This is a genomic window from Paraburkholderia sp. RL17-373-BIF-A, from assembly GCF_046030175.1.
In the GTDB taxonomy this organism is placed as follows: Bacteria; Pseudomonadota; Gammaproteobacteria; order Burkholderiales; family Burkholderiaceae; genus Paraburkholderia.
The window spans coordinates 57,672-143,625 of record NZ_JARESO010000022.1; the positions used below are offsets into that span (position 1 = coordinate 57,672).

Sequence of the window (85,954 nt, forward strand, 5' to 3'; positions counted from 1 at the left end):
CCATACGCCCTTCGCATAGTTCACGCCCTGCCAGCCGCTCGTCACGAACGCGCGAATCTTCGACGCATCCAGCTCGCCCGCCGGCGCCACGACCACCAGATACGGCTTGTCGTTCAGTGGCACGAACGCCTGGCTGCCGAGCGGATGACGTTCGAGCATCTTCAGTTCGAACGGTAGCGTGCGCGGCTGCCCGCGAAACAGGTTCACGAGCGTGCGGCCATTCTCGTCGTCGACGTCCACTTTCGCGAGATCGTGATAGCGGATCGTCGTGCCGAGATTGATCGGAATCTGCTTCGCACCTTCGAGTTCGATCACGTCGCCGAATGCGGCGAACGCTTCCTTCGTCAACGGTTCGATCGCGAGCGTTTTCATGATGCGAGCGTACCCCACAGACGCAGACGCGACACGCCGCCGTCCGGAATGATGTTAAAGCGCACGTGCGTCACCGGACCCAGCGCTGCGATTTCGCTTTCGAAATAGTGCTGGTTGTCCATCTTCAGCTTCTGTTCGCCGAGCAGCACCGGCCAGAACATGGCTTGCGTGATCAGCGAACTGTCCGTGCCGCCCGTCACGTACGCGGCCTGAATCGAGCAGCGGTCCGGATAATTGCCCTTGAAGTGCGCGGTATCGACTTCGATCTTCCTGATCACGCCCGGTTGCGCCAGCGCGATGATCGCCCAGTCGTTGCCCGGCTCGCGACGGCGGCGCGTTTCCCAGCCGTCGCCCATGTTCACGCCGCGGCCCGGCATCAGGATCGTCGACGCAGCGCCGAAATGCTGGTTGTTCGCCGCGACCAGATACGCGCCGTTTTCCATCGCGGCCAGATCGAACTGCTCGGTGCGGCTCGCGCCGGCCCAGTCGACTTGCGGTTGACCATACACACGCAGTCGCGCGATACCGCCGTCCGGATAGATGTTCACGCGCAGGTGCGTGTACGCATTCGCGTCGCTGACTTCGTGATAGTGGTGGCTATTGCCTTGCAACGTGGTCGACGGCACGATTTCGGTCCATTGCGTGGACTGGGTCGGCGCGCCGTCCACCACGCGCGCGGCTTCCACCGACGCCGCCGGCGGGAAGTTGCCCGTGAAGTGGCTGGTGTCGAGATCGAGACCCTTGATCACGCCCGGACGCGCCAGCTTCACGACGCACCAGTCATAGCCGTTGGCGCGCTTGCGGCGCGTTTCCCAGCCGTCCATCCACTTGCCGTTGTCGTCGTACTTGCCTGGAATGAAGACGGCCGGCTCCGGATTCAGCATGCGTTCCTTCGGTGCGAAGAAATCGTCGCTGGCCTCGAGCGCCTGCGCGCCCAGGCGCGGGTCCGCCAGATTCACATAGCGGCGCGTGAATTCCGGTGCGTTGGGGTCGAGAATCGGGAGTGCCATCTTTGTCTTCCTTAGTGTTTGTCAGTGCTGAAAAAACGTTTCGGTTCGAGTCCAGCGACCCGTGATAAGACCTTACGCGTCGATCAGGTCGTCGAGCCGGAAACGTGCGATGCGGTAGATCTGATCGAGGCTCGCGCGCAGTTCGTCGGCGCGGCTATTGTTCACGCGCGCCTCGAAGTTCGCGATGATGCCGTGGCGGTCATACCCGCGCACGGCCAGAATGAACGGAAAGCCGAACTTCTCGCGATACGCGGCGTTCAGCGCGAGCAGCTTGTCGAATTCTTCCTGCGTACACTGCGCGAGGCCGGCGCCGCTCTGCTCGCGCGTGGATTCGGCCGTCAGTTCGCCGCGCACGGCAGCCTTGCCGGCGAGTTCCGGGTGGGCATTGATCAACGCCAGTTGCTTCTCTTCACCGGCCGTTTCGACGATGTTCGACATCTTGCGATGCAACTCGTCAATGCTGGCGAAAGGCCGTTGCTGCGCGGCAATGTCCGCGACCCACGGCGAGTGCTCGAAAATGCCCGACAGCGCTGCCACGAACGCGTCGGTCGAGGTGCTGTTGAGTTGGTCCAGAGTGTATTGCATCGCCTTCATGCCGCAGCCCCGCGGTTGTTTTGTTGGTAAGGATGATGTTCGCGCCAGTGGCGCGCAATATCGACGCGTCGCGTCACCCACACGCGATCGTGCTGTTCGATATGGTCGAGAAAACGTTGCAGCGCGCGGAAGCGCCCAGGGCGCCCGAGCAGGCGGCAGTGCATGCCGATGGACAGCATCTTCGGCGCTTCATCGCCTTCTTCGTAGAGCACGTCGAATGCGTCGCGCAGGTACGTGAAGAAGTGGTCCGCCGTGTTGAAGCCTTGCGGGCTCGCAAAGCGCATGTCGTTGGTATCGAGCGTGTACGGTACGATCAGTTGCGGCACTTTCGCGCCGCCGGTGACGTCAACGTCCATCCAGAACGGCAGATCGTCGCCGTAGTAATCCGAGTCGTACAGAAAACCGCCGTATTCAGCGACGAGGCGCCGCGTGTTGGGACTGTCGCGGCCGGTGTACCAGCCGAGCGGACGCTCGCCCGTCACGCGCTCGATCGCTTCCATGCCGAGGCGCATGTGTTCCGCTTCTTTCTCCGGCGCCATGTCCTGATAGTGAATCCAGCGATAGCCGTGGCAGGCAATCTCATGACCGAGTTCGACGAAGGCACGCGCCAGTTCCGGATGCCGTTCGACCGCCATGCCGACGCCGAACACCGTGAGCGGCAGCTTGCGCTTTTCGAATTCGCGCAGGATACGCCAGACGCCCGCGCGCGAGCCGTACTCGTAGATCGACTCCATGCTCATGTGGCGCGCCGGAAAAGACGCGGCGCCGACGATTTCCGACAGAAATTGCTCCGAGCCGGGATCGCCGTGCAACACGCAGTTTTCACCGCCCTCTTCGTAATTCAGGACGAATTGCACCGCGACACGCGCTCGACCCGGCCAGTTTGCCTGCACCGGGTGGCGGCCGTAGCCGATCAGATTGCGTGGGTAGTTCGGGTCGAGTGACATGGTTTGACGAATGCGTGGTGACGGTACGCAAAATTCGCGTGGAACTCACGTGGCATGCACGTGAGGTTGGCGTGAGTTTGCGTGCTGAGTGCAAATGGCTCACGCGGGCGTGGGTGGAAAAACACCAGAAGCCGTACCGAAAGCAGCAGAAAAAAGCCTTTCAGGCAGCCCGCGCCGAGTTGGACCAGTGTAGCGAAAACACCCGGGTGCGCCCATACACCCGGGCAGATAGTGCGTGTCAGACTGAATGTATGTGCGGCCCCGATTCTGTAGTGTTTACCCGCAATAAATCGGCCGTTCCTGCGGTTTGCGGCGCATTTGCGGCGGAAATGACAGCAGAACCGCGCGGCGTGAGCGGATTCGGATCGGCATCGGTCGGGCTGAAGGATGCCAGCGCGCCGTCGTAGCGCTTGGCCAGCGGCCGCGCATAGTCGCCGCGTTTGGCCGTTGAAAGACGCAGCGCGACCAGCGCCTCGGTCCACTTGACAGCCGCCGTCACGCCCTCGATCACCGGTGCGCCGAGCGCGTCTTCGATCTCCGCGCACAACTCGGCCATGCCCGCGCAGCCGAGCACGATCGCGTCCGAACCGTCTTCCGCGAGCGCGCGCCGGCATTCGTCGAGGATGATGCGACGCGCCGCCGAGCCTGGCTTGTCGAGGTCGAGCACGGCGACGTCGGTGGCGCGTACGTTGCGGCAAAACCGTTTCATGCCGTACCGCTCGGCGAGGTGCCACGCCATGCCGCACGTGCGCGCCAGCGTGGTCACCACCGAGAAGCCCGGCGCCAGCACGCTGGCCGCGTGCATCGCTGCTTCGGCGATGCCGATCACCGGGCCGCGCGCCAGCTCACGCGCGGCGTACAGACCGGGATCGCCGAAGCAGGCGATCACGTAGCCGTCGCAACCTTCGCGCTCGCCGGTGGCGACTTCGGCGAGCAGGCCCGGCGTCGCAAGCGCTTCGTCGTAATAACCTTCAATCGACGGCGGCCCCATGGTCGGATTCACCGCGATGATTTCAGTGCCCGGCGCGGCGACTTCGCGCGCGCAGCGGCCCATCGCTTCCGTCATGCGTTGGGTCGTATTCGGGTTGATCAGTTTGATGCGCATATCGACTCCTGTTGCGTCTGCAAGATTCAGCGTGCGAGAACGCGATAGAACAGCGCGGCGAGGCCTGCGCCAATGAACCACGAGAAATTCGCCATGCCGTCGAGCGCGGGCACCATCACGCAGATTACCGCGATCACGGCAGCCGGCAGCAGCGCGGCGACAGCCCGGCAGTTGACGCCGTTGCGATACCAGTACGAACCGGTGGGCGCGACCGTGTACAGATCGTCGAGGACGATCTTCTGACGCTTCACCAGATAGTAGTCAACGATCAGTACGCCGTACAAAGGTCCGATGAAACTGCCGAGGACGTCGAGCGTGTAGTGGATCACGGCCGGGTTGTTGAACAGATTCCACGGCGTGATGAAGATCGACGCGACCGCTGCGAGCATACCGCCCATGCGCCAGCTAATCAGGCGCGGCGCCACGTTGGAAAAGTCGAAAGCCGGCGAGACGAAGTTGGCGACGATGTTGATGCCGATAGTCGCGATCGTGAAGGTCAGCGCGCCGAGAATCACCGCAGTCGGATAGTCGATACGGCCCACGGTTTCGACCGGGTCCGTGATCAGTTCGCCGAACACCGGCAGCGTGGCCGCGGTCGTGATCACCGTCACCAGCGAGAAGGCCAGGAAGTTGACCGGCAGGCCCCAGAAGTTGCCGCGCTGCACGCTGCGAAAGCTCTTGCCGTAGCGCGAGAAGTCACCAAAATTCAGCATCGGTCCGGAGAAATACGACACCACCAGCGAGATCGCCGTGATCATCACCGGCACGACCTGCATGCCGTGATATTTGACGCCGCCCAGGTTGATGCCGATGTTGCGCCATCCCGCGCGATACACCATGTAGCCCGCGAGAATGAACATCACCACGTAGACCGCGGGACCGGCGAAGTCGATGAACTTCTTGATGGTCTCCATGCCGTGCCAGAACACCAGTGCCTGCAACACCCACAGCAGCATGAAACCGGTCCAGCCGAGCGTCGAGAGTCCCATGAAGCCATGATGATGAACATCGGCGTAAGGCAGCAACTGCGGAACGAACTTCAACACGACGATCACCAGCGCGCTCGAGGCCAGATAGGTCTGAATGCCGTACCACGCGACCGCGATCAGGCCGCGAATCACCGCGGGAATATTCGCGCCGAGCACGCCGAAGGTCGCGCGGCACGCCACCGGATACGGCACGCCGTTCGCCTGGCTCGGCTTCGCGATCAGGTTGCACAACAGGTTGACGATGGTGATGCCGACCAGCAGCGCGATCAGCACTTGCCAGCTCGTCAGGCCGAGCGCGAACAGACTGCCCGCGAACACGTAGCCGCCGACGCTGTGCACGTCCGACATCCAGAACGCAAAGATGTTGTAAGCGCCCCAGGTTTGATGACGCAACGGCGCGAGATCTTCGTTATAGAGGCGGTCGCTGTAGCCTGCGGGCATCGACGGTTCGCTGGGCGCGCCGTCATCTGCATAAGTGGGAATTGCGGGATTGCCGGGCGCTGCACTGAACTGAGCCATGATTCCTCCTTGGAATAGGGACCGTCGATAGCGAATCGAAGGACGTTGCATCGGCCATGCCAGTCGCGCCCGCCTCGTCCGTGTGAGACGAAGGGTCTTGGCGCGTCCGTCCGGCCGTGCCGCGGATGTCTCCGTACTTGAAGTACTGTGTTTATCGCACCGCCAGCAGCCGCGACTTCCCGGCGATGCGTTACTACTCGAAGCCCGTCGCCCGGCGGCGGACACGCGTGCACAAGCCGACAGCGCTCACGCCGAGCCGCCTTGCAACGCTTGATTGGTTCAGTTCAATTCAGTGCGGCGCGCACCGGTAACGGGCGCACGCCGGCCGCTTGCCTCAGCCTTGCGCGGACTTTGTCTTCGATGAATCTCTGGCTGCACCGTTGAGTGCGCCGAACACTTCGTGCAGATCGGCCGCGCCACGTGCGGGGCGGTCCAGCATCTTCAACTCGACGCTTTGCAGATGGCGCGACATCAAGGCCGCCGCCTCTTTTGCATCGCCGGCGTCGAGCGCGGCGAGAATAGCTTCGTGGTCCTCGAACGAGCATGGGCTGCGACCGAGTGACTCGTACAGCGCGGAAATCAGCGTGGAGCGCGCCACCAGACCGTTCAGACAGTCGCACAACACCGCGTTGCCGGTGAGTCCCGCCAACTCGGTGTGAAACTCGCCCGACAGGCGAATCCACGCCGGAAAATCACGTGTCTCGAACGCTTTGCGTTCCCGGCCGATCATGCTGCCGATGCTCTTCAAACGCCGCATGCCGTGACCGGTGCAAATCTTTTCGACCACCGCCAACTCGATGATGCGACGCATCTCGAACACTTCGTGCACTTCCTGCAGCGACGGGCTTGCTACGAACGCTCCGCGATTCGGTTCGAGGTCGACGAGGTGATCAGTCGCCAACTGCGCCAGCGCCTGCCGGATCGGGCCGCGCTTCACACCGAATACTTCGCACAACTGCGCTTCTGTCAGCTTTGAGCCCGGCGCGAGCCGATGCTCGAGGATCGCGGCGCGGATGCGCTCGGCAATCACTTCGGGTTTCGAACTATTAGCGGCTGCGGACTCTGTGTCGGACATGATGTTCGTCTCGGTATGTAGGTCATCATAGGATGGACATAAAGATTGTCAACAATTTTTGCTTATAATTTCGACAATCTTCGCGGTGACGGCGGGCTGGCGGGCTGCCGGCTCGGCTTGAGTGCCTAGTGCCGCCTCAGTACGAGTTTAATTAGGTGAGGCTGGGGTCGTCTATTGGTGGCGGATTTTGTCAACAAAATCGAAGGACCTGCACGAGTCGTTCTGTGGGAGGTGGTCGATTAAATTGACCGTTAGTTGCGTTAATGGTCTTAAAAGAAAGCGGGCAAACGCCCGCTTCCCTCCTCCGCCGGTTCAGGCGAGGTACGGATAGCCCGACAAACTCAGTTTGAACCCGTGTGCGTCGGCGACGAGATGCGCGTCCGCGCCCACCGGCAGCGTCAGCATGTTGCGGACATGCCCGAATTGGAGGCCGGTGACGACCGGAATACCGATCACCGACCTCACCTGCTCGATCATGGCGTGCAGGTCGTAACCATTGTCGTAGTCGTAGGGTTTGGCGCCGGAGAAATCGCCCAGCACGAGCGCCTGTTGCTGCGCGAGGATGCCGGCCAGGTGCAACTGATAGATCATCCGCTCGACCCGGAACGGTTGTTCGTTGACGTCCTCGACAAACAGGATGCCGCCCTGCACCGGCGGCATATACGGCGTGCCGATCAGCGATGCCAGCACCGCCAGATTGCCGCCCCACAACATGCCCGAGACGTCGACCGGCTGCGCTTGCGGCGTGTTGCTCGAGACCGTCATGGTCGGCTTCGTCAACGCCGACCAGAAGTGCTGCATGGTGAATTCGCTCAGTTCGTCCGCGCCGAAGTCGCTCATCACCATCGGGCCGCCGAAGGTCTTCACACCGGCGCGCGCCAGCAGCGCAAGCTGGATCGCGGTGAAATCGCTGTGTCCCACCAGCGCGATCGGCTGATCGGTCAGCCGCCGCTGCAGCCCGTCGTAGTCGAGCCCGTGCAGGATGCGCACCGCGCCGTAGCCGCCGCGCACGGCCAGCACGATGTCCGGCAACTTGCGCGACGGGTCGGCGAGCCGGTTCAGATCGGCCGCGCGCTCGCCATCGGTGCCGGCAAAGCGCTGATAGCGACGCCGCGCCGCCTCCACGCCGTCGACGTGATGCCCCTGCGTGTGGAAGCGCTGCAACGCGCGATGCAACACCTCGGGGTCATGCGGATACCCGGACGGCGCGATCAGTTCGATGGTGCGATGGACGGCCATTGGCAAGACCTTGTTGGACGTTGTTGTTTTAGAGCGACTCAGCCGGACCCGGTTCGTTGTCCGGTTCGCTGCCTGCGTCGGCGCGTGCCGCCGCGCGTGCTGCGCGGCTCGCGCGCCGCCGCTCGGCAAAAAACGACTTGAGCGCGGCGCCACATTCATTTTCGAGCACGCCGCCGACCACCGTGGTGTGATGATTCAACTGCGGATTCGCGAAGGCATCGACGACACTGCCGCACGCGCCGGTTTTCGGATCGCGTGCCCCGAACACGACACGGGCGATGCGCGCGTGCATGATCGCGCCCGCGCACATCAGGCACGGCTCGAGGGTTACGTAGAGTTCGCAGCCCGGCAGACGGTAGTTCTCGACGGCCTGCGCCGCGGCGCGCAACGCGGCCATTTCCGCATGCGCCGACGGGTCGTGCCCGCCGATCGGGTGATTGAAACCTGTGGCGATGACTTCGTCGCCGCGCACGAGGACTGCGCCGACGGGCACTTCGCCGGCAGCGCGCGCCTCTTCGGCGGCGGCTTGCGCCAGCGCCATGAAGCGTCGATCGCGCTCCGGGACTTCGGGAACAGCGGGAAATATGAACGGCTCGCCAGGCGTGGGATCTGAACTCGCCGAGGCGGCGGCAGCGCCCGGCTCGGCCGTAGTCAGTTCAGCGACACCGCTGATCGAGGCCTGAGAACCCTGCGTACTCAGCACATCGCGAGACTCAACAGAATCCGAATCCGGCAAGGCGGCGTGGGCAAGCGGCTCGCTCACTGCGAACCCGCGTCTGCCGTATTGAGGTTGCCGGCGCGCTCGGACAGCCGCTCGGCAATGCGCCGGCAGTACTCGCGCGGCAGAACCAGCGGCCCGCCACGCAATGATTCAAGTGCCATATCCAGCGCCAGCATGCGCGCCTGGAGACGGCAACGGGTAGCCTGGTCGCTCACGGCATTCAACTCCGCTTGCAGGTCGCGCAACGCGCGCAACTGCTCGACAGCGGGCGGCACGAAGCCCGCATTCTTCAAAATCCGGTTGGCGACGCGCACTTCTTCGGGGACCAGAGCATCGTCGTCCAGCGACAGCGGCGCGCCCGCGCCAGGTAACTCGTCGAACTCGCCTCGCGCGGCGGCGGCAATACGCTGTTCGACTAACGCATCAAGCAATTTCATCTGCAATCCACTACGTTGCGGCCCAAGCATTCTATCAGGGAGCGCACGATCGTTCCGCTTCTCGAACCGACGAAACCTCCTACGTTTTCAGATTCTGCGTATTTGAGGGACATAGGGTCGTGCGCTAGCCTCAGCGATTCCCGGCTGTGCCGCATGCCGCCCCTTTTTCTCCGCACAAACATGACAGAAGACTTTCAACGAACGACGCCGTTCGCGCCTTTGCCCGCCGCTCCCCAAAGACACTGAAGTTATGAAATCCCGATGACCAACTCAAGCCTTACCTGCGCCACCATCGGTTTCGACGCCGGCAACAGCCCGCATGCCGCTCCCGATCTCGCACACCTCGGCGAACGCATTCGCAAACCGAGATTGCGCGCAACGCTAGCCGCCGTGGCCATGTCGCTCGCGCTATCCGGTTGTGGCGTGTTCTGCGGCGGCGCGGGCGGCAGCGGTGGCGGCTTCGCCGGCGGTTGCGCGACGGGCATGCGGTTCTAGCCCGGCGCGATCGACACGCCGCCGTCACCTTGGGCGACGCGCGCTATGACTCGGCGCCCGCTAAAGTCCATCGAGCCAACGCGACATGCCGCGTACGCCCGAGCAAACTGTGCATCAACGCAAACTCACGCACGTTCCAGCATATCGGGTCAACGGGACGCGCCGCGGCCCATGGCATGCCGTACGCCAGTGTGACATGCGGTATGTAGCGCGCCGCCGATGAGACGGCGTGGTCCCCCAAACCAGCGTCCTGCAATGCATGGCCCAAAGCGCCGTGCAGCATGTGCAGGCCAGCGACGCCCTCGCCTCCGCCCAGCACCAGCGGTCCCGGTCGCGGCTTCGACGCAAAGCTGACCGCCGTATCGAATTCGACGCTGAACGGCTCCATTTTGATCGAGGCGGCCGCCTGCATCGCCGCGTCGACTCGCTTCTGCGGCAAACCGCCCGCGAAATTTCCCAGATGATGCAAGGTGACATGCAGACGGCCCGCCGCAAGCGGCTTACTCCGCGCGCGCGTCTCCCCGCAAAGCTGTTGCGCGAGCTTCGCGATGCTGGCCGCTGTCGTGGCATCGGGAAACACGGCGAAGAACAGACCGTCTGTGGGCGTTGGCGGCGCCTCGAGCCCAGGCAGCCAGAGTTGTTCAGGCATGGCGTTCCTGACCGGATAAAGCCGGCATGTAGATGAATCTCCGTTCATTGTGCGGGCTCACCCGCGTACTTGATCTATTCAGACCGCTCGCCGGTGCGAGGTTCCGCGATCGTCTTGTTATTAATCCCATCGCGCCGCTGGAGCTGCAAGCAAGCGCAACGCCGTTCGGCATACGCCCGATTCCCGTTGTATTGCTTCAGCTCGCCCCGTTTGTTCACCGGGCGCGCCCCCGTGGAACAACGCCCGCTTCTCATTAAAAACCGCTTGCAGTCACGACCCGCCCACGTACAATACTGTACATCCATACAGTATTGGCGGCAACGTGGAACTGCTCAAAAAGCTGGAAGTATTGGCCGACGCGGCGAAGTACGACGCGTCATGCGCAAGCAGCGGCGCACCCAAGCGCGGCTCTCGCGGCATTGCCGGTCTGGGCGCCAGCACCGGCGCGGGCATTTGCCACAGTTTCACGCCGGACGGGCGCTGCGTCTCGCTGCTGAAAATTCTGCTCACCAATTTCTGTTTGTACGACTGTCAGTACTGCGTCAACCGGCGCTCGAGCAACGTGCCGCGCGCACGCTTCACGCCCGAGGAGGTCGTCGAACTGACGCTGGATTTCTATCGGCGCAATTACATCGACGGACTGTTTCTGAGTTCCGGAATCATTCGGTCATCGAACTACACGATGGAACAGCTCGTGCGCGTCGCCCAGTCTTTGCGTGAGGATCATCAGTTTCGCGGCTATCTTCATCTGAAGACGATTCCCGACGCCGATCCGCAATTGATTGCGCAAGCCGGGCGCTATGCCGACCGCTTGAGCGTGAACATCGAACTGCCCACCGACGGCAGCCTCGCGCGGCTCGCGCCGGAAAAGAACGTCCGCACCATCAAGCTCGCCATGGGCTCGATCCGTCTTGCGCAGGAAGAGGCGCATAGCGACGCCAGAGCGCCGAAGTTCACGCCCGCGGGTCAAAGCACGCAGATGATCGTCGGCGCGGATCAGACGAACGACAGCACGATCTTGCAAACCGCCGCGACGCTCTACGGAGCGTACAAGCTCAAGCGCGTGTACTACTCCGCCTTCAGCCCAATTCCCGATAGCCCTTCCGCATTGCCCGCTCAGGCGCCGCCGTTGTTACGCGAACATCGCCTGTATCAGGCCGATTTCCTGATGCGCGGCTACGGCTTCAGTGCGGACGAGTTGTTCGAACAACCCGGCAACCTCTCGCTCGATATCGATCCGAAGCTCGCGTGGGCGTTGGCGCATCGCGAGCAGTTTCCGGTCGACCTGAACCGCGCGCCGCTGCGCATGATCGCGCGTGTGCCGGGCATCGGCATGCGCAACGCGAAACGCCTGGTCGAGCTACGGCGTTCGCGGCGTGTGCGCTACGAGGACCTCGTGCGGCTGCGTTGTCCGCTGGAGAAGATCAAGCCGTTTGTCGTGACGCAGGACTATCGCGCGGCGCTGCATGACGCGTCGTCGGCGCGATTGCGCCGGGTGTTGGCGCCGCCGGTGCAACTGGCGTTGTTGTGACGCGTCGCGATGCGTTCCATCGTTATCGAAGATCATTTCGCCGCGTGGCGCGCCGCGTCGCTTGGCGCTTTGGGCGAAGGCCTCGCGCCGGAGACGATCGAATGGCGCGTCAAGCAGGAACCTGAGTCGTCGCAAGAGCAGGCGCTGTTCGACTATGGCGCGACATCCCAAGCAGCGGAGCCCCGACCCTCTGCCGTGCATGTTTCAAAGGAACTGGCAGCGCTATTGCAAGACGCCGCGCTGTATCGCGAATCACAGCGCTGGGCGTTTTTATACAAGGTGCTGTGGCGTTGGCAGCACGGCGACCGCTCGGTCGCCTCGCCGGCAGACGCAGATGGCGCACAACTCCATCGCATGGCCAAAAGCGTGCGGCGTGCCAAGCACGACATGATCGCGTACGTGCGGTTTCGCAAGCAGACGTCAGCGTCGGCGTCAGCGGTGCAGACACCCGAATACATCGCCTGGTACGAGCCCGAGCATGATGTCCTGGCGTGGGCCGCGGAACATTTTGCGCAACGCATGGGACGCTCGACCTGGATGATCACGACGCCGCGCGGCGCGGCCTTCTGGGACGGTCAGCAACTGCATCTGGAGCAACGCCGCGCCCTGCCCGGCGACCATCGTCGCGATACCGCGGACGAAGCCGAGGCGTTATGGCTCGCCTATTACCGCAGCACGTTCAATCCGGCGCGACTGAACGAAGCGGCGCTCGAGCAGCACATGCCGGTACGCTTCTGGAAAGGCTTGCCGGAGGGCCATCTGATCCCCGCCATGATCAGTGAAGCGAAAAGCGGCGCGCGCCGCGTGGCGCAGGCGAGCGGCGTCGGCGCGCTGGCCGGCAAAACCATTCCGATCGAAGCGGACATGGCGCAGCCGGTCCGCGATCAACCTTCGTCGCTCGATGCATGCCGACGTTGCGACCTGTGGCGTAATGCGACGCAAGCTGTCGGCAGTTCGGGGCCGAGCGGCGCGCGCATCATGCTGATCGGCGAGCAGCCCGGCGATCAGGAAGATCTGAGTGGTCAACCGTTCGTCGGGCCGGCGGGGCAATTGTTGACGATAGCGATCACGCGCGCCGGGCTATCGCGCGACCAGATTTATCTGACCAACGCGGTGAAGCATTTCAAATGGGAACCCCGCGGCAAACGCAGGCTGCACAAAACGCCGGGACAGCGTGAGATCGAAGCGTGTTCTTACTGGCTCGAACGTGAGTTGCGCACAGTGCGCCCGGCGGTGATCGTCGCGCTCGGCGCTACTGCACTCACCGCCTTGTTGCGTGGCAAAGTCAGCCTGAGAGACCATCTTGATGCGCCGTTCAAAGTGGAAGGCGGCTGGGGCATCGCCACCTATCATCCGTCGTTCGCGTTACGGCAGCAGAACGACGCGGACCGCGACAAAGTATTGGCCGACATCAGCAAGGCGCTCATCCGGGCGCGTGAGTTGGCCGAATCCGCCACGCCGGCTGGCACTAAAGAGCAGTAAACAAAAAATGACGCCGCGGCGCCCTCTTTCGTGCCGTTAGTTCGCTGAATTTATTCCTGCTGGAACGTCACCGGGCAAAGCACCCTTGACGTGGCGACAGCTGAATTTATATCCAGATACGCGTCTAGAACATTCGCAATACAACGATCTAACGAGCCGGATAAAGCTCCGCTTTTGCTCTAACAACGTCTGAGAGCGCCTGCTCCCAGCATCACGATTCCCCGGCATCATCCTGCCGCACCAGCGCGACGACATTCTCGATTCCCTGCCGCGCCATCTTGGTGTAAGGGCAAAAGCGTTCGCTGTTGCGAACCAGTTCTTCGGCGACAACACGCTCGACACCTGGCAATCGAACACGGGTCTGCGCGCTCAGAATGAACAGACCGTCCATCGGGTCACGGCCAAAATCGACGGTGACTTGCACCGAGGCATCGGGAATCGGAATGCTCGCCTGTGCCGCAAGCAGACTCAGCGCGCCATGAAAGCAGGCCGCGTAACCCGCCGCGAACAGCTGCTCGGGATTGGTGCCGCCGCCGGGCCCGCCCAGCGCCTTCGGCAATCGCAAATGGACTACGAGATTGCCGTCGTCAGAAGGGGCGATGCCCGACGCGCGCCCGTGCCCCGCGTCCCCGCCTGTTACGGTGACGGTAGTCGAGTACAGCGTTTGGAGGTCGCGCCCGTGATACTTGTCGAGCAGCGTCAGCGGCGGTGGACGCAACGTGGTCATGGCGCGTCTCCTAAGCTCGTGGCTTATTTCGCGGCTTGCGTCTGGGCGAACCACGCCTCGAAGGTCATCGTACCGAGACGCGGGTTTGCGCCCGGGACGAGCGTGTCATCCTGCAACCTTGCGCCGAAATAACGGGCCTGTGGGTCTTCGGCGACCTTGCGCGAATCGTGCGTTGCCAGGAGGAAACGCTGCACCATGTCGGCGAGCCGCACGCGTTCCGGGCCCGCGATCTCCGCGATGCCGTTGCGCGGTTCGCCCGCCGCAAAGTCCGCGACGGCTGCCGCCACATCATCCGATGCGATCGGCTGGAAGAATGCCGGAGACAGCCTGATGGTCTGGCCGTCGCTACCCGATTGCGCGATGCCGCCAAGAAACTCGAAGAACTGGGTCGAATGGACGATCGTGTACGGCACGCCCGATTCGCGGATCAGCTTTTCCTGAGCGATCTTGCCGCGGAAATAGCCGCTTTCCGCAAGCCTGTCGGTGCCGACGACAGAAAGCGCGACGTGATGCTGTACGCCGGCGGCAATCTCCGCCGCAAACAGATTGCGTCCGGCCGTCTCGAAGAACTCGAGCACGGCGGCATCTTCGAACGACGGGGAATTGGCCAGATCGACCACGACATTCGCGCCCGCCAACACCTCCTTCAGGCCTTCGCCAGTGATGGTGTTCACGCCCGATGCGGGCGACGCGGCAACGACCGCATGACCGCGCGCGCGCAGATTCTTGACGACTTTGCTACCGATGAGTCCCGTGCCACCAATCACGACGATCTTCATGATGTCTCTCCATGAGCTTGTGCGCGGCTCTCGCGCCGCCGCCAATTGTTCGACTCCGGCTTTGCATCGCAGTGCGGAAGGTGCGGATGGGTTTGCCGGTGCTGTGCCGGACGGGCCGCGATTCGCGTGCCGTCCGTACAGAAAGCATGGTAGGCATGCACTGCGTCATGCGGTAGGGCCGCAGCGGGACGCACCGTGTTGCATGACGAGCATCAATCAACACAAGGTCGTTCGGATGCCGTCATTCGACCGTGGATAACGACGATCGCGTCGTCATCGTGGTCAGACACTGCAGGTCGAGCGCTCTCGTATGCTCGGTCATGTAGTCGACGAACACGCGGACCCGCGCGGGAAGTTGCTTGCGGCTGAGATAGCAGATGTAGTGGCCGCCATCTTCCGGCGCGTGCTGCGCAAGACAACTGACCAGCCGCCCATCGCCCAGCAGGTCGCAGACCTGATACGCAGGCAACTGCGCAACGCCCAGCCCGTCCAGCACCGCCTGCACGATCAGATCCGGGTCGTTGAATATGTGCTGTGCGACGGGTTGGCGCCGCTGCGGGAGTCCGTCGACCTTGAACTCCCACTCACTGATGCGGCCTGACGCGGTCAGGAAGTTGATGCAGCGATGATCCGCCAGTTCATCGACATGCCGCGGCAACCCGTGTTGTCGTGCATAAGCCGGCGACGCGCACACGAGCATCTGCATCGGAATCAGCTGGCGCGCCACGATCCCGCTGTCTTCCATGCGTCCGTCGTGAAACGAAACGTCGACGCGATCGGCCGTGAAGTCGGCGGGCCGATCGTTCAGCAGCAGTTCGAGGGCGATCTCGGGATAGCGCGTATGAAAGCCCCGCAGCAAGGGCGCCACGATCTTGCGGCCGAAGCCCGGCGTCGAGACGATGCGCAGATGGCCGCGAGGCGGTCCGTTGCGCAGTTCCCGCATGTCTTCCAGCGCCTGGGCGATGCGCTCTATGGCAGGCTGGCAGTTCTCGTAGAAGAGCTCGCCCTCGCGCGTCAACGACGTGCTGCGCGTTGTGCGCAGGAAGAGGCGCGCGTCGAGCTGGGCCTCGAGCTTCTGCACGTTGCGGCTAACGGAGGAGCGGCCGATACCGAGGCGATCTCCCGCGCGGGCAAAGCTGCCTTCGTTGGCAACAGCGAGAAAAGAAATGACGCCGGCGTAGCTGGTCGCAAAACTGCTTGCGAACGGGTCGGCGGCGCCGCCGATGGGACGGCGTGGCGGGTTGTCTGACATGGAAGCGCGGTTCGTGAAGTCCATAGCGACTAGACGTATCAGCGCTGCCGTTTGTGACACGGTCCACCATTTTTTTAAACCGGATGCGGCGCGCAGAGGCGGCTATTTCTCCGGAACGAGAACGGGCGCGCCCTTATCCTTCAGCAATAGCACGAGGAACCTGGCCGGCTTGGTCTGGCTTGCGTTGCGTCCGACCGTGTGAACATCGTTTGGACCTTCATAGAAGGTCTGTCCGGGTGTCAGCGTGACGGCTTTGCCGCCCTTGACCTGCATCACGATCGTTCCTTCCAGTACATAGATAAAACCGTGCGCATGATGCCGATGGACGGGATCCGCCGCTCCCGGCGGGTACTCGACGCTGATCATCAAGGCTTCCTTGCCCGGATAGTCGTCGAGCGGCTGCGTCATCAGCGGCGTGACGATTGCGGCGGGCGCCTCGGCGCGGGCCACACCCAACGACGCGCCCACGACGATGAGCGCGGCCAGAGCCGTATTTCTCAAACGAAGCATGATAGTTTGTCCTCAAGTAACGCGGCCCGCCAGTGCGGGCCTAACTGAAGAACCAGCGAAACGCGTCCGCTCAGACGAGGTTCGCCTTGTCCAGACCGAATGCCTTGTCCGACGAACCCGGCACCGTCTTGAACGCAACATTCGCGCGGTTCCATCCGTTGATCGCCATCACTTCGAACGTCAGGTCCGAGAGTTCCTTTTCGGAGAACTGGGTGCGCACGCGCTCGTAGATATCGTCGGGCACGCCGTGTTCGGGAAGCCTGGTCAGCACTTCCGTCCACGCCAGTGCGGCGCGTTCGCGCGGGGAGAAAAGCGTCGACTCGCGCCACGTCGCGAGGTGATGGACGCGCAACTCGCGCTCGCCGTGAAGGCGCGCTTCCTTCACGTGCATGTCCAGACAGAATCCACAGCCATTGAGTTGCGACGCCCGGATCGATACCAGGTCACGGATCGATTCTTCGATTGCGCTGTCTTTCAGCAGATTGCTGAGTTCGAAAAACTTCTTGAACAGTTCCGGCGATTGCTGCACATAGTTGATACGCTGCGTCATGTTTTCTCCTGGCGACGATGAGTGGCCACCCTGCCTTGCAGGTGCCGTTAGCGGCAGTGAGCCGCACGAATTCATCGTAGGCCAGGGCGGCGTGTCACGGTAGGCCGGTGGACGCGCTCACGGTGTTGCCCGCGAGACACCAATCGACGCGCCGCAGAGAGACCGGCGTTCAGCCGTTGGCGTGTGCCGCCGCGATGCGTGAGAGCTTGTCAGGGTTGCGCTGCACATGGATGCGAACGATGCGCTCGCCGTCCGTTTCGAACGACTGTGCCGATTCGAGTTTGCCTTCGATAAAACGCAACAGTGCCCATTGACCGTTGAGCACCACGAGCTTGACGCTGAGTTCGTCGCCATAGCGCCGCGACGACGCGTAGAAAAGCTGCGCGATGCGCCGCCCACCCGCCATCGGCTTCGGGAAACTCTGGACTTTGCCGCCGCCGTCGCCGATCAGCGTCGCGTCTTCGGCCAGCAACGCGTTGATCGCGTGGAAGTCGCCGCGCTGCAGCGCCTGCGCGAACGTTCCCAGCAAACGGAGATGCGTCTCGCGCGGGACCACATAGCGCGGACGATCGTCGCGTAGTTGCGTTTTTGCACGGCTGACCAGTTGACGGCACGCCGCCTCAGTCTTGCCGATGGCTTGTGCGACTTCGTCATAGTCGGCGTCGAATACCTCGCGCAGCAGGAACGCCGCCCGGGCTTCCGGCGTCAGCCGCTCGAGCAGCGCCAGAAACGCCATGGAGACGTCGTCGGCGCGCTCCGTGGCCTCCTCTGGCGTAGCCGGGAAGTCCGTCATCTGCGGTTCGGGCAACCAGATGCCCGCGTAGTGTTCGCGTTGAATCTTCGCCGCGCGCAAACGGTCGATGGACATGCGAGTCGTAACTGAGACCAGCCACGCTTCCGCGTTATCAATGGCTTCACGGGCTGTCGCATGCCAACGCAGCCAGACGTCCTGCACGATATCTTCGGCCTCGGCAACCGACCCCAGCATTCGATACGCAATCTTCTGGAGTCGCGGGCGCAGCCCGTTAAAGGCACGTGCATCTTCGTCCATGCACAGACTTCCTGTTATGTTGAAAGGACAAACGCTGCCCGAAGAGATGCTGGCAGCAAAGTATTGCCACGGATCGGACAAGCCTGATACGCCGGGCATTGTGTCCTTTCGATCTACAGAAACTGGAGCTCGCCGCACTCACTTGCAGAGCGCGGCTTCGTTTCAGGTAAAAATTTAAACTCCTTTTTCCCGCAGCGACGCGACATATTGCTTGGCTGCTTCGTTGCCATGCGCGAGCGCCCGTGACGCAAGAGAAAAACCCACCTGAGTTTCATGGGCGACTGCGCTGCGGTCTTCATCGAAGACTTTTGCCGCGCGCCGCAGATGTTGCGCCGCCTGCCCATGAAGCTCCGACGCCGCTGCATGGTGTTGCGCGGCAGTCAGCCCGCTTTCAACGGACCCGGCCGGCAATGGCGCGCCTGAATGCTTGGCGGCGAGATTGGACTCCTCGATGGCGAACAGTGCATGGCCTTGCGCCAACACGGCCTGATGAGCCGCGTGATCGTAATTCTTGGCCGCCTCGTAGTACTGCGATGCCTCGCGGTGAAATCGCGCCGCTTGCTCGTGATGCGATGCAGCAGCATCGAGATGTACTTTTTTACCCTGCTTCGTATTCATGGCAGATCCTCCTGGAGCGGCTGCGCTTCGGTGGTAACCGGTTGCGGTACCTTTGTATAGCCAAACTCTTGCGCGACATGTCAGCGAACTGAACCGTCCGTGCATCGCTTGTGAATATCCTGATGTCCGGCATCGGCGCACACCTGCGCCGCTTCGCTCTGCAGTAATGCCAGGGACACTCGAAGCTGATTGGTACAGGCCTGATTGACAAGAGCGTCTTGCGTCGAATACATGACTTGTTCTAATCGACGTGCGATTCACCGCGAACAAATACTACCTGAAATGTGCAGGCCGCTCCGCCGCATCAGCGTTCGTTATGGGCGTCACGTATCCCTCTGCTCTTGTGCGTATTGAGTCGGCGGTAGTCCGACATAGCGAGTGAATGCAACGCTGAACGCACTCGCCGAACTGTAGCCGACGCGCTCCGCTATTTTCGCGACGCCGCTATCTTTCCGTCGCAGCAGGTTCTTGGCCAGGGCCATGCGCCAGGACAACAGGTACTCCATCGGCGCGACGCCTACCGCGCGGCTGAAGCGTTCGAAAAATGCCGAGCGGGAAAGCGCGGCTGCCGTCGCCAGTTGCGCCACCGTCCAGGACTTGTCAGGACGTTCGTGCATTTGACATATCGCCAGCGCAAGGCGTCCGTCGGCGAGCCCGCGCACGAGGCCGGGCGACGCTGCCGTTCCCGTCGACCGGAGTGCCTCGATGAAAAGAACTTCGAGCAGGCGCGCGAGCACGACGTCCCGCGCGGGCCGCTGCTCGCGAGATTCCTCCCTGACGAGCTTCACCAGGGTGGCCAGTCTGCGCTCGCCGCGAACGTGCACGAGTTCAGGAAGAAGCGACACCAGCAAGGCGGCGTCCGGCGAACCGAACACGCAGTGGCCGACGAGCAGTTGAACGTCAGCCGGTTCGCCCTCGACGCCCAGCCTGAATCCGCCATCGAGCAGCGCGACGGGCGAGGTATCGGTGTCCTCCGGGTCGGGCGGCTCGAGGCTCGACATCGTGAAGCCGCATACCTCCGGGATCAGAACGAAATCATCTGCCTGAAGGATGACCGGTTCGTGCCCGTTCGTGACGAGGCGGCACGAACCATCGAGGATCACACAGTAGAACGGCTGCCCGGCGTCCGAGCGGCGAACACGCCAGCGACCGGCGCCGCTGACCACCTTCGAGAACGTGGCGACCGGCTGTAGCAGCGTGACGATCTCGGCGAGAGGGTCGACCATAACCGGACTCCTTCGAATGAAAACTGGACGTTCAATTGTAGCAAGTCCACCAAGGGCGACTTATCGTGTCGGTACTTCGACCTTCTACAGGAATCGTCATGAAAACCGTCCTGATCACCGGATGCTCGTCCGGATTCGGCCTCGAAACCGCCCGCTATTTCCTCGATCGCGACTGGCGCGTCGTCGCCACCATGCGCACGCTGCGGGAGGAGGTTCTGCCGCGCTCCGAGCGTCTGCGCGTGCTCGCCCTCGACGTGACAGACTCGGAAAGCATCCGTCACGCCGTGGATGCGGCCGGGCCGCTCGACGTGCTCGTCAATAACGCGGGGATTGGCGTGCTGAACGCCCTCGAAGGCACATCGATGGACATCGCTCGCGAAGTCTTCGAAACGAACACCCTCGGCACGATAGCGATGACCCAGGCGGTCCTGCCTCAGTTTCGGGAACGGAAAGCAGGCGTCGTCGTCAACGTCACCTCGAGTGTGACCTTGAGGCCGCTGCATCTGCTTTCCGTTTACACCGCCAGCAAGGCGGCGATCAACGCGTTCACCGAATCCGTCGCGCTGGAACTCGAGCCATTCAATGTGCGCGTGCGCCTGGTCCTGCCGGGACGCGCGCCGGAAACCCGTTTCGGCGAGAATGCACAGTCCCGCATGCAGAGCGGCGTTCCCGAAGCGTATTCGGAGCTGGCGCAGCGCGTTTTCGCCCAATGGCAGCAGGAGTCGGCAATCACACGCTCGCTCGACGTGGCGGAAGCCGTGTGGCGCGCAGCGGACGATCCATCGAGCCCGCTTCGCATCGCCGCCGGTGCCGACGCTATCGCGTGGGCCAATTCACGGTGAAGCGGGAAGGCAAGCGCCGAGGTTTGTCGTCGCCGTGAATGTCCTTCGTGGCGACGACCAGCGATGTCCTTTGATTCGAGGCCGGTGGCACATTCCCTTGCGTTTGCGTTCGAAAGGCTGCGATTGGGGATCGCTACAGGCCAGCTAAACCGGACGGCACCGGTTAGCGCACAGCGTTCTCCCCTTGCCCACGCGGCAACGCCATCAGCACGAAATCGCCTTTGGCCAATACGGGCTACTTCTCAGCGCCAAACTCCCTGCTGACCGTAAAAGGGTCGCCGATCAGCCAGCGCCAACTGCCATCTTGCTGACGGCGCGCAACCTCGATCGCGTACACCTTCATCGGCTCCGGTCCGGAGACTGTCCACTCCGTGTGCATCAGCGCAATGCCTCCGGTCTCGATCACCTGTTTGACCTTGAAGTCGAAGCGAACCTTCATTGCCGCGAGGGGCGCCAACTCCTGCCTTAAACCTTCCCGGCCCTTGCTGATGTCGCGCGATTGATTCAAGAAGACTGCGTCGGGGTCGTACACGCTCAACGCTGATTCAAGATCGCCCTCGGCCATGTACTGCTGGAACAGGCGACAGATCTCTTCAGGATTCGTGGCGGGCATGATGCTGCCTCCTATCTTTTCGGCCCGGTGGGCACTTCCATCGGGCACCGGGTTGGACCGGCCGAATGCGGAATGACGCCCGCATGTTGGGTGCCTTCCGCACAAAGGGGGATGGTTAGGATGCCGATCGTCGTCCGTGTACTCACAGGTAAGCCGGGTGCCGTCATTCAGGCGGCGAAGGCCCTCCGTTCCAGGATGATGCACTTGTTCCGGCCTTCCGTCCTCGATCGACGCCCGTGATCGGCTGTTGCGGCGCATCAACCGTAAGACCCACTCCGCGTGCGCGGAAAACTACACTTCACGCCCTTTCAGCGCTCGTCCGCTACGCGTCGTTCCAATCAGATTTGCATGGATTTTCCAAGGTTAACGTTGCTATCCGCGCGATTTCGGTCAACGTAGTTCGCGCCAAGGTCTTGGGACCCCTCGGCCCGGCGCACCGACATATCTCTATGCTGCGTTGCGCCAGCCTCTTGCCTCGAGTGGGCTGTCACGACTTCTTCGTACGCGGCAGCGCCGCATTCAGAAACGGATTGAAACTGCTCGACTTGGCCGGCGTATCGGCTTTGTTCGAGCGACGTCGCTTGCCTGGTTGTGCGCTGCCCGATAGTTGCGCCAACAGTTCGTCCGCGCCGGTGTCTTCGTCTTCGTCTGCGTCGGACGTTTTCCTGCTTCTGGTACGCCGTGGTTCAGCCTCTTTGGCGGATTTGCTCGCAGCGCTAGCCGAAAGCACGCTTTCCGCGATGTGTTCGACCACCGTCATGAACGACGTTGAAGCCGACTGCAGGTCATCGCGCGGAAGCATTGTCTGTACGACGATTTCATGCAGCGAGCGGCCGTCGACGGAACGGCCAGTGGAAGTGCCATGCCAGTCGGCACCCGCCTGCGCGAACGCGCCAATGACGCGCTCTAGCACCGCTGGCGACAGAACGCCGCCGTCGTAAAGGCTAATGACCACCCGCTCGAAAATTCCAAACGCAGTTGATGGAGAGGCTTTCGGCACGAGTTCTTGCTCCTTGATGGTCCCGTTGTTCAGCGCCTTGCAATCAGGCGGCCCATACCTGATGAACTGCACTCTGGAATGTACCGCCACCGCGGGAACAGGCGTTGCTCGCTTCGTCTGAATTCAGTCCACGCATGCAATCGCGCGATGTACCCATGAAACAAATTGGCGACGTACGCATAGGCATTTCCGGTTGGCGCTACAAGGGATGGAGAGATAGCTTCTATCCCCATGGGCTAAAACAGGCCGCCGAATTGCAGTTCGCGTCGTCGCTTTTCCAGAGCATTGAAATCAATGGTACGCATTACAGCCTTCAGTCGCTCGACAGTTGGCGGCGTTGGTATGCCGAGACTTCTGCCGACTTTGTCTTCAGCGTGAAAGGCGCGCGGTATCTGACGCACCTATTGCGTTTCCGCGACGACAGCACGCGAGTCGCCAGTGCCAACTTTTTCGCGCAGGGCCTCCTCTCGCTGAACGAAAAGCTCGGGCCCATTCTGTGGCAGTTCCCGCCTTCGTTCCGCTTCGAACCGGCGGCCATGGAACGCTTTTTACGTTTTCTGCCTCGCGACACCGCCGCCGCGCTCTCTTTGGCGGAGCAACACGATGAGCGCGTCAAGACGCCGTATATCGCGATGGACCGCAAGCGGAGACTGCGCCACGCCATCGAGGTACGCCACGCCAGTTTTATGGACCCTGCCTTCGTCGATCTGCTCAGGGAGTACGAAACCGCGCTGGTTGTCTCCGACTCGACCGAACCGTGGCCGCTGGCCGAAGACGTTACCGCTGACTTCGTCTACATCCGACTGCACGGCACCGAATCGCGGTATTCCGGCGCCTACGCGGACGAAGCGTTAGACGACTGGGCCGCCCGGATCGATGCATGGCGCCGCGGTTCGCAGCCAGCCGACGCGCGGCTGATCGCGCCGCACCTTCGTCCACCCACTCGGGCGCGGCGAGACGTGTACTGCTATTTCGACAACGACGCCAAAACACATGCGCCCTTCGACGCGCAACGGTTGATGGAACGGCTTGGCTTACAGGCAGCGCAATCGGCGGCGTGAGCGCAAGGCGCTCGGTCCAGCGTGGGCTACGGCATCAGTTGGACCGCTTGTGCTTGCGACTCAGCTTGTCTGCGTCCTGAAGGGCCGAGACAATCGCGTCATACGCGCGTTGCCGCGTTGCGGCATCCGGCGCGCGCAATGCGAACGACGGATGATACGTCGCAACAACCGTCCGCTCGCCGTGCTCGATCGTTTTGCCGAGCGTGTCCTGTAACCGCGCGTGCGAATCGTTCAGCACCGCCTTTAGCGCAGTAGCGCCTAACGCGACGATCACGAGCGCCGCTGTACTCCGCAGTTCCTGTTCGAGCCAGTATCCGCACGCTTCGATCTCCCGCTGTCCCGGCGTTTTTGTGCATGCGGCGCTTGCCACGCGGCGTCCACTTGAAATGTTTGACGGCGTTCGTCACATAGACCTTTTTGCGTTCCAGCCCGGCCTCTTCGAGTGCCTTATCGAGCAGTGCTCCCGCTGGTCCGACGAACGGTCTGCCCTGCAAGTCTTCGGCGTCCCCCGGCTGCTCGCCAATCAACATGATTGCCGCATGTTTCGGCCCTTCGCCGGCCACCGCTTGTGTCGCATTGCGCCATAGCGCGCAACGGCGGCATTCGTCTAACGTCGCCGGTTGCTGGTCGCGCTCGACATCCGGGTCGGCCTGCGTGCTGCCGCGCGGACGGCTCTTCGGTTTGTCTTCAGACATGGTCGGTTGTGGGGAGCCGCAAAAAGTTGCGAGGCGTCGGAGGATGCAACGCCTGCTGTTGAATTGCATACCGCTATGCCTCGGTCTGGAAGCAAAACACAGGCCCGGCTGATGGATGTTCACCGCGTGGCGCGCCAATGCTGGGGGCATCGGTAATTCCGCTTGTGTCCTGCCCTAGCGCCCGACGGTATGCATCTTGCGGTAGGTTCAAAACATCCGCCAACTCGGGTCGATAGGAGACCGGCATGCCCACTCTAAAAATCGAACGCCTACGTCCCACCCAGATGACACACGGCGCACGGGAGGTCCGCGAAAAAATCAAACAATACAAAGCGCTGAGCGGGCACGATCTGGAGATGGCCATCGCAGAGAAACCGATACCCGTGGTCTACGGGCCGAGCGACGCGCCGTTTGCGATCGATCATCATCACGTGGCCGCCGCGCTCTGGCACGTGGGCATCAAGTCCGTGCCGATTGTTTTGGTCAGGGATCTGTCCTCCTATTCACAGGCGTCATTCTGGCTCAGCATGGAAAACGAACGATGGACGTTCCCGTACGACGCCGAAGGCAGACGTATGCCGTTTTCCGATTTACCGGAACACATCTGGGCGCTGGCGGATGACGAGTACCGCAGCCTCGCAGCGGCAGTCCGCGATGCCGGCGGCTATGAAAAAACCAGTGTCCCTCTGGAAGAATTCCGATGGGCCGACTTCTTTCGCTCGACTCTGCCGCGGCCGGACAGCGACGAGACATTCGCCGCGCTAGTGAACGAAGCGATCAGCCTGGCAAAGAGCAACGCCGCACTAGGATTGCCCGGCTACCTCGGTCCGGACACGGACAGTTAGCCTCTGCACCACAGGAACCCGCGGGCGTAAGCCGAATGGAGACGAAACCGCCATGAAACTCGTCAATTGGAATGTTCAATGGGGACGCGGCGTGGACGGCAGGGTCGACCTCGCCCGAATCGTGAGCGAAGCGCGCGCGCTGTGCGATTTCGACATCCTTTGCATGCAGGAAGTCACGCGCGGTTTTCATGAGGACCCGATGTCGGGAGGTTTGGCCGGCGGCCCCTCCGCCGATCAATTCGCCGAACTGGCCGCATTGCTTCCGCAGTTCACGGTGCTCGACGCAGTGGGCTCCGATCTTCCGGCGCTCGGCGCGAGTCATCATCGGCGTCAGTTCGGCAATGCCATCGTGACGCGATTGCCCGTCAGGCAGGTGTTGCGCCACTCCCTGCCGTGGCCTGCGGATCCCGCCAAACCGTCGATGCTGAGAGTGGCGCTCGAAGCCGTGATCGAAACCGATATCGGCGCGATACGGGTGGCCTCCACGCATCTCGAGTTCTATTCGGAGAAGCAGCGGCTCGCGCAACTCGCCAGACTACGGGAACTGCACAGGGAAGCGTGCGACCATGCGCGGGCGCCCGCCAAGGCGGAAAAAATCGACAGCCCGTTTTCTGACACCGCGCGGCCTACGAGCGCGATTGTCTGTGGCGACTTCAACAGTGCGTTTGAAAGCAGCGCGTATTGCCGGATGCTTGAACCGATCGCCGATGCCCCGTGTTTTATCGATGCGTGGGCCAGCGCCCACCCTCGCGCGACGCGTGCCCCGACGGTGGGTTTATATGATCACGAGCAGTGGCCGGATGGTGCATTCGCCTGCGATTTCATTTTCGTAACGGACGATCTGGCATCACGTGTCGCGGCTTGCGAAATCGATCCGGACAGTCAGGCCTCGGATCATCAGCCAATGTGGCTCGAATTGCGTTAGGTCGTCCATAGCTAACGAAGTGTGTACGGATCGGACTCGTCGTTGAATATTTGCGCAGCGCCTCGAAGAAGACTGAGTGCCTGACGTTCCGGCGGCTCGGAAATTGCTCGACCCCTGGACACTTAAGGCAACGAGCCGGCGGGAGAACAGCATGGAATATCAGAGACGCAACGCCGGCTCCCGATCCAGCCGAGCAGGCAACGCAGTGGCGGTCATGAGGGACGCCGTCGAACGATTTTCGTCGGACCGGTGCGCGATGATGGGCGCGAGCATCGGCTTCTACTCCGCGTTTTCGTTGGCTCCGACTTTACTGATCGTTCTCGCGATTACGGGCTGGTTCGTCGGCCGCGACATCGCACAGGGCCAGTTCTTCGGCCAGATCAGGCAGTTGCTCGGCAATGAGGCTGCCAGTGCGATGCAGGCCGTTGTCGAACACGCGCATCGTTCGAGTGGCAGTGGCGTGGCTGCGGCGTTCTCTGTCGTGCTGCTGCTCATCGGGGCTTCGGCGACGTTTTCGTGCCTGAATACGGCACTCGATGTGGTCTTTGCGGCGAAATCGCCTAAAGGCCTAGCCGGCCTGGCATGGGTGATACGGGCGCGACTCGTCTCGCTCGGCCTGCTCATGGGACTCAGCTTTCTGCTGGTGGTCTCGCTGGTCCTCGACGCCGCGATACAGACAGCGGGCCGTGCTGTATTTGGCAGTTCGACCCTTAGCGTTCTTGCCGACGTCGCGCAGTCTATTTTTGGCCTCGTGATACTGACTTTCGGACTAGGTGCGCTGATCAAGTGGCTACCTGACAAGCGAGTCAACTTCCGCTCCGCGTTGATAGGCGGAGCCGTCGCGGCGGCGCTGTTTACCGTGGGCCGGCACCTGTTTGGGCTATACCTCGCGCACGCAGGAACGGCAGGCGCATTCGGCGCAGCGGGCTCGCTTGCAGTGCTGATGATGTGGCTATATTTTTGCGCCATCGTTTTTCTTTTTGGCGCGGAGGTCACTGCTTCGCTGGGTCAAACGCCGAAAGACGGCAACGCCGCGGACGTCAAGGCTCGCTTGAGCGCAGCGCATTGAATGACCAAAACAACGACCGGTGAAGTATCCAAGGCCGCGAGCGTCCTATATCGACGCTCTAGCGAGTGAGCCGCATCTGCGGTCGCTCGCGCCCGCGCAACGCCGGCGCTACCGTTTTTCTTTTCCTGCCGCATCCGCATCGCCGCCAGGCATGTCCTGCAGTTGCTCTTCCCGCGCAATCCGGCCGCCCCGCTCCCGATCCGCCGATTGATCGACGTTGGGTTCTGGACTGCCCTGCGCATCATCACCCTCGGCTGCGATCTGCCGGCGCGCTTCCTCCCAGTGCTTTTCGGCGTTGCTGTCCGGCGACGGATCATTTTCCCAGAGCTGATACGCCCGGGTGCGAATGCGAGCTTCGAGATCGTTGTCCATGCTGCGTTTCTCCATAAAATGCGGCGGCACCGCGCTACAGATGGCGTGCGGCGATGCGCGCCGATATCGCTGCCTGTCCGGCGCCTTGCTGTCGTTCGCAATCGACTCGTGCGCGATGGCAATGAAGGTGAGCCGCGCGCTGACCAGAACTACTGGCTTGCGCCCGAGGCGCCGCCGCTCATGCCACTCGCGGCAGACGGAGCGCTCATTGCTCCCGTGCTGCTGCCGGCATCAGCAGCTGCACCGCTGCTGTTGTCGGCGCGCTTGCAGCCTGCGCCAACCATCGTCAGTATCGCGATTGCCGTGATCACCATGACGTTCCTGAAGTTCGGTTTCATCGCTGAATCTCCTGCATGGTTCGGAGTCGCGGCCAAACAACACGCCGCCCCTCCTCAACGGCGCAATAAGCATGCCCATGGATGCGTCGCGAAGATGCGGTTTTCATACGGCCTACGATGCTTTGCACAAATTGCAACGCAGCGTAAAAATTCGCGAGCACACGTCTTTCTTCTATCAACCGCTAAGGGCTTGAGCCCAGCGAAATCTCCGATTGCCCTCTCTCGACTGAGCAGTCGCAGCATGGCAATGACATGCCACGCCCCGGCGCACAGAATATTGTCGATTTCGACGCGCAATCCTAACGTTCGATGAACTCGCGGACTATAACGATACTCATACAGCGGACGTCCTGCGAGCGGCCGATCGGCTCTGGCTCCTGTCCCGCATGACCGGCCATCCGGAGTTCAGTATGCAATCGACCGACGAGCAAATCGAAGCGGCACCGGACGATCCCGCCGTGCAGGGGATGACAACCCGGGACAGCGCACCGCTCCAGCACGATCGTTACCGGCTCACCGTGCGTGCAAAGGCAGGCAACTTGAGGGTCGTTGCCGCGTGGCAGGTTCTCGGTTGCGAGGCGCCCCAGGCGGACCACGTTCGGATCCGTGTGGATCGCCGTCACAGCTTCGAAGAAATGACTATTACGTTCGCGGCGGTGTCGCCCGACACACTCGCAACGATGGTGGGCCGCCTGGTCGCACTACCGTGGGCGCTCGATGCGTACTTTTGCCCCTGCGCATTGCCTCAGGCGTAAAAACTTTCCTGCTCGCTTCCGCCGCCTGACGAGTACCTTGCGCGCACGCGTGCCGCGCTCGACGGATCACCTGGAGAACTCAGGAATCCGTGTCCGCCCTCGGCGATGACGCACTGTTGCCGATGCCGTTGTGTCCACCCGGAACACCGATTCCGCTGTCGTCCTTGCGCGAGCATCCGCTGCACGACGCGCCAATGACAACGATGAGAAGAATTTTCGTCAATGTGCTGACCATTGTGATCTCCACTCGCATAGCACACGGGATATCGCGCGTGCGGCCCCTGACCATGCGCGGGCGTCGCAGCCTGCTCACGGACAGATGCATCGGACGGATTCCTCGCAGGCGCTTCGGATGATGTCCACGCCCACGCCGACTCACTTCCCTTCGATGTCGCCCCAGCCCTGAGCACCAATCAACGGTACAAAACGCACGAGGTCGAGCATTTCCTCGTGGTAAGTCGTGCTGCTGTTACGAGTCAGCCGGATCAGCCGCTGATGTTCCGGGCCCGGACCCACCGGCATCACGATCCGGCCGCCAATCTGCAGTTGCGCGCTCCACGCCGGCGGCACGCCCGGGCCGGATGCGGTGGCGACAATTGCATCGAACGGTGCATGCGCCGGCAGTCCGAGTGTGCCGTCCGCGGTGTAGACGTTCACGTTGTCGTAGCCGAGTGTGCGGAGCCGGTCCATCGCGCTCTCAGCGAGTTGCGGATGACGCTCGACCGTATCGACGTGTGCAACGATTTCCGCGAGCACGGCCGCCGCGTAGCCGGAACCTGTGCCGATTTCCAGTACACGGTCGTCCGGCTTGAGCCGCGCCGCCTGCAGCATCCGCGCTACCATGAACGGTTGGGTGATGGTCTGGCCGGCTTCGATCGGAAGGGCTGCGTCGGCATAAGCCCATGCGCGCAGGTCGGGACTCAGAAAGGCCTCGCGCGGCACGCGCCGCATCGCGTCAAGAATGCGCGGCTCCGCAATGCCGCGCGCAATCAGTTGCCGCTCGACCATCGTTTCGCGCGACACCGCCAGATCTTCATGCACAGTGCTTCTCCCCTTGTTGTGCAGCGGCTCGCTGTCCCGGGGGCTGCCCAACCATACATCACCATAGCGCGGAAAATGCCAAAAGACATGACCTGAGAAAGAAGACAGGTGTGTTCACGGCAGAATTCCGATTTTGATTCACACCCCTTTATCTTTTTTTCAGCAACTGACGTGCCTCAGGATCGCTTGCACGTGCAGCTCATCACGCCCGGCTACTCAGATGGAAGCGCCGGTCGACATGGGCGAGAATGCTGCGCGACAGACGGGCCGCGCGTCCCTGAATCATGCGGTCGGAGGCGCGCGAGAACGCATACGACGCGGCGAGCACGGCCAGCACGGTCGCGACGAAGAGCACAAGCGACGTCTCCCGGCCACTCTGCCCGAACACGCCTTCGAAAAAGTGCAACGTCGCGTAGACGCAGATGAAGTGCCACAGGTAGATGCCGTAGCTTTCGCGACCCAACGCGTCGGCACAACGGCGGATGTATGCGCCGCGAGCATTGTCGCCCGGCGCGGGGCGGTTGCGAGAGCAGACGAGTAGGAGAAACGCAACTGCGCTGCACGCGGCGAAGACCGGCGCGAGTTCGTGCGCTTTCGCGAGCCACACGCCGAGCGCCGCCGTCGCGAGCGCGAAACCCGAGGCGAGCGAAAAAATCAGCCACGTCGTGCGCCGCGTCACGCTGGATCTGCCCGTCAGATGCGAGCGGAATGCGTACCACGCCCACATGCCGACGATGAAGCATGGCCCTTGCACCGGCGGCCAGAAATAGCTGAACGAGTTGTTCGTTACATGACAGTCGAGCGTGCCGTGACAGTCACCGATCGACAATGCCACGACCGACAGCGCCAGCAACGACACCGTCGCGATCAGCAAGCGCGTGCGGTTCATCGCGACGAAAAACAGCAGCGGCGCGATCAAATAGAACAGCATCTCGACACCGATCGACCAACCGCCCGGCACCACGTTGTTGATCGCAGTCGGCGACAGCGCATGCAGAAACAGCACGTTGAGCAGAATATCCGTTGCGCCGTGGGCACCGAGCACCCATGCGGGTTCGTAGCCTGAGCGCGTCGCGCCGTAACTGATCAGTCCATACACGGCGATCGCGGCGTAATACATTGGGGCAATGCGAAAGAAACGCTTGATATAGAAACGCAATGTCACGTGACGTGGGCCCGCGCAACGTTCGTGGTCCGCTTCAAGCGTCATGAAGATCGTGATCGCGCTGATTACGAAGAACAGCTGCACGCCGTATTGGCCCATGCGCGCCAGCAGCGTGACGCTGTGCGGCAGATTGGGAAACTGGAACGACAGGTGTACTGCAACGACACCGACGATCGCGAGCGCCCGACCGACGTCGAGCGCGGCAACACGTCCTTTTTCCATCGATACGTCCTCCTCGCGGTTCATGCCGCCCGATCAGGCGGGGGCGAGCTTCGTGGACAAGGCACGGTTCGCGGAAGTTCCTACTTTTTTCGCTACAGAATGGGGCTTGAGAGTTCGTGCAATCGATCGGGTGTCTGATCGGTGTCGCGATGAACGGGGTCGTGAACGGCGTCGGCGTTGCGCTTGCGCTCGCGGTTATGCGGTTCCTGTGGCGTGCGTGGCGTCCGCGGTCGCGTCGATCAGATGAAGGGCTATCGCGACGTCGCCCGCAATCCGGAGGGCCGCTGCATTCCGGGGCTCGTCATGCCCCGATGGGATGCCACGTTCTTCTTCGCCAACACGGAGATTTTTCGCCAGCGCATGCTGCAGGCCGTGCGCGAAGCGGCGACAAAAACCGCATGAATCGCCATCGCAACACTTCTGTCCTACTGTCGGACGGGCGTTAAACCGCTATCTGGAGTCGCATCCGGTCGGATGGCACGATTGGGAGGATCAGGCGTAGGCGTGTCGCGCTACAGAGGCAGTGTGTGGCGGTTGTCTTGGCTTGGGGAATTCTGCTGGTCGAGATGACCAGCAGAATCCGCGGGCGGTCACCGCGCCTGCAAGCGCGGTAGCGCAGCTCAATGCCGGGCGCTGCTCCAATGCCGCCAGTAGTGATGGTGCCCCATCTGTCTGAGTCGTTTTCGACGCATTTGCTCCTGGTGATAGTGAGCGGCGACGAACACGGCTGCCGTCGCCATCACGAACGAACCTACGACGATTGCCACTGCTTCATTCATCGGAACCTCCGTTGCTGACTATCGGCTTCATTGCAGGTGTTGCCCGCCGTTGATGGCAATGTTGGCTCCGGTCACGAAACCGGCGTCGCGCGAGCACAGGTACAGCACGAGTGCGGCGACTTCGTCGGGCTGTCCGAGCCGGCCGACCGGAATCTGCGGAATGATCTTCGTCTCGCGGATCTCCTCGGGCACCGCCATCACCATCTTGGTCGCGATGTAACCTGGCGAGATAGTGTTGACCGTGACGCCTTTCTTCGCCACTTCGAGCGCCAGCGATTTCGTGAAGCCATGCATGCCGGCCTTCGCCGCCGCATAGTTGGTCTGACCGAAGCCGCCCTTGGAGCCGATGATCGACGACACATTGATGATGCGACCCCAACCCCGCTCGACCATGCTGTCGCACACCGGCTTCGTCATGTTGAACACCGAATCGAGGTTGGTTCGGATTACTGCGTCCCAATTGACCTTGTCCAGCTTCTTGAAGCTCGCGTCGCGCGTGATGCCGGCGTTGTTGATCAGAATATCGACCGGTCCGACTTCTGCCTTGATCTGCGCCATGCATTTTTCGCACGAGTCGTAGTCGGCGACATCGACCGCGTACGCGCGGAACTGTCGTCCCTGGGATTCCATCCGTGCGAGCCACTCGTTCGCGCCGGTGTTGGCCGGCGAACAGGTGACCACGACTGCATACCCGGCGTCATGCAGCTTGACACTGATTGCTTCGCCAAGTCCGCCCATTCCACCCGTCACCACCGCGATCTGCTTTGCCATCGAATCGTCCTCGCAAAAAATTGGCCTCGTAGATAACTTGAGCCACACTGCATTCAGTCAAGAACTTGATGTATTGGAAAAACCGGATTCCGCCACTCCCTAAGTATTCCTTCATATAAATCGAGTGCGGCAACGCGGGCATCGCTGCCCGCGTCGGCCTTATCCCTTCGCGCCGGCGGCTGCGGGAACCTGCTCGGCGTTGCGTCGCGCGGCCTTTGACGCTGTGGCTGTAACCGCATCGAAATTATTTCCGGCGACCTGCACGGCCTGTTGCCCGGTCTTCTGCAGCGTTTCGTACAGAGTCGTGGTGGCGCCGATCGCGGATTTCCACGCAGCGATCGCCGCTTCGGAACCTGCCGGAGCATTCTTCGCCGCTTCCTCGACGAATGCCTGCACACGGGCGTTGTAACGCTCGTACTGCGCCTGTGCGAATTGAGTGACTTCAGCCTGCGTAGTCGATGCGATGTCGAACACTTGCCGGCCGTACGACAGCGATTTTTCCGTGAAAGGTCCGGTGAAACCTGATTGCAGTGCAAACCACTGCAGCGGGTCTGTCGTGCCGGGCGCCTTCGTCATATTCTCCTGCGCCTCGGCCAGCGTGGACCTGACGACCTGCAGGTTCAACGCGGCCAGTTTTTCAGCGCCTTCAAAGACCTTCCCGGTCAATCCGAAGAATGCGTCGAGGCTGGCCTTGGCGGCAGCGGCTTGCTCGGGACTCGATAGAGCCATGGTTGAATTCCTCAAAATTCGATCCGATGCACGAAACCCCCGGTCGGACGGGTGTGTTGCGACGGATCGCGATGGTGGATAAATCAAAGCGCAAGGACGCCTGTCAGGCAGAATGCGTCGCGAGAACTTCGACGGTCGTTACATCAACAGGCACTACAAACCAACCCGCAACTGAGACGTTTCGTTCATGACTGTTTCGTCGGCGCGTTCGCCGGGAGGCGCACGCCGCAGATGGCTAGCGCATCCGGGCGACGGCCTTGAGAATGGAATCGCCGTCGCTTGTGACTTGAGCACGCGGGCGTCCTGAGGCAAAGTTTTCCAGTGATATGAGTTGCCGCTCCAGCAGCGTATCGAGTTCAGCGCGGCCCAGTTCGAGCTGGTCCGGCGCGTCCTTGACGAGCATCAAGGTGGCGAATTCATGGGGACTCAACATGGCGTCTCCTCGATTTAGTCTCTCTGCGCGGAGAGCATCAATTACCTCTCCTGCGTGAATGCCGGCAAATATTCCTGCCGCCCCCTCCGTGACGCAATCATGCGAGAAATCGAATCACGGAGACGCCATCATAACCGCTCAATTTTTGAACGCAATATGTGAAATGCTTTTTTTACGGCCATCGGTTTTATTTTTATATCGGAGGACAACGCGCTGCATGTTCTGTCGGTCAATGTCACCGCGGAGAAGCCCGACCGGCCTGGATTGCATTTATCAGGAATGCATATTACAGTTTTAATAGCTCACTTACTTAACAGCACCAATTCAACGGAAATCTATTGATCGATTTATATGTGAATATCGTATTTATAGGCCGCGAGCCTATTGTTATCATTACTCCAGAATTGCGAAATATTTATTACAGCGCACGGATTTGGCTCGTTGCGCCGGGGTACAAGATGGGCTATCGCTCGGAGCGCTCGGCAGGCCATGTCGGCCGTCTGTGGCTTCGCTGAGAGAGTCAAATACTGGCTTGAGCGGATACGTTCTGTGTCTCCGACAGAGGTATCATGGTTGTTGCTGGTCACGTCCGCGTAGGAGGAAATCATGCCCTCAACCCCGACCACACGCCCCATTCACCGGCCAGGAATTCCGGACCATCCCGTCCGCGGGGTTACGCCGGGCACACGGTCGCCGGCTCCTAAACCTGCGCCACGCACCAAGGTCGATCTTCCGGATGCCGCGGAAGCGGAGCCGGTGCCGCACGAGCATCTGCCGCCCAGGTCGGATGACAATTGAGCGCCCTGTGGGTTAGGCGTAATGCCACCCGCCGCGTTCCATTGAGCCGACCTGGACAAGCACGCAGAGCTCGGCGGCAATTACAACGCGGCGGCCACTTCAGGATCCGCACGTGGACGTGCGTTGCAGTCGGCGAAACGAACGGCCAGGTCGGAGATCGCTCGGACTAAATTTTTTTTGCAAACCTGGCGTCTTTTCCAGAACCAGAAGCATCGCTGACAAGTCTCACGGATACCCTTGTGCATATCGCTGGCCCCTGCTCCGCGCGGCCAGTTCGACCACGAATGATCTATAACGATATGGCGTCGCGGAGTCGACGGGCTGCGTGCTGCCCGGCCAACCGACCCCGAAGTCGGCAATTCACCCGCGGAGGTTTAGCGAATACAGCCTGACGAATCCATGCGTTGTCTGTTCGAATCGCGCTTAGCAGGTATTGGAGGCAATCATGAAGTACGAGTACGGCGGCTGGGTCATTGACGCAACCCCGGATTTTTCGCTTGGTCAGTTCTTCGCGCATGCGCGGATCATCCGGGCGTCGCCTGACGACGATGTGGACACGGAAATGCACATCGAGCGCAATCTCGCCTGGTTCGAAACCGAAGACGAGGCAATCGAGGTCGCGCGGCAATGGGCGATCGATTGGATCGACGCGCGCGACGATAACCTCACCGTCACGAAGGCTGCTTCATTGAGCCGGCAGAACGATATGTCGGCGAAGGCCCCGGCCAGATGAAACTCCGCATACCGTGGTTCTGATGCCGGACGACTGACTGGCCCTGTGGCCATTGCGCAACGCCGTCGCCAGCGATGACCCAGGCTCGCTACACGGCAGACGCGGCAATACGGCCGCTCGCAAATACTCAGACGAGACACCTGATTGCTTCAGAAACGCGGATGTGTAGGATGGAATCAACGTCAGCGCTCCATGCGCGGCGTGTGTTTTCAGGCCGCAGCGATGTCTGCGGCTTTTTTTTCGTTCACGAATCTCGCCAGCATTTGCACGAGTCGTCCGGCGGCTTTGACTTCGAGGGTACAGACGATACAGGCGATACAGGCGATACCAAAGGGCCGCCACAGGAACAATCCGCCAATCAGAACTGTTCAGTAACGAACCGTCGTCAGCGTGCGAACGTGTCGTCCACTACGCGCTGCCCGGCGCTATACCCTGCCATGAGCGCCTCGGCCTGTGTCGGGAAGGGTTGCTGGATGGTTGCCCCGAGGCGGATCGGAGCAACCACGGGGCGCGTTGCGCCCACCGCGCCCATCGTTCTGACCTGCACGACGGCGACGAAGCCGCGCGGGGGCAGCAGCGTGACGCTGCCCGCGGTCTCCCACACCGGCTCCAGCTCCACGGTGACCTCAAAGCCTTTGTACCCGTAGATTCTTTTCATTGATGATCCTGCGTGTTCTGCCCGGCCCTGAAACCGTGGAATGCCCCTGCTGGAAAGTGTACATCGCAGTTGCAGCATGGAGGCGAAGGGAATTTCCGAATAGTTCCTGCCGCAATATCAGGTTCGAAAACTGTTGCCGTTCTGACCGGGTTGGGGACCGCTTCACATGGGCTCAGAGCCTGTGTGCGATGGACGCGGAGAGCACACGCGTCATTCACATCATCCGCTTGACGGTACTCTATTTGCGCGCACACTGCATATCTACGGTGACTGCCTCCAGCAAAGGAGACCAACCATGACCAAGCCTTTTCAGCAGTGGAAAGTCTTGCCGCACGACAAGCTCACAGAAGTCGACGAAAACGTTCTCACCGTGACCGGCGAACTCCATATGCCGCTCACCGACCTCCCGCGACGTATGACGGTGGCGCGTTTGAACGACTCGCGACTGGTCATATTCAGCGCAATTGCGCTCGATGAACTCGAGATGCAAGCGCTCGAAGACTACGGGCGCCCCGCCTTTCTGGTGGTGCCCAACGACCATCATCGGCTGGACGCAAAAATCTGGAAAGAGCGCTACCCGTTAATGCATGTCGTTGCGCCCGAAGGGTCGCGGGCGAAGGTGGAAGAAGCGGTGCACGTCGACACGACGGACCCCGGCTTCGGAGATCCGAACGTGCAGTTCGTCACGGTCCCTGGAACGCGTGGACATGAGGCGGCGCTCGTCATCCGCACGCAGAACGGTACGACGCTGGTATTGAACGATCTGGTCGGCAACATTCGCCATGAATCCGGGTTCGGCGGCTGGTTCCTGCGCATGATGGGGTTCGCGGGCGACGAACCGCATATTCCGAAGCCGGTGAAGCTGATCCTCGTCGCGGATAAAGAGGCGCTGCGCGCTCAGCTTCTGGAGTGGGCGGAACTGCCGTCGCTGAAACGCATTCTCGTGTCGCACGGTTCACCCATCGAAGATGATCCGAGCCAAACGCTGCGCGCTCTGGCGAACTCGTTGGGGTAACGCAGAAGCGCACAACAGCAGCGGCGCGCGGAACGTTACCGCGCCGCAAGCGGACTCTGACCCACGACGGTGCGTGGCCGCCCGAACCACAGCGATTTCCACCTCGAATACCGAAGTGAGCGCCGTCAGCGCAGGTCGGCGCGAAGATCGCGCACTCCCCGTCCCAGGCGCTGACGCAAAAGTGTTCGTAACGTCGCTCCGTCGACGTAACCTACCTCGGCAGCGATGGCGTCGAGGCCGAGACCGCTGCCGTGCAGGAGAGACTGCGCACGTTCGACACGTAGATCCTGGAAGTAGGCCAGCGGCGACTTGCCGAGCACCTCCTGACACCGGCGTTGCAATGACCGCGCGCTCGTCGCCAGCGCGTTGGCGGCTTCCTGCAGCGAGAACCCGGCCTTGAGATGGTCTCGTGCCCACCGTTCGAAGCGAAGAATAAGCGGATCCGCCTGCGCCAGATGGTTGGGAATGATGTAAGGCGCCTGCGAGGAGCGAATATCGGCAAGCAGGTAACGGGAGACGACGGTCGCCAGTTCGGGGCTAGCCTTGCGTATCAACCACAGGGCGAGATCGAGATGCCCCATCGCCGCGCCGGCCGTCACGCCCACGTCTGTCGGCACCAGCATGCGAGACTCGTCGAGCAAAACATTTGGATAGCGTTGCCGAAATAGCGGACCGAGCCACCACGTCGTCGTCGCTTCCCGGTGATCGAGCAGTCCGGTTTCCGCCAGAAGGAACGTCCCGATGCAGGACGCGGCGATACGCGCGCCTTCAGCATGCCATTCCACCAGTTGCGCCTTGGCTTTCCTCACGTCCGGTCGATCGAGAGCTGGGATCAGCTGCTCCGGCGCTCCGGTATTCAGTGCAGGAACGATGACCCAGTCCGGCTTCAAGTCCGCGGTGACTGCGTGCACGGGTATGACCAACCCTTGTCCGGACCGAACCCTCTTTCGCACGCCGACGATCGACACATCGAAATAAGGTGTTCCGCCCATTTGCAGGGCTGAAAATTTATTGGCGAGCGTGAACGCGTCGAGCAGGACGGTGAGCCCGGTGTCGAACAATCCATCAAGGGCAAGTATGGAAATGCGCATGGCGTAAACGACCCTAAAGTTGGCATTTACGACGATACCGGTTTTTCTGCCCGACCGCTACAGTGATCCCCGTTGCACATCCCAATGAAGATTGACTCAGGAGGTCACTCATGAAAGTTTTCGCTATTGGATCGCTCGTTCAGCCGCTCACGCCAGACCAGCGCCAGCAGATCATGCCGAAGGAAGTTCCCGACACGCTCAAGCTCTACCTCGATGGCAAGATCGAACAGTTCTGGTTCCGTGAGAACGCGGCCGGCGTGATCTTTCTCATGGAAGTCCAGTCGGTCGAACACGCCAAGGCGGCAGTGGATGCGTTGCCGCTCACCGCTTCTGAGCTGATGAAGTTCGATCTGTTGCCCGTCGGCCCGCTCGCTCCGCTTGGCATGCTGATTCAAGGCAAGTAAGCATTGCCATGAACGGCGATCCATCTCAGCTTCGTGATCCTAACGAGCAATCGAATAAGGTTGCGCTGGCGATGGATCGCCCGCTTCGAAGGGCCGATCCAGAAAGATACCCAGCATGCACGACTTGATTAAGTCTTCCCTCGAAAAAACTCACGGCGGCCTCACGTGGTCTTCGAGTCGGTCCCTCTTGCCCGCGCAATGGAAAACTCACCCGGCAAAAATGCGGTCTGTGCTTGAATCTATTCGATAAGCGGAATCGCGATTCTTGGCTTGATACATCGCGAAGTCCGCCTTCCTGATGAGTTCACACGAGTCCTCACCCGCATTCAGAATAGCAATACCGAAGCTCGCACCGACCGTCTCAACACCCCAACGTGAATTCAGGGGAGCCTGTAGAGCAGCGGTCAATTCGGTGACCATCTGTTCGACTACGTCGGTTATAGCGTCAGTCGTGAGTACAAGAAGGAACTCATCTCCGCCGAGGCGCCCTACTACGCCACGCTCCTGTACGGTAGCCTGGAGGCGCGTCGCCACCATAGCCAGCACTTCGTCGCCGCACTGGTGGCCGTACGTATCGTTGAGGTCTTTGAAGTTATCCAGATCGACAAAAATGACAGCGACTTTTCCGACCGCGCCCGGTGCCGCGATCGCCTCGTCGAGCAGGTCCACAATTTTGCCGCGGTTCGGTAAATCCGTCAGCCGGTCCGTTTGAGAAAGACGCCGCAATTCTTCTTTACCGTTGAGGAGTTTGACGATCAGAGCAGTAATCCAGGCCGATAGTGCCGCGAGCATCACCGTGATGGTCGAGGCCATCGTCACATACACGCGACGCATCCTGTAGTAATCGTCCAGCGCCTCGTCGACGGAAAGGCCGGCGACGACGGTCAAACCATATTTCTCGAGATGGCGGCTTGCAACCACACGTTCGACATGATCGATCGGATCGGAGAAGTCGGCCAGCACCGTCTTGCCGAGTGGGACATAGCTACTCGGCAGCGCCTCGCCAGACCGGCTCGGTGAATTACCCGCACGACGCGACAATATGAACCCACGACCGGACAAAACGGCAATCATGCCTCGCTCGCCCAGCGCGGCATTGTTGTAAAAGCCATCGGTCAGATAAGCCGGATCTTCCGAGACGATCACTACCCCGCCGAAACCTCCATCGGGGCGATCGATACGGCGGGTTGCCTGAACGGACCACTGCCTGGAAATACGTCCGATCACAGGCTGGCTGATGAAGAGCCCGATGTTGGCAGGGGAAAGGTGGACCCGGAAATGTTCCCGGTCCTTGAGATCAACCGTCCCCGAAAATGGCAAAGTCGATGCAATCACGCGGCCGTCGGCACCCGCAATGGTGACCTGTAGTGCCGTGTCCGCGGTAATCAGCCCGTAGGCACGATACGCTGCCAGATCGAAGGTTTGCGGCGTACGTTCGTATCCGTATTTGACCAGCAACGCGATCTCGTCGACATCGTGGACGGTCTTCAACGTATGGGTTTCTAAAGCATCGGCCAGCGTTCGGGCAGCCACGCGTGTGTCGCGCATCACGGATGCTTTCTCGACCTGCAAGCGCAACAGTATGGTTACCCACAAGATGCCGAGGACCAGAACGGTCAGCGCGGGCACCAGAACGAGCGCGTGGCGGGAGGATCTGATGCTGTTCGTGGCGTAAATTGTTCGATCCATGGTTCATTTTCACACTGCACAGGCGAACGCGAATCTCTCAGTGCACCGAAAGTAACGGGCCGGCGTTTCTTAGGTCGCGCAATGCTTTAACGACAAACCTCGCAAAAAGTTTATTGTTTCTGGCGAAATAAAAAAGGACGATCGTATTGTCTGATGAAATAGATGAAGTGCTATACGCGGTAGACAGCGTATCAAATCGTCGGTCGATGACGGCTGCTCCGCGACTGGCACGCCCGGAGCCTAAACTTGGAACAGTCGCGATTCCGTTTTGGCAAGCGAGAAACTTTTATATTCCATTGAATTCCGACAACTCAAATATTCCGCTATAAATAAATTATCCAGTGCAATGATTTTTCCATTATCAAATAACCTCCCGCTGCCAAAGCGGGCGACTCAATAACGAAACTGTCGTCTCTTGGGATTCGGGAATGTGTCGCCCGATCCGCGCCGATTTGTCGGCCGGCGCATCGCTCAGTGGCCCGATCCCCGCGTATTAGTGCTCGCGTACGTATCGCCGACGATCAGATGCACGATCTCGTCGCCGTTAGTCCCGGCCACGAGCCGTTCGCCGGCGACCTCACCGCGCCGCAGCACGACGATGCGATCGGCAATGGCAAAAATGTCGTGAAGATTATGCGAGATCAGAATCACGGACACGCCTTGGGCTTTCAGCGCGGCGATCAATTCCATGACCTTGCGTTGTTCGGGTACGCCGAGCGCGGCAGTCGGCTCGTCCATGATCAGAACACGCGCATTCCAGTAAATGGCGCGGCCGATCGCAATCGCCTGCCGCTGGCCGCCGGAGAGCATCTTCACCGGACCACCGAGCTTGCGCTCGGGAATCACGATATCGAGGCGCTCGAGCACTTCGCGTGCGACCTGCGCCATGCGCGGCCGGTCGATGACCTGAAGCCCGAATTGCCGGCGCGTCGGCTCGCGTCCGAGGAAGATATTGCTGCCGACATCGAGGTTGTCGGCGAGCGCGAGATCCTGATAGATCGTCTCGATCCCCTGCGCGCGAGCGTCCTGCGGGTCGCGCAGCTGCAAGGGTGATCCGTTGAACAGCAAGTGGCCCGCGTCGGCATGGTAGACACCGGAGAGGATCTTGATGAGCGTCGACTTGCCCGCGCCGTTGTCGCCGGCGAGCGCGAGCACTTCGCCCGCCATCAGTTGCAGCGAGACGCGCCGCAACGCCTCTACGCCGCCGAAGCGGATCGAGATATCGCGCGCCTCGAGGATCGGGGTGCTCATTGGGCGCCTCCGAGACGTTCCTTGTACTGATCGATCAGCACCGACATGATGATGACGATGCCGACCACGATGAATTGCCAAAACGCGTTGACGTCGATGAATACCAGTCCGAACTCGATCACCGCGATGATCAGTGCGCCAATCAGCGTGCCGATGACATTGCCGGTCCCGCCGAATAGACTCGCCCCGCCGATCACGACTGCTGCAATCGAGTCGAGCAGCATTGGCTCCCCGGCGTTGGCAGCGCCCGCTGCAAAGCGCGCCGTATAGACGATGCCGCCGACAGCGGCAAACGCAGCGGCGATCAGATAGATCACCAGCAGATGACGCCTGACATTGATGCCGGCGCGGATCGCCGACTGTGGATTGCCGCCGATTGCATAGGTGTACTGGCCGAACCGCGTCTTCGACAGCACGACATGCATCACGACCAGCAAAACGGCGGTCAGCGCCACCGGCGTCCAGCCGCGCCCGAGCCACGCGAGGCCGGCATTGTCCACCGCCACGGTCATGCCGCTGCCCGCCGCCAGAAAACCCACACCTCGTGCGACACCATACATGCCGAGCGTGCCGATGAAGGCGGGCACACCGAGCCGCGCAATCAGTACGCCGTTGACGAGCCCCGGAATCGCGCATACCCCGACGGTCAGGGGAATGGAGAACAGCAGGATCCACGGCGAGCCGCTGCCCAGTAGCGTGAATTGCGCGACACACACGGCAGCCAGCCCCATCACAAAACCTACCGACAGATCGATGCCCGCCGTGATGATCACGAACGTCTGGCCGATCGCGAGCAGTAGCGGCGCGCTGGCCGCCAGTCCGATCGACTGCAGGTTGTAGGCGTTGAAGATGAACGAGCGATGATCCGCTATCCGCGCCCAGACTTCGAAAAACACCAGTAGCGCACACAGGAAAAGCCAAGGCCAGAGCCTGCTGATCAGTGCGAGCCTGTCGAGCCGTGAGTTGTCCATCGAGTCGTCCGGGAAATCGGAAATGACGTGCGTGCGCGCTGCGGCGCACGCCGGGATAGGTCCTCGTTCGACAGCGCTTGGCTAGTTCGAATAGATGTACTTCTTCATGTCCGGCTGATCGATGTTCGTCTTGTCGAGCACCACGAAGCCGGTGCTCTTGAAGGGCGGAATCTTCTTGCCGCGAATCACGTCTGCCGCGAACTTCACGCCGTAATAGCCGATTTCATCCGGGCGCTGCGCGATCGCGATATCCACGAGGCCGCTTTTGATCTGCTGGTCGATGCCAGGCACGGCGTCGAACACCACCACCTTGACAACGCCTTGCTTGCCGGCCGCCTTGACGCCTTGGGCGGCGCCGCTGCCGGAGAACGTGTTGGCACCGAACACGCCGGCAAGGTCGGGGTTGCGCGCGAGCACCGCGGCGACGTGGGATGCAGCGCGGTTCGCATCGTCCTCGTTATATTGCGTCTGCAGCACCTTGATGTTCGGGTGCTTCTTCATCTCGTCCAGGAAACCCTCGGCACGCGCATCGGTACTCGATATGCCCGGCTTGTTGTTTTCGCAATAGACCGTGCCCTTGTCGCCGATGGCCTTCGCGAGCGAGCGCGCCGCCACGCGCCCGCCTTCCAGGTTATCCGAAGCAATGTAGGACAACGGGAAATCCGCGTCGCCCTTGCCGGTCTGATAGTGGCCGTCGCCGATATACGTATCGACCGTGATGACCTTGATGCCGGCGTCGGCCGCTTCCTTCAGCGGTCCGATCAGTTGCTGCTTGTCGACCGGTGAAACCAGCAGGACATCCGGGCGTTTGGCAATGAACGCCTTGAGGATCGGCACCTGCTCCGTGGTGTTCCATGCCTTCGGCACCTGGAATAACAACTGGACGCGTTCTTCGTTTGCGGCCCGCTCGGCGCCGCGGTGCATCGTGAAGTAGAAAGGATCGGTGACGCCCGGCAGCAACGCGACGACGGGATGCGCGGCATCCGCATAAGCCGGCCCCGTGAGCGAAGATGCAACGATCGTTGCAAGTGCAATCAGATAGTGGGAAACGATGCGCTTCATTTTTGTCTTCCTCCTGTTGAGTCCGACGAACGGCGCCTGACCTGACTCGTTCTGACCTTCCCGAAGTGACGGCGTCCGGCAGTTGGCCAGTATACTGACGAGCGTCAGGATCGACCCTGGTGTTTTCCTGCATCGTTTCCGCATAGTCGCGCTGATGGGCCGGGATTGCCCTGTGCCCCGGCTGCGGTCTCGCCTACCACGCGCCGCGTCGGCGGCGCAGCCTTGCGGCCTGTATGGTGGTGTCTCGCGGCGCCAGGTCCCGGCGATTCGAATCGATCGACCTTGAGGCAATGCCGTGCCGTCCGCCCAGCACGCACGCGGTCAGTCCGGCATGCCGTTGTGATCACCGATCGGCCTGATCGGCCAGTCCGTCCAGCGGTCCGCGCGCGTCAGTTCGTGCGCTTCGTTGAGCGGATACCGGATACGGTTGTCTTCGCGCGGCCGCTCACCGATCACCATCAGCCTGACTTCGTCTTCAGTATTGTTGATGAAGGTGTGGCAGATACCGGTGCCGGCCGGAAACGCCACCGAGTCGCCTTCGGCAAGAGCATGCAGAACGCCGTCGATCCAGACATCGGGCTTGCCGTGAAGCACGTAGACGAACTCCTGTTCGGTGCTTTCGGCGTGCGGATATGAAGTGCGCCGACCCGGCAGAAGCCTCACATGATGAATGCCGATCCGCGTAATACCCATCGCGGCGGAGAGTGGCGCGTCAAGGCCCATCGGCTCTGAATCGCCGCGATAGCAATGCGCATGGGGTTCTTCCAGTTCGGTCCAGTGTTTGATGAAATCGGGGCGACCCATCGCTTGTTCTCCTTGAGGACGAGAAAGATGATAACGGGTTACCGAGAGTTCGACGAAACGCCGTCATTCGCCGCACGGGCGCTGATCGACTCTCACGTTCGGCCCGTGCTGCCAGCATCAATTCAATGCGCCACTCCTTATTCGTTCCAGCGACGCCAGTATCGGCGCGACCTTTGCCAGCTCTGCGCGCATCTCGTCGATCAGCCATTCGGACACCTTGCGCACCGATCCCGATGGCTCGCGCGTACGGCATTCCAGCACGTAATTGCAACCCGTCTCCACCAACCGGTCCGACGCGGGGACGACCGCCCCTGTATTGAGCGGCGCGGCGACCGCGAGAAGCCAGCCGAGCAGCGCCCCGTGCCCGAGCATGGCGCCCTGCAGCGCGAGGCCCGGATCGGAGTAGCTGGCGTGTTTCGCGGATGCATGGTTCATCACCCGCGTCAGCTCGAAATAGTCGGCCCACGTATGCGTCGTCGGCTCGAGGTGAATCAGCGTGTGACCGCCCGCCTGACGCGGCGCGTCGAGGGGGCCGTGCTCCGCGAGATAGCCCGGGCTGCACACGGCGATGATCAGCTCCGGACAGAAACAGAGCGCATCGTGCTCGGAACCGGGCTTATGCAAACGAATGCCGAGATCGGCGCCATCGAGCGGACCGTACAGGCGGCTTGCCATCACCTGCAAGCGCAGGTTCACCGAAGGAAACGCATGCTGAAAGCGCTCGAGGCGCGGCAGCAGCCACTGCGACGCGAACCCGCTGGAGATGGAGAGCGTGACCGTCTCGCTCTCTTCCTTGCGGCTCTTCAGTTCGGTGATCGTGTCGCTCACCTGGCCGAAACCCAAGGCCACCGCGACGTGCAGTTTCGCGCCCTCGTCGGTGAGGGCCAGTCCGGTTTTTGTGCGCGAGAACAGCTGGAAGCCGAGCGCGTCTTCGAGACGCGCCACCATGCGGCTCACCGCGACCGGCGTCACGTTCAGTTCGAGCGCCGCACGCGTGAGGCTCATATGACGCGCGGCGGCCTCGAAAACGAGCAGCCCTTGAAGCGAAGGAAGTCTAAGTCCCATCTGCTAACACCATGTTATCCACGTTGACGAACATGTAAATTGACGCGCTTTCAGGGCAACTCTACTTTGTCGGCAGACCCATCGAAAGAGTCCCGACATGACAGAGCACAACGCGGACGAAGTGCGGCCAGCCGCTTCGTCTGATCCCTTGCTGCAACCGCTGACGCTCAAGCACCTGGTGCTGAAGAACCGCGTGATGAGCACGAGCCACGCGAGCCGTCTCATTCAAAACGAATTTCCGCAAGAAGTCTATCAACGCTATCACGAGGAAAAGGCCAGGGGAGGCATCGGGCTCACCATGTTCGGCGGCTCGTCGAACGTGAGCATCGACAGTCCCAACACGTTCCAGCAGATCAACATGGGCGTCGACGAGGTCGTCCCGCATCTGCGGCACTTCTCCGAACGCGTGCACGCCCACGGCGCCGCCCTGATGTGTCAGATCACCCATCTCGGCCGGCGCGGCGATCCGTACGCCGAACCGTGGCTGCCGATGCTCGCGCCGTCGCCGCGCCGCGAAACGCTGCATCGCGCGATCCCGCAAGCGATGAGCGAGCACGACATCAAGCGCATCGTGGCCGACTTCGGACGCGCGGCGCGCCGCTGCCTGGAAGGCGGGCTCGACGGCCTGGAGACGCATGCGGGCGGCCATCTGATCGGGCAGTTCCTCAACCCGGCCGTCAACCTGCGCAGCGACCGCTATGGCGGCTCGGCCGCGAACCGGTGCCGCTTTGCGATCGAGGTTCACGAGGCGATCCGCAAGGAAGTCGGCGATGCCTATCCAGTCGGCTTGCGCTTCGCGCTCGAAGACGGCTGCAGCTTCGAAGAAAGTCTGGAAATGGCCCGCATCCTGCAGCAGAGCGAGCTTTTCGACTTCTTCAACGTGGTCTACGGACGCATGGACACGAAGATGTCGCTGGTCGTCAACAGCATGCCCGGCATGTTCATGCCGTCCGCGCCGTGGCTCTCCAAGGCCGCCGCGTTCCGGCGCGCGGTGCGGCTGCCGGTCTTTCACGCCGCCAAGATCGCCGATCTCGCCACCGCGCGCTATGCGATCGGCGAGGGCCTCATCGACCTGGTGGGCATGACGCGCGCGCACATCGCGGAGCCGCATCTCGTGCGGCTCATCGAGACGGGCCGCGAGGAGGCCGCGCGCCCTTGCGTCGGCGGCTCGCATTGCCGCAATACGAAGGCGACCTGTATCCACAACGCGGCGACCGCGCGCGAAACCTTCCTGCCGCACGACATTGCGCCGGCCGCGGCGCCTCGCCATGTGCTGATCGTCGGCGCGGGGCCGGCCGGACTCGAAGCGGCGCGCGCGTGCGCGAGCCGGGGCCATCGGGTCACGCTGCTCGAAGCGGCCGACCGCGCAGGCGGACAAGTGCTGCTCGCGGCATCGGGAAGCTGGCGCAAGGATCTGATCGGCATCGTCGACTGGCGTCTCGCCGAACTGGAACGGCTGGGGGTCGACATCCGCTACAACCAGTACGCCGAACTCGGCGACGTACTCCAGGAGCGCCCGGACGTGGTGATCGTGGCGACCGGCGGCACGCCCGATCTCGACGCGCTGCCGGGCGGCGAATCGTGCCGTTCGGTGGTCGATGCGTTGTCGGATACACCGCCGCGAGCCGGCCGCGTGCTCGTCTACGACGGCACCGGCCGTCATAACGCCTATCTATGCGCCGAGCGCTTCGTGTCGGCGGGACTCGACGTGCGCCTCGCCGTGCTCGACGCGTTGCCCGCGCAGGAAACCGGCGGCAAGGGCGACGACCTCGTGTGGATGCGCAACCTCGAAAAGTGGCAGGTGCCGGTGCGCGCCCATCTCGAACTGGTCGAAGTGCGGCGCGAGGTGCGGCAGGACAACTCGGGCATGCTGCGCGCGATCTTCAGGCATCAGTTGACCGACGAGCTCGTGGAGCTGGAAGCGGAGCATGTGGTCGTCGAACGCGGGACCCTCGCGGTGGACGATCTCTTCGAGGCCGCCCGCGTGCACTCGGTCAACGACGGCCAGATTGACCTCGCCGCATTCGCCCGCGGAAACGCGCAGCCGGTCTTGCAGGCGGCAAACGGCGACGCGCAGTTCCATCTTTACCGGATCGGCGACGCGGTGGCGTCGCGCGACATCCATACAGCGATCTATGACGCGTATCGCCTCTGCGTCGCGATGTAGGCGAACACCCTTCCCGCTCGATCAGAACTCAAAGGACAGACCATGGCCATGCCTCCCGACAGCGATAACCCCGACCTCGAACGCAGGCGTGCCGTGAAAACGCTTCTCGCGGCCGGCGCCGCCGCAACCGCAGGCTGGTCCGCATGGGCCGGCGCGGCCACGACCGCGACTGCGGCCGCCGCTGCCGTTGCAAAGCCGCGTCAAGGCGGCATCCTGCGCGTCGCGACGGCCAACCAGTCGCAGTCCGATTCGCTCGATCCCGCGAAGGCCTCGCATACCGCCGACTACTCGCGCATGTTCATCTTCTACAGCGGCCTGACCGAGTTCGACAGCAACTTCAAGGTGCAAAACGCACTCGCCGAGTCATTCGACACCAGCGATCACAAGCGGTGGACAGTCAAGCTCAAGCCGAACGTGCATTTTCACGACGGCAAGCCGCTCACGGCGGACGATATCGTGTTCTCGCTCTCGCGCCACAAGGACCCGATGACGGCGTCGAAAGCCAAATCGATTGCCGATGCCATCGACTCTGTCAAGGCGACAGGGCCGCTGCAAGTGGAGATCGTGCTGAACGCGCCCAACGTCGATCTGCCCGCGCTGCTCGCCGTGCCGCATTTTGTCATCGTCGCCGCCGGCACGAAGGATTTCTCCAAGGGCAACGGCACGGGTCCGTTCGTCTGCAAGGAATTCATGCCGGGCGGCCGATGCGTCGGCACGCGCAATCCGAACTTCTGGAAGCCGGGACCGCCGTATCTCGACGAAGTGCAGCTTGTCGGCATCGTCGACGATGCCGCGCGCCTGAACGCACTGCTCGCCGGCGATATTCAGCTCGTCTCGCCGGTGCCCGCGCGGGACGTCGAGCGCCTCAAGCGCGCCGGCGGCTTCGGCGTGCTCGAAAGCCAGTCGGGTCTCTACACCGATCTCATCCTGCGTCAGGACGCGACGCCCACCCGCAACCCCGAGTTCGTCCAGGCGATCAAGTCCCTGCATGATCGCGAGCGCATTCAGAAGACACTGCTGCGCGGCTATGCGACCATCGGCAACGATCATCCGGTTCCCGCTTGGCACCCGTACTATCTCGCGGGACTGCCGCAGCGCACTTACGACCCCGACCGCGCGAAGTCGCTCATCAAGAAAGCCAATCTGTCCGGCACGGCGGCGGAAATGGTGGCGCCGCCTTCGATCGAATCCGCACTCGATTCCGCGCAGATGTTGCAGCAAGCCGCGATGCAGACCGACCTCAAACTCGACGTGCGCCGCGTGCCCGCTGACGGCTACTGGTCGACGCACTGGATGAAGCATCCAATGACCTACGGCTCGATCCTGCCGCGGCCGACGCTCGATCTGCTCTACACGCAATTCTTCAAGTCGGACTCCGTGTGGAACGAGTCGGGCTGGAAGAATGCGCAGTTCGACGAGCTTCTGGTGCAGGCGCGCCAGGAGAAGGACGAAACCAGGCGCAAGCAGATGTACGGCGATATGCAGACCATCGTCTACGAGAAAGGCAGCATCATCATTCCTGCGTTCATCAACTTCATCGACGCGCATAGCAGCCATGTCAAAGGGCTCGCCGGTTCGCCTTCGGGACGCTTGATGGGCTACCGCTTTGCGGAATTTGCCTGGCTCGACGCCGCGTGATCGAGCGTTCGCGGGCGCTGTAACTGGCCTCGCGAATGCCAGCGGCGCCAAAGACAATGCTCGCACGTTCGACGAACCTGCCTCCGCAAAAGGGAGGCGTCACGGAGGGAAGTGATCGCGCCTCGTCACTCAGAAGCGATTGGTATAGGAGATCGCGACGGTGTGGCCGCGCGCATCGCGACTGAGGGTGATGGCCCAATTGGTCAGCAATGCCCCCGACAACGCGCCCGCCAGGTCCGCAACCAGATCCTTGTAGGAAAAGCCGCTGCTACGGCAGGTGCCGTCGATGCCTTCCTTGATCAAGCCAGGTACCGTGCCGATGAGCGTGCCGTAAATGACGGGATGCTCGGTGTCGCGTGTCAGATAAGCGCCGAGCGCACCGAAAGGCGCCGAGACCGCGAAATGCTTCAGCTTGTCGCTTTGAAACCAGCCATCCGATGTTTGAAAGCGGTATCCGCCGCGTCCGCCGTCGCAGTCCACATCGGCGTGCGCGGCAGCACTTGCCGCGAGCATGATCGCGAGTGAGATGCCGTGTCCCCATGTTGTCAACATGTGTTACTCCCCGTTTGTTTTTTCGATTTGGTTTTTTCGGGGACGCGCACCGAGCCAGTACCCGTATTGCGCCGTCACCCAGTCCTGAGTTCTACAGAGACGATGCGCAGCACAATGTGCGCCGGATGACTAAACTTCCGCCATGTGTGTGTGCTGTGCCGCAGATATGGACGCCGTTCGGCTATCTGGCGGCACACCGCATGCGCCGGATGGCTCGGTCGAATTGTGGATTCTTGGCTCTGTTGACCGAGCCGTGCGCGGGGTATCGTGAGCATCGTTCCCTGTGGAGACACACATGCCCGCCTCGCTTCGCTTCGTTCACCTCGACACGCCCGATGCGCTGCTGCCCGCATTCGACGTCATGCGCCAGTTGCGCCCGCACCTGACGGACGCGCCCTCGTTCGCCGCGCAGGTGGCCAGACAGCATGCCGAAGGCTATCGCCTGCTCGCTGCGTCCGACGCGGGCAGCATCGTCGGCCTCGCCGGTTATCGCACGCTGACTAATCTGCTGTATGGCCGCTTCGTCTATGTCGACGATCTGGTTGTCGATGGCAGCCTGCAGCGTGGCGGCGTCGGCGCGCAACTGCTCGACGCGGTACGGCAGATTGCGCGCGAAGCCGGCTGCGCACAATTCGTGCTCGACACGGGCCTGCACATGCCGCTTGCGCAACGCTTCTATTTCCGCAATGGACTGCTCGCTCGCGGCATGCACTTCGTCGAACCGCTCGCCTCTCTTTCCCATCCTGCCGGACTAACGTCATGAGAATTTTGCTGCTCAATGCCAGCCCGCATGGCGAGGCGAGTCACGGCTACCGTTTCGCCGACGAGATCGTCGGCATGCTGCGCCGGCACGCCACACCCGCTGCATCGGCCATCCAGGTGATCGAACGCGACCTGGCAGCCGCACCGCTGCCGCCCGTCGCCCGCGACTATGCCCGCGCTGTCACGTCGCGTACGCCGGATAACGCGCAATTCGACGTCTCGGAGCAACTGATCGGTGAAATCGAAACGACGGATGCGCTCATTATCAACACGCCGATGCACAACTTCACGGTGCCGGCAGCGCTCAAGCTGTGGATCGACTACACGCTGCGCATTCATCGCACGTTCGCCTCTACGCCGGAAGGCAAGGTCGGACTGATGCGCGACCGGCCGAGCATCGTGATCGTCGGTTCGGGCGGCGTGCATAGCGGCGAACGCGCGCGGCAGCCGGATTTCCTGACACCGTATCTGCGCTACGCGCTCGGCTCGATCGGCATCCAAAGCGTGCAGTTTCTTCTCCTGCAGGGGCTCGTAGTGGGCGAAGCAACGGTGGCCGAAGCGCTCGATGCGGCGCGCGCCCAACTTACCGGAGATGCAGTGTTCGCCTCGCTCGCCGCGCTGGCGGCCGGCAATGCGACGGCGACGGCGGGTTCGGCTGCGCGGAGCGCATAGAGCACGCGGACTGAATGCGTTCCGAGAGCGCTCTTGTCGCATCGTGCGAAGGCGTGAAGCGTTGCGCCAATTCGCGATCTGGAGACATACCCCGCGCGTCAGCCGTCCAGACACGCACGCAACGTTCGCGCGAGACGGCCTGCTTCATCCGCATCGGTAATGTTAGCGAAGCCCATCACGAGGCCGCGCAGCGCGCGCCGCGCGCGGCTATTCGCGTACCAGATCGAAAGCGGCAGCACCGCGAGCCCCCCTCGCGGGCGCGCGCGGCGACGGCGACATCGTCGACCGGGCCAATGGGGCCTTCGGCGAACTGCACTGCGAACTGAATTCCACCTGGCGGCAAATCGACAATCAGCCGTTCGCCAAACGCCTGCTCCAGCGCGCGCACGATCAGCACGCGCCGCTCGGCGTACAACGCGCGCATGCGCTTCAGATGCCGCGCAAAATGCCCCTGTCCAATGAAATCCGCCACGGCGGCCTGCAATAGCGTCGGCGATCCGGCGTTCATGCTGCGCGCCACCCGCCCGACGCGCTCGACGGCCCGCTCCGGCACCACCACATACGCGAGCCGCAATCCGGGAAACATCACCTTGCTGAACGTGCCGCAATAGATCACGCGATCGCGCCGGTCGAGGCTCTTTAAAGCCGGCAAGGGCCGGCCCAGATAGCGGAACTCGCTGTCGTAGTCGTCCTCGATGATCCAGCGGGACGCCTTCCCTGCCCAATCCAGCAGCGCCATGCGTCTCGCGAGCGACAGCGTGTGCCCAAGCGGGCTTTGATGCGACGGCGTGACCATGGCGAAGCGCGCCTGCGCATCCAGCAGTGTGCCGCGCTCGACGTCGATCCCTTCGCTATCCACCGGCACCGCCACGAGTTGCACGCCGGTCTCGGCGAGAAAACCGCGCGCCAGCAGATAGCCGGGATCCTCGAACCACACGCGATCGTTCGGGCGGGCGAGACTGCGCAACACGAGTTCGAGCGTCGCACGGTAGCCGCCGGTCACGAACACCTGTTCCGGCAGGCAGGTCACGCCGCGCGACAGCCCGAGATAGGTAGCGATATGTTCGCGCAGCGGCCGGTAGCCGGCCGGGTCCGGATACGCGAGCATCGCGCGTGCGCCGCTGCGCGCGCGATGCGCAACGAGCCGGTTCCAGACCTTGGTTGGAAACGCGTCGAGCGCGGGCAGCCCGGGTTGCAACGGCCTTGGCTCGCCGCTCATGGTGACGGTGACGGCCAGCTGGCGCGCCGCCACTTGACCATCGCGCGATTCAATTGGCGTCCGCGGCGTCGCGGCACCTTCAGCGCCTTGACTGCCGCGAGCATCCTGAACACCTTGCGCACGCGACGAGCGCATCACCGATGCCGGCAGCGACGGCGATACGAACGTGCCCGCCGCGCCGCGCATCTGCAGGTAGCCCTCGTCGACGAGGATCGTGTAGGCGAGCTCGACCGTGCCGCGCGCCGTGTTCAGCTGCGTGGCGAGGCCGCGCAGCGCGGGCACGCGATCGCCGGGACGCAGATGTCCGGCGGCGATCGCGGTCCTGAAGCGCTCGCAGATCTGCAGATAGATCGGCAACTGCTGCTGTCGATCGATTTCGATGGTCAAAGCGGGAGTCGGTACGGTCATGACGGTCTCGCGGGCAAGGTGAGCGGCAAACGGGCTGGACTAGTCGGGTCGATAATTCTTGGCACTTTTCGATCGAGCATGATTCTTCCACAATGGCCTCACGCGATGCGACGGCGGCGAACACTTTTACGCGATACGCCACTCGCCCGGCGCCCCGCGCGTTCCTTTACTCTCTTCTGGAGAATCTGCCATGAAAATCGTCGTAATCGGTGGGTCCGGCCTGATCGGATCGCGTCTCGTCACGCTGCTCAGCGAGGCGGGCCATGAAGCGCTCCCCGCGTCGCCGCGTACCGGCGTGAACAGCGTGACGGGCGACGGCCTGAGCGACGCGCTCGCGGGCGCGGACGTCGTCGTGGATGTGACGAACGCGCCGTCATGGGAGCCGCAAGCGGTACTCGACTTCTTCCGCACCTCGGCGCGCAACCTCGGCAAGGCCGAAGCGGCTGCAGGGGTGCGCCATCACGTCGCGCTATCGATCGTCGGCTGCGACCGCTCGCCGGAGAACGCGTATTTCACGGCCAAGGTCGCGCAGGAAGAGGTGATCAAAGCCGCGGGCGTGCCGTACACGATCGTGCGCGCGACGCAGTTCATGGAGTTCATCGGCGGTATCGCGGATTTCAGCACGGACAGCGGCACCGTGCGCATCGGCGAAGGACTGTTTCAGCCGATCGCCGTCGACGATGTCGTGGCGAACCTCGCGCAGGTCGCACTCGCTGCGCCGCTGAACGGCACGGTCGACATCGCCGGCCCAGACCGCGCGCCCTTCGCGGAAATCATCGCGCGTTATCTGAAATCGGTGGGCGACGCGCGCCCGGTGGTGACGGATCGCGCCGCGCGGTACTACGGCGGCCTCGTCGAGGAACAATCGCTCGTGCCGCTCGGCGACGCGCGGATTGGCCGCGTCGGTCTCGAGCAGTGGCTGGCGCAGGCTAAAAAGGGTTGATTGCGGGTTTAAGCGAAACCTGAATCAACGCGTCTACATTTGCGTTGATCGGAGCCGTCCGCTCAATCGGCGTTGGAACCGAATTAAAATTTTTTGGGTAAAGCATCATTCGAGAGTTCCTGGCATCACGCTTTGCACGCGTCGATCTTCTTCGTGCGAAATCCCTCTGCGATGCGCAATGCCAGGTGGTTCCTTTTTCAGCCCACGCCGTGAGCGCTATGAATGTAAGTTGAGGACGAGCGATCGGTTTAAAGCAGCGCACCTGGAATAAACAGACGCCTCGAGTGTTCCGTTAACGTCGAGGCTTCAGGAGATACCGTCTCGTTTTGGACGGAGCGCTCAATCCTCGCCTAAAGTTCATATCCATTTCGCTGGGTGACAAAAATGCCGAATGTGAAGAAGCACTACACGATTGAAGAAGCCATGGGAGCGATCGATCGTAGCAACGGTCACGAACTGACAAACGGGCCAGGCTCACCCCGCCCTGTCGGACAAGTACCTGACGGTCGAATCCCTTACAACAATACCGGAAAAAAGCAAGGGCATGAATACATGCATCGGGGACACATCGAGCAACGAAATCATAGTGGCGACCACCCGTCAGGCCTCGTTGCGCTTAAACCGCTCCAAAAGAATATGCTGAAAAAGAGCCGTACCGAGAATCGGTATACGTCCGCCCGGCTCACTCAATATCTGCTGAACAGCACACAGGGACAACAAGCGCTCGACGAGTTGGACAATAACGTCGGCAACCCGCAGAAATGGATCCAAAACATTCCGGTAACAGACGGCACAATTTACGGGTTTGAGCAAAACGGCGACGTACCTAAACAGGTTACGAGCGCTGCGATCAATATTCGCAAAATCGGCGGCGAGTTATTTATCGCCTCCGTCTATCCAATGGGATTTTCCGGCGAACGGGATTACGAGTTGGATACCTTTTTCTGATCTCGATTGAAGGCAACGGCTGCTGGGATTGCCTGGCGCCGGCATCGGTTCTTCGCGATCCTCGCAGATGTCACTCAGTTTCGCTGTCGTCGGTGTCCGCATTCGCGGTCACCGTTTCCTGATTCATGGCGGCGGCTGCCAGCGTCGTTGCAAGCTCCGGGTGCGCTTCCTTGCGCTCGCTATAGCGATCGTTCAGGTAGTCGGAGCGGTCACGTATCAGTAGCGTAAACTTGTACAGCTCTTCCATCACGTCGACGACGCGATCGTAATACGACGAGGGCTTCATCCGGCCATCCGCATCGAACTCCTGCCACGCCTTCGCCACCGAGGACTGATTCGGAATGGTCACCATCCGCATCCATCGGGCGAGAATGCGCAACGCGTTCACCGCGTTAAACGATTGCGATCCGCCGCACACCTGCATCACCGCGAGCGTACGACCCTGCGTGGGGCGAACACCACCGCTTTCAAGCGGTAGCCAGTCGATCTGGTTCTTGAATACGGCCGTCAGTGTTCCGTGACGCTCCGGGCTGCACCACACCTGCCCTTCCGACCACTCCGAGAGTTGGCGCAGTTCGACCACCTTCGGATGATCGGCTGGCACGCTGTCCGCAAGCGGCAAGCCGTGCGGATCGAACACCCGCGTTTGCGCGCCGAAATGGCGCAGGATGCGTTCGGCTTCCAGCGCGAGCAGCCGGCTGTATGACGTGGGGCGCAGCGAGCCGAAGAGCAGGAGGATTCTTGGGGGGTGCTGCGAAGCCGTGCGGGGTTCGAGTTTCTGCAGATCCGGCGAGTCGAGGTGCGGTGCGCTGAGGTTGGGCATATCCTGCGTCATTTGAGGAGCCTCCGGCCTTCGCTATCGACGACCTGCTCGCCGTCCTCTTTGGCGAACGAGCCTCTCTGCCCGGCAGGCAGGATCTCGAGCACGACCTCGGAGGGCCGGCACAGGCGCACGCCAAGCGGCGTAACAACAAACGGACGATTGATCAGAATCGGGTGCTGCATCATGGTGTCGAGCAACTGCTCATCGCTCAGGGACGCGTCGCCCAAGCCAAGGTCGGCGTAGGGCGTACCCTTTTCACGCAGCGCGGCGCGGACCGTCAAACCGGCGCGAGCAATCAGCCCCTTCAGTGTCTTCCGATCGGGCGGCGTCCTGAGATACTCGATGACTTCGGGCTCGATCCCGGCATTGCGGATCATCGCCAGCGTGTTGCGCGACGTGCCGCAATCGGGATTGTGATAGATCGTGACGCTCATACATTTTGCCCCTTGATGCCGTGTTTCGCTTCGTACCAATGCTGCGAGCGGTTGACCACGCCGACGACGAATAACATCACCGGCACTTCGATCAGCACGCCGACTACAGTCGCCAGGGCCGCGCCTGAACGGAAACCGAACAGGCTGATTGCCGTGGCGACCGCAAGCTCAAAGAAATTGCTCGCGCCGATCAGACTGGACGGCCCCGCCACGCAGTGCGCGACACCGAGCCGCCGATTCAACAGGTACGCGAGGCCCGAATTGAAAAACACCTGGATCAGGATCGGCACCGCGAGCATGGCGATCACGAGCGGCTCCTCAACGATCGCCTGCCCCTGAAAGGCGAACAGCAGCACGAGGGTCGCGAGCAGTGCGCTGATCGAATAGGGACCGAGACGCGCGACCGCCTGGCGGAAATGCGCGTCACCTTCGGCGAGCAGCTTGCGGCGCAGCAGTTGCGCGAGGATGACCGGGACCACGATGTATAGACCAACCGAGATGATCAGCGTATCCCACGGCACCGCGATCGCAGACAGGCCGAGCAGGAGTGCGACGAGCGGCGCGAACGCCACTATCATGATGGAGTCGTTTAGCGCCACTTGTGAGAGCGTGAAATACGGATCGCCCTTGCAGAGTTGCGACCATACGAAGACCATCGCCGTGCAGGGTGCGGCGGCCAGCAGGATCAGGCCGGCGATATAGCTGTCGATCTGATCGACGGGAAGCAACGGCGCAAACACGTGGCGGATGAAAATCCAGCCGAGCAATGCCATCGAGAACGGTTTGACGAACCAGTTCACGAACAGCGTGACGCCTATGCCGCGCCATTGACTCTTAACCTGGGTCATGGCGGCAAAGTCGATCTTGACCAGCATCGGGATGATCATCACCCAGATCAGCACACCGACCGGAAGGTTGACCTGAGCCACTTCCATTGCGCCAATCGACTGGAACAGCCGGGGTAATAATTGGCCGAACAGAATGCCGCCAACAATGCAGAGAGCGACCCAGACCGTGAGGTAACGCTCGAAAAATCCGATCGCCGGCCGTGCGCCGCCGTTCGCCGTATCAGTGCCGCTCATTGGCTTCCCCTGTGGACTTCTCGCCAATCGCGCGCATTTCTCGCAGTGGCGCTGCGTTAAAGCACATAGTCATCTCGGCCAACTCCACATGGATGTGCATCCGTTTCATGGTTTGTCTCCGCAGCAGCTGACGATGTTGCTTGCCGCACAGGTTGCACCGGCGCAGCAGTTCTCCGTCAGGAAAGCGATCAAGCCCGACATGGCGTCGAAGTTCGCCGTGTAGATGATGAAACGCCCCTCCTGTCGCGGCTTCACCAGGTCTGCATGTGACAGGTCCTTCAGGTGGAAGGACAGGCTGGAAGGGGAAAGCCCAAGCTGCTGAGCGATTTCGCCGGCAGCCATGCCATCAGGGCCGGCCACAACCAGCAGACGGAAGATCGCAAGGCGCGATTCATGGGCGAGCGCGCTCAAGGCGCGTACAACGAGGTTTGAGTCCATGCCCGAACAATAAATCATCCATTTCCATATTTCAAGGATTGTTGAAATGAAGATCGGATTCAGGCGAATGGCACTCGATAGCCGAGCGGAGGTCGCGCACGCGAACGTCCACCAGCGCCCGCTCGAGTCGCAGGGTCAGCGCCTGGTCAGCGACCGTGCGATGACTCGATACCGCTGAGGATGAGATCGATCCCGGCGAGAAAATCGACCCGGTCGTCGTGAACGCGCAACTGTCCGGCGAGGCTGCGTGCGAACGGATACTCATTCGGATCGAGCTGGGACCATACGGTCGCCATCGCGTCCAGGAAGTCGGATCTGTCGACGCCTCGCGTCCGGGCGAACTGCGTGTTGGCGGCGTTCTGTCCAGCGACGCCAAGGATGTAATGCAGCAGCGCGGACACCGCTGCCCACTGGTCTTCATCGGGCACATCAAGCGCGCGAACCTGCTGACCCAGGCATTCGACAATGCGCACCATGGGCAACTGCCCCGCCACACGTGTGAGCGCCGAGCCAACCCACGGATGCGCGTCGATCGCGTCGAACATGCCCAGCGCGAGGGCGCGAATTGTCGCCTGCGGTGTCGCGCCGGCCACGCACGACGCCATCGTGCGAGCGACGATCGCGTCGCAGGCGGCGGTCAGCAGATCGCTCTTGTTCTCGACGTGCCAATAAATGGCGCCAGCACCGGTGGCAAGCCGTTCGGACAGGGTCCGAAATGTCAGTCCGCTTTCTCCACTGCTGTCCAACAGCACGATCGACGCCTCGATGATGCGATCCCGCGAGAGCGATTCTTCTCGTCGCTGAGGGCTACGTGGAGTGTTACGTGATTTTCTGGTCATGCCGCATCTTGACACATTTGGAATGTCGTTCCAATATCGTGGAATGACGTTCCATAACTATCTGCGGGGTCCCCGGTGACGGCCTCCAACATCGAAGGAAGCAGGATGAATAATCCAGTCACGGTCAACCGCAAGCAATCCGCACAGAATCGATCTATTCACGACGTGATCATTTCCGGCGCAGGCCCCGTAGGCTTATTTCTCGCCTGTGAATTGGCCTTGGCCAAATGTTCCGTCCTGATACTCGAAAAGACGAAGGATCCGCACTCGCCATTTAAGCAGCTGCCTTTCGGCATACGCGGACTCTCCGCGCCAACTATTGAAGCGCTTTACCGTCGTGGATTGCTACAGGAACTTGAGATCCATAAACGCCTCAAGAATCCCCACCAAAACTCTGGCGAAGGGTCGCGTCGTCAGGTCGGACACTTCGCCGGCATTCCGTTTCATGACGGCGATATTGACACCTCTCAGTGGACGTATCGCCTGCCGAGTTCGACCGCAACCAGTTTGATATCCGAAATGGAAGAGCTTGAAGTGGTGCTGTCTCGCCGCGCAGAAGCCTTGGGCGTCGAAATCAAGCGCGGGTTTCCCGTTACCGACTTTCATCAAGCCGAGGACGGAGTCACTGTTCAGTGCGGAAACCATACTTTTGAAAGTCAATGGCTCGTGGGTTGCGATGGAAGCCGCAGTGTTGTTCGCAAGGCAGGCGGTTTTGAATTCGTCGGTACTGAGCCGGAATTCACCGGCTACACGGCTAAAGTCGACATTGCCGATCCGGAGAAGCTCAAGTCGGGCCGAAACGTGACACCCGCAGGCATGTACTTGCAGTCGCAGCCAGGTTACCTGGTGATGCAGGATTTTGATGGCGGCGCATTCCATAGCGCAGGAACGCCAATCACGCGAGAACACGTGCAGGAAGTTCTACGCCGCATCTCGACCACCGACGTCAGTATCAATGGCTTGCACATCGCGGCCACGTGGACGGACCGGGCACGGCAGGTAACAACCTATCGCAACCGACGGGTTCTTTTAGCTGGCGATGCCGCGCACATTCATGCGCCGCTTGGAGGCCAAGGGCTCAATCTTGGACTGGGCGACGCCATGAACCTGGGCTGGAAGCTCGCCGCCACCATCAAGAGGAAAGCGCCGGAAGGCTTGTTGGACAGTTATCAGACGGAACGACACCCGATCGGTGCACGGGTTCTGGACTGGTCCCGCGCCCAGGTCGCAATCATGAGACCCGACCCACAAGCCCGCGCACTAAATGCAATTATCCGCGACCTGATGAACACGCGCGATGGTGCCACCTACTTTGCAGGAAGGGTGTGGGGCGTTTTCACAAACTACAATCTTGGTGGCGGCCATCCCCTCGTAGGCCATAGCGTTCCCAACTTTGAGTTCGAAGACGGCGCAACAATCGGTGAGCTAATGCGCGATGGCCGAGGCGTACTGCTTGATTTTCACAGCAACGCTTCGCTCAAAACTTTGGCGAACTCAGATGACGATCGAATCAAGTACGTTTCTGGCCGGGCGAAAGAACAATCGGGCTTGAGCGCTGCACTGGTACGTCCTGATGGGATTATTGCCTGGGCCTCTGACAACGACCCGGATTACAGCGAACTCCAAAAAGCCGCGGCTCGCTGGTGAAGGACGGAATCAGAATGAATACTCCAGTCACAATCATCGGTGCCGGGCTCGGCGGCCTGACACTCGCTCGCGTCCTCCACGTTCACGGTATTGCAGCGACGGTCTACGAAGCGGAAGAATCGGCAACCGCGCGCGCACAGGGAGGATTGCTCGATATCCACGAATACAACGGGCAGCTCGCACTTAAAGCAGCGGGGCTCTTCGACAAATTCCTCGGGATCATCCGAACTGGCGGCGAAGCGACCCGGGTGCTCGACAAGGACGGCAATGTCCTGATCGATGAGCCCGACGACGGTACAGGCGGTCGACCTGAGGTACACCGAGGAGACCTTCGTCGGATTCTGCTTGACTCACTTCCTGCCAACACGATCCGCTGGGGACACAAGGTCACAGCGGTCGGTCCACTCGGCGACGGCCGGCATATGTTGACCTTCGCCGATGGCTCGACAGTGACCACCGACCTCCTCGTCGGCGCAGACGGCGCCTGGTCAAGAGTTCGTCCGCTTCTTTCCAAGGCTAAGCCCGCATATGTCGGCGTTTCATTCATTGAGACATACCTGTTTGACGGCGACACCCGTCACAAGGCAAGCGCCGAAGCGGTGGGCGGCGGCGCGCTGTTTGCGCTAGCGCCGGGGAAAGGCATCCTCGCACATCGCGAGGCCAATGATGTGCTGCACACGTACGTCGCCTTGATCAAGCCGGAGGATTGGATCGCTCGCATCGACTTCTCCCACCCGCCCACTGCCTTAGCCCGCGTCGCCGAGGAATTCGACGGCTGGGCTCCGGAGCTCACAGCGCTCCTAACCGATGGTGAGACTGACCCTGTGCCTCGCACTATCCATGCGCTGCCGGTCGAGCACAAATGGGATCGCGTACCCGGCGTGACTTTGCTTGGCGATGCAGCGCACCTGATGTCGCCGTTCGCTGGTGAAGGGGCCAACCTCGCGATGTACGACGGCGCTGAACTCGGGAAAGCCATCTCCGCCAACCCCGGTGATGTTGAAGCTGCGCTCATCGCCTATGAAAAGGACCTCCTTCCCCGCAGCGCGTCCACTGCTGCGGAGGCTGAACGGAACCTCAAGCTGTTCTTCAACGACAACTCGCCTCAGAGCGTCGTTGAATTTTTCACCAATTACCAGTCCGTCAAGTAGCCCGCTGCACGCCGGCAAATCATGCCCTTTGGCGGGCGCCGGAGGGCGTCCGCCACTCCCTTCCTTAACTGGTTTCTGGACGGCCGTCGTTTGTCGCTGTCATTCCGGAGTTAGCTGGTAAGTTGTCGACGACTGCCTACAGCCTAGTCCGCCTTCACGCCTTCGACTTGAATCTGCAAGCGAGTCAGCGTCTTGAAGCCATATTTAGTGCCCCAAGTCACGCCGTAATCGGCGCGGTCGAATTGCGCGCTGGCTTCCGCACCACACACCTCACGCTTGATCAGCGGGTTGACGAAGCACTTGAACGAATCAATCTTCAACGTCAGCGGCTTGGTCACCCCATGAAACGTGAAGTCGCCCGAGACCTCGGTCGGCGTGTCGCCATCAAAGCGGAGTGCATTGCCTTTGAACGTCGCGGTCGGATACCTGGTGACATCGAAAAATTCATCCGACCTCACGCGCGTATCGAGTTGCGCATTACCGGTGTCAATCGACGCGGTGTCAATCGACACGTCGATCGTGCCAGTCTTCGCAGCGCGGTCAAGTGTCACGACGCCGCTGCTTTTCGTGAACTTACCTCGCCACACCGAAATGCCGCCAAAATGGTCAGCTTCGAAGCTGGGATAGGTGTGCCTCGGGTCGAGGTCGTAAGTCGTCGGGGTCGCCATGGCGGCGCCCGTGATCAGCGCCAGAATGCCAGCTGCAATCAGGTTCTTGTTCAATTCAGATTCCTTGGGTTGGTCTGGTAAGAGTCAAAAAGGCAGCCTGTATATCCATTTTGTCTGGACGGTTCGGGAAGACGAAATCACCCGGGCAAAGATTGGGATGGATCGCGCCAGGTCAGTATTGGAAGAAGGAGCGCCTCGGGGCACGCCGCCGGCGATGTTGAGCACGGACATGTGCCTAACGCTGAAACGTTATCTCGACAATCTGCCTAGTTACATCTGGATTACTAACGAATCTCTCTATGACGCAGTCGCTTTATCGGCGATGTCCATGCGATCATCCTATCCGCGTAACTTGACTATGGCAAGTGAACAGGTTATCCATTCCTTTGCCAACCATGCAACAATGACACCGAGTCAGCGTGGGAAGGGAATCGCAATTGAGCGTCCATAGGCAAGATTTCTGGCCGATGGACTTGATTTTGACTTTCTGAATTCGGAGACGACGCGCGGCGGGAAAGCGACAAACTGGCTTTGAAACGGCGATGATCCGTTGAACTGACTCGAACGGTACGCCATTCGATTCAGCTGAAGCGACAGTCGCGATCCACGCCGATACGACTTCGGCAGAACTCGACGCCGTCGCCGCCAACTGCACTACGCTGTCTGGGGCACAAATCCAGATGAAAACTGTCGGTCAGAATTCGCTGGAAATCAATACTGCATGACTTCAATCAGACGGGCTGAACCGCGAATCGCCAGGCCTCGCCGCGTAACGTTACTCCCGTACACCGTCTACGCGGCGACCATCAGCGGCCCGAGTTGGGACCGTGCAACGTCAACAAAAGCTTGCATTGCACTCGAGACATAAGCATCATGCCGCCGGATAAACAGTGTTTCGACTTGCGCCTTCTCTGGCGATATAGCGTGGATAGTAACGAGATCCTGTTCCGCTGCCGCGGAGACCACGCCTCGGGGCAATAGCGTGATACCGATACCCGCGGCAACGCATGCGATGATCGCATCCATCGAGCCAAATTCGAGGGGCGCTGCCGTGAGCACTCCCATTTCGGCGAGCAGCGCGTCGAGCCGCTGACGGTACGAGCAACCTGAACGGAAGACAATTGTTTTGAGGTCCTGCACCGATCTGATCGCCTCGAGCGTGCGTACGGTACGCGGCGTAACCAGAACCAACTCCTCATGAAAGACTGTCTCAATGTAAAGGTCCGGATGGTCCAGCGGACCCGCTATAAACGCCCCGTCCAGCCGACATTCCGCAACATCGGCCGTGAGACTGCAACTCGTGCCCGTTGTCAGAGACAGTCGAACCTGCGGATACATTCGAGCGAAGTTACTTAGTATTGGAGAGAGCCTCAACGCCACAGTCGTCTCGAGTGTTCCGAGCGTGAGAGTGCCGCTCGGTGCGCCGTCATCCAGCGCTGCCACCTTGGCATCTGCAATGAGCTTTGCAATACGCGCGGCATACGGAAGCATGCGCTGCCCCGCAGGGGTCATGCTCACGCCGCGCACATGCCTTTGAAAGAGAGCGACTCCGACCTCTCTCTCCAGAGATCGAATTCGCGCTGTCACATTGGATTGAACGGTATTGAGCTCGGCAGCTGCCCGGTTCATACTTCCGTGACGAGCTACGGCTTCGAAGACCTTGAGGTCGGCAGCGTCCATGCTTTGCACCTCTATGAAATGTCCACAACCTCGATAAAAGCTTCGATGTCCGAGCGGCAAGCTATCAAAAACTTCGGCTCGATAACTTCGTTTTATTCAGACGCTTGCACGACAAACTGATTGAACAGCGTGCAGACCATCGGCAACTGTCGGAGGCAACCAAAATTCACGAACCGTACGGCGGTTCGCACAGCGCTGCACAGCGAACTTATCTTGCATGCTACACCAAAGCGAAATTGAACATTCGAGGCAAACAGTACCCTTTGGTCGCTTCGCAAACGCGAGAAATAGCGCAGGAACAGAGCAGCGTTGGTGCGACGTTCAGCGCACCGCCGAGCTTGGAGGAGTGCCTGCTTCTATCTGACCCGAAAGTGTACAGAGCGGATCTCGACGATCCGCCCTCGAACTGAGTAACGCGCTATGCGACCTAGTCCTGTGGTCGACCACTCCATCGGATAGCCTCGCGAGTTCGACCACTTAACGGCGACAAAATCTCTGTACGCCACTCCGGGATCTAATGACCAATCGGTCCCGCGAATACCGGAGGCTCCTGTAGAGTCGCACCGCGCGCCCGGTCAGTATCCGCCTGTTTGCTACGGTCCAGTATGGATATCAACCAGCACGTCATAAACGCGAGCGGCATAGTCACTATGGTCGATGGATCGATCGAGAAAAGTGGCTTCGCATTCCCAATAACATGCACCCAGACGGCTGGGCCTGCGACCGTCAGCAAGATGGCAGAGACCAACCCGACAGTTCCACCCACAACGGCTCCAATCGTGGTCAATCGTTTCCAATAAAGGGCAAGCAGTAACACTGGAAAAGTCGAGCTACAGGCGACCGAGAAAGTAAGTCCAAGCATGTAAGCCACATTCTGTGTCCTGAATGCAATGCCTAATGCCACCGCGATGACCCCAAGAACCAGAGTCGATATCCTTGATACCCGTACTTCATTGGCTTGACTCGCGGCACCTTTGCAAAAGACACGGGCGTAAAGGTCATGCGAAACTGCCGAAGAACCCGCGAGTGTCAACCCTGAGACAACCGCAAGAATGGTAGCGAATGCGACTGCGGAGATAAACCCAAGCAACGCGTTTCCTCCTACCGCCTTTGCAAGGTGGATAGCAACCATATTTACGCCGCCGAGCGGTTTTCCCGCGCCATCCAGGAAGTCCGGATTGGAGGCGACCAGCGCGATAGATCCAAACCCGATGACAAACACGAGTGCAAAGAACAGGTTGATAAATGCACTTGCCCAAAATACCGAGCCGCGTGCAGCCCGTGCGTCGGGAACCGTGAAGAAACGCATGAGAATGTGCGGCAATCCCGAGGTACCAAACATCACCGCAAGACCCAATGAAAATCCCGACACAGGATCTCTCACCAGAAACTGTGGACTGAGGATTGCACTGCCCTTTGGATGAATTTCCACGGCACGCCGCAACAATTCCGAGAAGTTAAAGCCAAAATTTCGCAGCACCAGAAAGCTCATCACAATCGTGCCGAGCAGCAGCAACGTCGCCTTCACTAGCTGTACCCAAGTCGTGGCGACCATCCCTCCGAAGGCCACATAAAACATCATGAGAGCGCCAACAAGAATTTCGGCGTAGACATAGTCAATACCAAACAACAGCTTGATCAGTTGCCCTGCCCCCACCATTTGCGCGATGAGGTATAGCGAAACAATGCATAGCGATGCGCAAGCCGAGAAGATACGAATCGGTGTCTCGCCAAGACGCGTGGAAACCGCATCAGCGACTGTATATTTACCGAGTTTTCGCAGTCTCGTCGCCAGCAGAAACACAACAATTGGCATCCCCGTCGCATACCCTACCGCGTAGACAAGACCATCAAACCCACTACTGAACACCAAAGCTGTCAGACCAAGAAATGCACCGGCTGACATGAAGTCACCCGCGATTGCAAGACCATTTTGCAATGCGGTTATTTCACCTCCGGCTGCGTAGAAATCGTCAGTCGACTTCGTTCGCTTGGCGGCCCAGTAGGTAATAGCAAGCGTCGCCAGTACGAAAGCAAGAAAAAACGCTATCGCCACGCCGTTTCCGGTACCTACGCCGCTCCCAGCAGCAAAGGATCCGGTACTCGCAACGCATGCGGATGCTGAAAGCGCGAGAAAGGCGCCATGTCGAAGAATGTTCATATGGGTCACCGGTCAATTTACGATTGAAATTCAGCGGAATTGATACGAAATTTTCGCGAATCTGCTGCGTTTTCGACCAGGACATACAACCCGATAAGCAGCACGCTAACGACCAGAATGCCTATTCCGTATAGGAACGCAACCGTAACCTCCGACCCATCTATCACCGGCGAAGCGAGCGTTGTCGGCGACACGACGGCAAGAGTAATGAACCCGAAGAACATCCGCACTTCGACGAGCGTCAAAAATATTGCCAGCCCCACTTTCTCACTTCCGGCAGCGACACCGTCGACCGCCATCTTTGCTCGGTTCATTTCTCCTCCATATTCTTTTCTACTGCATACTATATATTCCAAAAAAACGTGTTTCTCACCAGACCTGACACAGACAATGCTATGGTTTATCCATATCTTCAATCGTGCTGCATGCACTGCATGCACTGCCTTCCAGCCGCCGGACGCCACGCCCGGCGGAACTCCGAACAAGACTCTAGCGCGCAGTTTGGCGCGGCTACCCGGTAGACTTCTTGAAGTCCTCTCCATTAATCCGACTGGAAATGCTGATATTTTCAGCCGGATGTTCGTGCAAGATCACATTGATAATCTTGGGGTCCGATCCGATCGAGTCGTGCGTGACCTGGATGATGTCCCGGATGAGTTGTTCACGTCGTCCTTGCGTAAGACCGCTCTTGATATGGCATTCGATGAAAGGCACAATATTTCTCCGTCAGATCTATTTAAGACGTTCAATCAGTTCTTTATCGTTCGCCGCACCCTCGACATACTCCGGAAGATGCTCGCCGTGTTCGACGAAATTGATTCCACGTCCCTCGCGAATCACGAAAAAGATGTCATTCTTCGTTTCACCTGTCGCGGCGCTGACCACCCGGAGTAAGCCGGCGGCAAGTTGCCGCTTTTGCTCGTCGGTCCGACCAAAACGCATGTCACAAGAAATGAGTGCCATATATAGCTCCTAAATGCCTTTATGGATTATTGAATTCCCGGATGCATCGCCGGGAATCGTGGCTCCGGACTGACTTTCGCCAAGAGGTTCATTAAGTCTTCGATCGGATGTTCATCCAACTCCGAGACGAGCTCGATGAGCTGGTCTCGGAGTTTCTTGTCCGCGTGTTGTTCGCTTAACCAGTCAAATTTTTCGACGGTGCGTTCCCACGTGAACGGATTGTCCAGGCCGCCTTCGAAGCCGATATGCTCAGTGACCAACACGCGACCATCCTTGCATTTGATCGTCACGCGCGTGTTGAGAGCGTGTGGGTATTGCGCTGAAAATTCAGCGTCAGGTTTCACCGACACTCTTCTGAGCAATGCCTGTGCATCGGGTGCCTGTACACGCTCGGGTTCAAGCTGAGCCGGACCGACTCGGCCATCGAGCAACGCAGCCGCAATCAGATACTTGAGGTTGTAGTCCGCCTGTTCTTTGGTCTGCGGGTCATCCTTCGGGCCGAAGCTGCCGCCGCCGGCAATGTCGAATCCGCTTTGGAAGATGTCACATTGGACTTCGTCCACGTCATCGCTCGTCAAATCATGTTTTCGCTTTAACGCGAGCGTCGCTTCAAGGACAGGTTGACCATGAATGAGCGAACAGTATTTCTTCATGATCGTCTCGTGAACGACCTCAAGCCGCTGGTCTTCCCAATCGACGTCGAGTGGTTGGTCAAACATTCGCACCAGACCATTGGGCCCTTCGAAAAGGCGAATTGGACCTGTGAATCCACGCTTGGCAAGAGATGCAGAATAGACGGCTCTCATGCCCGTGATACCGGGGGAAAAGCCTTTCCACTGTGAAACCGGCTCGGAATGGACGCACGTCAGTGAAATATTGTCGATCGTTGCGATTGCAATCGCGTTAGCAATCTGATCGGCATCGAGACCGAACAGCTTTCCCGACCCGGCTGCGGCGGAGATCGCCAACTGAATAGCGTGGTTAAACCCTTTGGCCATAACCGGCACGATTGCGGTAATACGGCAGCCAATTTCATAGGCTGTTGCCAACGCCAGCATGAACTCTTCGCCACTTGCGGAAGCATGCTCAGCGGCTGCCAGAATGGTCCCGAAGTTATCGCTCGGGTGACAGAGTCCGCCGGGGGACATGTAGCTGTCCAGCAGGTCTACATACCGCACCAGGCCTGAGTTGTACAAGGCGGCCTGGTCGGGCGAAGTCTTACCGCCTCCAATCAACGAACATGTCCCCGAGCCGCGGTACTCATCGAACTGATCGCGAAGCGCCTTGAACGGCTTACCAGGCAGCGCTGCTATTGCACAACCAAGACTGTCAAGAATATTCCGCTTGAGAATTGCCCTCGCGCCGGGAGTAAGATGGTCTGCACGTGCGTCGTATGCAAAGCGGCCGATACGCTGAGCAGTCGTGGGTGTACTCATTTGAAATCTATCCCTCAAAAATTTCCGGATCGCCTCGAACGGCAGTCCGATTCTCAATTGGCGACTCGCGTGCATTTCTTTCAATTGACGCGCTTCGCCTTCCGTCTACACACGCTTATAGCTGTAGGGCTGCGATTTCGCTTCGTTGCCCGGCGACGTTGAACCAGCAGCAGTGACTCCGCCAACTGCCATCTCCTACCGAAGTCGGGTTTCGATGTGGCATTGCCGTGTCTCCAACCAATGAGACAAACTCGCATCATTCGAACTGGATATCAAGCGAAGGTATTAAATACGGTTATCTATCTCAGAGATAACCCAGTCATTCCGGGCCCCTGGCCCATCCGGCCAGTGCGCCCCGGAGCCGCTCATAGGATTCCGCTCAGGTGCTTTGCAGGTTGCGATGCTTCTAAACGGTCAACCGATTTTCGGATCATTTCGTCGCTGGAATCGAGAGATCACCGCGACCAATCGACTGATCAGTTACGCACGCGTATTTCGCGTCAGGTTGGTGTCGCCGAAGAACGCTTCACCCACGAAGGCTCATGAGTAGAGGCCGCCCGACGGCGCAGCTGTACTTTCCGACTTACGGCTCCCTCCGTGCGCGGACACGCCGCCGGTCCAGAATCGCGCTTATCGACTCCTGCCGAGGGCCAGGAATTACCTGAATCGACGAACCTGCGGAAATGAATCCAGTTTTGAACACGCTTAAATAAACACCGGAGTACCCACTGGCCATCATGTGTTTGGCAGCACGCGGGTATCCCATCACGGCGTTAAACTTGTAGCAGGGATTTCGGGGAGACTCGACACGAAATTCGACCTCATCGATCAAGATGCGATCTCCGACCCAGAGTTGAGTTTCGAGCAGCCCACTCGTCGTTAAATTCTCTCCCATCGCAGCAAACGGCAGCGGATCGTCCGCGCCCATTACGCCCGCTTCAAGCCGGCGTTCGCGCCACCATTCGTAGTGTTCGACCGGATACATATAAACAGCTTTCTCGAGGCCTCCATGCACGCTAAGGTCTACTTGCTCATCACCGACCAGCCCTAGCCTCTTGACCTCAATACAAGCCCGGTCGTGAAGCACGCTGACAGGGGTTTTGCGTATTCCGGAGTTAACCACCATCCCTGGCGAGGTACTACCCACGTCCAGCGGAGCACTCGAACCTACACTGGCCGCGAGTAGTCGGACGACGACTGGGTTGGTCGTTTCCGTAGTTGTATGCTGCACAAACTGTCGTTGCATAGCCATATCCGTGTTGTGCTACTTCGGCACAGACTCCATCCAATAAAGCCGACCAAGTCCGAGGCGCAAGTGCCGACGCAAACTGCTCTCTCAGCCAGGTCTCGTCGTCATCGTACCCGTCACCTCGGCGACAAAAACGCAGTCGAGATGGTCTCTCTCCACGTCTTCGACAAGTGAACGCGATGTACCGATCGAAACCTCCAACTCCACCCGGGGCCACCTGCCATGGTATTTCGAAAGCAAAGCCGCAAGGCGTGCCGCTGCGGTAGATTTCGTAGCGCCAATGCTCAAGCGTGCGCACTGCTGCTCAGGTTTCATCGCAAGTCTCGCCTCTTCCGCGAGATACAGGATTCGTTGCGCATAGTCCAGCATCGTGCGGCCACTTGGCGTCAACCTCGTCCGCTTTCCACTTCATAGAAAAGCTGAACCTCCAGTTCCTCTTCAAGCTGTTTTACGCGCATCGCCACATTTGACTGAACACGGGCCGAATGGCGTGCTGCTCGGGTCACACTTTGCTCGCTGGCGACGGCACAAAATATTTCTAACGATGAGAAATTCATTTCGCCCGCCGTTTGCTTCTCACTCGGGAATGCGACTAATACGAGAGTTTGGTTTGACCGGACGTGCAGTCAATCGGTAGGCAATAAAAACACTCTTTCCATTGCGGCAAGACGGGCAGTGTCACTCCTGGATCGCCACCGACGGAGTGCATAGTTATCGTTAGAAATTTGTTACAGAGAGGACCCTGCACGATGATCCGCGACAGGGGAAAACGACGCGGCAGGCCAGTGCCTGGGAACTACACGCAGACAGAAATCAGACGCCGCATCGTGCCGCACGCGACGCCCGATCACCTTTATCGAATCGGCTCGCTTACTTTGCCGTGGGCATTGCAAATTCAGCGCCCTTCTCCGTGCTCTCCGGCCAGCGCTGCATGATCGACTTCTGCTTCGTATAGAATCGAACACCTTCCTCGCCGTATGCATGCGTGTCGCCGAACAGACTGCGCTTCCAGCCGCCGAATCCGTGCCAGGCCATCGGGACCGGAATAGGGACGTTGATGCCGACCATACCTACTTCGATGCGTCGCCCGAATTCGCGAGCGATGTGCCCGTCGCGGGTGTAGCACGCCACGCCGTTGCCGAACTCATGAGCATTGATCAAATCGACCGCTTCCGAGAAGTCCTTCACACGGACGCAGGCAAGAACGGGCCCAAAGATTTCTTCCTTGTATATTCTCATCTCCGGTGTAACGTTGTCGAACAGCGTACCGCCCGTGAAGAATCCGCCCTCATGACCGTCGACCTTGAGGCCGCGACCATCAACGACCAACTTCGCACCTTCGTCGACACCAATCCCGATGTACCCTTCTATGCGTTCGAGCGCCTGTTGCGTAACGACAGGGCCCATTTCCGCATCGGACTCCATGCCATTCTTTACAATAAGACTACGCGCACGTTCGGCGAGCTTCGGAATGATCTTGTCAGCCACATCGCCGACGAGAACAGCGATCGAAATAGCCATACAACGCTCGCCAGCGGAGCCGTACCCAGCGCCAACCAGCGCGTCGACCGCTTGATCGATGTCGGCATCGGGCATCACAACCATATGATTTTTGGCCCCACCCAGCGCTTGCACGCGCTTGCCGTTCTTCGCGCCGGTCTCGTAGATGTAATTGGCGATTGGCGTCGATCCGACAAAGCTCACCGCCTTCACGTCCGGGTGCGCGAGCAAAGCATCAACAACGACCTTGTCGCCCTGAACCACGTTGAAGATGCCGTCCGGCAGACCGGCCTCCTTCAACAGCCTTGCCATGAACAACGACGCCGACGGGTCACGCTCGCTTGGCTTCAGAATGAAGGCATTGCCCGCCGCAATCGCAACAGGGAACATCCAGCAAGGCACCATGCACGGGAAGTTGAACGGCGTAATGCCCGCGACAACGCCGAGCGCCTGACGCGTTGTCCAGTTATCCATGCCCGTTGAGACCTGCTCGGTATAGTCCCCCTTAAGAAGCTGCGGAATGCCGCAGGCAAATTCGATGACATCGATACCCCGCGCCACCTCGCCTTGAGCATCCGAGAAGACCTTTCCATGTTCGGCCGTGATGATTGCGGCCAGTTCATCCCGATGCCTGTTCATCAACTCGAGAAACCGCAGCATGACGCGGGCGCGGCGGATCGGTGGCGTGTTGCTCCACTTCGGAAATGCAGCCTTGGCGCTTGCGACAGCGGTGTCGACATCTGCGATCTCCCCCAGCAGGAGTTTGCGTGGGCGTTCACCGGTCGCAGGATTGAAAATCGCCTGGGTACGCATTCCTGACCCACGTACTGGCTCGCCATGAATAAAGTGGGTGACGTCGGCTGTGTCGTTGAACGCTTGCATTTCGCTTCCTTGATTGATGGGTGGTGAACAAAGTCTAGGAGTCGGCATTACGTTTGCAAAGGCGTTAAACTTGAAATGATCGTTTCCAACGGCGAACAATAGACATATGGATACGCGAAAAGTCGAAGGCCTTTGGACTCATTTGCACTGGCTGACGGTTCTTGCCGAACAGGGCACGTACACTGCGGCGGCCGCGCGCCTTGGCGTGAGCAAGGCCGCAATGAGCCAACGCATCGCAGAACTCGAGCGAGCCTCGGGTGTCGCACTGGTGCAACGTAACACCCGCAGCGTACGACTCACTGAAGCCGGGCAGCGACTCGTCGACAACACACGTCTGGAGTACGAGCACATTGCGACGAGTTTTGCGATGGTTAAGGAAATGGCGGGCGTTGCACGCGGATTGATCAGGGTAACCGCTCCAGTGGCGTTCGCGCGGCAGCAGTTGGTGCCGAAGATGTCTGCGTTTCTGCGGGCGAATCCCGAAGTACGGGTTCAACTCGAAGCGTCTGATCGTCTGACCTCGATTGCCACGGAAGGCTTCGATCTTGCCGTCAGACATAGCTCTCAGGTCCCTGAGACCCATGTCGCCTGGAAGCTGTGCGAGACGCAATCCGTCATTGTCGCGACACACGCATATCTGGAGCGTCGAGGTTACCCTGAATCGCCAGCGGATCTCTCCGCTCACGATTGCCTGTTCTATCCTCGTGCTTTAGGGTCCGGAATCTGGTCGTTCGAACGCAGAGCCGCGCGGCGGACGCAGTCGGCTCCTTTGATGATCACGGTAAACGGCCCCTTCTCCGCTAACAATAGCGAAGCCTTGAGAGACGCGGCCCTTGACGATCTGGGCATCGCGCTGCTGCCCGATTTCACGGCGCAAGCAGCGATTCAATCGGGAAAACTCATTGTTCTCCTGCCTGACTGGCGGCCAATAGGCGCCTTTGCCGAGCAGCTCTATGTGGTCCGGCCATACACCCCGCACGTACCGCGCGCTGTCGAACTGTTTGTCACGTACCTGAGGGATACTTTCGCTGAAGGATTTCCTCCATAGCCGTTCGCGCCGCTACGTTTTCACGAGAAGCCAGTGGATTTCGAAACGGATTCCCAAGCGTCAATTTCGTGGCTCAGCACTGACATTCTGTCCCGGACTACACTTAACGCATCATCGCCAAGCACGAGGTGAACCGGCGGATCAACCTCGTCGATCAGGTCCAACATGATCTGCGCCGCCTTCACCGGATCCCCAGGCTGTTTCCCGTCTTTCGCCATACGAGCGCGGCGGATCGGAGCAAACACCGGGTCGTAGTCGTCGATGTTGTGCTCAGTGCGCACCATCGATCTGCCCGCCCAATCCGTTCGAAACGCGCCCGGCGCAACAGCGGTCACCTTAATACCAAAACTGCGCACTTCCTGTTCCAAGGCCTCTGATATGCCTTCAAGTGCAAACTTGCTACCGCAGTAGTATGCAATGCCGGGAAAAGTAACTAGGCCCGCCATCGACGTGATATTGATGATGTGACCGGTGCGTCGTATTCGCATCGACGGGAGCACGGCCTTGATCATAGCGACTGCGCCGAACACATTCACATCGAACTGACGACGGAGTTCATCGAGCGGAGATTCCTCGAGGATTCCTTCATGACCGTATCCTGCACTATTCACGAGAACGTCGATCGCACCAACGCGCTCGACGACTTCCTCGATCGTCGCATTGATTGAATCGAAATCAGACACATCGAGGATCGCACCGTGGGCGTGGTGTGCATGCAATCCCTCAATCTCAGCCTTCGCACGCTCGCTCCTCACAATGCCAATCACCGTATTGCCGGCGGCCAATGCTGCTCTCGCCAAGGCACGACCAAAACCGGAACTCGCACCGGAAATCAAAAAAATGCGCTGGGCGGCGTGGCTCATGTTTGGAACCTCCCGTTGGATAGTCTTCGAACTGCCGTTCCAGCAGCTACTTTGATAAGAAATCGGGCGCTAGATACGACGAGTAGGTCTGCACCACGCGCTACCTGAACCACTTCGTCCATGACTCAACACGACTCAAGCAGGCTGAATTCGCGGATCGAAATCGAACTCGAGTCTGATGCCGCCCGGCTCGTACAACATCGTGTGACGCTTGGGTCCTTCACCCATGTTCTCAGATGCGAACTCAACCACTACCCCTGGCCATCCGGAGACCCGTGCGAAGATTGCGTCGAGAGCCTCTTTACTACCGACCCGCAGCGCGAGGTGATGTAGACCTACATTCGTTTTGCGGTCGAACGCCACGCAATTCTGCAGATCCTTGACCTCCCAGAGTGTCAGCGTGATGTGCCCGTCGGACACAAAAGCCGCCGGGTAGTCGGGCCTCCCGCCAACCTGTGTCCAGCCCAGGACGTTGATGAAAAAGTCCCGGGTGACGCTCAGATTACGGACCGTCAGACCAACGTGGTCTATGCCAAGTGTTAGAGGTGCATCAGTCATCCCCAAGCTCTCCATTTGAACTTAGATGATATTCGTCAACTCCGAAGCGGCCTCGCGTGTAGCGTATTGTTCGAAACGATAAGATTTCGGCACCGTTGCCATCATCGCGGAGGTACTCTTTAAGAACCCGACGGAGCGTATAACGACGTTCCTGCGTTCGGATAGTCGACGCATCACGCAGAAAGCAGCTTAACAATGTTTCGAGAGTGCATAAGCGGTTTGTGACGATATGGGTATCGAGAAAATAGATACCCTTTCTTTGACCAGTACAACGGCCAGAATAGTGGTGACGAAAATGATCGCGCCGGCAACGGCAGCAACATGCTCAAGCTGACGACTGTCGTGAACGCCCCGAATACGCAGACGATGAGGTTTCTCCGCCAGTACACCGTTATGCCGCCGCCATCAAAGGCCCAAACTCCGAGCGCGAGACCTCGACGAAAGCGCGCATGGCGCTCGACATGTATGCGTCATGTCGTCGGACGAAAAGCGTCTCGACATGTGTTTTTTCAGGCGAGACCTCATGGAGAGCAATGATGTCCTGCTGCGCCGCTGACGCGACCACGCCTCGCGGCAGCAACGTGATCCCGATACCGGCCGCTACACACGCAATGATTGCGTCCAACGAGCCGAACTCGAGAGCCGTCACAAGAATCCCCATCTCGACAAGCAGCGCTTCCAGTTGCTGCCGATACGCGCATCCGACACGGAACACAATCGTTTTCAGGTTCGGGATTGACGCCAAAGACTCCAGCGAGTCTATGGTCCGAGGGGTCACAAGCACCAGTTCTTCATGAAGAATCGTTTCGCTGTGAAGCTCCGGATGGTCAAAAGGACCTGCTATGAACGCTCCATCCAGACGACATTCCGTGACATCCGTCGCGAGGCTGCGGCTTGTTCCGGTCGTCAGCGACAGCCTGACTTGCGGATACATCCGCGCGAAGTTGCTCACTATCGGTGAAAGCCGCAGCGCCGCAGCGGTTTCCATGGTTCCCAACACCAGGGAACCACCCGGAGGTCCGTCGTCCATGGCCGCCACGCGAGCGTCTGCAACGAGCTTGGCGATCCGCGCCGCGTAAGGAAGCATGCGCTGCCCCGCCGGAGTCATGCTCACACCGCGGACATGCCGCTGAAAGAGCGCAACACCAACTTCTTTTTCCAGTGAACGGATCCGGGCCGTTACGTTGGACTGGACAGTGTGCAACTCTACGGCCGCCCTGTTCATGCTCCCGTGGCGAGCGACCGCTTCAAATGCCCTGAGGTCCGCAACATCCATAACGCTACCCTATGAAAAATTTCCGAAGTCGACGACGAACCGACATTGCGGCGCGAAAGTCATCGTGGAAGTCACTGCGGAGGATGCCTCACGCTTCCGCCAGATTTTGTCGGATGGCGTCCTCAAAAGCTTCGACAGGCTGTGCGCCGGTCAGCAGATAGCGATTGTCAACGATGATTGACGGCACCGAATGGATACCCATCGCCTGGTATTTCTCTTCTTCCGCACGAACTTCATCGGCGTAGTCGCCGCTTTGCAGAACGATGCGCGCCTGCTCTGCGTCGAGCCCCACAGATTCCGCAGCGTCGACCAGAACGTCATGGTCGCTCGGGGCTTTACCCTCGCTATGATAGGCCCGTAGTAGCGCCTCTTTCAGCGGTAACTGTTTGCCTTTGATAGCGGCCCAATGCAACAGGCGATGCGCATCGAAGGTGTTGTAAATGCGTGTGCGCGGGCCAAAAGTAAAGCCGACATTCGCGCCACGCTCGCGCAGCGCGACCTGTGCCTCGGCTATCTGTTCCGGGGTGCGCCCGTATTTCTTTCCGATATGTTCGACGAGTGCTTCGCCATCGTTGCCCATCTGCGGATTCAGTTCGAAGGGATGCGTGACTAATTCGACGTCGACGGCCTCGCCAAGGCGCGCGATCGCAAGTTGCAGCGAGGAGAGACCGATAGCACACCACGGGCACGCTACGTCGGAGACAAAATCGATTCTGAGTGGTTTTTTCATTGCTTTCATGATGAAAATGACCTGTTACGCGAACGACTCGATACGAGGGCAACAGAGACAGACAGGCACAACCGAATTTGTGAATGCCTGCGGGATCGTTCGCCTGATCACGGCGCACCCAAGGTCGGAAACCGCGACACGACATGGGTGGCGAGTTCGTCGAGCACCAGAGCCGAGCGGGACAAACGTCAGGCGAATGCGCACGGAAGGTCCGGCGGGCCTTCGGCAGAGCGGCTGGCGCTGCTACCACGAGTCATCTTCACGGATGCGTGTTGCGGGTTAGTGTTCATGTGAATAGCCTGACCACGTCAAGAGACACCATGACGTTTCGGCTGTGATGGGGATGCCTCGTATTCTGAACGACTTTCGATGCGAGATGATCGCAGTCTGTGGTAATTCAATTGTTCCTGTGCGTCAACCATTCTGCGATGCCATCATCACCGGTCGTGCGACGCCGCGCGAATTTCAATTGTTGGCCGGTGTTCAAGTGTCCACGCCACTGTATCGGCCAAAGAAAGAGGAATGCAAAGTAGGATAAGCGCTTGCCGGCGATAGCTTTCACATCTTGATGCTCAGCATCGTTAGGGTCACCAGGCCCAGCGCCGATACATACGTTTGGCTGGTATCCATGCCGAAGGTCGCATTGTCAGGCTGGGAATCCAGGCTGGATCATTCCCATCGCTCGTGCCATCGCGCCGACACCGTTTCTTTTATTCACGGAGGAAAGAATGCCGCTAATTCGTATCGATGTCCTTCAAGGAAGAACGGAGGCTGAAATCAACTCCTTGCTCGATGCCGTACATCGAGCCGTAGTCAAGGCTTTCGAAGTACCCCAAACGGACCGCTATCAGGTGTTGACGGAACACAATCTCCGCCGGTTAGTCGCGGAAGACACCGGGCTCGGAATCGTACGTACCGAAAAACTGACGCTGGTTTCAGTCACCACTCGTCCACGTTCTGACGAGTCAAAGCGCAAATTCTATAGTGAGCTTACGGCCGAATTAGCGGCAAACTGTGGCACGGGTGCAAATGATGTGATCGTCTCCATCACCACCAACTCAGACTCGGACTGGAGCTTCGGGAACGGCGTCGCTCAGTATTTAACCGGCGAACTTTGACACGTGTACAACGTGGTCGCTGCTGCCTGACGGGCTCCAGATCACTCTGACCGCATTGCCAGCCTGGCTCCCACCCCGTGGCCTGCCATGGAGCGTTAGCAAAGGATTCGGGTGCACCGCTTTAGCCCCGCACTCGGTAAGCCGCAGTAACAACATCGTTCATTCAGAAAATGGTTTAAAGGCTTGTTTTTGCTATCAATTCTGAGAGGCCCGACGGATAAATCCCCAGTCAGTCGAACGCGGTGCGGTATGCAAACAACGAAGGAGTACCCCCACTCATAAGAAACAGAACCTTTTTCCCCGCACCGAAAGCTCCATTCTCGACGCTCTGAATCAGACCCGCGAACGCCTTGCCGCTATATACTGGGTCCAACAGAAGGCCTTCCTGACTGGCCAAAAGATTGACTGCCCGGCGCATTGAGTCAGTAGGCAATCCGTAGCCGATTCCGAGTTGGTCACCATGGAGAACAACGTCGTCGCCGGATACCGTGAGACCAGAACCCATCAAGTCAAGCGTCTGCTGCACTTTTTCGCACGTGGTGGCATACGCTTTTTCGAGCGGCGCAAGAACCGTGTACCCCACTACTTTCATCGGCGACACACCAGCAGCGATCGCCCCCGCTATAAGCCCGGCCTGCATGCCACCACTGCCATTTGCGACAACGATATAGTCAAAGTCAATTCCGCCGCTCCTCGACTGGTCGAGAATCTCAATTGCACAGGAAACATAGCCCAGACAGCCGACCGGGCTCGATCCGCCGAGCGGACACACATACACTTTTCGGCCTTCGCCACGCAGCTTTGCGGCCCGCTCTTCCGCAACCTGCAGCGCATTAACGTTCCCTGGAACATCATGGATGACCGCACCAAAGAGGCGATCTAGTACCACGTTGCCATTTTCGACATAGTCATCGTCTTCGATCGGAACCAGCCTCGAGAGCACCAGTTCACATTTCATTCCAATGCGCGCAGCCGCCGCTGCCGTCAACCGGGCATGATTCGACTGTCGGCCGCCAACCGTGATGATCGTGTCGGCGCCTGCCGCCTGCGCCTCCCCGATCAGAAACTCGAGCTTGCGCAGCTTGTTGCCGCCGCCTCCCAGGCCATCAAGATCTTCCCGCTTGACATAGATCTCGGCACCTCTTAGGTGCTGACTCAATCTAGGCAGTGCCAGAATCGGTGAAGGCCCGTCGCGCAATTGCGCCTTGGGAAACCGGGAAAGATCCGGTACTCGCAATGTCATTTAATCACCCCACAAGTTGGTTGATCGTTCGTCGATACGGAGAGTGTCGTCGTTGGGTGGCCGGGTCGAACTCACGGTTGGGCGCACACGCGTACCGGCTCCTAGTCGTTTCCACGGCAGATCGGCCGGATCAGCCGCCATCGGGCCAGGCGACTTGGCCACGAGAATACGCTCGGCAATAGGACCGAAGTCCGCGCGGAAATGCACCGAGCTCTTGTTCACCAGGATCCTCATCTTCTCAGGCTGGATACCAGCCATTCTGAAAAGGTTGCGATCGTTCATCGGTGCCTTAACGGAACTCACCGCGACTCTCACGTCGTCAATTCGAAGGCAGGCCGTCGGACCGACATCGACGTGCATTCCGTGCATCATCGGACCATCAAAGATACATTTGCCGTCTGAAAGATGTTCAACTTCGAATGTCGCCTCGAACGGAAAGTCACCAACAACCTTAGACTTGCCGCCCAACGCTACTGTGATGTAACTTCCTTTGCCCGCCTTGTGAGCCACTCGAACGACTTCAGGGTCCCACATCAGGCCCAGTGCAGCGCCCTGAGCTTTGTTGCGCACCAGTGCCCGGAGCATTCCCGTCGTATTTGAATCCGCGCCGCCATGAGGGTTATCCTGCGTGTCGGCGATGACCACCGGGCGGTTCGCGCGGGAAGCGATTCGCTGCGCCTCACGTACAGCCTCGTCCGGGTTAAGAAATTCGACCGCCCATTCGGACTCCCGCTCGATGATCTCGTCATAAATGGCTGCCACCGCCGCATCCGCGTGGTCTGGTTCGGTGGCATAGCACCAGACCATCGGTCCGCATTCCGGAAAATCCGCAGCGGGGAATCCCGGTGTGAACGAAATTGACAGTACTGCGGTATTTTCCTGAGCTGTCAGATGTTGGTAGACGCTACGCGCCGGCTCAAGCAGTGTGCACATCGCATTCACCGGAATGAGAAACGGGATGCGCCGATAGGCCATCGTGACCGGCGTTTTGCTGGCTATCAGCCGTCGCAATAGATGCGCCGCAGCCCTTCCCGTATCGGCCATGTCCACGTGAGGGTACGTCCGGTATGCCACGAGACCGCTTGCATTGCGCAGCATCTGCTCCGTTACGTTCGCATGCAGATCAAGTGACGCGACAACAGGTAGGTCACCACCGACAATACTTCGAATGCGTGCCAGCAGTTCCCCTTCCCCGTCATCGACATGCTCGGCCACCATTGCTCCGTGCAGGTCCAGATAAATCGCGTCCACCTTGGTGGTGCGGACCGCTTCGACGATTTCACCAGCAATCCGCTCGTAAGCTGATCGGGTTACGTGGGCCGAAGGGCTCGCCGCCGCCCATATGATCGGGATCAGGTGATGTCCTTCCGCTTGCATCTCCTCGATAAATCCTCCGATCGGGATGTTCACGTTTTGCAATTGGAATACGTCGTCTTCGCGGACCATAGCTGGAAATCCTTCCCCGCGGACGAAATTCTCATAGTCCGCCTTGGACGGCGCAAATGTGTTTGTCTCGTGCTGGAACCCGGCAATCAGTATTTTCATGATGTGGCGTCCTTCAAGCCTCTCGTTTGGATCGAATAAGCGCTAGAACGCACGCTCCCACCATCAACAGAGCAACCGTTGGCAGAAGTGCAGTCTGCATGCTCCCGGTTGCGCTTTTTACCCATCCAATGATGCTTGGGCTGATAAAACCCCCAACCAGCCCAATCGTGTTGATCAGCGCAATGCCGCCGGCCGCCACGTCCCCCTTCAGATGCTCTGACGGCATGGCCCAGAATACCGTGTACGCAGCCCACGTGAGAGCTGTCGCCAACGTAATGCTGCCGAGCGATAACCACAGCGAACCTATCGAAAATGCTGAAACGGCCAGCGCAACCGCACCAACCATTGCGGGCACCGCGCTATGCCAGCGACGCTCCATCCGCTTATCAGAGCTTCTGCCTATCACCCACATCGCGATCACCGCAAGACCATAGGGAATGGCTGACAGGAAGCCAATGGTCATGAGATCTGACACGCCTCCTGACTTGAGGATTGTCGGAAGCCAGAAACTGACGGCGTATATGCCACATATAAGGCAGAAATACGCGAATGCCATCACGTAGACGCGACCGTCGGTGCAGACGTCCCTGAACCCCGCGTGACTCGCCTTCCGGCTTCCGATGTCTTGCAAAAGTGATGCCTTCTCATCGCTGGACAACCATCGCGCCGATTCAATGCGATCGTCCAGACAGAAGAACGTAACGACTCCGAGGACAACGCAGGGCAAGCCCTCGAGGAGAAACATCCATTGCCAACCAGCAAGCCCGTGCGCACCCGAAAGCAAGGCCATGATCCCTGTCGACAAAGGTGCCCCGACAATCCCACCGAGAGGCGCGGCCGCCATCACGAAAGCCATCACCTGCGCCATCCGCGCCTGTGGGTACCAACATGTCAGATAAAAGACCATTCCCGGCGCGAAACCGGCTTCGAAGACTCCGAGCATGAACCGCAGAATGTAGAACGAATGCACATCGTGAACAAACATCATGGCAGCGGATGTGAGTCCCCATAGCACCATGATTCGGCTGAGCGTTTTGCGCGCTCCGAGGCGAGGAAGCAGCAGGTTGCTCGGGATTTCAAAGAGCATGTACCCCAGAAAGAAAATCCCTGCACCGACCCCGAACGCCGCGTCGCTGATTCCGATGTCGGATTGCATCTGTAGCTTCGCGAAGCCGATATTGATCCGATCAAGATAGGCGAAGAGATAGCAGCACACCAATAGCGGTAACACATGCAAGTCTATGCGACGATAAACAGCTCGCTTGCCATGCGAGAGCGCAGCGGAAGACAGTGTAGACATCAATTCGCTCCAGTTTCGATAGCGGATCCGGCGGTTCTGGTGTCTGCATCGTTACCCAAGAAAAACCTGGTTGCAAGAGCAACCGTGGACCGCTATCGTTGTCTTTTGAGCAACACGGGGATTTACGCCATGCGGGAAATAAACCAACGCAGGCTTCGTTATTTTCACGAAGTGCTGACCCACGGCTCAATTCGCAGCGCCGCCGACAGCGTCAACACGGCGCCGTCGGTCATTACGCGGCAGATCAAGCTGCTGGAAGATGAAGTCGGGATGGTCCTGTTCGAAAGGCAATCCCGCGGCGTGGCACCAACCGAGGCGGCACATCAGTTGCTGGAATACTGGAGAGCCTGCCAGGCACAGCAGGAGCATCTTCAGGACAGGCTAGATGAGTTGCGTGGGTTGCAGCGAGGTCAGGTTCGGATCTCCATCAGCGAAGGCTTCGTCGATGACTTCCTGGACGAAGTGCTGAACAGTTTCTCGGCGCAGTACCCGAAGCTGGATGTCGTAATGAATGTGGCACCGGTCAACGAGGTGGTAAGAGAAGTCGAAGAAGACATCGCGCACATCGGGATAGCGTACAACCCGCCCAACTCCCCACACACCCGATACCTTGCAAGCGCCCCGGAGCCCGTCGTCGTACTCGCCGCAAGAGATCATCCACTGTCACAGGGCGATACCCGAACACCGATCTCTGTCCATCATGCACTTTCTTATCCGATCGGTCTCATGCCGGTGTCCTTCGGTCTCGGTCAGCTCATGCAGGCCCTCGCTTTCGCGGAGAATCTGCGTCTCGCGCCAGTACTCACTGTTAATTCCCTGCGTGTGCTGATCAGGTTCGCGAAGACGGGACGTGGCGTCATTTTCGCAACCAAGTTTGCTGCCCGCGCCGAGCTCGAGGCAGGAACCTTGGTTTCTAGAACGGTCGACCATCCGCTGTTTTCGTCCGCGCAAGCCAGAGTCCTCGTGCGCAACGGGCGTCCTCTTTCCAAGGCAGCTGACGAGATCCTCAAACGCATCCTGTACGATATGACCGTATTTCAGTCACACAGATCGTCAGCACGGAAACGAAGCACACGCAAAAAAGGATGACGCGTACATCGGTGGGAAAACATGACGCACACCGTATTGACCGTCTACACAGGGTCGTGTCGCACGCGATTACGTCGGGAGGCGCGATCGGGCACTGCCTCAACGTTGGGCCGTCAATAGCGAATGTATTTCGGCCACTACGCCGGCACCTTCCCCGACGGCGGACGTGACACGCTTAATCGAAGTCGAACGCACGTCGCCGATTGCAAAAACGCCCGGAACACTCGTCTGAAATGCGAAATTGGCCGTCGTTGACTCCGTCGAACCCGTGCGGTCGGTAATAACGAAACCTTTGTCATCAACCTCCACTCCGCATCCACGCAACCAGCCGGTGGCAGGGTCGGCGCCGGTGAAGAGAAAGAGATGGCGAGTCGGGATTCGTGTGTGATTTCCGTCCGAACAAAAATGAACCTCCGTCACGCCGTCCTCGTCTGATGCGACAGATTCGATGGCAGAGTTGCTATGAATCGTCACGTTGGCGAACGAGCTCACGCGATCGATCAAATATCTCGACATCGTTTCGTGCAAGCTCTCGCGTCGAATCAGCACATGGACATGTGCTGCATAGCTCGCCAGGAAGACGATTGCCTGTCCAGCAGAATTCCCTCCTCCCACGAGTACGATTTCCGAACCCTGACAGAGACGACCCTCGATCGATGACGCCCAATAGTAGACGCCGCGAATCTCGGACTCATTGAGGCCCGTGATTTGAGGGCGGCGATAGGCAGCACCGGATGCTATAACGACCGTCTTCGCGTGGGCGCAACGACCGTCCCTGAGTTCGATCATGAAGGGCGATTCGGCGCAATGCAGCTTTTCCACCTCGGTCGGTATGACTATTTCCGCGCCAAATTTAACAGCCTGCTCATATGCGCGGCTAACCAGAACATGACCGGAGATGCCGGTTGGAAACCCGAAATAATTTTCGATCCTGGTACTTGCGCCGGCCTGTCCACCAAAGCCCTTTGAGTCGAAAACGAGCACGGAAAGTCCTTCTGACGCGGCGTACACGGCCGCAGCGAGTCCGGCTGGACCCGCACCGACAATGACGGTGTCGTACGTGCCGGCTTCATCGAAGCCGAGCAGCAGACCGAGCTTCGACGCGAGAAGCGTTTCATCGGGATTGTGCAGGATAGAGCCGTCAACCAGTACGGCTAGCGGCATCTGTCTTTCTACGCACTGTGTCTTCGAAAGGAAATCGCGAGCCTCATCGTCCGCGGACGGATCGAGGATCCGATGTGGATGATTGGCGCGCCTCAGCAGATTTGCGAGAACGATGAGTCTCGCGTCAGTCGAAGATCCGATCAGGATCGGGCCACTACCATCCTGAATCAATCCGACGCGCCGAAGAATGAACGCGCGCATGATCTCCGAGCCGAGTTGAGCTTCGGCAATCAGAAGCGCCCGGAGCCGCTCAGGCGCGATCAGGAACGCATCAACGTCCGTGACGGCAATCGCGTCAACGAGGTATGGTTTGCCGCTGAGTGTGGCCGTCTCTCCGAGAAAGTGCCCCTCACCAACCTCCTGAAAAAGCCGCGACTGCCCAAATCCGTTCCGTACGATCAAATGTACGGTTCCACGAGTCAAGATCCTCATGCCGTCGCTCTGCTCTCCGGCGCGAAACATGACGTCGCCGGCTTTCCAGTGTTCCGTCGTCCCGAAGCGAGCCGCCTTGGCTATCCGCGTTGCGGTCAAACGGGGATACATCTGATACCGACGCCGCTCAATCTGGGTGCGCTGCCCTGCCTCGACGGTTTCGTAATCTTCAGGCGTGACACGGACGCCGGGTGGTGCACCGTCTTTCAACGTCATGGAAGTTTCCTTGTTCAGCCAGGAGGTAGTGGGCATTCGAATTATTCGCTGCCGAATCGCTCGGGTTTGGCCTCGAGGAACTGCGTAGCATTGCAAGAGTCTGCAACGAGGGATACAGCTGGAATACGCTCCGGCAAGCGCGATCTGTCTCAACGGACGCCGACAAAACTATGTCTGCGGTCGACACATCCGACCCATGCCAACCCACAGCCTCCAGTAGGAACTATAAGGTTTTCGACGACGCTGAATAAAGGCCAAGGCATGAACAACACCTTTTACATCTGGTAAATAGAGAATGTCATGGGAGGTCGCAAAGATGATGTCTTCTCTACTTGGGTTCAGCATGGATGCACGATTCTGGTTCCCACCCGGATATGTGTAGACATGGCAAGCACTGTTTGGAAATGACCGCCAGATGTTCTGGATTCCTCCAAACTTCTCTGACTTGGGCGATCACCCGTTTGCTCATCCGACCCAATTCACTAAAAGAGATTTCAACCATCACAAATCATCATTTGAAGTGATTGAACGGTCCATATATCGTTCAAGAAACAGAAAGCTGCAGCCCGGGAGGTGGACCAAGCAATCTCCTGATGGGACTGCGCATCAAAAACCTTCCATGGACGGAGACAAACTGATGGAAACAACTGCAGCGGCCGGTATTCGGTGCGGATTCAACTGGCTATTCGATGCACCGGTTGCAAACTCGGGCAGGCCAGCGCAACGACTATTGCGGGGATAAGCCAATGAACCTCGCCCATCAACTCCTCCTTACCACCATCGCTAACATCGAGTCGTACAGTCACGGCCAATGCCGGATTGGTACGCAGACGATGTCGGGCGCATCCGAAGCAGCAACCCACTTGGATTTCGACTGGCGCCTGCCTTGAAGGCTGAACTTGACCTGCCGGTGTCAGCCCTCTTCATGGCCCGACCGTCGTCAGAAAACACACGCAAGGAGGTAGGTATGAAACTGCGGGACAATGGCCTCGGGTTCTCACCCGTCACTATCGCGCTGCATTGGCTAGTGGCCGCTCTGCTACTCTCGATTATCGGCTTCGACATCGCCATATGCCAAACAGCCGGCGAGGTGCAAAGCGCGGGCTTGACGCGGATCCAAAACCTGCTCGGCACCATATTGTTCGTCATCTCGATCTATCGATTCGGGGCGCGGATGTCTTCCTATCATCCCCTGCCCGTCGGCACGCCGAACCCCATTGAAGTGATCGTCAGTAGATCCGTGGCAGTTTCCCTAGCCCTGGCGATGGTTCTGCTTCCGATCGCCGCATGGCTTTCAAAGTCGGCCGCAGGAGAAGGTATTGATCTGCCTGGCGGATTCGCGATACCTGCTCTCATTGAACCCAACGCGCAGGTCAAGCCAGTTGTCGATATCCTTTTCAACGTCGGCGCGACAGCCTTTCTCCTGGGCTTGGCGCTGCATATCTTTGGCGCGCTCAAGAATCACCTGGTTTTACGGAATGACGCCCTAAAACGAATGATCGGAAAACACGTGGAGCTTTGAAGCCATGAGCGAAGTCAAATCGGATTTTGCCGTGAGCTAGGTCACTCGACTCTGCGGCGTCAGGTATCCCATCTTTCTCGCGGGCATGGCGGCGATTTCTGGCCCCAAGCTGGTCGCCGCGGTGGCGAATGCCGGCGGAATGGGTACGCTCGGCGGCCTGCGACTGCCGCCGCTGGCCCTGCTCAAATGGATACGGGAAACAAGGGAACTGACAGACATGCCCTTCGGAGTCAACCTCGTTCCGTCGTTCGGTGGTCCTGAGGTATTCGAAGCGCAGTTTCAGGTGATCCTCAGGGAGAAGCCGCGGCTGCTTTCGCTGTTCTACGCCGAGGACTATGTCGAGATGATTCCCCGTGCCAAGGATGCCGGGCTGGTGGTCTCGGTGCAGGTTGGCACAGTCGAACTCGCCGAAATGGCAATCGAGCGCGGGGCGGATATGATCGTGGCGCAGGGAAGCGAGAGCGGTGGCCACCTCAACCGGGGCACCATTGGCCTGATGTCGCTGCTACCGGCT

Annotated in this window: 88 protein-coding genes and 2 pseudogenes (1 of these 90 running past the window's edge); 26 read left to right on the forward strand and 64 right to left on the reverse strand. The window is 60.0% G+C overall.

All coding sequences use genetic code 11. The features are described 5' to 3' along the window. From P0D80_RS25730 to P0D80_RS25775, 10 genes are all read right to left on the reverse strand, one after another. Positions 1–372 carry the 5' portion of an ureidoglycolate lyase gene (locus P0D80_RS25730; RefSeq protein WP_408176132.1) on the reverse strand. It extends 141 nt beyond the left edge of the window, so the window shows 372 of its 513 coding nt (coding positions 1–372); the start codon lies at positions 370–372; its stop codon lies beyond the left edge, outside the window. Further along, positions 369–1,382, reverse strand: coding sequence for an allantoicase (alc, locus tag P0D80_RS25735; RefSeq protein ID WP_408287463.1), 1,014 nt, complete (start codon positions 1,380–1,382; stop codon positions 369–371). The genes P0D80_RS25730 and alc overlap by 4 nt, the downstream gene beginning before the upstream one ends. A gap of 72 nt (positions 1,383–1,454) precedes the next feature. Next, complete coding sequence (gene uraD / locus P0D80_RS25740; RefSeq protein WP_408287466.1) at positions 1,455–1,976, reverse strand: 2-oxo-4-hydroxy-4-carboxy-5-ureidoimidazoline decarboxylase; 522 nt, start codon at positions 1,974–1,976, stop codon at positions 1,455–1,457. Beyond that, positions 1,973–2,923, reverse strand: coding sequence for an allantoinase PuuE (gene puuE, locus P0D80_RS25745; RefSeq protein ID WP_408287469.1), 951 nt, complete (start codon positions 2,921–2,923; stop codon positions 1,973–1,975). Before puuE ends, uraD begins: the two co-directional genes overlap by 4 nt. A gap of 238 nt (positions 2,924–3,161) precedes the next feature. After that, entirely contained in the window at positions 3,162–4,028 is an 867-nt protein-coding gene (locus P0D80_RS25750) for an aspartate/glutamate racemase family protein (protein WP_408287471.1), read from the reverse strand. 26 nt (positions 4,029–4,054) lie between these two features. Next, the gene (locus tag P0D80_RS25755) at positions 4,055–5,536 is read right to left on the reverse strand and encodes an NCS1 family nucleobase:cation symporter-1 (protein WP_408287473.1); all 1,482 of its coding nucleotides are present in this window, start codon (positions 5,534–5,536) and stop codon (positions 4,055–4,057) included. A 334-nt stretch (positions 5,537–5,870) separates the two neighbouring features. After that, positions 5,871–6,611: a GntR family transcriptional regulator gene (locus P0D80_RS25760; RefSeq protein WP_132374170.1), complete on the reverse strand. Its 741-nt coding sequence runs from the start codon at positions 6,609–6,611 to the stop codon at positions 5,871–5,873. Positions 6,612–6,923: 312 nt separating this feature from the next. After that, positions 6,924–7,850: a muramoyltetrapeptide carboxypeptidase gene (ldcA, locus tag P0D80_RS25765; protein ID WP_408176127.1), complete on the reverse strand. Its 927-nt coding sequence runs from the start codon at positions 7,848–7,850 to the stop codon at positions 6,924–6,926. 28 nt (positions 7,851–7,878) lie between these two features. After that, the gene (tadA, locus tag P0D80_RS25770; RefSeq protein ID WP_408176192.1) at positions 7,879–8,436 is read right to left on the reverse strand and encodes a tRNA adenosine(34) deaminase TadA; all 558 of its coding nucleotides are present in this window, start codon (positions 8,434–8,436) and stop codon (positions 7,879–7,881) included. Positions 8,437–8,609: 173 nt separating this feature from the next. Further along, on the reverse strand, positions 8,610–9,008 hold the full coding sequence (locus P0D80_RS25775) for a DnaJ family domain-containing protein (protein WP_408287477.1): 399 nt from the start codon (positions 9,006–9,008) through the stop codon (positions 8,610–8,612). A gap of 261 nt (positions 9,009–9,269) precedes the next feature. On the opposite strand from P0D80_RS25775, the gene P0D80_RS25780 reads away from it, so the two are divergent. Beyond that, positions 9,270–9,503, forward strand: coding sequence for a hypothetical protein (locus P0D80_RS25780; protein ID WP_408176125.1), 234 nt, complete (start codon positions 9,270–9,272; stop codon positions 9,501–9,503). A gap of 43 nt (positions 9,504–9,546) precedes the next feature. Here the strand turns inward: P0D80_RS25780 and P0D80_RS25785 are convergent, their stop codons facing one another. Continuing rightward, complete coding sequence (locus P0D80_RS25785; protein WP_408176123.1) at positions 9,547–10,152, reverse strand: 2'-5' RNA ligase family protein; 606 nt, start codon at positions 10,150–10,152, stop codon at positions 9,547–9,549. 322 nt (positions 10,153–10,474) lie between these two features. Here P0D80_RS25785 and P0D80_RS25790 point away from each other — a divergent pair, with 322 nt between their 5' ends. Together P0D80_RS25790 and P0D80_RS25795 are read left to right on the forward strand one after the other, a co-directional pair. After that, complete coding sequence (locus tag P0D80_RS25790; protein ID WP_408176122.1) at positions 10,475–11,683, forward strand: putative DNA modification/repair radical SAM protein; 1,209 nt, start codon at positions 10,475–10,477, stop codon at positions 11,681–11,683. A 9-nt stretch (positions 11,684–11,692) separates the two neighbouring features. Next, positions 11,693–13,165, forward strand: coding sequence for a UdgX family uracil-DNA binding protein (locus P0D80_RS25795; protein WP_408287481.1), 1,473 nt, complete (start codon positions 11,693–11,695; stop codon positions 13,163–13,165). A 211-nt stretch (positions 13,166–13,376) separates the two neighbouring features. On the opposite strand, the gene P0D80_RS25800 is transcribed toward P0D80_RS25795, so the two are convergent. From P0D80_RS25800 to P0D80_RS25835, 8 genes are all read right to left on the reverse strand, one after another. Continuing rightward, entirely contained in the window at positions 13,377–13,892 is a 516-nt protein-coding gene (locus P0D80_RS25800; RefSeq protein WP_408287483.1) for an Ohr family peroxiredoxin, read from the reverse strand. 23 nt (positions 13,893–13,915) lie between these two features. After that, positions 13,916–14,671 carry an SDR family oxidoreductase gene (locus tag P0D80_RS25805; protein WP_408287485.1) on the reverse strand — a complete coding sequence of 252 codons (756 nt, stop codon included), beginning with the start codon at positions 14,669–14,671 and terminating at the stop codon, positions 13,916–13,918. 241 nt (positions 14,672–14,912) lie between these two features. Beyond that, positions 14,913–15,923: a LysR family transcriptional regulator gene (locus tag P0D80_RS25810; protein ID WP_408287487.1), complete on the reverse strand. Its 1,011-nt coding sequence runs from the start codon at positions 15,921–15,923 to the stop codon at positions 14,913–14,915. A 102-nt stretch (positions 15,924–16,025) separates the two neighbouring features. After that, positions 16,026–16,433, reverse strand: a complete 408-nt coding sequence (locus P0D80_RS25815; RefSeq protein WP_408287490.1) for a cupin domain-containing protein — start codon at positions 16,431–16,433, stop codon at positions 16,026–16,028. A gap of 70 nt (positions 16,434–16,503) precedes the next feature. Beyond that, entirely contained in the window at positions 16,504–16,983 is a 480-nt protein-coding gene (locus P0D80_RS25820) for a carboxymuconolactone decarboxylase family protein (protein WP_132374160.1), read from the reverse strand. A gap of 169 nt (positions 16,984–17,152) precedes the next feature. Beyond that, the gene (locus P0D80_RS25825; RefSeq protein ID WP_408287494.1) at positions 17,153–18,034 is read right to left on the reverse strand and encodes an RNA polymerase sigma-70 factor; all 882 of its coding nucleotides are present in this window, start codon (positions 18,032–18,034) and stop codon (positions 17,153–17,155) included. Positions 18,035–18,208: 174 nt separating this feature from the next. Next, complete coding sequence (locus P0D80_RS25830) at positions 18,209–18,757, reverse strand: hypothetical protein (protein WP_408176112.1); 549 nt, start codon at positions 18,755–18,757, stop codon at positions 18,209–18,211. Between the two features lie 218 nt (positions 18,758–18,975). Beyond that, positions 18,976–19,878, reverse strand: a complete 903-nt coding sequence (locus P0D80_RS25835; RefSeq protein WP_408287496.1) for an AraC family transcriptional regulator — start codon at positions 19,876–19,878, stop codon at positions 18,976–18,978. Positions 19,879–19,976: 98 nt separating this feature from the next. Here P0D80_RS25835 and P0D80_RS25840 point away from each other — a divergent pair, with 98 nt between their 5' ends. Further along, on the forward strand, positions 19,977–20,720 hold the full coding sequence (locus tag P0D80_RS25840) for an SDR family oxidoreductase (protein ID WP_408287499.1): 744 nt from the start codon (positions 19,977–19,979) through the stop codon (positions 20,718–20,720). 235 nt (positions 20,721–20,955) lie between these two features. Here P0D80_RS25840 and P0D80_RS25845 read toward each other — a convergent pair whose 3' ends face one another. Together P0D80_RS25845 and P0D80_RS25850 are read right to left on the reverse strand one after the other, a co-directional pair. Further along, positions 20,956–21,333, reverse strand: a complete 378-nt coding sequence (locus P0D80_RS25845; protein WP_408176109.1) for a YybH family protein — start codon at positions 21,331–21,333, stop codon at positions 20,956–20,958. 487 nt (positions 21,334–21,820) lie between these two features. Beyond that, complete coding sequence (locus P0D80_RS25850) at positions 21,821–22,333, reverse strand: hypothetical protein (protein WP_408287503.1); 513 nt, start codon at positions 22,331–22,333, stop codon at positions 21,821–21,823. Between the two features lie 155 nt (positions 22,334–22,488). Between P0D80_RS25850 and P0D80_RS25855 the strand changes: the two genes are divergently transcribed. Continuing rightward, on the forward strand, positions 22,489–23,394 hold the full coding sequence (locus P0D80_RS25855) for a DUF72 domain-containing protein (protein WP_408287622.1): 906 nt from the start codon (positions 22,489–22,491) through the stop codon (positions 23,392–23,394). A 34-nt stretch (positions 23,395–23,428) separates the two neighbouring features. Here the strand turns inward: P0D80_RS25855 and P0D80_RS25860 are convergent. Beyond that, positions 23,429–24,089, reverse strand: a pseudogene (locus tag P0D80_RS25860) (UdgX family uracil-DNA binding protein). A gap of 245 nt (positions 24,090–24,334) precedes the next feature. Between P0D80_RS25860 and P0D80_RS25865 the strand changes: the two are divergent. The 3 genes from P0D80_RS25865 to P0D80_RS25875 all read left to right on the forward strand — a co-directional run bounded on the left by P0D80_RS25865 (position 24,335) and on the right by P0D80_RS25875 (position 26,928). Beyond that, a complete protein-coding gene (locus P0D80_RS25865; protein WP_408287506.1) occupies positions 24,335–24,934 on the forward strand; it encodes a ParB-like protein in 600 nt (199 codons plus the stop codon). A 52-nt stretch (positions 24,935–24,986) separates the two neighbouring features. After that, positions 24,987–25,859 (forward strand): endonuclease/exonuclease/phosphatase family protein, encoded by an 873-nt coding sequence (locus P0D80_RS25870; RefSeq protein WP_408287508.1) that lies wholly within the window; start codon positions 24,987–24,989, stop codon positions 25,857–25,859. Positions 25,860–26,010: 151 nt separating this feature from the next. Next, positions 26,011–26,928 (forward strand): YihY/virulence factor BrkB family protein, encoded by a 918-nt coding sequence (locus tag P0D80_RS25875; RefSeq protein ID WP_408287511.1) that lies wholly within the window; start codon positions 26,011–26,013, stop codon positions 26,926–26,928. A gap of 108 nt (positions 26,929–27,036) precedes the next feature. On the opposite strand, the gene P0D80_RS25880 is transcribed toward P0D80_RS25875, so the two are convergent. Then, entirely contained in the window at positions 27,037–27,300 is a 264-nt protein-coding gene (locus P0D80_RS25880; RefSeq protein WP_408287514.1) for a DUF2934 domain-containing protein, read from the reverse strand. Between the two features lie 149 nt (positions 27,301–27,449). Next, positions 27,450–27,638, reverse strand: coding sequence for a hypothetical protein (locus P0D80_RS25885; RefSeq protein ID WP_408287516.1), 189 nt, complete (start codon positions 27,636–27,638; stop codon positions 27,450–27,452). 410 nt (positions 27,639–28,048) lie between these two features. Here P0D80_RS25885 and P0D80_RS25890 point away from each other — a divergent pair, with 410 nt between their 5' ends. Further along, positions 28,049–28,393, forward strand: coding sequence for a hypothetical protein (locus P0D80_RS25890; protein WP_408176098.1), 345 nt, complete (start codon positions 28,049–28,051; stop codon positions 28,391–28,393). A 375-nt stretch (positions 28,394–28,768) separates the two neighbouring features. Here P0D80_RS25890 and P0D80_RS25895 read toward each other — a convergent pair whose 3' ends face one another. After that, positions 28,769–29,434, reverse strand: coding sequence for a protein-L-isoaspartate(D-aspartate) O-methyltransferase (locus P0D80_RS25895; protein ID WP_132374146.1), 666 nt, complete (start codon positions 29,432–29,434; stop codon positions 28,769–28,771). Positions 29,435–29,636: 202 nt separating this feature from the next. Further along, entirely contained in the window at positions 29,637–30,821 is a 1,185-nt protein-coding gene (locus P0D80_RS25900) for an acyltransferase family protein (protein WP_408287520.1), read from the reverse strand. A 243-nt stretch (positions 30,822–31,064) separates the two neighbouring features. Between P0D80_RS25900 and P0D80_RS25905 the strand changes: the two genes are divergently transcribed. After that, positions 31,065–31,223 (forward strand): STAS domain-containing protein, encoded by a 159-nt coding sequence (locus tag P0D80_RS25905; protein ID WP_408287523.1) that lies wholly within the window; start codon positions 31,065–31,067, stop codon positions 31,221–31,223. Between the two features lie 218 nt (positions 31,224–31,441). Here P0D80_RS25905 and P0D80_RS25910 read toward each other — a convergent pair whose 3' ends face one another. The 4 genes from P0D80_RS25910 to P0D80_RS25925 form a co-directional block, all read right to left on the reverse strand. After that, positions 31,442–31,600: a hypothetical protein gene (locus P0D80_RS25910; RefSeq protein WP_408176092.1), complete on the reverse strand. Its 159-nt coding sequence runs from the start codon at positions 31,598–31,600 to the stop codon at positions 31,442–31,444. A 27-nt stretch (positions 31,601–31,627) separates the two neighbouring features. Beyond that, complete coding sequence (phbB, locus tag P0D80_RS25915; protein WP_408287526.1) at positions 31,628–32,371, reverse strand: acetoacetyl-CoA reductase; 744 nt, start codon at positions 32,369–32,371, stop codon at positions 31,628–31,630. A 159-nt stretch (positions 32,372–32,530) separates the two neighbouring features. Further along, complete coding sequence (gene phaP, locus P0D80_RS25920; RefSeq protein WP_408176191.1) at positions 32,531–33,100, reverse strand: TIGR01841 family phasin; 570 nt, start codon at positions 33,098–33,100, stop codon at positions 32,531–32,533. 235 nt (positions 33,101–33,335) lie between these two features. Beyond that, complete coding sequence (locus tag P0D80_RS25925; RefSeq protein ID WP_132374142.1) at positions 33,336–33,533, reverse strand: hypothetical protein; 198 nt, start codon at positions 33,531–33,533, stop codon at positions 33,336–33,338. Positions 33,534–34,776: 1,243 nt separating this feature from the next. Between P0D80_RS25925 and P0D80_RS25930 the strand changes: the two genes are divergently transcribed. Further along, the gene (locus tag P0D80_RS25930; RefSeq protein ID WP_408176089.1) at positions 34,777–35,064 is read left to right on the forward strand and encodes a hypothetical protein; all 288 of its coding nucleotides are present in this window, start codon (positions 34,777–34,779) and stop codon (positions 35,062–35,064) included. A 385-nt stretch (positions 35,065–35,449) separates the two neighbouring features. Here the strand turns inward: P0D80_RS25930 and P0D80_RS25935 are convergent, their stop codons facing one another. Then, the gene (locus tag P0D80_RS25935) at positions 35,450–35,722 is read right to left on the reverse strand and encodes a hypothetical protein (RefSeq protein ID WP_132374139.1); all 273 of its coding nucleotides are present in this window, start codon (positions 35,720–35,722) and stop codon (positions 35,450–35,452) included. A gap of 295 nt (positions 35,723–36,017) precedes the next feature. On the opposite strand from P0D80_RS25935, the gene P0D80_RS25940 reads away from it, so the two are divergent. Next, positions 36,018–36,737 (forward strand): hypothetical protein, encoded by a 720-nt coding sequence (locus P0D80_RS25940; RefSeq protein ID WP_408287529.1) that lies wholly within the window; start codon positions 36,018–36,020, stop codon positions 36,735–36,737. A 125-nt stretch (positions 36,738–36,862) separates the two neighbouring features. On the opposite strand, the gene P0D80_RS25945 is transcribed toward P0D80_RS25940, so the two are convergent. Next, complete coding sequence (locus P0D80_RS25945) at positions 36,863–37,828, reverse strand: GlxA family transcriptional regulator (RefSeq protein WP_408287532.1); 966 nt, start codon at positions 37,826–37,828, stop codon at positions 36,863–36,865. A gap of 110 nt (positions 37,829–37,938) precedes the next feature. Between P0D80_RS25945 and P0D80_RS25950 the strand changes: the two genes are divergently transcribed. After that, complete coding sequence (locus P0D80_RS25950) at positions 37,939–38,232, forward strand: hypothetical protein (protein ID WP_408176085.1); 294 nt, start codon at positions 37,939–37,941, stop codon at positions 38,230–38,232. 207 nt (positions 38,233–38,439) lie between these two features. Here the strand turns inward: P0D80_RS25950 and P0D80_RS25955 are convergent, their stop codons facing one another. The 6 genes from P0D80_RS25955 to P0D80_RS25980 form a co-directional block, all read right to left on the reverse strand. Next, complete coding sequence (locus P0D80_RS25955) at positions 38,440–39,921, reverse strand: diguanylate cyclase domain-containing protein (protein WP_408287538.1); 1,482 nt, start codon at positions 39,919–39,921, stop codon at positions 38,440–38,442. 471 nt (positions 39,922–40,392) lie between these two features. Then, a complete protein-coding gene (locus P0D80_RS25960) occupies positions 40,393–41,172 on the reverse strand; it encodes an ATP-binding cassette domain-containing protein (protein ID WP_408176081.1) in 780 nt (259 codons plus the stop codon). Further along, entirely contained in the window at positions 41,169–42,143 is a 975-nt protein-coding gene (locus tag P0D80_RS25965) for an ABC transporter permease subunit (RefSeq protein ID WP_408287541.1), read from the reverse strand. The genes P0D80_RS25960 and P0D80_RS25965 overlap by 4 nt, the downstream gene beginning before the upstream one ends. Positions 42,144–42,224: 81 nt before the next feature. Further along, a complete protein-coding gene (locus P0D80_RS25970) occupies positions 42,225–43,205 on the reverse strand; it encodes an ABC transporter substrate-binding protein (RefSeq protein ID WP_408287544.1) in 981 nt (326 codons plus the stop codon). Between the two features lie 321 nt (positions 43,206–43,526). Continuing rightward, positions 43,527–44,009, reverse strand: coding sequence for a cupin domain-containing protein (locus P0D80_RS25975; RefSeq protein WP_408176076.1), 483 nt, complete (start codon positions 44,007–44,009; stop codon positions 43,527–43,529). A gap of 117 nt (positions 44,010–44,126) precedes the next feature. Beyond that, the gene (locus P0D80_RS25980; protein ID WP_408287548.1) at positions 44,127–45,074 is read right to left on the reverse strand and encodes a LysR substrate-binding domain-containing protein; all 948 of its coding nucleotides are present in this window, start codon (positions 45,072–45,074) and stop codon (positions 44,127–44,129) included. 97 nt (positions 45,075–45,171) lie between these two features. On the opposite strand from P0D80_RS25980, the gene P0D80_RS25985 reads away from it, so the two are divergent. Further along, on the forward strand, positions 45,172–47,241 hold the full coding sequence (locus tag P0D80_RS25985; protein WP_408287550.1) for an FAD-dependent oxidoreductase: 2,070 nt from the start codon (positions 45,172–45,174) through the stop codon (positions 47,239–47,241). A gap of 42 nt (positions 47,242–47,283) precedes the next feature. Then, the gene (locus tag P0D80_RS25990) at positions 47,284–48,879 is read left to right on the forward strand and encodes an ABC transporter substrate-binding protein (RefSeq protein ID WP_408287553.1); all 1,596 of its coding nucleotides are present in this window, start codon (positions 47,284–47,286) and stop codon (positions 48,877–48,879) included. Between the two features lie 129 nt (positions 48,880–49,008). Here the strand turns inward: P0D80_RS25990 and P0D80_RS25995 are convergent, their stop codons facing one another. Then, positions 49,009–49,431 (reverse strand): hypothetical protein, encoded by a 423-nt coding sequence (locus P0D80_RS25995; RefSeq protein ID WP_408287556.1) that lies wholly within the window; start codon positions 49,429–49,431, stop codon positions 49,009–49,011. 295 nt (positions 49,432–49,726) lie between these two features. Here P0D80_RS25995 and P0D80_RS26000 point away from each other — a divergent pair, with 295 nt between their 5' ends. Both P0D80_RS26000 and P0D80_RS26005 read left to right on the forward strand, forming a co-directional pair. Further along, positions 49,727–50,194, forward strand: a complete 468-nt coding sequence (locus tag P0D80_RS26000; protein WP_408176069.1) for a GNAT family N-acetyltransferase — start codon at positions 49,727–49,729, stop codon at positions 50,192–50,194. Further along, positions 50,191–50,865 carry an FMN-dependent NADH-azoreductase gene (locus P0D80_RS26005; protein ID WP_408287559.1) on the forward strand — a complete coding sequence of 225 codons (675 nt, stop codon included), beginning with the start codon at positions 50,191–50,193 and terminating at the stop codon, positions 50,863–50,865. Before P0D80_RS26000 ends, P0D80_RS26005 begins: the two co-directional genes overlap by 4 nt. 175 nt (positions 50,866–51,040) lie before the next feature. On the opposite strand, the gene pdxR is transcribed toward P0D80_RS26005, so the two are convergent. Further along, positions 51,041–52,492: a MocR-like pyridoxine biosynthesis transcription factor PdxR gene (gene pdxR, locus P0D80_RS26010; protein WP_408287562.1), complete on the reverse strand. Its 1,452-nt coding sequence runs from the start codon at positions 52,490–52,492 to the stop codon at positions 51,041–51,043. Between the two features lie 190 nt (positions 52,493–52,682). Between pdxR and P0D80_RS26015 the strand changes: the two genes are divergently transcribed. Together P0D80_RS26015 and P0D80_RS26020 are read left to right on the forward strand one after the other, a co-directional pair. Then, positions 52,683–53,435, forward strand: coding sequence for an SDR family oxidoreductase (locus tag P0D80_RS26015; protein WP_408287565.1), 753 nt, complete (start codon positions 52,683–52,685; stop codon positions 53,433–53,435). 384 nt (positions 53,436–53,819) lie between these two features. Further along, a complete protein-coding gene (locus P0D80_RS26020) occupies positions 53,820–54,383 on the forward strand; it encodes a hypothetical protein (protein ID WP_408176062.1) in 564 nt (187 codons plus the stop codon). A gap of 70 nt (positions 54,384–54,453) precedes the next feature. Here P0D80_RS26020 and arsH read toward each other — a convergent pair whose 3' ends face one another. The 5 genes from arsH to P0D80_RS26045 all read right to left on the reverse strand — a co-directional run bounded on the left by arsH (position 54,454) and on the right by P0D80_RS26045 (position 57,912). After that, entirely contained in the window at positions 54,454–55,218 is a 765-nt protein-coding gene (gene arsH, locus P0D80_RS26025; protein ID WP_408287569.1) for an arsenical resistance protein ArsH, read from the reverse strand. Further along, on the reverse strand, positions 55,215–55,640 hold the full coding sequence (gene arsC / locus P0D80_RS26030) for an arsenate reductase (glutaredoxin) (RefSeq protein WP_408287572.1): 426 nt from the start codon (positions 55,638–55,640) through the stop codon (positions 55,215–55,217). Before arsC ends, arsH begins: the two co-directional genes overlap by 4 nt. Next, the gene (arsB, locus tag P0D80_RS26035) at positions 55,637–56,722 is read right to left on the reverse strand and encodes an ACR3 family arsenite efflux transporter (RefSeq protein WP_408287575.1); all 1,086 of its coding nucleotides are present in this window, start codon (positions 56,720–56,722) and stop codon (positions 55,637–55,639) included. Before arsB ends, arsC begins: the two co-directional genes overlap by 4 nt. A 105-nt stretch (positions 56,723–56,827) precedes the next feature. Beyond that, positions 56,828–57,160: an ArsR/SmtB family transcription factor gene (locus P0D80_RS26040; RefSeq protein ID WP_132374118.1), complete on the reverse strand. Its 333-nt coding sequence runs from the start codon at positions 57,158–57,160 to the stop codon at positions 56,828–56,830. Between the two features lie 146 nt (positions 57,161–57,306). Then, entirely contained in the window at positions 57,307–57,912 is a 606-nt protein-coding gene (locus P0D80_RS26045; RefSeq protein ID WP_408287578.1) for a TetR/AcrR family transcriptional regulator, read from the reverse strand. Positions 57,913–58,104: 192 nt separating this feature from the next. Here P0D80_RS26045 and P0D80_RS26050 point away from each other — a divergent pair, with 192 nt between their 5' ends. Further along, entirely contained in the window at positions 58,105–59,646 is a 1,542-nt protein-coding gene (locus P0D80_RS26050) for an FAD-dependent monooxygenase (RefSeq protein WP_408287581.1), read from the forward strand. A gap of 14 nt (positions 59,647–59,660) precedes the next feature. Continuing rightward, a complete protein-coding gene (locus tag P0D80_RS26055) occupies positions 59,661–60,797 on the forward strand; it encodes an FAD-dependent oxidoreductase (RefSeq protein WP_408287583.1) in 1,137 nt (378 codons plus the stop codon). 143 nt (positions 60,798–60,940) lie between these two features. Here the strand turns inward: P0D80_RS26055 and P0D80_RS26060 are convergent, their stop codons facing one another. The 11 genes from P0D80_RS26060 to P0D80_RS26110 form a co-directional block, all read right to left on the reverse strand. After that, the gene (locus P0D80_RS26060; RefSeq protein ID WP_408287625.1) at positions 60,941–61,465 is read right to left on the reverse strand and encodes a YceI family protein; all 525 of its coding nucleotides are present in this window, start codon (positions 61,463–61,465) and stop codon (positions 60,941–60,943) included. A gap of 792 nt (positions 61,466–62,257) precedes the next feature. Next, the gene (locus P0D80_RS26065) at positions 62,258–63,145 is read right to left on the reverse strand and encodes a LysR family transcriptional regulator (protein ID WP_408176051.1); all 888 of its coding nucleotides are present in this window, start codon (positions 63,143–63,145) and stop codon (positions 62,258–62,260) included. 514 nt (positions 63,146–63,659) lie between these two features. Next, the gene (gene actP, locus P0D80_RS26070; protein ID WP_408287586.1) at positions 63,660–65,306 is read right to left on the reverse strand and encodes a cation/acetate symporter ActP; all 1,647 of its coding nucleotides are present in this window, start codon (positions 65,304–65,306) and stop codon (positions 63,660–63,662) included. Positions 65,307–65,323: 17 nt separating this feature from the next. Beyond that, complete coding sequence (locus tag P0D80_RS26075) at positions 65,324–65,620, reverse strand: DUF485 domain-containing protein (protein ID WP_408287589.1); 297 nt, start codon at positions 65,618–65,620, stop codon at positions 65,324–65,326. Between the two features lie 196 nt (positions 65,621–65,816). Then, positions 65,817–66,020 (reverse strand): tautomerase family protein, encoded by a 204-nt coding sequence (locus tag P0D80_RS26080; protein ID WP_408176047.1) that lies wholly within the window; start codon positions 66,018–66,020, stop codon positions 65,817–65,819. 18 nt (positions 66,021–66,038) lie between these two features. Next, positions 66,039–66,269, reverse strand: a complete 231-nt coding sequence (locus P0D80_RS26085) for a tautomerase family protein (protein ID WP_132374109.1) — start codon at positions 66,267–66,269, stop codon at positions 66,039–66,041. 26 nt (positions 66,270–66,295) lie between these two features. Continuing rightward, complete coding sequence (locus P0D80_RS26090) at positions 66,296–67,705, reverse strand: MmgE/PrpD family protein (protein WP_408287593.1); 1,410 nt, start codon at positions 67,703–67,705, stop codon at positions 66,296–66,298. 583 nt (positions 67,706–68,288) lie between these two features. Next, positions 68,289–68,951 carry an MOSC domain-containing protein gene (locus tag P0D80_RS26095; RefSeq protein ID WP_408287597.1) on the reverse strand — a complete coding sequence of 221 codons (663 nt, stop codon included), beginning with the start codon at positions 68,949–68,951 and terminating at the stop codon, positions 68,289–68,291. A 90-nt stretch (positions 68,952–69,041) separates the two neighbouring features. Beyond that, the gene (locus P0D80_RS26100; protein ID WP_408287600.1) at positions 69,042–69,323 is read right to left on the reverse strand and encodes a LysR substrate-binding domain-containing protein; all 282 of its coding nucleotides are present in this window, start codon (positions 69,321–69,323) and stop codon (positions 69,042–69,044) included. 17 nt (positions 69,324–69,340) lie between these two features. Continuing rightward, positions 69,341–69,511 (reverse strand): LysR family transcriptional regulator, encoded by a 171-nt coding sequence (locus tag P0D80_RS26105; protein WP_408176041.1) that lies wholly within the window; start codon positions 69,509–69,511, stop codon positions 69,341–69,343. A gap of 313 nt (positions 69,512–69,824) precedes the next feature. After that, complete coding sequence (locus P0D80_RS26110; protein WP_408287604.1) at positions 69,825–71,336, reverse strand: CoA-acylating methylmalonate-semialdehyde dehydrogenase; 1,512 nt, start codon at positions 71,334–71,336, stop codon at positions 69,825–69,827. A 106-nt stretch (positions 71,337–71,442) separates the two neighbouring features. Between P0D80_RS26110 and P0D80_RS26115 the strand changes: the two genes are divergently transcribed. Beyond that, positions 71,443–72,384, forward strand: coding sequence for a LysR family transcriptional regulator (locus tag P0D80_RS26115; protein ID WP_408287606.1), 942 nt, complete (start codon positions 71,443–71,445; stop codon positions 72,382–72,384). Positions 72,385–72,404: 20 nt separating this feature from the next. On the opposite strand, the gene P0D80_RS26120 is transcribed toward P0D80_RS26115, so the two are convergent. The 4 genes from P0D80_RS26120 to P0D80_RS26135 form a co-directional block, all read right to left on the reverse strand. Further along, positions 72,405–73,247 (reverse strand): oxidoreductase, encoded by an 843-nt coding sequence (locus tag P0D80_RS26120; RefSeq protein WP_408287609.1) that lies wholly within the window; start codon positions 73,245–73,247, stop codon positions 72,405–72,407. Between the two features lie 135 nt (positions 73,248–73,382). Beyond that, entirely contained in the window at positions 73,383–73,805 is a 423-nt protein-coding gene (locus tag P0D80_RS26125; RefSeq protein WP_408287612.1) for a VOC family protein, read from the reverse strand. Between the two features lie 391 nt (positions 73,806–74,196). Next, a complete protein-coding gene (locus tag P0D80_RS26130; RefSeq protein ID WP_408176032.1) occupies positions 74,197–75,081 on the reverse strand; it encodes a LysR substrate-binding domain-containing protein in 885 nt (294 codons plus the stop codon). Between the two features lie 88 nt (positions 75,082–75,169). Then, positions 75,170–75,811, reverse strand: a complete 642-nt coding sequence (locus tag P0D80_RS26135; protein ID WP_408176187.1) for a DsbA family oxidoreductase — start codon at positions 75,809–75,811, stop codon at positions 75,170–75,172. A 728-nt stretch (positions 75,812–76,539) separates the two neighbouring features. On the opposite strand from P0D80_RS26135, the gene P0D80_RS26140 reads away from it, so the two are divergent. Then, entirely contained in the window at positions 76,540–76,929 is a 390-nt protein-coding gene (locus P0D80_RS26140; protein WP_408176030.1) for a tautomerase family protein, read from the forward strand. Between the two features lie 229 nt (positions 76,930–77,158). Here the strand turns inward: P0D80_RS26140 and P0D80_RS26145 are convergent, their stop codons facing one another. From P0D80_RS26145 to P0D80_RS26155, 3 genes are read right to left on the reverse strand one after another with little or no spacing between them, the layout of a single operon-like run. Further along, the gene (locus P0D80_RS26145) at positions 77,159–78,172 is read right to left on the reverse strand and encodes a D-cysteine desulfhydrase family protein (protein ID WP_408176029.1); all 1,014 of its coding nucleotides are present in this window, start codon (positions 78,170–78,172) and stop codon (positions 77,159–77,161) included. Next, complete coding sequence (locus P0D80_RS26150) at positions 78,173–79,717, reverse strand: M81 family metallopeptidase (protein ID WP_408176028.1); 1,545 nt, start codon at positions 79,715–79,717, stop codon at positions 78,173–78,175. Positions 79,718–79,730: 13 nt separating this feature from the next. Further along, on the reverse strand, positions 79,731–81,017 hold the full coding sequence (locus P0D80_RS26155) for an MFS transporter (protein WP_408176027.1): 1,287 nt from the start codon (positions 81,015–81,017) through the stop codon (positions 79,731–79,733). 129 nt (positions 81,018–81,146) lie between these two features. Between P0D80_RS26155 and P0D80_RS26160 the strand changes: the two genes are divergently transcribed. Next, entirely contained in the window at positions 81,147–82,106 is a 960-nt protein-coding gene (locus P0D80_RS26160) for a LysR family transcriptional regulator (RefSeq protein ID WP_408176186.1), read from the forward strand. 99 nt (positions 82,107–82,205) lie between these two features. Here the strand turns inward: P0D80_RS26160 and P0D80_RS26165 are convergent, their stop codons facing one another. Beyond that, entirely contained in the window at positions 82,206–83,918 is a 1,713-nt protein-coding gene (locus P0D80_RS26165) for an FAD-dependent oxidoreductase (RefSeq protein WP_408287617.1), read from the reverse strand. Between the two features lie 967 nt (positions 83,919–84,885). Between P0D80_RS26165 and P0D80_RS26170 the strand changes: the two genes are divergently transcribed. Both P0D80_RS26170 and P0D80_RS26175 read left to right on the forward strand, forming a co-directional pair. Beyond that, complete coding sequence (locus P0D80_RS26170) at positions 84,886–85,440, forward strand: cytochrome b (protein WP_408176024.1); 555 nt, start codon at positions 84,886–84,888, stop codon at positions 85,438–85,440. Positions 85,441–85,480: 40 nt separating this feature from the next. Continuing rightward, positions 85,481–85,954 (forward strand): annotated as a pseudogene (locus P0D80_RS26175) (nitronate monooxygenase); the annotation flags it as partial.

Coding starts and splice junctions, on each gene's coding strand:
- P0D80_RS25890 (WP_408176098.1), top strand. CDS start 28,049: ATGCAATCGACCGACGAGCAAATCGAAGCGGCACCGGACGATCCCGCC.
- P0D80_RS25815 (WP_408287490.1), bottom strand. CDS start 16,433: ATGCTTCGTTTGAGAAATACGGCTCTGGCCGCGCTCATCGTCGTGGGC.
- P0D80_RS25965 (WP_408287541.1), bottom strand. CDS start 42,143: ATGGACAACTCACGGCTCGACAGGCTCGCACTGATCAGCAGGCTCTGG.
- P0D80_RS25845 (WP_408176109.1), bottom strand. CDS start 21,333: ATGCCCGCCACGAATCCTGAAGAGATCTGTCGCCTGTTCCAGCAGTAC.
- arsB (WP_408287575.1), bottom strand. CDS start 56,722: ATGAGCGGCACTGATACGGCGAACGGCGGCGCACGGCCGGCGATCGGA.
- P0D80_RS26055 (WP_408287583.1), top strand. CDS start 59,661: ATGAATACTCCAGTCACAATCATCGGTGCCGGGCTCGGCGGCCTGACA.
- P0D80_RS26040 (WP_132374118.1), bottom strand. CDS start 57,160: ATGGACTCAAACCTCGTTGTACGCGCCTTGAGCGCGCTCGCCCATGAA.
- P0D80_RS25900 (WP_408287520.1), bottom strand. CDS start 30,821: ATGGAAAAAGGACGTGTTGCCGCGCTCGACGTCGGTCGGGCGCTCGCG.
- P0D80_RS26060 (WP_408287625.1), bottom strand. CDS start 61,465: ATGGCGACCCCGACGACTTACGACCTCGACCCGAGGCACACCTATCCC.
- P0D80_RS26095 (WP_408287597.1), bottom strand. CDS start 68,951: ATGCAACGACAGTTTGTGCAGCATACAACTACGGAAACGACCAACCCA.
- P0D80_RS26160 (WP_408176186.1), top strand. CDS start 81,147: ATGCGGGAAATAAACCAACGCAGGCTTCGTTATTTTCACGAAGTGCTG.
- P0D80_RS25910 (WP_408176092.1), bottom strand. CDS start 31,600: ATGAATGAAGCAGTGGCAATCGTCGTAGGTTCGTTCGTGATGGCGACG.
- P0D80_RS25840 (WP_408287499.1), top strand. CDS start 19,977: ATGAAAACCGTCCTGATCACCGGATGCTCGTCCGGATTCGGCCTCGAA.
- P0D80_RS25995 (WP_408287556.1), bottom strand. CDS start 49,431: ATGTTGACAACATGGGGACACGGCATCTCACTCGCGATCATGCTCGCG.
- P0D80_RS25975 (WP_408176076.1), bottom strand. CDS start 44,009: ATGGGTCGCCCCGATTTCATCAAACACTGGACCGAACTGGAAGAACCC.
- P0D80_RS26115 (WP_408287606.1), top strand. CDS start 71,443: ATGGATACGCGAAAAGTCGAAGGCCTTTGGACTCATTTGCACTGGCTG.
- P0D80_RS25930 (WP_408176089.1), top strand. CDS start 34,777: ATGAAGTACGAGTACGGCGGCTGGGTCATTGACGCAACCCCGGATTTT.
- P0D80_RS26000 (WP_408176069.1), top strand. CDS start 49,727: ATGCCCGCCTCGCTTCGCTTCGTTCACCTCGACACGCCCGATGCGCTG.
- P0D80_RS26085 (WP_132374109.1), bottom strand. CDS start 66,269: ATGGCACTCATTTCTTGTGACATGCGTTTTGGTCGGACCGACGAGCAA.
- P0D80_RS25945 (WP_408287532.1), bottom strand. CDS start 37,828: ATGCGCATTTCCATACTTGCCCTTGATGGATTGTTCGACACCGGGCTC.
- P0D80_RS26135 (WP_408176187.1), bottom strand. CDS start 75,811: ATGAAAAAACCACTCAGAATCGATTTTGTCTCCGACGTAGCGTGCCCG.
- P0D80_RS26100 (WP_408287600.1), bottom strand. CDS start 69,323: ATGCTGGACTATGCGCAACGAATCCTGTATCTCGCGGAAGAGGCGAGA.
- P0D80_RS25885 (WP_408287516.1), bottom strand. CDS start 27,638: ATGAAACCGAACTTCAGGAACGTCATGGTGATCACGGCAATCGCGATA.
- P0D80_RS25760 (WP_132374170.1), bottom strand. CDS start 6,611: ATGTCCGACACAGAGTCCGCAGCCGCTAATAGTTCGAAACCCGAAGTG.
- P0D80_RS26050 (WP_408287581.1), top strand. CDS start 58,105: ATGAATAATCCAGTCACGGTCAACCGCAAGCAATCCGCACAGAATCGA.
- P0D80_RS25880 (WP_408287514.1), bottom strand. CDS start 27,300: ATGGACAACGATCTCGAAGCTCGCATTCGCACCCGGGCGTATCAGCTC.
- P0D80_RS26130 (WP_408176032.1), bottom strand. CDS start 75,081: ATGGATGTTGCGGACCTCAGGGCATTTGAAGCGGTCGCTCGCCACGGG.
- P0D80_RS25835 (WP_408287496.1), bottom strand. CDS start 19,878: ATGGTCGACCCTCTCGCCGAGATCGTCACGCTGCTACAGCCGGTCGCC.
- P0D80_RS25980 (WP_408287548.1), bottom strand. CDS start 45,074: ATGGGACTTAGACTTCCTTCGCTTCAAGGGCTGCTCGTTTTCGAGGCC.
- arsC (WP_408287572.1), bottom strand. CDS start 55,640: ATGAGCGTCACGATCTATCACAATCCCGATTGCGGCACGTCGCGCAAC.
- P0D80_RS25820 (WP_132374160.1), bottom strand. CDS start 16,983: ATGACGCAGCGTATCAACTATGTGCAGCAATCGCCGGAACTGTTCAAG.
- P0D80_RS26065 (WP_408176051.1), bottom strand. CDS start 63,145: ATGGACGCTGCCGACCTCAAGGTCTTCGAAGCCGTAGCTCGTCACGGA.
- P0D80_RS25950 (WP_408176085.1), top strand. CDS start 37,939: ATGAAAGTTTTCGCTATTGGATCGCTCGTTCAGCCGCTCACGCCAGAC.
- P0D80_RS26120 (WP_408287609.1), bottom strand. CDS start 73,247: ATGAGCCACGCCGCCCAGCGCATTTTTTTGATTTCCGGTGCGAGTTCC.
- P0D80_RS25855 (WP_408287622.1), top strand. CDS start 22,489: ATGAAACAAATTGGCGACGTACGCATAGGCATTTCCGGTTGGCGCTAC.
- P0D80_RS25925 (WP_132374142.1), bottom strand. CDS start 33,533: ATGTTGAGTCCCCATGAATTCGCCACCTTGATGCTCGTCAAGGACGCG.
- P0D80_RS26145 (WP_408176029.1), bottom strand. CDS start 78,172: ATGACATTGCGAGTACCGGATCTTTCCCGGTTTCCCAAGGCGCAATTG.
- P0D80_RS25825 (WP_408287494.1), bottom strand. CDS start 18,034: ATGGACGAAGATGCACGTGCCTTTAACGGGCTGCGCCCGCGACTCCAG.
- P0D80_RS25750 (WP_408287471.1), bottom strand. CDS start 4,028: ATGCGCATCAAACTGATCAACCCGAATACGACCCAACGCATGACGGAA.
- alc (WP_408287463.1), bottom strand. CDS start 1,382: ATGGCACTCCCGATTCTCGACCCCAACGCACCGGAATTCACGCGCCGC.
- P0D80_RS26005 (WP_408287559.1), top strand. CDS start 50,191: ATGAGAATTTTGCTGCTCAATGCCAGCCCGCATGGCGAGGCGAGTCAC.
- P0D80_RS25865 (WP_408287506.1), top strand. CDS start 24,335: ATGCCCACTCTAAAAATCGAACGCCTACGTCCCACCCAGATGACACAC.
- P0D80_RS25940 (WP_408287529.1), top strand. CDS start 36,018: ATGACCAAGCCTTTTCAGCAGTGGAAAGTCTTGCCGCACGACAAGCTC.
- P0D80_RS25785 (WP_408176123.1), bottom strand. CDS start 10,152: ATGCCTGAACAACTCTGGCTGCCTGGGCTCGAGGCGCCGCCAACGCCC.
- P0D80_RS25960 (WP_408176081.1), bottom strand. CDS start 41,172: ATGAGCACCCCGATCCTCGAGGCGCGCGATATCTCGATCCGCTTCGGC.
- arsH (WP_408287569.1), bottom strand. CDS start 55,218: ATGACGCAGGATATGCCCAACCTCAGCGCACCGCACCTCGACTCGCCG.
- P0D80_RS25955 (WP_408287538.1), bottom strand. CDS start 39,921: ATGGATCGAACAATTTACGCCACGAACAGCATCAGATCCTCCCGCCAC.
- P0D80_RS26105 (WP_408176041.1), bottom strand. CDS start 69,511: ATGAATTTCTCATCGTTAGAAATATTTTGTGCCGTCGCCAGCGAGCAA.
- P0D80_RS25780 (WP_408176125.1), top strand. CDS start 9,270: ATGACCAACTCAAGCCTTACCTGCGCCACCATCGGTTTCGACGCCGGC.
- P0D80_RS25990 (WP_408287553.1), top strand. CDS start 47,284: ATGGCCATGCCTCCCGACAGCGATAACCCCGACCTCGAACGCAGGCGT.
- P0D80_RS25800 (WP_408287483.1), bottom strand. CDS start 13,892: ATGACCACGTTGCGTCCACCGCCGCTGACGCTGCTCGACAAGTATCAC.
- P0D80_RS26020 (WP_408176062.1), top strand. CDS start 53,820: ATGCCGAATGTGAAGAAGCACTACACGATTGAAGAAGCCATGGGAGCG.
- phbB (WP_408287526.1), bottom strand. CDS start 32,371: ATGGCAAAGCAGATCGCGGTGGTGACGGGTGGAATGGGCGGACTTGGC.
- P0D80_RS25935 (WP_132374139.1), bottom strand. CDS start 35,722: ATGAAAAGAATCTACGGGTACAAAGGCTTTGAGGTCACCGTGGAGCTG.
- P0D80_RS25875 (WP_408287511.1), top strand. CDS start 26,011: ATGGAATATCAGAGACGCAACGCCGGCTCCCGATCCAGCCGAGCAGGC.
- P0D80_RS26075 (WP_408287589.1), bottom strand. CDS start 65,620: ATGAACCGAGCAAAGATGGCGGTCGACGGTGTCGCTGCCGGAAGTGAG.
- pdxR (WP_408287562.1), bottom strand. CDS start 52,492: ATGACCGTACCGACTCCCGCTTTGACCATCGAAATCGATCGACAGCAG.
- P0D80_RS26155 (WP_408176027.1), bottom strand. CDS start 81,017: ATGTCTACACTGTCTTCCGCTGCGCTCTCGCATGGCAAGCGAGCTGTT.
- P0D80_RS25810 (WP_408287487.1), bottom strand. CDS start 15,923: ATGTCAGACAACCCGCCACGCCGTCCCATCGGCGGCGCCGCCGACCCG.
- P0D80_RS26015 (WP_408287565.1), top strand. CDS start 52,683: ATGAAAATCGTCGTAATCGGTGGGTCCGGCCTGATCGGATCGCGTCTC.
- P0D80_RS25755 (WP_408287473.1), bottom strand. CDS start 5,536: ATGGCTCAGTTCAGTGCAGCGCCCGGCAATCCCGCAATTCCCACTTAT.
- P0D80_RS25985 (WP_408287550.1), top strand. CDS start 45,172: ATGACAGAGCACAACGCGGACGAAGTGCGGCCAGCCGCTTCGTCTGAT.
- P0D80_RS25830 (WP_408176112.1), bottom strand. CDS start 18,757: ATGCACGGACGGTTCAGTTCGCTGACATGTCGCGCAAGAGTTTGGCTA.
- P0D80_RS26110 (WP_408287604.1), bottom strand. CDS start 71,336: ATGCAAGCGTTCAACGACACAGCCGACGTCACCCACTTTATTCATGGC.
- uraD (WP_408287466.1), bottom strand. CDS start 1,976: ATGAAGGCGATGCAATACACTCTGGACCAACTCAACAGCACCTCGACC.
- P0D80_RS26165 (WP_408287617.1), bottom strand. CDS start 83,918: ATGACGTTGAAAGACGGTGCACCACCCGGCGTCCGTGTCACGCCTGAA.
- P0D80_RS25970 (WP_408287544.1), bottom strand. CDS start 43,205: ATGAAGCGCATCGTTTCCCACTATCTGATTGCACTTGCAACGATCGTT.
- P0D80_RS25905 (WP_408287523.1), top strand. CDS start 31,065: ATGAAGGGCTATCGCGACGTCGCCCGCAATCCGGAGGGCCGCTGCATT.
- P0D80_RS25775 (WP_408287477.1), bottom strand. CDS start 9,008: ATGAAATTGCTTGATGCGTTAGTCGAACAGCGTATTGCCGCCGCCGCG.
- P0D80_RS26140 (WP_408176030.1), top strand. CDS start 76,540: ATGCCGCTAATTCGTATCGATGTCCTTCAAGGAAGAACGGAGGCTGAA.
- P0D80_RS25795 (WP_408287481.1), top strand. CDS start 11,693: ATGCGTTCCATCGTTATCGAAGATCATTTCGCCGCGTGGCGCGCCGCG.
- ldcA (WP_408176127.1), bottom strand. CDS start 7,850: ATGGCCGTCCATCGCACCATCGAACTGATCGCGCCGTCCGGGTATCCG.
- P0D80_RS25805 (WP_408287485.1), bottom strand. CDS start 14,671: ATGAAGATCGTCGTGATTGGTGGCACGGGACTCATCGGTAGCAAAGTC.
- P0D80_RS26170 (WP_408176024.1), top strand. CDS start 84,886: ATGAAACTGCGGGACAATGGCCTCGGGTTCTCACCCGTCACTATCGCG.
- actP (WP_408287586.1), bottom strand. CDS start 65,306: ATGAACATTCTTCGACATGGCGCCTTTCTCGCGCTTTCAGCATCCGCA.
- P0D80_RS25870 (WP_408287508.1), top strand. CDS start 24,987: ATGAAACTCGTCAATTGGAATGTTCAATGGGGACGCGGCGTGGACGGC.
- phaP (WP_408176191.1), bottom strand. CDS start 33,100: ATGGCTCTATCGAGTCCCGAGCAAGCCGCTGCCGCCAAGGCCAGCCTC.
- P0D80_RS26150 (WP_408176028.1), bottom strand. CDS start 79,717: ATGAAAATACTGATTGCCGGGTTCCAGCACGAGACAAACACATTTGCG.
- P0D80_RS26090 (WP_408287593.1), bottom strand. CDS start 67,705: ATGAGTACACCCACGACTGCTCAGCGTATCGGCCGCTTTGCATACGAC.
- puuE (WP_408287469.1), bottom strand. CDS start 2,923: ATGTCACTCGACCCGAACTACCCACGCAATCTGATCGGCTACGGCCGC.
- P0D80_RS26125 (WP_408287612.1), bottom strand. CDS start 73,805: ATGACTGATGCACCTCTAACACTTGGCATAGACCACGTTGGTCTGACG.